The 113701-nt window shown below is 61.6% G+C and carries 104 protein-coding genes, 3 tRNA genes and 3 pseudogenes (1 of these 110 cut by a window edge); 57 read left to right on the plus strand and 53 right to left on the minus strand.

The window, feature by feature from the left end:
- Positions 1-485: 485 nt before the first annotated feature.
- Entirely contained in the window at positions 486-2027 is a 1542-nt protein-coding gene (locus tag M5B96_RS28925) for an HAL/PAL/TAL family ammonia-lyase (RefSeq protein WP_248800343.1), read from the minus strand.
- A gap of 168 nt (positions 2028-2195) precedes the next feature.
- Here M5B96_RS28925 and M5B96_RS28930 point away from each other — a divergent pair, with 168 nt between their 5' ends.
- The 4 genes and pseudogenes from M5B96_RS28930 to M5B96_RS28945 all read left to right on the plus strand — a co-directional run bounded on the left by M5B96_RS28930 (position 2196) and on the right by M5B96_RS28945 (position 6589).
- Entirely contained in the window at positions 2196-3140 is a 945-nt protein-coding gene (locus M5B96_RS28930; RefSeq protein WP_248800344.1) for a LysR substrate-binding domain-containing protein, read from the plus strand.
- A 188-nt stretch (positions 3141-3328) separates the two neighbouring features.
- A pseudogene (locus M5B96_RS28935) lies at positions 3329-4054 on the plus strand (substrate-binding domain-containing protein); the annotation flags it as partial.
- 41 nt (positions 4055-4095) lie between these two features.
- A complete protein-coding gene (locus M5B96_RS28940; RefSeq protein ID WP_263859717.1) occupies positions 4096-5388 on the plus strand; it encodes an MFS transporter in 1293 nt (430 codons plus the stop codon).
- Between the two features lie 40 nt (positions 5389-5428).
- The gene (locus M5B96_RS28945) at positions 5429-6589 is read left to right on the plus strand and encodes an L-talarate/galactarate dehydratase (RefSeq protein ID WP_248800346.1); all 1161 of its coding nucleotides are present in this window, start codon (positions 5429-5431) and stop codon (positions 6587-6589) included.
- A gap of 22 nt (positions 6590-6611) precedes the next feature.
- Here the strand turns inward: M5B96_RS28945 and M5B96_RS28950 are convergent, their stop codons facing one another.
- Both M5B96_RS28950 and M5B96_RS28955 read right to left on the minus strand, forming a co-directional pair.
- A complete protein-coding gene (locus tag M5B96_RS28950) occupies positions 6612-7202 on the minus strand; it encodes a plasmid pRiA4b ORF-3 family protein (RefSeq protein ID WP_248800347.1) in 591 nt (196 codons plus the stop codon).
- Between the two features lie 256 nt (positions 7203-7458).
- A complete protein-coding gene (locus M5B96_RS28955) occupies positions 7459-8118 on the minus strand; it encodes a response regulator (RefSeq protein ID WP_248800348.1) in 660 nt (219 codons plus the stop codon).
- Between the two features lie 244 nt (positions 8119-8362).
- Here M5B96_RS28955 and M5B96_RS28960 point away from each other — a divergent pair, with 244 nt between their 5' ends.
- The 3 genes from M5B96_RS28960 (at position 8363) to M5B96_RS28970 (ending at position 10850) form a co-directional block, all read left to right on the plus strand.
- Positions 8363-8890: a winged helix DNA-binding protein gene (locus M5B96_RS28960; RefSeq protein ID WP_248800349.1), complete on the plus strand. Its 528-nt coding sequence runs from the start codon at positions 8363-8365 to the stop codon at positions 8888-8890.
- 157 nt (positions 8891-9047) lie between these two features.
- Positions 9048-10145: a styrene monooxygenase/indole monooxygenase family protein gene (locus M5B96_RS28965; protein WP_248800350.1), complete on the plus strand. Its 1098-nt coding sequence runs from the start codon at positions 9048-9050 to the stop codon at positions 10143-10145.
- Positions 10146-10322: 177 nt separating this feature from the next.
- A complete protein-coding gene (locus tag M5B96_RS28970; protein WP_248800351.1) occupies positions 10323-10850 on the plus strand; it encodes an iron-containing redox enzyme family protein in 528 nt (175 codons plus the stop codon).
- Positions 10851-10916: 66 nt separating this feature from the next.
- On the opposite strand, the gene M5B96_RS28975 is transcribed toward M5B96_RS28970, so the two are convergent.
- Positions 10917-11132, minus strand: a complete 216-nt coding sequence (locus M5B96_RS28975; RefSeq protein ID WP_248800352.1) for a hypothetical protein — start codon at positions 11130-11132, stop codon at positions 10917-10919.
- Positions 11133-11438: 306 nt separating this feature from the next.
- Here M5B96_RS28975 and M5B96_RS28980 point away from each other — a divergent pair, with 306 nt between their 5' ends.
- Positions 11439-12617 (plus strand): MFS transporter, encoded by a 1179-nt coding sequence (locus M5B96_RS28980; protein ID WP_248800353.1) that lies wholly within the window; start codon positions 11439-11441, stop codon positions 12615-12617.
- 4 nt (positions 12618-12621) lie between these two features.
- On the plus strand, positions 12622-12804 hold the full coding sequence (locus M5B96_RS28985) for a DUF1289 domain-containing protein (protein WP_248800354.1): 183 nt from the start codon (positions 12622-12624) through the stop codon (positions 12802-12804).
- Here the strand turns inward: M5B96_RS28985 and M5B96_RS28990 are convergent.
- Positions 12801-13643 (minus strand): oxidoreductase, encoded by an 843-nt coding sequence (locus M5B96_RS28990; RefSeq protein WP_248800355.1) that lies wholly within the window; start codon positions 13641-13643, stop codon positions 12801-12803. The two genes, M5B96_RS28985 and M5B96_RS28990, sit on opposite strands and share 4 nt — an antisense overlap.
- A 238-nt stretch (positions 13644-13881) precedes the next feature.
- Between M5B96_RS28990 and M5B96_RS28995 the strand changes: the two genes are divergently transcribed.
- The 3 genes and pseudogenes from M5B96_RS28995 to M5B96_RS29005 form a co-directional block, all read left to right on the plus strand.
- Positions 13882-14790 (plus strand): AraC family transcriptional regulator, encoded by a 909-nt coding sequence (locus tag M5B96_RS28995; protein ID WP_248800441.1) that lies wholly within the window; start codon positions 13882-13884, stop codon positions 14788-14790.
- Positions 14791-15291: 501 nt separating this feature from the next.
- Positions 15292-15927 (plus strand): lytic polysaccharide monooxygenase auxiliary activity family 9 protein, encoded by a 636-nt coding sequence (locus M5B96_RS29000; protein WP_248800356.1) that lies wholly within the window; start codon positions 15292-15294, stop codon positions 15925-15927.
- A 49-nt stretch (positions 15928-15976) separates the two neighbouring features.
- Positions 15977-17008 (plus strand): annotated as a pseudogene (locus tag M5B96_RS29005) (chitinase); the annotation flags it as partial.
- Between the two features lie 73 nt (positions 17009-17081).
- Here the strand turns inward: M5B96_RS29005 and M5B96_RS29010 are convergent.
- From M5B96_RS29010 to M5B96_RS29035, 6 genes are all read right to left on the minus strand, one after another.
- A complete protein-coding gene (locus M5B96_RS29010; protein WP_248800357.1) occupies positions 17082-17291 on the minus strand; it encodes a YXWGXW repeat-containing protein in 210 nt (69 codons plus the stop codon).
- Between the two features lie 87 nt (positions 17292-17378).
- Entirely contained in the window at positions 17379-17858 is a 480-nt protein-coding gene (locus tag M5B96_RS29015; RefSeq protein ID WP_248800358.1) for a periplasmic heavy metal sensor, read from the minus strand.
- Positions 17855-18289 carry a hypothetical protein gene (locus M5B96_RS29020; RefSeq protein ID WP_248800359.1) on the minus strand — a complete coding sequence of 145 codons (435 nt, stop codon included), beginning with the start codon at positions 18287-18289 and terminating at the stop codon, positions 17855-17857. Before M5B96_RS29020 ends, M5B96_RS29015 begins: the two co-directional genes overlap by 4 nt.
- Positions 18286-18867, minus strand: a complete 582-nt coding sequence (locus tag M5B96_RS29025; RefSeq protein WP_248800360.1) for an RNA polymerase sigma factor — start codon at positions 18865-18867, stop codon at positions 18286-18288. Before M5B96_RS29025 ends, M5B96_RS29020 begins: the two co-directional genes overlap by 4 nt.
- Positions 18868-18944: 77 nt before the next feature.
- Positions 18945-19268, minus strand: a complete 324-nt coding sequence (locus M5B96_RS29030) for a YXWGXW repeat-containing protein (RefSeq protein ID WP_248800361.1) — start codon at positions 19266-19268, stop codon at positions 18945-18947.
- A gap of 384 nt (positions 19269-19652) precedes the next feature.
- Positions 19653-19940, minus strand: coding sequence for a hypothetical protein (locus M5B96_RS29035; protein ID WP_248800446.1), 288 nt, complete (start codon positions 19938-19940; stop codon positions 19653-19655).
- Positions 19941-20023: 83 nt separating this feature from the next.
- On the opposite strand from M5B96_RS29035, the gene M5B96_RS29040 reads away from it, so the two are divergent.
- Complete coding sequence (locus M5B96_RS29040; RefSeq protein WP_248800362.1) at positions 20024-20896, plus strand: undecaprenyl-diphosphate phosphatase; 873 nt, start codon at positions 20024-20026, stop codon at positions 20894-20896.
- A gap of 27 nt (positions 20897-20923) precedes the next feature.
- Here the strand turns inward: M5B96_RS29040 and M5B96_RS29045 are convergent, their stop codons facing one another.
- The 5 genes from M5B96_RS29045 to M5B96_RS29065 form a co-directional block, all read right to left on the minus strand.
- Entirely contained in the window at positions 20924-22120 is a 1197-nt protein-coding gene (locus M5B96_RS29045; protein WP_248800363.1) for a DUF2252 family protein, read from the minus strand.
- Positions 22121-22454: 334 nt separating this feature from the next.
- Positions 22455-23027, minus strand: a complete 573-nt coding sequence (locus M5B96_RS29050) for a GNAT family N-acetyltransferase (RefSeq protein WP_248800442.1) — start codon at positions 23025-23027, stop codon at positions 22455-22457.
- Between the two features lie 126 nt (positions 23028-23153).
- A complete protein-coding gene (locus M5B96_RS29055) occupies positions 23154-23633 on the minus strand; it encodes a YbaK/prolyl-tRNA synthetase associated domain-containing protein (protein WP_248800364.1) in 480 nt (159 codons plus the stop codon).
- A 24-nt stretch (positions 23634-23657) separates the two neighbouring features.
- Positions 23658-24422, minus strand: a complete 765-nt coding sequence (locus tag M5B96_RS29060) for a sulfite exporter TauE/SafE family protein (protein WP_248800365.1) — start codon at positions 24420-24422, stop codon at positions 23658-23660.
- A gap of 4 nt (positions 24423-24426) precedes the next feature.
- Positions 24427-25512: a TauD/TfdA family dioxygenase gene (locus tag M5B96_RS29065; protein WP_248800366.1), complete on the minus strand. Its 1086-nt coding sequence runs from the start codon at positions 25510-25512 to the stop codon at positions 24427-24429.
- Between the two features lie 111 nt (positions 25513-25623).
- Here M5B96_RS29065 and M5B96_RS29070 point away from each other — a divergent pair, with 111 nt between their 5' ends.
- Positions 25624-26553: a LysR family transcriptional regulator gene (locus M5B96_RS29070; protein WP_248800367.1), complete on the plus strand. Its 930-nt coding sequence runs from the start codon at positions 25624-25626 to the stop codon at positions 26551-26553.
- A 17-nt stretch (positions 26554-26570) separates the two neighbouring features.
- On the opposite strand, the gene M5B96_RS29075 is transcribed toward M5B96_RS29070, so the two are convergent.
- From M5B96_RS29075 to M5B96_RS29090, 4 genes are all read right to left on the minus strand, one after another.
- A complete protein-coding gene (locus M5B96_RS29075; RefSeq protein WP_248800368.1) occupies positions 26571-27902 on the minus strand; it encodes an MFS transporter in 1332 nt (443 codons plus the stop codon).
- Positions 27903-28017: 115 nt separating this feature from the next.
- A complete protein-coding gene (gene lhgO, locus M5B96_RS29080; RefSeq protein ID WP_248800369.1) occupies positions 28018-29211 on the minus strand; it encodes an L-2-hydroxyglutarate oxidase in 1194 nt (397 codons plus the stop codon).
- A 118-nt stretch (positions 29212-29329) separates the two neighbouring features.
- Positions 29330-30040, minus strand: a complete 711-nt coding sequence (locus M5B96_RS29085; protein WP_248800370.1) for a FadR/GntR family transcriptional regulator — start codon at positions 30038-30040, stop codon at positions 29330-29332.
- A 46-nt stretch (positions 30041-30086) separates the two neighbouring features.
- Positions 30087-30992 (minus strand): LysR family transcriptional regulator, encoded by a 906-nt coding sequence (locus tag M5B96_RS29090; protein ID WP_248800371.1) that lies wholly within the window; start codon positions 30990-30992, stop codon positions 30087-30089.
- 114 nt (positions 30993-31106) lie between these two features.
- Here M5B96_RS29090 and M5B96_RS29095 point away from each other — a divergent pair, with 114 nt between their 5' ends.
- Genes M5B96_RS29095 through M5B96_RS29105 form a run of 3 tightly spaced genes read left to right on the plus strand, consistent with a single transcriptional unit; the run spans position 31107 to position 34091 of the window.
- Positions 31107-32399 (plus strand): CitMHS family transporter, encoded by a 1293-nt coding sequence (locus tag M5B96_RS29095; protein ID WP_248800372.1) that lies wholly within the window; start codon positions 31107-31109, stop codon positions 32397-32399.
- 16 nt (positions 32400-32415) lie between these two features.
- A complete protein-coding gene (locus M5B96_RS29100) occupies positions 32416-33768 on the plus strand; it encodes an acyclic terpene utilization AtuA family protein (RefSeq protein ID WP_248800373.1) in 1353 nt (450 codons plus the stop codon).
- Complete coding sequence (locus M5B96_RS29105; RefSeq protein ID WP_248800374.1) at positions 33765-34091, plus strand: hypothetical protein; 327 nt, start codon at positions 33765-33767, stop codon at positions 34089-34091. Before M5B96_RS29100 ends, M5B96_RS29105 begins: the two co-directional genes overlap by 4 nt.
- On the opposite strand, the gene inhA is transcribed toward M5B96_RS29105, so the two are convergent.
- Complete coding sequence (gene inhA / locus M5B96_RS29110; protein WP_248800375.1) at positions 34088-34777, minus strand: isonitrile hydratase; 690 nt, start codon at positions 34775-34777, stop codon at positions 34088-34090. The two genes, M5B96_RS29105 and inhA, sit on opposite strands and share 4 nt — an antisense overlap.
- Positions 34778-34890: 113 nt before the next feature.
- Between inhA and M5B96_RS29115 the strand changes: the two genes are divergently transcribed.
- The 3 genes from M5B96_RS29115 to M5B96_RS29125 all read left to right on the plus strand — a co-directional run bounded on the left by M5B96_RS29115 (position 34891) and on the right by M5B96_RS29125 (position 38012).
- Positions 34891-35865 carry a GlxA family transcriptional regulator gene (locus tag M5B96_RS29115; protein ID WP_248800376.1) on the plus strand — a complete coding sequence of 325 codons (975 nt, stop codon included), beginning with the start codon at positions 34891-34893 and terminating at the stop codon, positions 35863-35865.
- Between the two features lie 191 nt (positions 35866-36056).
- Entirely contained in the window at positions 36057-37055 is a 999-nt protein-coding gene (locus M5B96_RS29120) for a response regulator (RefSeq protein WP_318654862.1), read from the plus strand.
- Positions 37056-37058: 3 nt separating this feature from the next.
- Complete coding sequence (locus tag M5B96_RS29125) at positions 37059-38012, plus strand: diguanylate cyclase (RefSeq protein ID WP_248800378.1); 954 nt, start codon at positions 37059-37061, stop codon at positions 38010-38012.
- 97 nt (positions 38013-38109) lie between these two features.
- Here M5B96_RS29125 and M5B96_RS29130 read toward each other — a convergent pair whose 3' ends face one another.
- The 3 genes from M5B96_RS29130 to M5B96_RS29140 all read right to left on the minus strand — a co-directional run bounded on the left by M5B96_RS29130 (position 38110) and on the right by M5B96_RS29140 (position 40141).
- Positions 38110-38604, minus strand: a complete 495-nt coding sequence (locus M5B96_RS29130) for a hypothetical protein (protein WP_248800379.1) — start codon at positions 38602-38604, stop codon at positions 38110-38112.
- A gap of 102 nt (positions 38605-38706) precedes the next feature.
- The gene (locus M5B96_RS29135) at positions 38707-39327 is read right to left on the minus strand and encodes a LysE family translocator (protein WP_248800380.1); all 621 of its coding nucleotides are present in this window, start codon (positions 39325-39327) and stop codon (positions 38707-38709) included.
- 175 nt (positions 39328-39502) lie between these two features.
- Complete coding sequence (locus M5B96_RS29140; RefSeq protein ID WP_248800381.1) at positions 39503-40141, minus strand: YebB family permuted papain-like enzyme; 639 nt, start codon at positions 40139-40141, stop codon at positions 39503-39505.
- Between the two features lie 78 nt (positions 40142-40219).
- Here M5B96_RS29140 and M5B96_RS29145 point away from each other — a divergent pair, with 78 nt between their 5' ends.
- The gene (locus M5B96_RS29145) at positions 40220-41011 is read left to right on the plus strand and encodes a helix-turn-helix domain-containing protein (protein ID WP_248800382.1); all 792 of its coding nucleotides are present in this window, start codon (positions 40220-40222) and stop codon (positions 41009-41011) included.
- A gap of 150 nt (positions 41012-41161) precedes the next feature.
- Positions 41162-41236: transfer RNA gene (locus tag M5B96_RS29150), tRNA-Gln, on the plus strand.
- 124 nt (positions 41237-41360) lie between these two features.
- On the opposite strand, the gene M5B96_RS29155 is transcribed toward M5B96_RS29150, so the two are convergent.
- A complete protein-coding gene (locus M5B96_RS29155; protein ID WP_248800383.1) occupies positions 41361-41834 on the minus strand; it encodes a winged helix-turn-helix transcriptional regulator in 474 nt (157 codons plus the stop codon).
- Positions 41835-41947: 113 nt separating this feature from the next.
- Between M5B96_RS29155 and fabF the strand changes: the two genes are divergently transcribed.
- Complete coding sequence (gene fabF, locus M5B96_RS29160; RefSeq protein WP_248800384.1) at positions 41948-43216, plus strand: beta-ketoacyl-ACP synthase II; 1269 nt, start codon at positions 41948-41950, stop codon at positions 43214-43216.
- A gap of 132 nt (positions 43217-43348) precedes the next feature.
- On the opposite strand, the gene M5B96_RS29165 is transcribed toward fabF, so the two are convergent.
- Entirely contained in the window at positions 43349-44245 is an 897-nt protein-coding gene (locus M5B96_RS29165) for a DMT family transporter (protein ID WP_248800385.1), read from the minus strand.
- 93 nt (positions 44246-44338) lie between these two features.
- Between M5B96_RS29165 and M5B96_RS29170 the strand changes: the two genes are divergently transcribed.
- Positions 44339-45670: a PLP-dependent aminotransferase family protein gene (locus M5B96_RS29170; protein ID WP_248800386.1), complete on the plus strand. Its 1332-nt coding sequence runs from the start codon at positions 44339-44341 to the stop codon at positions 45668-45670.
- A gap of 279 nt (positions 45671-45949) precedes the next feature.
- Here the strand turns inward: M5B96_RS29170 and yghX are convergent, their stop codons facing one another.
- On the minus strand, positions 45950-46837 hold the full coding sequence (yghX, locus tag M5B96_RS29175; protein ID WP_248800387.1) for a YghX family hydrolase: 888 nt from the start codon (positions 46835-46837) through the stop codon (positions 45950-45952).
- Positions 46838-47041: 204 nt separating this feature from the next.
- On the opposite strand from yghX, the gene metE reads away from it, so the two are divergent.
- The 3 genes from metE (at position 47042) to M5B96_RS29190 (ending at position 61645) form a co-directional block, all read left to right on the plus strand.
- Entirely contained in the window at positions 47042-49330 is a 2289-nt protein-coding gene (metE, locus tag M5B96_RS29180; protein ID WP_248800388.1) for a 5-methyltetrahydropteroyltriglutamate--homocysteine S-methyltransferase, read from the plus strand.
- 318 nt (positions 49331-49648) lie between these two features.
- Positions 49649-51361, plus strand: coding sequence for a ShlB/FhaC/HecB family hemolysin secretion/activation protein (locus M5B96_RS29185; RefSeq protein ID WP_248800389.1), 1713 nt, complete (start codon positions 49649-49651; stop codon positions 51359-51361).
- Positions 51362-51397: 36 nt separating this feature from the next.
- Entirely contained in the window at positions 51398-61645 is a 10248-nt protein-coding gene (locus M5B96_RS29190; RefSeq protein ID WP_248800390.1) for a hemagglutinin repeat-containing protein, read from the plus strand.
- A gap of 166 nt (positions 61646-61811) precedes the next feature.
- Here M5B96_RS29190 and M5B96_RS29195 read toward each other — a convergent pair whose 3' ends face one another.
- The 10 genes and pseudogenes from M5B96_RS29195 to M5B96_RS29240 all read right to left on the minus strand — a co-directional run bounded on the left by M5B96_RS29195 (position 61812) and on the right by M5B96_RS29240 (position 70142).
- Positions 61812-62744, minus strand: coding sequence for a phosphatidate cytidylyltransferase (locus tag M5B96_RS29195; RefSeq protein ID WP_248800391.1), 933 nt, complete (start codon positions 62742-62744; stop codon positions 61812-61814).
- Between the two features lies 1 nt (position 62745).
- A complete protein-coding gene (locus M5B96_RS29200) occupies positions 62746-63366 on the minus strand; it encodes a lysophospholipid acyltransferase family protein (RefSeq protein ID WP_248800392.1) in 621 nt (206 codons plus the stop codon).
- Positions 63367-63375: 9 nt separating this feature from the next.
- On the minus strand, positions 63376-63831 hold the full coding sequence (locus M5B96_RS29205; protein ID WP_248800393.1) for a hypothetical protein: 456 nt from the start codon (positions 63829-63831) through the stop codon (positions 63376-63378).
- Positions 63821-65182 (minus strand): phosphatase PAP2/dual specificity phosphatase family protein, encoded by a 1362-nt coding sequence (locus M5B96_RS29210; RefSeq protein ID WP_248800394.1) that lies wholly within the window; start codon positions 65180-65182, stop codon positions 63821-63823. Before M5B96_RS29210 ends, M5B96_RS29205 begins: the two co-directional genes overlap by 11 nt.
- Positions 65179-66936 (minus strand): bifunctional alpha/beta hydrolase/class I SAM-dependent methyltransferase, encoded by a 1758-nt coding sequence (locus M5B96_RS29215; RefSeq protein ID WP_248800395.1) that lies wholly within the window; start codon positions 66934-66936, stop codon positions 65179-65181. Before M5B96_RS29215 ends, M5B96_RS29210 begins: the two co-directional genes overlap by 4 nt.
- Positions 66937-67012: 76 nt before the next feature.
- Positions 67013-67642 carry a CDP-alcohol phosphatidyltransferase family protein gene (locus M5B96_RS29220; RefSeq protein ID WP_248800396.1) on the minus strand — a complete coding sequence of 210 codons (630 nt, stop codon included), beginning with the start codon at positions 67640-67642 and terminating at the stop codon, positions 67013-67015.
- A gap of 172 nt (positions 67643-67814) precedes the next feature.
- Positions 67815-68192: pseudogene (locus tag M5B96_RS29225) on the minus strand (nucleotidyltransferase family protein); the annotation flags it as partial.
- Positions 68193-68263: 71 nt separating this feature from the next.
- Entirely contained in the window at positions 68264-68737 is a 474-nt protein-coding gene (locus M5B96_RS29230; RefSeq protein WP_248800397.1) for a hypothetical protein, read from the minus strand.
- Between the two features lie 54 nt (positions 68738-68791).
- Complete coding sequence (locus M5B96_RS29235) at positions 68792-69073, minus strand: DUF3761 domain-containing protein (RefSeq protein WP_248800398.1); 282 nt, start codon at positions 69071-69073, stop codon at positions 68792-68794.
- A 133-nt stretch (positions 69074-69206) separates the two neighbouring features.
- Positions 69207-70142 carry a LysR family transcriptional regulator gene (locus M5B96_RS29240; RefSeq protein ID WP_248800399.1) on the minus strand — a complete coding sequence of 312 codons (936 nt, stop codon included), beginning with the start codon at positions 70140-70142 and terminating at the stop codon, positions 69207-69209.
- A 108-nt stretch (positions 70143-70250) separates the two neighbouring features.
- On the opposite strand from M5B96_RS29240, the gene M5B96_RS29245 reads away from it, so the two are divergent.
- Together M5B96_RS29245 and yfcF are read left to right on the plus strand one after the other, a co-directional pair.
- Entirely contained in the window at positions 70251-71459 is a 1209-nt protein-coding gene (locus M5B96_RS29245) for an MFS transporter (protein WP_248800400.1), read from the plus strand.
- 107 nt (positions 71460-71566) lie between these two features.
- Positions 71567-72199, plus strand: a complete 633-nt coding sequence (gene yfcF / locus M5B96_RS29250) for a glutathione transferase (protein WP_248800401.1) — start codon at positions 71567-71569, stop codon at positions 72197-72199.
- A gap of 151 nt (positions 72200-72350) precedes the next feature.
- Here yfcF and M5B96_RS29255 read toward each other — a convergent pair whose 3' ends face one another.
- The gene (locus M5B96_RS29255) at positions 72351-73775 is read right to left on the minus strand and encodes an MFS transporter (protein ID WP_248800402.1); all 1425 of its coding nucleotides are present in this window, start codon (positions 73773-73775) and stop codon (positions 72351-72353) included.
- Between the two features lie 140 nt (positions 73776-73915).
- On the opposite strand from M5B96_RS29255, the gene M5B96_RS29260 reads away from it, so the two are divergent.
- Positions 73916-74812, plus strand: a complete 897-nt coding sequence (locus tag M5B96_RS29260; protein ID WP_248800403.1) for a LysR family transcriptional regulator — start codon at positions 73916-73918, stop codon at positions 74810-74812.
- Position 74813: 1 nt separating this feature from the next.
- On the opposite strand, the gene M5B96_RS29265 is transcribed toward M5B96_RS29260, so the two are convergent.
- Together M5B96_RS29265 and M5B96_RS29270 are read right to left on the minus strand one after the other, a co-directional pair.
- Positions 74814-75296, minus strand: a complete 483-nt coding sequence (locus tag M5B96_RS29265) for a DUF1640 domain-containing protein (RefSeq protein ID WP_248800404.1) — start codon at positions 75294-75296, stop codon at positions 74814-74816.
- Positions 75297-75532: 236 nt separating this feature from the next.
- A complete protein-coding gene (locus M5B96_RS29270; protein ID WP_248800405.1) occupies positions 75533-75742 on the minus strand; it encodes a hypothetical protein in 210 nt (69 codons plus the stop codon).
- A 189-nt stretch (positions 75743-75931) separates the two neighbouring features.
- On the opposite strand from M5B96_RS29270, the gene M5B96_RS29275 reads away from it, so the two are divergent.
- Positions 75932-76519: a LysE family translocator gene (locus M5B96_RS29275; RefSeq protein WP_248800406.1), complete on the plus strand. Its 588-nt coding sequence runs from the start codon at positions 75932-75934 to the stop codon at positions 76517-76519.
- Between the two features lie 6 nt (positions 76520-76525).
- Here M5B96_RS29275 and M5B96_RS29280 read toward each other — a convergent pair whose 3' ends face one another.
- From M5B96_RS29280 to pbpG, 3 genes are all read right to left on the minus strand, one after another.
- Positions 76526-77362, minus strand: a complete 837-nt coding sequence (locus M5B96_RS29280; protein ID WP_248800407.1) for a helix-turn-helix transcriptional regulator — start codon at positions 77360-77362, stop codon at positions 76526-76528.
- The gene (locus tag M5B96_RS29285) at positions 77355-79886 is read right to left on the minus strand and encodes a hypothetical protein (RefSeq protein WP_248800408.1); all 2532 of its coding nucleotides are present in this window, start codon (positions 79884-79886) and stop codon (positions 77355-77357) included. The genes M5B96_RS29280 and M5B96_RS29285 overlap by 8 nt, the downstream gene beginning before the upstream one ends.
- A gap of 243 nt (positions 79887-80129) precedes the next feature.
- A complete protein-coding gene (pbpG, locus tag M5B96_RS29290) occupies positions 80130-81056 on the minus strand; it encodes a D-alanyl-D-alanine endopeptidase (RefSeq protein WP_318654863.1) in 927 nt (308 codons plus the stop codon).
- 274 nt (positions 81057-81330) lie between these two features.
- Here pbpG and M5B96_RS29295 point away from each other — a divergent pair, with 274 nt between their 5' ends.
- Positions 81331-81891 carry a hypothetical protein gene (locus tag M5B96_RS29295; protein ID WP_248800410.1) on the plus strand — a complete coding sequence of 187 codons (561 nt, stop codon included), beginning with the start codon at positions 81331-81333 and terminating at the stop codon, positions 81889-81891.
- A gap of 86 nt (positions 81892-81977) precedes the next feature.
- Here the strand turns inward: M5B96_RS29295 and M5B96_RS29300 are convergent, their stop codons facing one another.
- The 3 genes from M5B96_RS29300 to M5B96_RS29310 all read right to left on the minus strand — a co-directional run bounded on the left by M5B96_RS29300 (position 81978) and on the right by M5B96_RS29310 (position 83035).
- Positions 81978-82160, minus strand: a complete 183-nt coding sequence (locus M5B96_RS29300) for a hypothetical protein (protein WP_248800411.1) — start codon at positions 82158-82160, stop codon at positions 81978-81980.
- Positions 82161-82270: 110 nt separating this feature from the next.
- The gene (locus M5B96_RS29305) at positions 82271-82465 is read right to left on the minus strand and encodes a hypothetical protein (RefSeq protein ID WP_191487845.1); all 195 of its coding nucleotides are present in this window, start codon (positions 82463-82465) and stop codon (positions 82271-82273) included.
- Between the two features lie 234 nt (positions 82466-82699).
- The gene (locus M5B96_RS29310; protein WP_248800412.1) at positions 82700-83035 is read right to left on the minus strand and encodes a hypothetical protein; all 336 of its coding nucleotides are present in this window, start codon (positions 83033-83035) and stop codon (positions 82700-82702) included.
- Between the two features lie 256 nt (positions 83036-83291).
- On the opposite strand from M5B96_RS29310, the gene M5B96_RS29315 reads away from it, so the two are divergent.
- The gene (locus M5B96_RS29315; RefSeq protein ID WP_248800413.1) at positions 83292-84110 is read left to right on the plus strand and encodes a shikimate 5-dehydrogenase; all 819 of its coding nucleotides are present in this window, start codon (positions 83292-83294) and stop codon (positions 84108-84110) included.
- Positions 84111-84129: 19 nt separating this feature from the next.
- Here the strand turns inward: M5B96_RS29315 and M5B96_RS29320 are convergent, their stop codons facing one another.
- Positions 84130-84777 carry a YceH family protein gene (locus M5B96_RS29320; protein ID WP_248800414.1) on the minus strand — a complete coding sequence of 216 codons (648 nt, stop codon included), beginning with the start codon at positions 84775-84777 and terminating at the stop codon, positions 84130-84132.
- Between the two features lie 130 nt (positions 84778-84907).
- Between M5B96_RS29320 and M5B96_RS29325 the strand changes: the two genes are divergently transcribed.
- Both M5B96_RS29325 and M5B96_RS29330 read left to right on the plus strand, forming a co-directional pair.
- Positions 84908-85417 (plus strand): DUF1993 family protein, encoded by a 510-nt coding sequence (locus tag M5B96_RS29325; protein ID WP_248800415.1) that lies wholly within the window; start codon positions 84908-84910, stop codon positions 85415-85417.
- 275 nt (positions 85418-85692) lie between these two features.
- Positions 85693-86847 (plus strand): MFS transporter, encoded by a 1155-nt coding sequence (locus M5B96_RS29330; protein WP_248800416.1) that lies wholly within the window; start codon positions 85693-85695, stop codon positions 86845-86847.
- On the opposite strand, the gene nhaR is transcribed toward M5B96_RS29330, so the two are convergent.
- A complete protein-coding gene (nhaR, locus tag M5B96_RS29335; protein ID WP_248800417.1) occupies positions 86844-87749 on the minus strand; it encodes a transcriptional activator NhaR in 906 nt (301 codons plus the stop codon). The two genes, M5B96_RS29330 and nhaR, sit on opposite strands and share 4 nt — an antisense overlap.
- Before the next feature lie 137 nt (positions 87750-87886).
- Here nhaR and M5B96_RS29340 point away from each other — a divergent pair, with 137 nt between their 5' ends.
- A complete protein-coding gene (locus M5B96_RS29340; protein ID WP_248800418.1) occupies positions 87887-88636 on the plus strand; it encodes a TerC family protein in 750 nt (249 codons plus the stop codon).
- A 61-nt stretch (positions 88637-88697) separates the two neighbouring features.
- On the opposite strand, the gene M5B96_RS29345 is transcribed toward M5B96_RS29340, so the two are convergent.
- A complete protein-coding gene (locus M5B96_RS29345; RefSeq protein WP_248800419.1) occupies positions 88698-88865 on the minus strand; it encodes a hypothetical protein in 168 nt (55 codons plus the stop codon).
- Positions 88866-89117: 252 nt separating this feature from the next.
- Between M5B96_RS29345 and M5B96_RS29350 the strand changes: the two genes are divergently transcribed.
- The gene (locus tag M5B96_RS29350; protein ID WP_248800443.1) at positions 89118-89777 is read left to right on the plus strand and encodes a peptidase C39 family protein; all 660 of its coding nucleotides are present in this window, start codon (positions 89118-89120) and stop codon (positions 89775-89777) included.
- 28 nt (positions 89778-89805) lie between these two features.
- Here M5B96_RS29350 and M5B96_RS29355 read toward each other — a convergent pair whose 3' ends face one another.
- Entirely contained in the window at positions 89806-91089 is a 1284-nt protein-coding gene (locus M5B96_RS29355) for an NAD(P)/FAD-dependent oxidoreductase (RefSeq protein WP_248800420.1), read from the minus strand.
- A gap of 186 nt (positions 91090-91275) precedes the next feature.
- Here M5B96_RS29355 and M5B96_RS29360 point away from each other — a divergent pair.
- A tRNA-Val gene (locus tag M5B96_RS29360) sits at positions 91276-91352 on the plus strand.
- A gap of 161 nt (positions 91353-91513) precedes the next feature.
- Positions 91514-91590: transfer RNA gene (locus M5B96_RS29365), tRNA-Val, on the plus strand.
- A gap of 110 nt (positions 91591-91700) precedes the next feature.
- On the opposite strand, the gene M5B96_RS29370 is transcribed toward M5B96_RS29365, so the two are convergent.
- Positions 91701-92384: a phytanoyl-CoA dioxygenase family protein gene (locus M5B96_RS29370; RefSeq protein ID WP_248800421.1), complete on the minus strand. Its 684-nt coding sequence runs from the start codon at positions 92382-92384 to the stop codon at positions 91701-91703.
- Positions 92385-92705: 321 nt separating this feature from the next.
- Here M5B96_RS29370 and M5B96_RS29375 point away from each other — a divergent pair, with 321 nt between their 5' ends.
- The 3 genes from M5B96_RS29375 (at position 92706) to M5B96_RS29385 (ending at position 93839) form a co-directional block, all read left to right on the plus strand.
- Positions 92706-92909, plus strand: coding sequence for a hypothetical protein (locus M5B96_RS29375; protein WP_248800422.1), 204 nt, complete (start codon positions 92706-92708; stop codon positions 92907-92909).
- Positions 92906-93172, plus strand: a complete 267-nt coding sequence (locus M5B96_RS29380) for a hypothetical protein (protein WP_248800423.1) — start codon at positions 92906-92908, stop codon at positions 93170-93172. The genes M5B96_RS29375 and M5B96_RS29380 overlap by 4 nt, the downstream gene beginning before the upstream one ends.
- Positions 93173-93299: 127 nt before the next feature.
- The gene (locus M5B96_RS29385; protein ID WP_248800444.1) at positions 93300-93839 is read left to right on the plus strand and encodes an NADPH-dependent FMN reductase; all 540 of its coding nucleotides are present in this window, start codon (positions 93300-93302) and stop codon (positions 93837-93839) included.
- A gap of 84 nt (positions 93840-93923) precedes the next feature.
- On the opposite strand, the gene M5B96_RS29390 is transcribed toward M5B96_RS29385, so the two are convergent.
- Positions 93924-94796, minus strand: coding sequence for an SPFH domain-containing protein (locus tag M5B96_RS29390; protein WP_248800424.1), 873 nt, complete (start codon positions 94794-94796; stop codon positions 93924-93926).
- A gap of 320 nt (positions 94797-95116) precedes the next feature.
- Between M5B96_RS29390 and M5B96_RS29395 the strand changes: the two genes are divergently transcribed.
- From M5B96_RS29395 to M5B96_RS29465, 15 genes are read left to right on the plus strand one after another with little or no spacing between them, the layout of a single operon-like run.
- Complete coding sequence (locus tag M5B96_RS29395; protein ID WP_248800425.1) at positions 95117-96817, plus strand: AMP-binding protein; 1701 nt, start codon at positions 95117-95119, stop codon at positions 96815-96817.
- Between the two features lie 41 nt (positions 96818-96858).
- Positions 96859-97125 (plus strand): phosphopantetheine-binding protein, encoded by a 267-nt coding sequence (locus M5B96_RS29400; protein ID WP_248800426.1) that lies wholly within the window; start codon positions 96859-96861, stop codon positions 97123-97125.
- A 12-nt stretch (positions 97126-97137) separates the two neighbouring features.
- Entirely contained in the window at positions 97138-98160 is a 1023-nt protein-coding gene (locus M5B96_RS29405) for a hypothetical protein (RefSeq protein ID WP_248800427.1), read from the plus strand.
- A complete protein-coding gene (locus M5B96_RS29410) occupies positions 98145-99197 on the plus strand; it encodes a fatty acid desaturase family protein (RefSeq protein WP_248800428.1) in 1053 nt (350 codons plus the stop codon). Before M5B96_RS29405 ends, M5B96_RS29410 begins: the two co-directional genes overlap by 16 nt.
- Positions 99194-101803 carry an aminotransferase class III-fold pyridoxal phosphate-dependent enzyme gene (locus M5B96_RS29415; protein WP_248800429.1) on the plus strand — a complete coding sequence of 870 codons (2610 nt, stop codon included), beginning with the start codon at positions 99194-99196 and terminating at the stop codon, positions 101801-101803. Before M5B96_RS29410 ends, M5B96_RS29415 begins: the two co-directional genes overlap by 4 nt.
- 16 nt (positions 101804-101819) lie before the next feature.
- Complete coding sequence (locus tag M5B96_RS29420) at positions 101820-102272, plus strand: SRPBCC family protein (protein WP_248800430.1); 453 nt, start codon at positions 101820-101822, stop codon at positions 102270-102272.
- Positions 102269-103399, plus strand: coding sequence for a hypothetical protein (locus M5B96_RS29425; protein WP_248800431.1), 1131 nt, complete (start codon positions 102269-102271; stop codon positions 103397-103399). Before M5B96_RS29420 ends, M5B96_RS29425 begins: the two co-directional genes overlap by 4 nt.
- A gap of 18 nt (positions 103400-103417) precedes the next feature.
- Positions 103418-104104, plus strand: coding sequence for an ABC transporter ATP-binding protein (locus M5B96_RS29430; protein WP_248800432.1), 687 nt, complete (start codon positions 103418-103420; stop codon positions 104102-104104).
- Positions 104101-106461 (plus strand): ABC transporter permease, encoded by a 2361-nt coding sequence (locus M5B96_RS29435; RefSeq protein WP_248800433.1) that lies wholly within the window; start codon positions 104101-104103, stop codon positions 106459-106461. Before M5B96_RS29430 ends, M5B96_RS29435 begins: the two co-directional genes overlap by 4 nt.
- On the plus strand, positions 106458-107237 hold the full coding sequence (locus M5B96_RS29440; protein ID WP_248800434.1) for an outer membrane lipoprotein-sorting protein: 780 nt from the start codon (positions 106458-106460) through the stop codon (positions 107235-107237). The genes M5B96_RS29435 and M5B96_RS29440 overlap by 4 nt, the downstream gene beginning before the upstream one ends.
- A gap of 14 nt (positions 107238-107251) precedes the next feature.
- On the plus strand, positions 107252-107509 hold the full coding sequence (locus tag M5B96_RS29445; RefSeq protein WP_248800435.1) for an acyl carrier protein: 258 nt from the start codon (positions 107252-107254) through the stop codon (positions 107507-107509).
- Positions 107506-108717: a beta-ketoacyl-[acyl-carrier-protein] synthase family protein gene (locus tag M5B96_RS29450; protein ID WP_248800436.1), complete on the plus strand. Its 1212-nt coding sequence runs from the start codon at positions 107506-107508 to the stop codon at positions 108715-108717. Before M5B96_RS29445 ends, M5B96_RS29450 begins: the two co-directional genes overlap by 4 nt.
- Positions 108714-109706: an SDR family NAD(P)-dependent oxidoreductase gene (locus M5B96_RS29455; RefSeq protein ID WP_248800437.1), complete on the plus strand. Its 993-nt coding sequence runs from the start codon at positions 108714-108716 to the stop codon at positions 109704-109706. Before M5B96_RS29450 ends, M5B96_RS29455 begins: the two co-directional genes overlap by 4 nt.
- On the plus strand, positions 109703-111244 hold the full coding sequence (locus M5B96_RS29460; RefSeq protein WP_248800438.1) for an acyl-CoA dehydrogenase family protein: 1542 nt from the start codon (positions 109703-109705) through the stop codon (positions 111242-111244). Before M5B96_RS29455 ends, M5B96_RS29460 begins: the two co-directional genes overlap by 4 nt.
- Positions 111241-112476: a hypothetical protein gene (locus M5B96_RS29465; protein WP_248800439.1), complete on the plus strand. Its 1236-nt coding sequence runs from the start codon at positions 111241-111243 to the stop codon at positions 112474-112476. Before M5B96_RS29460 ends, M5B96_RS29465 begins: the two co-directional genes overlap by 4 nt.
- On the opposite strand, the gene M5B96_RS29470 is transcribed toward M5B96_RS29465, so the two are convergent.
- A protein-coding gene (locus M5B96_RS29470; RefSeq protein WP_248800440.1) for a DNA topoisomerase III crosses the window boundary here: on the minus strand, positions 112468-113701 show its 3' portion. It continues 734 nt past the right edge of the window; 1234 of the gene's 1968 nt are visible here — the last part of the coding sequence; its start codon lies off the right edge, out of view; the stop codon is at positions 112468-112470. The genes M5B96_RS29465 and M5B96_RS29470 overlap by 9 nt on opposite strands.

A 113701-nucleotide genomic window follows, 5' to 3' on the forward strand; every position in this document is an offset into this window, starting at 1 on the left:
CGCTTGGTAGGCTTCTGGGTATTGTCAGTCACGAAACAACTCCTCTGCGATCAATCCAAACCAGCCCAGGCAGTGGGCGAGCGAGCGTGTGCGGGACACCCCGTCACAAGCGGAAACGGCTTTTGTGGGGCTACTTATACGCACACACATTTACTTGTACATACAAGCATATGCAATCGAGCGGCCAACTTATCGGATCAACGCTCAATAAAACCTTTGAGTTGGCTGCAGAGCCCGTAGGGCAAGGGTTTGGCGGGAAGCGTTTTTTTTCGGGTAGGCTGGGTCACGCTGTGATGACTGTTACCGGCGCTGGGAATTGCGCCGCGGTGGGGCGCTCGGTGACAGTTTGAGAGATCTTGGTGCGCGATGGGGAACGGTTTTGGGCGGCATGCTGGCGGGGCGGGGAGGGTGCTCCCTTGGTTGTCGCGAGGCAGCGAACGCATCGTCTTGACAGCCAAAGGAGCACCCTGGGCAGGGCGACTTGCTTACTGGAGGTTTTTCCGCACCGTGGCCAGTACCTCACCACTGCGGACCTGTTCGGTAACACTCACCATGTCCAGATAGAAGGCGCGGTCATGCTCGGCCACCGGCACGCGGCTACGCACCAGGTCGTAAACCGCCTTGGTGACGCTGGAAGCCTTGTGCACATCATGGAAGTCCAGGGCCTGGCAGCCCACCAGCAGTTCGATTGCCAGCACCGATTCGAGCTTCTCGGAAACCTTGTAGGCCTTGATCGCGGCGTTATACGCCAGGCTGACCAGATCCTCCTGGTTGGCGCAGGTGGAGAAGCTGTCGACAGTGGAGGGGAACGACAGCGCCTTCATTTCCGCATACAGGCCCGCCGCGGTGTATTGAAGGATCATGTAACCGCTGTTGAGGCCCGGGTTGCGCACCAGGAACGCCGGCATTTCACTGAAGTGCGAGTTGACCATGCGGTCGATACGGCGCTCGGAAATCTTCGCCAGGCTGGCCAGTGCCACGCACAGCGAGTCCGCGGACATACCGATATAGCTGCCGTCGAAGTTGGCACCGGAGATGGCAACGCCGTCGCCGTCTTCCAGCGGGTAGATGATCGGGTTGTCGCCCGAGGAGTGGATTTCGTTCTCGATATTTTCCCGGGCGTGCTCGATAAAGCGTTTCGAGGCCCCATGCACCTGGGGAATGGCCCGCAGGCTGTAGGCGTCCTGCAAGCGATAGTCGATGTTTTCGGCGATCAGCTGGCTGTCATGCAGCATCGCCTTTATCTCCCTGGCGGTTTGCGCTTGCTCCTTGTGGGCCTTGATCGAGTGATAGCGTGGGTCGAAGGCGCGAATCGTACCCTTCAGCGCTTCAAGGGAAAGGGCCGCGGCGACATCGGCCAGCGAGGCGGCCTGCATGGAGTTGTAGAGGGCCAGAATGGCGATGGCGGTTACCGACATGGTGCCATTGAGCATGGCCAGGCCTTCCTTGCACTGCAGGTCCGTCGGTTGCAGGCCTGCCTGTTCCAGCGCGGTGGCGCCATCGACCCATTCGCCGCCATTGACCCGGGCCTTGCCTTCGCCCAGCAGGACCAGGGCGAGGTGCCCTTCGACAGCCAGGTAACCCACCGAGCCCTCGCCGGGGGCAAATGGCACGACTTCGTGATTGAGCAGGCCGGCAATCAGCTCCAGCAACTCCAGGCGCACCCCGGAAAACCCTTTGCCCAGGCTGATCAGCAGCATCAGTTGGATGGCCCGGACCTGTTCACGCTTGAGCGGCTCGCCCACCGCGACGGCGTGGGAACGCACGATATTGACCTGAAGCTCCTTGGCATTCTGCGGCGAAATCACATGCCGGACGTTATCGCCGAAGCCGGTGGTCACGCCATAGACCAGGCGATTCTCCTCGAGGAAGCGCTCGACCAGGCCCCGGGACTTTTTCACCCGGTTCTTATAAGTCTCGGAAAACGACACCTTGGCGGAATAACGGGCTACCGCGACGAACTCTTCGATGGAGGGTTCTCTGTCGCCAAGAACGACCTGAGTGATCTGCTGAGGATGAGCTTTCATTGCGAACTCCCGGGAAACGAAATGAGTGAGGGGCCGGACCGGCCAGGTCATCGCTCGATTGAGCGTGGGAGAAGGCTAAAGCGATTTATTGATGAAGAAAATATGGCAATTTCTGTCAGTTTTAATAGAATTTCTAAACTTGAATTTCTCCGGGTTTGTTGCATCGCCATGAGTCGCTTACCGCCCTTGCGCGCCCTCCAGATATTCGAAGCCGTCGGTCACTGCGGTGGTATCTCCCAAGCGGCAAAACGCTTGAACATCTCCGTGGGCGCGGTCAGCCAGCAGATGAAGTTGCTGGATGAGGCGCTTGGCATGAGCCTGACGGTCAAGGAGGGCCAGCGCCTACGGCTGAATGCCATCGGCCTGCGTTTTCATGCACGCTGTTCCGCCGCCTTTGAGGAGTTGCGGGGAGCGGTTGCCGAAGTCGAGCGTTCGAAAAATCCCAACAATCTGTATGTCAGTGGCCTGCCGTCCTTGATGACCAAGTGGTTGGCGCCCCTGACCTACGAATGGCAGCATGAGCACGCTGATCTCGACATCTATCTGGATGGCACGCTGGCGGATACGTCGGAGGAGGAAAACGCGGATTTTCGGATCGACTATGGCGAGCCAGGCCAATATGCCGAGCATAGCGTCGTGCTGTTCCGCGATTGCGTGGTGCCGGCCTGCTCACCTGGGTTGTTGGGTGTTCCGGGCGATCCCGGCCGGGTGGAACAGGCCGCCGACCTGCTGCAATACCCATTGATCCGCATCGATTCGCGGCCGAAATTCGACTCACCGCCTTCATGGGCCGAATGGTTCCAGCGTGAAGGCGTGGCCGTCGAGCAGGCGATTGTCATCCGCCGCAGTTTTTCTTCGTCGAGCATGGCCATTCAAGCCGCCATCGATCACCAGGGCGTGGTGCTGGCGCAGTTTTCGATGATTTCCCGCGACCTTGATGAAGGGCGCCTGGTGATTCCCTGGGGCCGGGCCATGCCACTTCCCTCACCGTATTATCTGAGCTGGCACCCCAATACGCTGCAGAAAGCACAATGTCGGGCCTTTCAACGTTGGTTGATTGGCCGGGGGCGGGCGCAAGAGGAAATTACCGCCGGGTTGATCGTTGCCCTCTGATTGAGAGAAAACCAAGTATCGTGAATGTTGCGCGGGGTTTTGGTAGATTCGCCGCGCTTACCGCCTGCCTTGCACGGCAGCTTCAGAGACTGGGCTTCAGATTCGGAAAGGTTCATGGCCAAGAAACCAGCGGCGTCCTCCACTGACACTTCGATCACCGCGTCCAGGAAGGGCGCCAGCCTGACTCTGACTATCAGACCTTGTTGGGCTTGACCGGCTACTCCGCCGAGCAAGAGGAGAAGCTGCTGGAAGCGGTACTCGGTCGCCGCCCGGACGGTATTGTCCTGACCGGTACGCTGCACACCGAATCCAGTCGTCTGCGACTCGCCCAGGCGGGTATCCCGGTGGTCGAGTCCTGGGACTTGAGTGACGATCCCCTGGACATGCTGGTGGGCTTCTCCCATGAAAAAGTCGGGGAGCAGACCGCACGGCATTTGCTGGAAAAGGGCTACAAGCGCTTCTCGGTGGTGACCATCAGTGACCCCCGGGGCCTGCGCCGTTGCAACAGTCTGATTGCCGAGCTTAAACGCCAGGGTATCGCCGAAGTACCGATGGAGGTCCTGGCGCCGCCGGCCACCCTCGAAGTGGGCAGGGAAGGGTTGCGACGTCTGCTTGAGCAACCGCTGCCGCCCGATATTGTGGTGTGCAGCTCCGACACCGTGGCCCAGGGCGCCCTGGCGGAAGCCGCCAGTCGCGGCATGCGGGTACCGTCGGACCTGGCGGTGATGGGCTTCGGCGATCTGAGCAGCGCGGCGCAGGTTCACCCGGCCTTGTCGACCGTCAGCGTCGATGGCAAGAATATTGGCTTGCAAGTGGCCCAGGCGCTGCTTGAACGTTTCGACTCTCCCGCTGCCAGCCACGCGCCTGTACGAATCGACACCGGCTTCACCCTTATCGACCGCGCCAGTACCTGAGCTGAAGAACCTCGGTGGTCGATAAATGTACCGTTGAATGATTGCGCAATCAGTGTAGTGTCGGCACAAAGGTCATCCGCCCAGGCGGGCAGGACCTTGGTTTCGATGCCATGACCATGGGCATCGCCTTCTCGGTCTTCGGCTGGGCCTACACCTCGATGCAGCTTCCCGGCGGCATCGTCCTTGACCGTTTCGGCTCGCGTCTTGTGCTCGGCATGAGCCTGATCATCTGGTCGGTATTTACCTTCCTGCAAGGCTACGTCGACCTCTTCAGTTCGGCCTTTCTGGCGCTGTTTGTCCTGCGCTTCATGATGGGGGTTGCCGAAGCCCCGGCGTTTCCAGCCAACAACCGCCTGACGGTGATGTGGTTCCCACGCCATGAACGGGGCCTGGCCACGGCGGTGTTCCAGTCCGCGCAGTATTTTGCCCTGGCGGCGTTCACTCCGTTGATGGTCTGGCTGGTCAGCACCTGGGGCTGGCAGCACGTGTTCTGGGGCACCGGTGCGGCGGGCATTCTGATCGGCTTGTTGTGGTTTCGCATGGTTCAGGAGCCGCGCAAGGACAAACGTACCAACCAGGCGGAAATCGATTACATCGAAGCGGGTGGGGGCTTGCCCACCATCGGCGATGTGAAGACCCCCTTCAGCTGGAAAAGAATGCAGGCCATTGGTGGCAACCGCATGATGCTGGGTATCTACCTGGGCCAGTTTTGCTTGACCTCGATCACTTGGTTCTTCCTGACCTGGTTCCCGACCTATCTGATCGAAGCCAAGGGCATGAGCCTGTTGAAGGTCGGGCTGGTGGCGGCGATTCCACCCATCGCCGGTTGCCTGGGCGGCATGATCGGTGGTGTCTGGTCGGACTGGATGCTGCGTAGGAACTTCAGCCTGACCGCCGCCCGCAAGACGCCGATCATCTGTGGGTTGTTGCTGTCGAGCAGCATCATGGTCGCCAACTACACCCAGTCGATCACGCTGGTGATCCTGGTGATGTCCATTGCCTTCTTCGCCAAAGGGGTCGGCAACCTCGGCTGGTGCATCGTGGGTGATGTTTCGCCGGCTCGGGCCATGGGCGTCAGCGGGGCGATGTTCAACTTCTGCGGCAACCTCGCGAGCATCGTTACCCCAATCGCCATCGGCGTGATGATCAACCAGTTGGGTTCTTTCGATGTCGCGCTGATCTACGTCGCCGCCATGGGGCTGCTGGGCGCGTTTTCCTATCTGTTTATCGTCGGGCCGCTCAAGCGCCTGGAACTCGATGACTTTGAGGATCCACCGGCCAAGCCGCTCGAAAAAGCCCCGCTGAACAACGAACTGACGCCACAGCGTAGCTGATCTTTTGCCAAGATTTCATCACCGTTCAAGGAGTGCCTCCATGCTCGCAGCACAACCTGCCATCAAATCCTCCGACGACGACCGTATTGCCTGGGTGCGTGTGTCTTCGGTGATCCTGCCCCTGGCCAATCCGATCAGTGACGCCAAGGTGCTGACCGGGCGGCAAAAGCCGATGACTGAAATCGTCATCCTGTTCGCTGAAATCGAAACGGTCGATGGTCATCGCGGCCTCGGTTTCAGCTACTCGAAGCGGGCCGGCGGTCCGGGGCAATTCACCCATGCCGAGGAAATTGCGCCGGTGCTGATCGGTGAAAACCCGAGTGATATTGCCAAGCTGTGGACCAAGCTGTGCTGGGCCGGCGCCTCGGTGGGGCGCAGCGGCATGTCGACCCAGGCCATCGGTGCGTTCGACGTAGCCTTGTGGGATTTGAAGGCCAAGCGCGCCAACCTCTCGCTGGCGCGCCTGCTCGGTGCCCAGCGTGACTCGGTGCGCTGCTACAACACCTCCGGTGGTTTTCTGCACACACCGCTGGATCAACTGATGAAGAACACCGACTTGTCCCGTGAAAAGGGCATTGGCGGTATCAAGTTGAAAGTCGGCCAGCCGGATTGCGCCATCGACATCCAGCGCGTCAGCACGGTTCGCAAGCACCTGGGTGAGCACTTCCCACTGATGGTGGATGCCAATCAGCAGTGGGATCGCCCGACGGCCCAGCGCATGTGCCGCCAGTTTGAGCAATACAACCTGATCTGGATCGAGGAGCCGCTGGACTGCTACGACGCTGAAGGCCACGCCGCCCTGGCCCGGCAATTCGACACGCCGATTGCGACCGGTGAAATGCTCACCAGCGTTGCCGAGCACGCCGAGTTCATCAAGCTGCGTGGCGCTGACTTCCTGATGCCCGATGCACCTCGGGTGGGGGGGATTACGCCTTACCTGAAGGTGGCGGCCATGGCCGAGCAAGCGGGCCTGATGCTGGCACCGCACTTCGCCATGGAACTGCACGTGCACCTGGCGGCGGCTTACCCGACAGAGCCCTGGGTCGAGCATTTCGAATGGCTCGAACCGCTGTTCAACGAGCGTCTGGAAACCCGTGACGGGCGCATGCTCGTCCCCACCCGTCCGGGTCTGGGGCTGACGCTCAGCGAGCAGGTCAAAGCCTGGACCGCCCGAGTCGCCGAGGTGGGTGTTCGTCCATAACCCCACTTGATGGTTATCAAGATCACTGGAGCCTGATCTGCTTCAACGACCGATTGATACGAACACAATCAAAGGTCGTCGGGTCAAAGTCGTTATCCCCGAACCACTCCAGCACGTTGTCGTGCTTGGGGTGGGCGGAGTCATTCAGGGCTGTCAGAAACTCATCGTAGCCAAGCACGCCGCCGATATCTTCCGGCGGTCGTGCGTTGGCACCGTCGATGCAGTAGGGCAGTTGCGGACAAACGCCGGCGGGGATGACTTTTTCCACCCTGAGCACGTGTTCCCAGCCATCCCTGAAATCATAGACATAGCGGAAGGTCCGTTTCCCACGCAAGACGCTGATCAGTGTCTGGCGTTGCTCCGCGACGACCGGTGGCTTCCAGCCGGAATTGGATGCTGATATGCCGTAGCTGTCACCGGCGATTTCAAATTCGTGCAGGTGCGCGTCAGTCCAGCCCATCGTCGCTTGAATGACCCGGTGCAGGTTGCCCAAGGTGATGTTTTCGGGAACCGCCACCTGACGCCAGATCGTGGGGGTTATCCACTTCAGCTCAATCCGCAGGATCAGTACACGGTCGGGGTCGGGCATCGGCAATTGGGCAATGGGTGACATGAGTCTGGCAACCTCTTGAGGGTCAATGGACAAGGAGCGATATCTGCGATCGCTCTGACGCTTTCTTAAGTCATCCACTTCAAGTGTTCAGTCTCTGGAGGATCCGTTGTAGGAACTTGATTGATGGATGCCATGCTCCGATGGTAGCGACGTTGTTCATCGACGAAAATCAGACTGCAAGGACAAGTTTGGTGTGAATTTGCCTACGACAATGGGTGATTTTTAAACGGAACTGGCTGGGCGGAGCTATTGAACCTTATCGGCTGGTCAGGGTTTCGAGTGTTTTTTGAAGTTTGTTGATGTCCATTGGCTTTTGCATGCACTCGTTGAATATGGAGGCCTGGCACTTTTCGCGTACCTCCGCCAGGGGGGTGGTGGTAATAGCTATAATGGGCGTGGTCCGGGGATCGAAGCCCTGCTGGCGAATTCTCATGGCGGTTTCGATACCGTCCATCCCAGGCATCTGAATATCCATCAGGATGGCGTCGTAGGATTTGCACAACATGCCCAAGGCTTCATAGCCATTACTGGCGATATTGACATTGCAGTTAAGGCTTTTCAGGATCCGGCAATGAAACTCGCGTACTCGCTCATCATCGTCGACAATCAATATGGAAAGCCAGGTGCTCTGCTTCGATTGGCTGTTGATAGAGGGCGTTTCCTTGGCCTGCTCTGCAATACATTGAAAAAATTTAAGCATGTCTGATCCCGAAAGCTCGAGGTCGGTGCAACTTTTTTCGAGATGGGCCATGAACTGTTTCATTTGCTCCAAGGTCATGCTGTCTGCCTTCCTGGCCCCTGATTTGAGCTTCCAGAAGGTATCCATGATCCCCGTCAACGGCTCGAACAGATGCCGGTTGAGGGTTTGCTTGCTGACCGGGAGCCTGACGCTGTTCGGATGGGTGTTTTGGCACATAAGAGCTCCCTCTGTTCCCTGGGACGATTTGCTTTGTGATTCGGTTTAAAATTTATAAAGCGAATAGGCTTGTCATTCAACAGGGGCTTATGTCGTTTGTTGCTGATATTTATGTAGGCTAATTCTTCCTGTGGTATGGGACTCTGGGTTAGTTTGTACGATCAGGTTAATTTCTTGGTGTATCCATTGCCAAGCTAGGCAAAATATGTAGAAATTGATTCAATCAAAGACTGAAGGCCCACCTATGTATATCGACAAGACGTGGCATCTGGCTATCACTGATGACGAAGTGGATTGGACTGAGTGCGAGCTGCAGCTTTGGCGGGCGTTCAACGCCTTCAAGCGTTGGCAGTTGGAGTGCGAAAAAATGGTCAATGATAGTAATTTGTCAGTTGATGAACTTGCGGTGCTTCACGTTATTCGTATGAATGATCGGCCTAAAACCATCGCGGAAGTGGGGCGGTTATTGAATCGACCTGACCATTTCAATATTAATTATAGCGTTACAAAGCTCAGCGAACGGGGCTTGGTGAGGAAATACCAACCCTTCAAGAATAGGCAGGTGCAACTCAGCGTTACCGAGGAGGGTCGGAGAAGTACGGATAAATATACGGAAGCTCGAAAAAACATCTTGTTTGGGGAGTTTTCAGGCGAAATCGGCGCTATCAATATCAAGGAAATTGTCCTCGGGCTTAGGCAGATCAAGGGAGTCTATGAAGAAGCTCATCGAGCCGCTTCAACTTATAAGTCTGTCAATGCTGAGTTGGGTTGAAGTCGGTTTAATTTTATGAGGGTCATTCAGTGAGAAGTATTGCGATTGTGGGTGCCGGACAGGCTGGGCTTTTGCTTGCAATAGCGCTTAAAAAAAAGGCTATGACGTAACGTTGTTCAGCAATCGAACGGCTGAGCAGATTCGCCATGGAAACATCATGTCCAGCCAGGGTATGTTCGACACGGCTTTGCAGGTTGAGAGGCGCTGGGGACTTAATTTTTGGGATGAGGAATGCCCTTGGAATACCTCGGTTACGTTTACATTGGGCGAGCGCGGTATTGCTCGGAAAGACGTTGAGTGGAAAGGGAAAACTCTACAACCCTTTCAGTCGATTGATCAGCGACTGAAATTTTCCCGTTGGCTTGAGGTTTTTCAGTGTCTTGGAGGGCGTTTAATCATCCAGGATGTGACATTGGCAGACCTTGATGAGATTTCCAGATGGCATGAGTTAACGATTGTCGCCAGTGGTAAGGGAGGAGTCGGCCAATGCTTTTTACGTGATCATCAGCGTTCGATATTCGACACGCCTCAACGAACGCTGGCCTGCCTTTATGTAACGGGCATGTTGCCGGTCGAACGTTTTCCTGGCGTTCGTGTGAATATCATTCCTGAGGTTGGAGAATACATCGTAATGCCTGGTTTAACGGTGGGTGGGCGATGTGACATGATCTTGTTTGAAGGTATTCCCGGTCGTGCGTTTGATGCCTTGAGCGATGTGCGGAGTGTGGATGAACAGTTAAATCTCAGTAAGGCGTTACTCGCTCGCTATATGCCATGGGAAGCCGAAAGGTCTGTCAATATTATGTTGGCGGACAAGCAGGCAACTTTTAAAGGATGCTACACGCCTCTGGTGAAATACCCGACTGCCAGGATGGCGAATGGGAAGTTTGTTTTAGGTATGGCGGATGCTGTTGTGTTGAATGATCCGATCGCCGGTCAAGGGGCGAACAATGCGACGAAATGCGCGGGTGTTTATTTTGACTGGATCGTGAGTCGCAATAAAGAGCCCTTTGACGAGGCCTGGATGCAGGGTGCATTTGAGTGTTTCTGGCAGCAGCATGCACAGGCCTCAACGGATTGGTCCAGTATACTGTTGTTACGTTCGTCGAAGCATGTTGTGGAACTTATACGCTCAGCCTCGCATCTGCCAGGTTTGGCTGACACACTGGCGAATGGATTCGATGACGCGAACGCTTTTTTTCCTTGGATTGCTGATCCGATTCAAAGCAAAGGAGTGATTGATAGTTTTAAATAACGCAAAGGAGCTGTTTGTTTTGAAGAAAATCACGCGGTAATAGTCGAGGACACGAATGTGGTCACGTTGCAAATGCCTGTGAGAAAGGCGAGTTTCGAAATGTTATTACGGGAAAACAGGAGGCTTGCGGACTGCTATAGAGGCAGCAGCCTTATGTGTTTGATTCAGAGCAGGCAGATGGACGACAAGGAAAACCGGGAACGTTTGCTGGATGCGGTTCAAGTATTCTCTGATTATTTCCAGAAAACCATTATGTTGAGAAGCGTTTTTTGTGAGAATCGTCATTTCTTATCGGTGGTACAAGCCCATCTGAATGAAGAATTTGGGCATAATTTCAAGTTGATGAAGGACCGAAAATATCGAGTGCCTGTCTGGCACCCTATCCTGGAGGCTACCGCAGCCTGGTTTGCCTGGAAAATGTTCACACTGGACAATGAAGAAAAAACCGTGCTGATTCACTTGGTCCTGGAGGCGAGCGCCAATATATTTTTCAGCGCCGCTCATGAGGTCATGCGCCGTTATGGTGAGACGGACTACTTTGAAGTTCACGCGCAGGTGGATGCCCAGCACGAACAGATGGGGATCGACCTGTTGGACAATCTTTCCGCCAAAAAATATGTGAACTTGATGACCGTACAACAACAAGGCTGGGAGATGCTAAACGCCGCCTGTGATCAAATCGCTTGCTTGAGTACCCGTTCGTGAGGGAAGGTCGGGCCCATTGTACGGATCGACACCGGCCCGACAAACAGCTAGGCATGACAGGGGCCTTTATTGCGCTCGCGCAATCTCATCGCGCAGGGCATTGGCCAACTCTTCACAGCATCGGTAATAGGTCCGCTCGGCGATCTTGACGGCGTTCACCCCTTCTTCCAACGCGTCTTTGCGCGACTTGCTCAAGGCCGCGACCGTCGTGCGCCACGCCACACGGGCGTTGTCTGCTTCGGTCAGGTAGGGTTTCAAGAGCTCCGCGTCAATCATCGTCATGGAGAGCGATTCCTTATAGGGTTTTTCTGCAGCGGCCAGTCGGTGAACGGGCCCCCCGTCGGGCCTGCCGCCTGCATACTGATGAAAGTCGTTGTTGTTCAGGGCGTTATCTCCTGTTGTTCACGTTCAACCGATCGGTTGGTAGCGCCCCTGTTTTTTTCTTTGCTCAGCTTAGGAGGCAGCGGATGAACTGTCGAATGTCATAGCCTGTTATGTTCTGCTCTGCCGACAAGGGAAACCAGCTCGACGGGCTGGAGCTTGTCTACGGAACGATCTTCGCGCTACCGATCGCCAAGGGATGCTGTGATGCCTGAAGTCTTTCGATCCATTCCACGCACTGTCTGGGCGCTGGGCTTTGTCAGCTTGTTCATGGACCTCTCATCGGAGCTGGTGCATGCCCTCTTGCCCGTCTACCTGGTGGGAACGCTGGGCGTCAGCATGCTGGCCGTCGGTATCATTGAAGGGGTCGCGGAGGCCACGGCGTTGATCGTGAAAGTCTTTTCCGGGGCGCTCAGCGATTTTATCGGTCGCAGGAAGGAACTGCTTATTCTCGGCTACGGCCTCGCCGCCCTGACCAAACCGCTGTTCCCGCTGGCGGTGTCGGCGCAGTTGGTGTTTACCGCGCGAATCCTGGACCGGATCGGCAAGGGGATACGCGGTGCGCCGCGCGATGCACTGGTTGCGGATGTGGCTCCTGCCGCCATTCGTGGCGCCTGTTTTGGGCTGCGCCAGTCGATGGACACCATCGGCGCATTCCTCGGGCCGTTGCTGGCGATTGTGCTGATGATCGGCTTTGCCGGCGATATTTCCCGGGTGCTCTGGTTTGCCGTGATTCCCGCCATGGTTGCCGTAGGGCTGTTGCTGTTCGGGGTCAGCGAACCCGAGCATGAGGCGGGGAGAAAACCCCTGCGCTCACCCATACGACTCCAATCGCTGAGTCGTTTTTCCCGGGACTACTGGTGGGTGGTGTGCATCGGGGCGGTGTTTACCTTGGCGCGCTTCAGCGAGGCTTTTCTGGTCCTGCGGGCCCAGCAAGCCGGCTTCAGCGCGACATGGGTGCCGCTGGTCATGGTGGTGATGGCAGGGTTCTACATGCTCTCGGCTTATCCGGTGGGCAAATGGTCGGACAGTGTCAGCCGAACGACGTTACTCGGTGCCGGCCTGGTGTTGTTGATCCTGGCCGATATCGCCCTGGCCGATGTGCAATCCATTTCCGGGTTGCTCCTGGGGGTTGCCTTGTGGGGGCTGCACATGGGCTTCAGCCAGGGTATCCTGGCCACGCTGGTGGCGGACACGACACCCGCAGACCTGAAAGGCACCGCCTTCGGGGTGTTCAATCTGATCAGCGGGGTTGCCTTGCTACTGGCCAGTGTGATCGCCGGTTGGTTGTGGCAGGTCCATGGCGCGGCGACGACGTTCTACGTAGGCGCGGCATTCTCGGCGACGGCCCTGTGCCTGTTGTTCGCCAGGCATCGTCGGGGATAAAGCCATGGCCAAGGATATCGACAACCCGTGCATTTCCGTGTGCCAGCTCAACAGCGAGTTGTGCCTGAGCTGTGGCCGCTCCAAGGAAGAGATCAAGCGCTGGAAACGCATGAAGCGCCCGGAAAAAATGGCTGCGGTGCAACGTGCGGCCCTGCGCCTGAAAAGCTTGCAGAAAAAGCAGCGTTAACCCGCGTCAAAGTCCGTGGAGCGGGTCAGCGCTTCCCAGGCGTCGAGTTCCGCGGCATAGCTGGCGAGCTTTTCCCGAACCAGCGCGAGTGCGTCGCTGCCCAGTAGCAGATGAGCCGGCGGCCGCTCGCTGGCGATCAGGCTGAGCATGGCCCTGGCTGCCTTGACGGGATCGCCCAGCTGTTTTCCGCTCTTGGCTTCGCGAGCGGATCGGATGGGATCGAACAGGGCGTCGTAGTCGGCGATGCTGCGTGGCGAACGAACCATGGAACGGCCCGCCCAATCGGTACGAAACGATCCCGGGGCCACGGCAGTGACCGCGATGTTGAACGGCTTGAGTTCCTTGCCCAATGCTTCGGAAATCCCTTCCAGGGCGAACTTGCTACCACAGTAGTCGGCAACCCCGGGCAAGGTGATGAACCCACCCATGGAGGTGATGTTGATGATATGGCCGCGACGCCGCTGGCGCAGGTAAGGCAGCAATGCCTTGGTCACCGCCACGGCACCAAACACATTGACCTCGAACTGCTGTCGTATTTCTTCCAGCGATGACTCTTCGAAGATCCCTTCGTGGCCGTAACCCGCGTTGTTGACCAGGACATCGATAGGTCCCAGGGTGGACTCCATCTCGGCAACCGCGGCGTCGATACGTCCGAAATCGGTGACATCGAGCAAGCGCCCGAACGCTTGGGCCGGGGCCAGGGCTTCAAAGGCTTGCTTGGCCGATTCGTTGCGCACGGTACCGATCACACGATGGCCGGCGGCGATTGCCTCCTGGGCGAGAGCCCGCCCGAAGCCGCTGCTGACACCGGTGACAAGCAGGGTTTTGACTGACGACATGCTGATTTCTCTCATGGCAAAGGGATGGGGTCGGCAACAGGATGTCCCGCTGTGCGAATACCGCACTTTAGTCCCCATGCGCCCTGAGGTAGAGCTCGCTTCCTCTGAATGTCTAGCCTATTCCTATGAGCAGTCTGTTATTTAAGGCCGGCCTTGAGCACAATCGATGACCGGGCCAGTGAGGATGGGAAATCAGGTGAGCGCCGAGACGTGGGACCCCAGCGCCGTGCGTAGGCGCATGATTGCGCTGATGGATAAGCTGACACCCCTGGAAGGTTACAACCTCACGGTGCTGCCGCAGGTACGTTTCCTGCGTTCCAATCGACCGCTGAGCCTGACCCCGGTGTTTTACCAGCCCGGTATCGTGATTGTCTGCCAGGGTAGCAAGCGCGGTTTCTTCGGCGGCCAGGTCTACCTCTACGATGAACAGCATTACCTGGCCGTTTCAGTGCCGGTGCCGTTCACCATGCAAACCCAGGCCACCGAGCAGGCGCCATTGCTGGCCATCTACCTGTATCTGGATTTCAATGTCGTCGCGGACCTGATCCTGCAAATCGACCAGCAGGGCGGCGTCGCTTCATCCAAACCCCGGGGTATGCTCTCGACCCCCATGGACCGACCGATGAGCGAGTCGGTCCTGCGTTTTGTCGAGGCCATGGGCCGGCCTCTGGAGGCGGAAATCCTCGGCCCTTCACTGGTCCGTGAAATCTACTTTCGGGCGTTGACGGGGGAGCAGGGCGGCGCCATGCGCGCAGCACTCACCCTGCAAGGTCAGTTCGGCAAGATAGCCAAGGCCATTCGCCGAATTCACGAGGCCTTCAGCCTGCCGCTGAGCGTCGAGCAACTGGCCCGTGAAGCGGGCATGAGCGTTCCTTCGTTCCACAGTCATTTCAAGTCGGTCACCCAGACGTCACCGCTGCAATATCTCAAGTCGATCCGGCTGCACCAGGCGCGGCTGCTGATGCTCAGGAACGATGTGAACGCCGCCGGCGCCGCTCTGGAAGTGGGCTACGAAAGCGCTTCGCAATTCGGCCGTGAATTCAAGCGGCTGTTCGGCGGCAGCCCTGTTGAGGAGATAAAGCGCATCAGGGCCAGCTTTGTGATGCCACCGCCGCGAAGCGCCGGCTTCTATCCTTCCTCTCCCTGACAAGATCGGGGCGTCGGCTGGCAGATGCTGAGGATTATCCACTTGGAAAACCGCCCGCCGGGCCAATATCGCCAGATAGATCAGGGCTACTCCGCACAGGCCATGGCCAAGCCGTTGCGTAACAGCTCCTGGACACCTCGGGTGCGCAGTTGCATGGCCCACTGTTGTGGTGCCGTGAACTCAGGATGCCCAGCCTTTTGGGCGCAATCCATGGGCATCTGAAAATATGTTGTTACGATTTTTAAGTGTTTTTTGAGTAAATTTTTTGCTGGTTAGTTTGCAATAGGATGGTTGGGGTTTGTTGTGGGTAGAGTATGTAATCTATTCGCCGTAGCGTATGTAGGTTTTGTCTATTTGTTTTTAACAATTCCAATATATTCAGGTGGTTATAAGGTATCTGTTAAGTTCAATGTTTTGGCGTCAGATGGATATTTTCATTATTTGAGCTAGGTTGAAAGTTCTCCCTGAGTTGGAGAGTTTTCTTTCAAAGGAGTGAGAAGAATGAACAAGCCGTTGTCGAAACCCGAACTTAAACATGGCCGTGTCGTTTCGCCGTCCAGCCGAGGGTCGGTGGCCGTGGAACTGGGGCTGCTCGGTACCTGGCAGGTCAATGAAATGGAGGGCGGGAAGAATTTCCCGGCGCTCACCGCCGGGCCGTTCGCCAAGCCGTTTGAAACCGATGACCAGAGCGTGGTCCCGCCCGCTGACGGTTACATCCTCAGTGGCGGGAAAAACGATGCCCGCGATTGCATCAACTTCACCGACGAGGAATTGAGCAAGAAGCTCGATCGTCCTTATGCCTGGCCACTGTTGAACGTCAATCCGGGGCAGGCCTTTCACGTGCGGTGGGAATACACCGCCGCCCATGTCACCCGGGGCTATCGCTGGTTTATCACCAGGGACGGCTGGGACCCGAAACAACGCATCAGCCGTGCGCAACTCGAGGCCAAACCGTTTTACGAGGACTTCTACACCCAGGTGCCTTATTACCAGCACAGCGATGAGTTGAAGGCCAAGGTGGAGCACGAGGTGAAACTGCCGGCGGGTAAGCAGGGTCGGCACGTCATTGTCCTGTTGTGGATCGTCGCCAATACCGGCAACGCGTTCTACCAGGCGTTCGACGTGGACTTCAAATGACCTTGCCGCTACGCGGTTGATCTCCTGCAAATTTCTAAAGGACTGGAATGTGACCACTCTCGATTTTTCACTGCTTAAATCCAAACTCAGCGATGCGGCGTCGGCGATGCCAAGCCTGGCCGGCAAGAAAATTCTCATGGGCTTCTGGCACAACTGGGCCGCGGGGCCGAGCGATGGTTACCAGGGCGGGAAGTTCGCCAACCTGGCGCTGACCGACGTGCCCACGGAGTACAACGTGGTGGCCGTGGCGTTCATGAAAGGCAACGGTATCCCGACATTCAAGCCGTATAACCTGTCCGATGCGGAGTTCCGCCGCCAGGTGGGCGTGCTCAATGGCCAGGGCCGGGCCGTACTGATTTCGCTGGGCGGTGCCGATGCGCATATCGAGTTGCGCAAGGGCTCCGAGCAGCCGCTGGCCAACGAAATCATCCGCCTGGTGGAAACCTATGGTTTCGATGGCCTGGATATCGATCTGGAACAGAGTGCCATCGACTATGCCGACAACAAGACGGTGTTGCCTGCGGCCCTGAAACTGGTGAAAAACCATTACAAGGCCGAGGGCAAGCATTTCATCATCAGCATGGCCCCCGAGTTCCCTTATCTCACCAGCAACGGCAAGTACGTCGATTACATCACTGCCCTCGAGGGCTACTACGACTTTATTGCGCCGCAGTACTACAACCAGGGTGGTGATGGCGTCTGGGTGCCGGAAGCCAACGGTGGCAGCGGGGCCTGGATCGCCCAGAACAATGATGCGATGAAGGAGGATTTCCTCTACTACCTGACCGATAGCCTGGTCACGGGGACGCGTGGCTTTACCCGGATTGCGCCGGACAAGTTCGTCATTGGCCTGCCGAGCAATAACGATGCGGCGGCAACCGGGTATGTGATCGACCCGGCGGCGGTGGTCAATGCGTTCAAGCGGCTGGACGCCGCCGGCCATTCGATCAAGGGGCTGATGACCTGGTCCATCAACTGGGACCAGGGGTTGAGCAAGCAGCAGGTGCCTTACAACTGGGAGTTCCGTAATCGCTACGCGCCGTTGATTCATGGCGCACAGGAGACGGCGCAAGTACCGGCGGGAAAGCGCCAGGCCTAAGCTGAAAAACGAAACCCGGCCACTGTGCCGGGTTTTGCCTTGTATCCCTTCTTGCCTAGTAGCGCCAATGCCCAGGCACCCAGATCCACTGATTTCCGCCCCAGCGATAATGTCCGGCGACCCAGTGATAACCGGGCGCCGGCATGACCGGTACGACTTCGACAATCGGTGGTGGCCGGCGTGGATGGACTGGCTCGACAATACAGCCAGCCAGGGACGCCGCCATCAGGCTGGCGATAAGCGCGGTCTTGAATAGTCGCAGCATTGCGTAACTCCTTGCAGAGTATTGAGTCGCCGCCTGGTTGGCGGGCTTGCAAGGGTTAAACGTTGCGCCGGGTAGAATCCGTCGCGGTTAAAGATTTTTCTGCAGCACCTTGCCTTTGGCCTGTCCGCGGAAATACAGCGAGTCGACCAGCTTGCGACGCTCCTCCTGGGGCAGCGTACCGGCGAATTCCGCCAGGGTGTTGTCCACCAGCGCCCTGAGCGCAATATCGGCCTCGCGGGCCTTGCCCAGGTCCGTCAGCAGGGCCGGGCGATCCAGAGTCGGCGCCTCGAGCTGCTTGATCACATCCTGACGCGCCTGCCGGCCCGCCATGATCAGCGGTTGGCTGTCGGCCCGGTTGCGGCGCAACAGGTGGCGCAATTCACGCTGGCGCGTCTCCGGCAATTGCACCATCGCCTGGCGCAAGCCGTGCTGGTTGACGGCGGCCATGGCCGGTTGCGCATTGACCAACCAGTGATAAATACCACCGCCGATGCCACAGATCAGAAAGACATTGAGCATCAACGACATCAGGAGGAAGTTCTTGATGGTCTTGGACGGTTGACTCATTGCTCGCTTTCCTCGGCGTTTACAGTGAAGACGATGTCGGCATCGCCTTGGTCGAAGACGCTCGGCAGCGCTTCGGATGCGGTGGGCAGTGGCAGGCTCAGCGAGACCACCAGTATGCCGGCGGCAATACCCGCCAGGCCGACACCGACGAAACCGACCCGGGATAGCCAGTCGGCATAGCGGCTCCAGAACGACAGCGGCCTGGCCGAGATCGCCAAAGCGGCGATACGCCGGGCCAGTGCCGGATCGGGGGGCGCCAGTTGATAGCTGTCGAGCAGGCGGTCGAGTTGCCGGGCCTGTTGCAGCCTCTGGAGTGACGTTGTATCGCCGCGTTCGAGCAACGCCTGGGCGGCTGCACGTTCGGCAGCCGGCCAGCGTTGCAGGTCCGCGCCGTAGGCGTCGGCCAGATAAGCAAATCGTTCGGGCGTCATCGTTTTCCCCTTCCTAGGCTATCTGGGCCGTGCGTTTCGGCGAGGTAGCTGCGCAGGTTGCGCCTGGCCCGCGAGAGCAGGCTTTCCAGTGCATCGACGCTGATGTTCATCAGCGCCGCGGCTTCGATATTCGACAGCTCCTGGTAGTACTGCAACACGATGGCCTCGCGTTGACGATCGGGCAATGCGGCCAATGCCGCGGCCATCTGTTCACTGCGCGCCATGGCTTCCAACTGCTCGTCGGGGCGTGGTGCGTTGTCGACGGGCTCGCTGCCGGGCTCGTGGTCCTCCAGCGGGCGCTCCTTGCGCTTGCGCAGGCGGTCGTGACAGAGGTTCAACACCACCCGGTGCAGCCAGGTGTCGAAACGGGCCTCGCCGCTGCGCCAGCTCGCCGCTTGCCTCCAGATGCGCAGGAAACTTTCCTGTGCCACATCCTTGGCCTCGTCGGCATCGCCCAGTATCCGGCCGGCGAGGGCGAGCAAACGGGGCAGCTTGCGCGACACCATCTCGTTGACGGCGGCCGGCTCCTTGTTGCCGATACGGGCCAGCAGCTCAACGTCCGGATCAGTTTCTTTCAATCGGGCAAGTCTCGGTCCGGTGATGGGGGCGGGTATGGCAAGGCCGGGCGGCGCAGAAACGCCACCCGGCCCGGGGTTCAGCGCACCCAGTGTCCTTCGACCCAGCGCCAGTTAGGCCCGCGGGGTTCCCAGTGGCCCGGTTCCCAGCGCGCATTGCGCATCACCCGTTGCCAGTGACCGGGCACCCAGGCGTAGCCCCGGCCTTCCCAGCGCCAGTGGCCGCGGTCCCAGGCGTAGCCGGGACGCTCCATGGGAATCGCCTCGACGCGCATCGGCGGTGGTGCTTCGCGGATGATCACTTCGGTCTGGGCAAAACTGGGCGTGCTGGTCAGCGCGGCGAACGCCAGCGGGATCAGCAGGAGGGCATGGCGCAATTTGGCCAGGGGTCGTGTAGATCTCATGACAACTCCTTCAGGCTGCGTACGAAAGTGAACGCTGCTGATGAGTTGAACGATAGGTGCCGGGAAAATCCGTCGCGAGAAAAAATCATTTTTTATCGATACATTCCGAGGGGCGTGCGGAGGGCAGTATTGCGCAGGGACGCAGGGCTCTTGATGAAATTGTTCAGGGCAGCGACGGATTGGCCGCCGCTGTCACGTTCAACCGGTAACCGTAGCAATCGACAGGTGCCTTGGCCCTGTGCGTTGAGCGGCCTTGCCTATTGAATCTCCTGAGGAAACCATCATGTCACGTCGTCTTTCGCTGCTGGGTGCGGCTGTGTTGCTGCTGAGTCTGAGCGGCTGTGTGATCTTGCCGGGACATCGGGATCATTGCTGCTGGCGCTATTACGGGGATGCGGCGCCTGCGGCCACTGTGAATTCCGTCGCAAACGGCTGATAGGGACGGGGGCTCGAAAGCGCCACGAAACCTGTGGCGCCGGCTTGTCGGCGATGAACGATAACGCGGTGAGTCTGAAACACCGCGGTGTCCACATCGCTGGCAAGCCGGCGCCAGTAAGGGCGGATTGGCACCTGCCCAGGTGTCAGGATTGCCTTGTCATAAAATGAAGTAATTCCCAGCTTGTGTTTTGCGCTTTGTTGAGACTGGAAAATCATAAAAAACAGGCCCATCATTCCCGTTGCTGTCTAAGCTTCACAGGTCTGCGCCGCGCCTCTTGGGGAGCGGTGGGAAATTAGCCTTCTTCCGGGAAATTATTTTGTCTAACGTCTGCTCCAGCGGCCTCGATATTGGCTTCGCTTCGCTGAACTACCTGCAAATCGGCATTCTGGGTATCATCCAGGGCATCACGGAGTTGCTGCCTATCTCGTCCACGGCGCATATGCGCATCGTGCCGGCGGTACTCGGCTGGCAGGATCCGGGCTCGGCTTTTTCGGCCGCGATGCAATTGGCCGCGCTGGCGGCCGTGGTCAGTTATTTCTGGCGTGATGTGCGCGATGTGGTCGGCGGCAGTATCGGCGCGGTGCGCCAGGGCGACTACAACAGCCCGTGGTTCAAGCTGGCGGTGGCGATCATCCTGGCGACCATTCCCATCGGGATTGCCGGCCTGGCCTTGTCTTCGACGCTCAATGCCTGCGACTCGCCCCTGCGCGGGCTGACGGTGATCGGCATTTCCTGCCTGGTGATGGCGGTGTTGATGGCGGTGTCCGAGTTCAGTGCCCGCCATCAGCGAGTGGTGGGCCAGATGCGTCTGCGCGATGCGCTGATTGTCGGTATTGCCCAGGTCGGTGCGCTGATCCCGGGTGTGTCCCGTTCCGGCTCGACCCTGACGGCGGCACTGTTCCTCAACTTCAAACGTGAAGAAGCCGCCCGGTTCTCCTTCCTGCTGGGCTTGCCGGCGATTGCGCTGGCCGGACTCAAGGAGTTGTGGGTGTTGCACCATGCGCAGATCCCGGCGGAAGCCTGGAGCCATCTGCTGTTCGGCTTGGTGGTTGCGAGCGTTTCGGCATTCTGTGCGATCTGGGGCCTGATGCGCTTCCTTGAGCGCTTCTCGACCTGGCCGTTCGTGATCTACCGTGCGGCACTGGGGATTTTCCTCCTCGTCGCGGTCAGTAGCGGCTTTCTGTCGTAATCGACGAGCCCGGGCGTAGCCTGCGGGCTACGCTTTTTTGCCCGTTCCCAGCGCATAGCGCCGGCAATGTTCCAGATACCCCTGCTCATGGCTGCCCACCAGTTGCACGACGCTGGTCCATAACCAGGACGGTGCGTCGAGGGTTTTCGAGCGATTGAGTTGCAGCTCCGCCAACCAGCTTTTGCGCGTGGCTTCATCCATCTGCCGGGCATGGGCGATACCGGTCACCCGGGCCAGATAACCCGCCGCGTGCATGGCGTCGGTTTCATTGAGGGTGTCCAGTTCCAGCTTGAGGTCCTGTGGCAGCAGCTCTCGAATGAACATCCCATGGTCGAGAAAACGCGTGGCGATCATCCGCTCGCCCAGGCCAGGGGACAGCTGGCGTGCCCCTTCGACCACCCGCCGGGCATTGTCCCGGGGCATATGCACATGGGCGCCGCGAGGGGCGGCCGCGGCGACGGCTTCCTTGACGTCGATCAGGCAATAATCCTGCTCATCATGCCCGCCAACCCCCAGTAGCACGGCGTAGCGCAGCAGCCCGAGCGAACTGCAACCCTTGACCCAATAGGCACTGTCGAGCAGTTCGACACTGGCATCCTTGGGGCGTCCCTTGAGCGAGGTCACCAGGGCCTGGATCTCTGCCCCGGCACACAAGACCTTGATCTCGGCTTTTTCGCTGCGGGACATCGGCCAGAAATGCCGTCCCATCGGCAGGGTTGGTTTGGTGTTCTCCATGCGCTCGCGGGCCAGGTTCTTCCAGGTGCGCTTGACCGCGTCGCGCAGGCCGGCCTTGACCTGCGACGGGCGCTCGGGCGTACGGTCGGTCTCGTCCATCAGGGCCTGTTCGTAGCCCAGCATCATTTCCTCCAGCATGCGCGCGGTGGTCACGCCGGGCAGGTCCGAGCCGCGGGCGGCGGTCGCCAGGGACAGGGCCAGGCGCACCAGGTCATGGGTGGGATTGCCGATCACCGTCTGGTCCAGGTCGCGAATATGGATATCGATCCCGCCGTGACTGTCCCCCGTGGGACCCAGGTTGCCGGCGTGACAGTCGCCGCAGATCCACACGTTGGGGCCATGGGGCAGGCGCCGGCCGCGTTGGCTGTGCAACCACTCATAGAACTGGACCGTGCTGCCACGTACATAGGCGTGGGCCGAGCGGGCCATCTTTTCATTACGCAGGTTGGAGAGGAGGGCGTTGCGGTCGGCGGGGCGAGGTGGTTTCAAGGGCGGGCTCTTCGTTCTGATGAGAAGGCGATACTCATTTCGTATGGAGCCTAGACCGCGGTGTTGAGGCGTTCGATCCCCACCTCGATGATCTTTCGCGTTTTTCACGCAAAAAAAAGCCCGCAAAGCGTGCGGGCCAATAAGAGGTTTCACCAAAGAAGCAGGTAGAAATATAAACAGCCCAGGCTTTGCTCACAGTGAAAGAAGTTTTATTCGATAAAGAATATAATTTAATATTATCAATGGCTTGTACGTTGTTGATGGGTTGTTTTTCCGACCGCCCCTGAAGAATTTTTCATGATTGCCCCGGGCGCCGCGAAAGGCTGCGAAGGCGCTATTGGTGCAGGTTTTTTTCCAGTCCCAGGCGAACGTCGGGCCACTCTTCGTCAATGATGCTGAAACGCACGGAGTTGCGTTTACGCCCGTCCGGCATGATCCGCTCGTTGCGCACGATCCCTTCCTGCCGGGCGCCCAGGCGCAGGATCGCCGCCCGGGACTTCTCATTGATCTCATCGGTGGTGAACTGCACCCGTATGCAATCGAGCACTTCGAAGGCATGGCGCAGCATCAGGTACTTGGCCTCGGTATTGACGAAACTTTTCTGCCAGCGGGTCGCGATCCAGGTGCTGCCGATTTCCAGCTTGCGGTACTGGCGATCGATCTTCCAGAAGCGTGTCGAGCCGATCACTTCGCCGCTGGCCTTGATCACGATGGCAAACGGCATCACCGTTCCGGCCTCCCGGCCCGCAAGGGCCGTACGCAGGTAGGTGTCGACCGTGTCGGGCCCCGGTACTACGGTAAACGGCAGGTTCCACAGTTCGCCGTCGCGGGCGGCCGCCACCAGGGCGTCGGCATCCCCGGGCTGGAGTGGACGCAACAGCAAGCGGTCGCCTTCAAGGGATTGCAGCAGTTGCAGGTCTTTCACGGGGCAGGCGCTCGCGGTACGGGTTTCAGCGAGCATTACAAAGGAGCCGGGATCGGCTTTGCAAGGGCCATTCAAGGCTAAAACGACCAGGCCAATGCCGCCGTGGACTCAGGCCTGGCTCACATCGAGCAACTGCGGCTGGGCAATTGCCAGGTAATCCTGGGTGTCGAGCACCATTGACGCATCCAGGCGGCCGGCATTGAAGGCGATTTCGCCGTAGCGGGTGGTCAGGGTCGGATCGACGATCAATTGAATCCGCTCATCGAAGACGAAAGGCGGGATGGCCCCGATCCGGCAGCCGGTCAGTTCCATGGCGGTTTCGGCCTTCACCAGCTCGGCTTTTTTTCCGCCCAGGGCGGCACCGACCTTCTTCATGTCGAGCTTCTGGTCCCCCGGCAATATCACCAGGGCATAGGGCTCGGCCTGACCCTTGAGCGAGCAGAGCATGGCCTTGGCGCCCTGGCCCGGCTCGGTGCCGCGGATTTCGGCGACCCGCGCCGACTGGCCCTCGGCATCGTGTATCAACACCCGGTAGGAGGCGGCGCGGGCGTCGAGTAGCGCCACCAGGCGATCGAACATCGGATACATGGAGTTTTCCTCGGGTTTGCTGAATCAGGTTTGCAGAATCAGGTCGTAGGACAGTTTGCTGATCAGGATCACCAGCAACACCAGGAACAGCGCCCGGACAAAGGGTACGCCTTTGTGCACCGCCAGCCAGGTGCCGGTCAGCGCGCCGAGGATGTTGAAGACCGCCATGGGGATGGCGATCAGGTAGAGCACGTTGCCCGTTGGGATGAAAAAGATCAGCGCGGCGACGTTGGTCGCGATGTTCACCACCTTGGCCGATGCCGAGGCGTGCAGGAAGTCGAAAGCGAAGCAGCGGATAAACAGGAAGATCAGGAAGCTGCCGGTACCGGGGCCGAACAGCCCGTCGTAGAAACCGATGGCCCCGCCGATAACGATCGCCAGCAGCTTTTCCCGGGTGCCGATGCGCATGGGCTTGTGCAGGGCGCCGAAGTCCTTCTTCCAGAAGGTGTAGATCGCCATCAGCACGATCAGCACCAGCACTGCCGGACGGATCACCGACTGGGGCACGGAGGACACCGTGGCCGCGCCGAAGAAGGCCATGACAAAGGCCGCGCAGGCCGCGGGGACCACCAGGCCCCAGTCGATCACCACCTTGCGTACGAACGAGCGGGCCGCGAACGCGGTGCCACAGGCGGCCGCGACCTTGTTGGTACCCAGCAACGCCGCCGGTGTCGCCGTGGGCAGCACGTTGAACAGCGCGGGTATCTGGATCAGTCCGCCGCCGCCCACCGCCGCGTCGATCAGGCCGGCGGCGAAGGCGAACACGCAAAGGATGACAATATCGACCATGGAATCAGGCTCTGACGATGAAAGGTTGGTGTGGGTCCAGCGGCACCACGCGTGCCGGGTCGTCGACCCCGAAGACGCGCAGCATCCAGCGGTCGCGGCCGTCGTAGCGGGGGGTGAAACCATCCCGGGCATGCAGGGTTTGCTGGTTCTTGAAGATCAGCATGTCCCCCGCTTGCAGCAGAATCTGGTGCACGACATCGGAGTGATTGGCGGCGGCGGCGAACAGTTGCAGGGCAAACTGCGCATTGGCGCAGGTCGCGGCGACACTGCCCTTGTTATAGCGGCAATACAGGCCACCGCTGGCGTTTCTGTACAGCAGGGGGACGTTTTCCAGCACATTACCCTGTTTGCCGAAGGAGGCCGGTCGGCGGATGGCGAAGTGCGGTCGCGACAATTCCTCTTCGACCGAGGCCGGCAGCATGGCCAGTACGTCGGCAATGGCGACGATGCGCGTCGGCACGCCGAGCTCGCAGCGCAGACCGGTCAGGGACAGGTACTCCGGGCAGGCCGACAGCCGCGTGACGGGTTCGCAGGTCAGGGGCAGGTGAGGGTTGTCGACATGCATGCCCAGGTCCATGCGTGAGCCGTAGGAGCTTTTTTCGCTCTCGCGCTGCTGCTTGGGCGATACATGGCGGAATACCGTGTCATCGTTTTCGCCTTCGTAGGCCACCGGGCGGGTTTGCAGGGTTTGCAACACGGACAGGATCGCCCCGGCCATCACCGGCAGGTTCTCGATACCCGGCACCGTGTCGTAGGGCGTGGCGGGCAGTTGCGCATCTACCGGCAGCCCCCTGACGATCATCGCCACCTCGCGGCTCTTGGGGAAGTCGCGCAGTTGCTGGATTTTCTCGGCGCAGAGGGTGCTTTCCAGCAGTTGGCCGAGGGCCGGCATGTGGCCGATGCCCGAGGCGCTGTCGGTCACCGCCAGTGCCGCCAGGCCAGCGTGCAGGTGGCGTTGTTCCTCGAACGACACATGAAGCTGTGCTATCCCTTGTCGGGTCGAGGTTGCGGATTTTTTCCCCAGCCACTCACGAATTTCTTCACCGATAAGCGCCGCAGATTTCCCGACTATTTCATCCAGCTTTGACACGTCCGTTTGCTCCTGTTTGCCTACGTCCCTGTGGGTTGAACGGGAAGGCTAACGGAAGGGGTTTTTTTGTGTTGCAATGCCATATTGTGAAAAGTGCAATGAGGTAAGGAAATGGCCCTGGATATGTTGGGGGAGCTGGAAGCTTTCGCGACGGTGGCGCGCAAGCGTAGCTTCGTCGCCGCGGCCCGCGCCCTGGGACGCTCCCCCAGCTCGCTGACCCGTGCTGTACAGGCGTTGGAGGAAAGTGCCGGGGTCAAGTTGTTCAACCGCTCGTCGAACGCCGTGAGCCTGACCGAGGCCGGTGAACGCCTGTTGCCTCACGCCTACAGAATGCTGGATCTGCAACGTGAGGCGGATGAGGACCTGGTCGGTCTCAGCGGTCTGGCCCACGGCTGGATCCGCTTTTCCGCCCCCGAGTTTCTTGGACACGGCGTCTTGCCCCGGCTGATCGCGCAGTACTGCGAGCGTTATCCGGATGTCAACGTCGAGGTGATTCTCACCGATGAGACCATCGACCCGGCCAAGAGCAAGCTGGATTTCTCGATTCGCGGCGCGTTTCCGCAATCCAGCGACCTGATCGGCTTTCCGCTGTGGAGCTATTCACGCTACCTGTATGCCAGCCCCGGGTATCTGGAGCGGCGTGGGATGCCGGATTCCATCGAGGCGCTGGAGGCGCACTCGCTGATCCTGCATACGGCGCCACGGATCCTCAAGGAATGGAATTTTCGCAATGAGGAACAGGCCATCAGCTTTCGGGTGCATCCGAAGTTTCGTTTCAGCTCCGGTTCCGCGGTGTTCCACGCGGCCCTGGCGGGTGTCGGCATTGCCCGCCTGGCGGACTGGCTGGCGGAGCCCGAGGTGGAGGCGGGACGCCTGGTCCGGGTCTGTCCGGAATACAAGCTGACCTCCAGCAGCGGCGAGAGCCCGCAGATGCATGCCGTGTATCCGGCGGGGAATCTGCCGCTGCGGGTGAAATCGCTGCTGGAGGTGATCCGCGGCTTTGGCGAGAGCCTGGATCGCAAGCATTCACTGACGTTCTAGGCGGTCTCCAGGCGCCGTCAGTTCTTGAACGCCGAGTGCTTTTTGCCCTGGTCGCACAAGGCGAAGACCACCACGCAGACCGCCGCGATCGCCAGGATCAGGGCCACGCCATCGGTGGAGTGGGTCGCCGAGGCCGACACCAGCGACAGGGCACCCAGGGGCGCCAGGCCACCGGCCACCGCGGTGCCGATTTCACGACCGGTGCCAAAGCCCGAGGAGCGGGTCTGGGTCGGGAACTGCCGACTGAGGAAGGAGCCCTGTGGGGCGAACATCATCGGCGCCAGGACCCCGGTGCCGATGCCGATTGCCAGGTAGATCTGCCAGTTTTCACCGCTGCCCAGCAGCATCAGGAAAGGGTAGGCGAACAGCAGCGAAAACACCCCGCCGAGAACCAGGACCGCCTTGCTGCTCCAGCGATCGCACAACCAGCCGAAAAACGGCACGGCGACAATGGCCACCAGGCTGGCGAGGGTCACTGACAAGGAGGTCACGTGCACGTCGACGCCTTTGTATTGGGTCAGGTAGGCCAGGGAAAAAGTCTTGAAGATATAGCTCAGGGCGTTGTAGCCGATGGCGACGAAAAACACCACGGCCAGGCCCTTGAGGTCGTTCTTCAGCAGGGCTTTCAACGGCGAGACCTTGGGCTGCGCGCGTTTCTGCTGGTTCAGTTCCTTGAACTCCGGGGTTTCCGGAATGCTGTTGCGCACCCATAGGCCGACCCCGACCAGGGCGATGCTGCAGACGAAGGGAATGCGCCAGCCGCCGTCGAGCAGGAATGCATTGCCGTTCAGGGTCAGCAGGTAAATGGTCAGTGACGACAGCAGCAGGCCGAGGTTCAGTCCCAGCGCCGGCCAGGCGCCCTGGCTGCCGCGCTTGCCCTGGGCGGCGTGTTCGTAGGAGGTCACGGCAGCGCCCGACAATTCGGCGCCGGCCCCCAGGCCCTGGATGATACGGATCACTACCAGCAGCACTGGCGCCCACAGGCCGATGCTGGCATAGCTGGGGATCAGGCCGATAAGCGTGGTGCAGACACCCATCATGCAGAAAGTCAGGACCAGCACCTGCTTGCGTCCGAACTTGTCGCCCAGGTAGCCGAACAGGATACCGCCGAACGGCCGGGCGATAAAACCGATGGCAAAGGTCGAGAAGGCCAGCAGCGAGGCGGTCTGTGGGTTGCTGGCATCGAAGAAGATCTTCGCGAAGACAATCGCCGCCATGGTTGCGTAGAGATAGAAGTCATACCACTCCAGCATCGAGCCGAAGATGGTCGCGGCGGCGACTTTGCGCAGGCGCTTGCGGGTTTGTTGCGGGGTTTCGATGGGGGATCCGGACGCTTTGTGTACCGACATCAGAGGGTTCCTTGCAGGTCTTTATAGTTATTTTCAAGTGATCGCTGGTGCGCCCCGTTTGCCCCGCTCGGGCAAACGGAGAGGGCGTACTCCTGTACGCGGGAGGTTTTTCGGGTTAACGCGGAGCAAACAGTCGGTCGGCGATCATTTCGCCGATCGGCATGGCGGAGGTCGCGGCGGGCGACGGTGCATTGCAGACGTGGACCATGCGCGGCGTTTCGGCGAACAGGAAGTCATGCACCAGGCTGCCATCGCGCATCACCGCCTGGGCACGGATACCGGCCTCGTAGGGCAGCAGGTCGTCGACGACCAGGGACGGGCAGTACTTGCGGCATTGTTCCAGGTAGCCGCGCTTGAACAATGAGTTCTTCATTTCCTGGCTGCCGGAACCCAGGTTCTGCCACAGGGTTTTCCAGAATCCGGGAAAGGCCGCGTATTGCGCGACGTCCCGCCAGTTGATGGAGAACTTGCGGTAGTTCTCCCGGCCCAGTCCCAGCACGGCATTCGGTCCGACCGTGACGCTGCCGTCGATCATCCGGGTCAGGTGCACGCCGAGGAACGGCAGGTCCGGATCGGGAATCGGGTAGATCAGGTGATTGACGATGTTGTTCTTGGCCGCCGGCAGGCGGAAGTATTCGCCGCGAAAGGGAATGATCTGGTGATCGATGCGAATCCCGGCCAGGGTTGCCAGGCGGTCGGATTGCAGGCCGGCACAGGCCACCAGCTTGCGCGCCTGCCAGACGCGGTCGTGGCTGCTGACGGTGACTTTGTCGCCATCTTCCTGGATGGCCGTGACCCTGGTGTCGAGTTGGATCTCGCCGCCGCCGGCCGTGATGACCCGGGCCATGGCCTGGCAGATTTCGCGGTAGTCGACGATGCCCGTGGCGTCGAGGAACAAACCGCCGAGGCCGATGATGTTCGGTTCGCGCCGCTGCAATTCGGCGGCGTCGAGACGCTCGACGCGCATGCCGTTGAGTTGCGAACGTTCGTACAGGGCCTGCATGCGTTGCACTTCAAGGGCGTTGGAGGCCACCAGCAACTTGCCGCAGACCTCGAAGCGGATCCCGTGTTCGCGGCAGAAGTCTTTCGTGGCCTGGGCCCCGCGTTTGCACAGGTCGGCCTTGAGGCTGCCCGGCGCGTAGTAGATGCCGGCATGGATCACGCCGCTGTTATGACCGGTCTGATGGCGGGCGAGGCTGGTTTCCTTTTCCAGGATCAGCAGCGAGGCGCCGGGCTGGCGCTTGAGCAACTCCATGGCCGTGGCCAGGCCGACGATGCCGCCGCCGATGATGCAGAAGTCATAAATCATGCAGGAAACCTACCTTGTTTTTGTTCATGTCTAGTTATCAGGTTGTCAGACTAATGCTGGCATGCCGAATTGAGTCTGCTTGCCCGGGCGCTGTGGCTGCAGCGCCGGGCGGATCGGTTCAGTTCATGGGTGGCAGTTCCAGCTGCAAGCGTTTGGCCGAGGCCCGCAGATGCGCCTCGGCGCAAGCGGCGGCGGCCTGGCGATTGCCATCGGCTATGGCTTGGTACAAGGCCTGGTGTTCACGCCCGGCATCCGCCGAACCGCCGACGGAACGGCTGGCGGAGTTTTCCCAGGCGGTGCGCCGCGCTTCGGCCAACTGGCCGCGCAGAAAGTCATGGAAGGCGACGAAATACTCGTTCTTGCTGGCCTCGGCGATGGCCCGGTGAAAGGCCACGTCGGCAGCGGCGGCGGCATCGAAGTCAGTGCGTTTGTCGTGCATTTCCTGCAAGGCCGCCTGCATGCGTTGCAGGTCCGCCTCGTCACGCCGTTGCGCGGCAATCGATGCGGCCTGGGTCTCGATCCACAGGCGCATTTCAAACATCTGCGCCAGGTCGGTCTTGCGCCCCTCGCTTTTGGGAAAGCGAAACACCGTGCCGGTCGGGGTCTGGGAAATATACGAGCCGAGCCCACGCCGGGCGATCAGTACGCCGTCGGCCTTGAGCTGGGCGATGGCTTCGCGGACCACCGAGCGGCTGACATTCAACTGTTCCGCCAACTGCTGTTCAGTCGGCAGGCGTGCTTCGGCCGCCAGCCGCCCGGTATCGATTTCCGCGCGAATGGCACTGACCACTCGTTCAACCAGGGAGTCGGGGCGTTGGAGTTCCAGCATGAAGGTCAGGCTCGGTAGTCAGGTTGTCAGACAATGCCCGAGTGGTTCAAGGTTTGTCAACAGACCGGGTCGAGGCCAGGCCTTCCCGAATCAAGCTGACGAATCGCGTCGCGGCTGGCGACAAGGGCTGCCCGCTACGCCTGATCAGACCGATCTCGCGGCTGACACCGGGGTGTTCCACCACGCGCTTGTGCAAAGCGTTCAGGCCGTCATCCGCCGACTCCGGCAGCAACGCCATGCCCAGCCCCTGGCGCACCAGTGCCAGGACCGTGGACATGTAGTTGGCTTCCAGCCCCGGCACCAGTATCAGGCCTTGTTCGTCGAAGAGTTGCTCGACCCGTTCGCGCACGCTGCTGTCGCGTCCGGTGAGGATCATCGGTTGGCCACTCAGGTCCGGCAAACTGACCGTGGTCTTGCGCGCCAGCGGGTGTTCGTCGGGCAGGAACAGGCACAAGCGGTCGACCATGACCACTTCGAAATCCAGGCCGTGATTGAGTCGGGCCCGTACACCCAATCCGAAGTCCACCTCGTTCTCCCGTACCAGGCTGTCGATGCGCTGGGCGACCACGTCCCGCAGACGGATTTCGATACCGGGATAGGCCTGGCGAAACAGCTTCAGTACCGGCGGCAGGGCGCCGGAGCAGATCGACGGCAAGGCGGCCAGGGTCACTACGCCCCGTTGCAGGCTGGCCAGGTCACGGGAACCGCTGACGATATTGTCCAGGTCCAGCAGCAGTTTCTCCATGGGCCCGCGGGCCTGCTGGCCGGCACCGGTCAGGCTGACCTGGCGCGGGCTGCGCTCCAGCAGGGTGACGCCGAGCCACTCTTCCAACTGCTGGACCTGTACCGTCAGCGCCGAGGGCGAAAGGTGCAGCAGGGTGGCGGCGCGGGCGAAGCTGCCGGTCTGGGCGACCGTCAGGAAGGCGCGGATATGCTGGATGGCGTTCTTCATTTTGTTTTTCCGAATGCATGGCAGTGAACATTCCAATTTACAAAGCTTAACCGCGTTCCAATACTCCAGGGAAAACAATAACTGTCCGCCGTTGAGCGGCCCCGGAGTCTTCCCATGCTCGCCACGTTGGGTGTCATCACCATCGTCTGTCTGCTTGCGGCTGTCATGAGCAAGCGTCTCTCGCCGCTGGTCGCGTTGATCGCCTTGCCGATCATTGCCGCGCTGCTTGGCGGTTTCGGTTTGCAAACCAGTGCCTTTATCGTCACCGGCATCAAGAATGTCGCCCCGGTGGTCGGCATGTTCGTGTTCGCCATCCTGTTCTTCGGGGTGATGACGGATGCCGGCATGCTCGATCCGATCATCGACCGCATCCTGCGCACGGTGGGCACGCGACCCACGCGGATTGTCATGGGCACGGCCTTGCTGGCGCTGCTGGTGCACCTTGACGGCTCCGGGGCGGTGACCTTTCTGGTGACTGTCCCGGCGATGTTGCCGCTGTATACGCGGCTGGGTATCGACAGGCGGATCCTTGCCTGTGTCGCGGCGATGGCGGCGGGGGTCAACTTCCTGCCCTGGACCGGCCCGGTGCTGCGTTCGTCGGCGGCCTTGCATGTACCGGTGGCGGATCTGTTCCAGCCGTTGATTCCGGTGCAGATCGTCGGTCTGCTGTTTGTCTTCGCCTGCGCCTGGTGGCTGGGGCGACGTGAAGAGCGGCGCCTGGGCCTGGGGGCCGACCTGGTCGCGGGCAGCGTGCCGAGTCGGGTGATCAGCGAACAGCAAGAAGCCCTGCGCCGTCCGCGCCTGTTCTGGGCCAACCTGCTGCTGACGGTGCTGGTGATGGCGGTGATGATCGCCGGCTGGGTCGACCCGGTGGTGATGTTCATGCTCGGCACCGTGGTTGCGCTGTGCCTCAACTACCCGAATGTCGACGCCCAGCGCGCGCGTGTCGATGCCCACGCCAAGACGGCCTTGACCATGGCCAGTATCCTCCTGGCGGCCGGTGTCTTTACCGGCATCATGCAGGGCACCGGCATGCTCAAGGCCATGGCTGAAGTGGCGGTGGCGCAGATCCCGGCCGGCCACGGCAAGCTGATTCCAGCGGTGGTGGGCTTCCTGTCGATGCCGCTGAGCCTGTTGTTCGATCCGGACTCCTTCTACTTCGGGGTGATGCCGGTGATCGCCGAGGTCGGCAAGGCCTTGGGCGTGGAGCCGTTGCAGGTGGCCCAGGCGTCCTTGCTGGGCGTGCATACCACCGGGTTCCCGGTCAGCCCGCTGACCCCCGCGACCTTTTTGCTGGTGGGCCTGTGCAAGATCGAACTGGCCGATCACCAGCGTTTCACCATTCCTTTCCTGCTCGCCGCCTCGGTGTTGATGACCCTGACGGCGTTGCTCCTGGGCATCTTTTGAAATGAGGGACCTTGCGATGAAAACCTTGCGTATCGGCTCCGGTGCCGGCTATTCGGGCGACCGCATTGAACCGGCGGTGGAACTGGCGGCCAAGGGCGAGCTGGATTACCTGGTGTTCGAGTGCCTGGCCGAACGGACCATCGCCCTGGCGCAACAGGTTCGGCTCAGCGATCCCGAGGCCGGTTATGACCCTTTGCTGCGTGAGCGCATGGAGCGCGTGCTGCCCTTCGTCGGCGGTGCCGGGCGGCGCCTGCGGATCATCACCAATATGGGCGCGGCCAATCCCCTGGCCGCCGCTCGGGAGGTCCGGCGGATCGCCGCCGAGCTGGGCTTGCCCGGCCTCAAGATTGCCGCGGTGACCGGTGACGATGTACTTGAGGTGCTGCGCGCCGAGCCGAGTCGTTTGCTGGACAACGGCTGGCGGGTCGAGCAGTTGGGCGAGCGGCTGGTTTCCGCCAATGCCTACCTGGGCGCGGAAGGCATCGTCCAGGCCCTGGCGGCCGATGCCGATGTGGTGATCACTGGCCGCGTCGCCGACCCGTCGTTGTTTCTCGCGCCGCAATGCTTCGAATTCGGCTGGGCGGCGGACGATTGGCCGCGCCTGGGTCGTGGCACGCTGCTCGGCCATCTGCTGGAGTGCGCGGGACAGATCACCGGCGGTTACTTTGCCGATCCGGGCGTCAAGGAGGTGCCGGACCTGGCGCACCTGGGCTTTCCCCTGGCCGAAGTGGATGCCGAGGGCCGGGCGATCATCACCAAAGTCAGCGGCAGCGGCGGGCGGGTGGATGTGGCCACCTGTAGCGAGCAGTTGCTCTACGAGGTGCATGACCCGGCGGCCTATCTGACGCCGGATGTCACGGCGGACTTTCAGGGCGTGAGTTTTGTCACGGAAGGCGTGGACCGGGTTGGCGTGCGGGGAGCGAGCGGGCGACCGCGTCCGCAAGCCCTGAAGGTTTCGGTCGGCTACCTGGACGGTTGGATCGGCGAGGGGCAGATGTCCTACGGCGGGCCGGGCGCCCTGGCCCGGGCGCGGCTGGCGCGGGAGATTGTCTTGCAGCGCCTGCAAATCATTGGTGTAAAAGCCGAGGAAGTCCGCGCGGAACTGATGGGTGTTGATGCCCTGTATGGCGAAGTGCTGGGTGCGCGAGGGCAGGGCGACCCCTGGGAAGTGCGTTTGCGGGTGGCGGCGCGGTGTGTCGAGCGGGCCGATGCGGTGCGCGTCGGTAATGAAGTGGAGACGCTGTACACCAACGGCCCCGCCGGCGGTGGCGGTGCGAGCAAAAGCGTACGGCAGGTGGTGGCGGTGGCGTCGCTGTTGTTGCCACGGGAAAACCTGACGGCGACGGTTCATCTGGAGGATCGCTCATGAAGGGCCTTGAATTGCGTGCGGTTGCCCATTCGCGCACGGGCGACAAAGGCGACACCTCGAATATCTCGGTAATTGCCTACCGTGCCGAGGACTACCCGAGGTTATGCGCGTGGCTGACGGCGGAGCGGGTGGCGGACTACTTTGCGTCGCTGCTCGATCCATCCGCCGGACCGGTACGGCGCTATGCGGTACCGGGGGTGTTGGCCTTGAATTTTGTCTTGCCGGGCATCCTCCGTGGCGGGGTCACCCGTTCCCTGGCGCTGGATGCCCACGGCAAAAGCTTGGGCTCGGCGTTACTGGATATGCCGTGGGAGTGCGATTAACCCACCTGTTTCAAACGCTGGGCGACCCGCTCGGTGATCAGGCTGCGCTGTTTGTGCGACTCCGCCGCCCGTTGCCGGGCAATCTCCAGCACCTGCGCGGACGCCGTCTCGGGGCTTCCGGAGTTAAATGGCGGCGCCGGTGCGTATTCCAGCTGCAACTGGATCACCTGGGCCTCTTGCGCGCCGACCAGTTCTGCGACCAGGGTCAGGGCAAAGTCGATCCCGGCGGTGATGCCGCCGCCGGTCAGCAGGTTGCCGTCACGGACCACACGGTCTTTCACGGGGATTGCACCGAGAGGCGCCAGCAGGTCGTGATAGGCCCAGTGAGTGGTGGCCTTGCGGCCTTGCAGCAGCCCGGCGGCACCCAGCACCAGGGAGCCGGTGCAGACCGAGGTGATATATCGCGCCTGCGCGGCCTGCCGGACGATGAACGAGAGGGTCTCGGTATCTTCCATCAAGGGCCCGACCCCGGCACCGCCCGGAATGCAGATCACGTCCAGGGGCGGACAGTCTTCGAAGGTCGTCGTCGGCGTAAAGACCAGGCCGGTGCTGGAGGTGATGGGGGCCAGGTCCTTCCAGATCAGATGGATCCGCACATCCGGCAGCGAGAACAGGACGTCGTAGGGGCCGGTGAGGTCGAGCTGTTGGACTTTGGGGAACAACAGAAAGCCGATATGCAGTGTCATGGCGATAGCTCCTTGGGAGTGAATAAGCAGGTCCGGCGAGGCTGGACGAACCTACTGTAGTTTCGTAGGCTTTGGCGTATCCGCCATTAACCCCACGTTTCACGCCAAACCTTATGAACGCACCCAGAACGATCCGGATCCTGGCTTTCCCCAATGTGCAGGTGCTCGATGTCACGGGGCCGCTGCAGGTCTTCGCCTCGGCCAACGACCTGGCGCGGGCCCAGGGCCTGCCGCTGCCGTATGCCGTTAGCGTGGTTGCCGCCCAGGGCGAGCCGGTGATGAGTTCGGCGGGTTTGGCCCTGGTGGCGGAGCCGTTGCCGGCGTCGGGCACGCCCTGCGACACCCTGGTCATCGCCGGCGGCTGGGGCACCTACGCGGCCGCCGAGGACCCGCTGCAGGTGGCCTGGGTGCGCCAGCAGGCCGCTTGTGCGCGGCGGGTCGCCTCGGTCTGCACCGGGGCGTTCCTGCTGGCGGCCAGCGGCTGGCTGGACGGGCGGCGGGTGGCCACCCACTGGACCCGTTGCGAACAATTGGCGGCGCAGTACCCGCGGCTGCGGGTCGAGCCCAATCCGATCTTTATCAACGACGGTCCGGTCTGGACCTCGGCCGGGGTGACGGCAGGCATCGACTTGTCCCTGGCCCTGGTTGAAGCGGACCTGGGGCGCCCCGTGGCGCTGGAGGTCGCGCGGCACTTGGTGGTGTTCCTGAAGCGCCCGGGCGGGCAGTCGCAATTCAGCGCCACCTTGTCCTTGCAGAAGGCCGGCAACCGTTTCGCTGAGTTGCAGGCGTGGATCGCCGAACACCTGGCGCAGGACCTGTCGATTTCGATCCTGGCGCAGCAGGCGGGCATGAGCGAGCGCAGTTTCGTCCGTCACTATCGCGCCGAAACCGGCCAGACGCCGGCCCGGGCCATCGAGCAGATCCGTGTGGAAACCGCCCGGCGCCTGCTGAGCGACACCACGCTGCCGATCAAGCGGATCGCCACCCGCTGCGGTTTCGGCAGCGAGGAAACCCTGCGCCGCAGCTTTCTGCGGGCCATGAGTGTCACGCCACAGGCCTACCGCGAGCGTTTTTCAGTGCGGGCATAGGACCCCGCCGGGTGACGCCGTCGATCCACTTCGTTGATCTAAGCCATCCCCTGAGCGCCGATTGCGCCTAAGCTTTTGGAATATCAGACGTAGTTCGCAATAAAACCTGTACGTTAAGCATGTTTTGTAAAACCTATGGCATCATGCCATTAATGCTTTCCCTGATACCCAAATAAGATGAGCACCGGTCTGTGTCAGTGATTCCCCTAGTTGTGTGTGACGACTCCAACATGGCCCGTAAGCAGGTTTTACGGGCGCTGCCGACGGACTGGCAGGTTTCGATCACCGAGGCCAGCGATGGTCGACAGGGGCTGGATGCCATTCGCCAGGGCTTGGGACAGGTGGTGCTGCTCGACCTGACCATGCCGGAAATGGATGGTTACCAGGTGCTCTCGGCGATTCGTGCCGAAGGTTTGCAGGCACAGGTGATCGTGATCTCCGGTGACGTCCAGGAAGAGGCGGTACGCCGGGTTCACGAGCTGGGCGCGCTGGCGTTCCTGAAAAAACCCTTCGACCAGGACGAACTGCGCGAGACCCTCGACCGACTGGGGCTGCTGAATGTCCCAGGTCCGGCGCAGTCAGCCGCTCGCCCTGAACCGACGGCTGAAATCAGTTTCCGCGATGCCTTTCGCGAAACGGTCAACGTCGCCATCGGTCGTGCGGCGGCGCTGATTGCCAAGGTCCTCGGGGTGTTCGTGCAGTTGCCGGTACCGAACGTGAATATCCTCGAAGTGGGCGAGCTGCACATGGCGCTGATGGATGCCGGGAGCGGCAACCAGCTCACCGCCATTTGCCAGGGCTTTATCGGCAGCGGCATCGCCGGCGAAGCCTTGCTGATGTTCCATGACTCGGAAATCGCCGACATGGCGCAGTTGATGCAGCGCCAGGGCACCGAGTATTCGGACCTGGAAATGCTGCTGGACCTCTCCAGCGTGCTGATCGGCGCGTGCCTGAGCAGTATTGCCGAGCAGATCGACGTGGTGTTTTCCCAGGGCCATCCACAGATTCTCGGGCAGCATGCGGCCATCGACGAACTGATCCGGGTCAACCAGCAACGCTGGAGAAAGACCCTGGCGGTGGAAATCAGCTATAGCCTGGAAGGACACGACATTCATTTCGACTTGCTGCTGTTGTTCACGGAAGACTCCATCGAGCGGTTGACCGACAAACTCGCCTACCTGATGAATTGAGCCATGAACGACACTCTCGATCTGAACGAGTTTCACTGGTTGCTGGCGATTGTCCAGAGCATCGATGTCGGCGTGGTGGTGCTGGACCGCGACTACTGCGTGCAGGTCTGGAACACCTTCATGGAAAACCGTTCCGGGGTGCAGCCCAAGGACGCCAACAACCAGTCTTTCTTCAGCCTGTTTCCCGAAGTCGATCGCGAATGGTTCAGCCGCAAGGTGGAGAGCGTCGCGACCCTGGGCACGCCGGCGTTCACCATCTGGGAGCAGCGACCTTATCTGGTGCGGTTCAAGAACTACCAGCCGATCACCGGCCAGGAAGACTTCATGTACCAGAACACCACGTTGTTGCCGTTGCGCTCCACCAACAGCGCAATCACCCATATCTGCCTGGTGATCTATGACGTCACCGACGTGGCCACCAACCGCCACCAGCTCCAGGCGGCCAATGCCAAGTTGCAGAAGCTCTCCAGCACCGATCGCCTGACCGGGCTGTACAACCGTGGGCACTGGGAGGAAAGCCTGAAGGCCGCCTATGCGCGGAACCAGCGCTATGGCAATGCCACGAGCCTGGTGATGTTCGACATCGACCACTTCAAGCGGGTCAATGACACCTATGGCCATCAAGCGGGAGACAAGGTCATCGAGCATGTGGCCGATATGGTCCGCGAGCATGTGCGTGACAGCGACGTGGCCGGGCGTTATGGCGGCGAAGAATTTGGCGTGGTGCTGTCGGACACCGACAAGGCCGGCGCACGTTTTTTTGCCGAACGCTTGCGCAAGGCGATCGAAGGCCTGGAGGTCGTACATGAAGGCCAGAGCATCCGTTTCACCATCAGCCTGGGGGTGGCGGACTTGAGCCAGCCTTCGATCAGTCACGCCGACCTGATCGCCTGGGCGGACCATGCCTTGTATGCGTCGAAGAAGGCCGGGCGTAATCGGGTGACGGTCTACGAGTGAACCGACCCCGATTCGCCATGCCATCCCCGCCCTTGATTGGACTGCATAGGCCGCAATGCTCGGAGCCTGATGCGTGTGCCAGGACGTTTCTTGAGGATCAGTATTGATGCGGTAGCGCGATTTGCCGGCTGCCGATCAGCTTTCCCCATTTCTCAGTGGGCAGGTAAACCCGGACCATCGTCGCTATCGGGTTGATAAAAGGTGTTTTCCCCAGCTGCGTGTTGGTGCTGGTCGTGACGCCGAGCAAACCATTGACCACGGCACGAATGAGCAGATGTTCGCAGTTGTTCTGCCCGGCGAGAAACATCGACTTGCCGCTGTCGACAGTGGGCAGGCAGTAGGCGCACAAGATGTTTTTGGCGTAAGCCTTTGGAATTCCCATGATATGGAACACCTCGGCGCGGGTTTTCCATCGGTCGAAGGCGTTGTCGGCGTAACCCACGTAGGTCGAATTCTCGCCGGTGTTATGGATGATGTAGATGCAGGCCGTTGTCGCGGGAGCGGGGTTGACCGAAGGCGTGGCATCGTCGCCACAGGCAAGCCCCATATCCCACGATTGATAGGTTTTGAAATGGAATTCCGCGATCGCCATTACCATGCTCCCTGGTTTTGGAGAAAGATCGTATCAGAGGGCAAATCGCCCCACTAGAGTCTGTCGGAACGGCACTCGCCAGCCCGTTGAGCGGGTGTGTGCTCAGGCCCGCCGAGCCATCAACAGCACCGAAGCCGCCCCCGACAGCAGCACCGCGCAACCGCGATTGAACAGGCGCTTGCCCTTGGGTTCGGCGAACCAGCGGCGCATATGCACGCCCATGTAAGCGTAAGCGCTGATGGCGATCAGTTCCAGCATCAGGAACAGGGCGCCGAGCACGGCGAACTGGGCGGGAATGCCTCGGGTCGGGTCGATGAACTGGGGCAGGAAGGCGGTGAAGATGAGAATGGCTTTTGGGTTGCCGGCCGCCACCAGGAACTCCTGGCGGGCGAGGGCGCGCAGGCTGGCGGGGGCGCTTTGGGCGCGGGTGTCGGCATCGGGGTTGGCGCGCCAGAGCTGGAGGGCGAGGTAGATCAGGTAGGCGGCGCCGAGAATCTTGATTCCATAGAACAGCAGCTCCGAGGTTTGCAGCACCACCGCCAGGCCCGCCGAGGCCAGGGCGATCATTCCGGCAAACGCCAGCAAGCGCCCGAAGCCCGCCAGGCAGGAAGTGCGAAAGCCATAGCGCGTCGAGTTGCTGACCGAGAGCAGGTTGTTCGGGCCGGGGGCCATATTCAGGGCGAAGCACGCCGGGATAAACAGGATCAGTGTCGGCAGGTCCATGGCGGGCTCCGGGGGCGAGAGGCGGAAAAGTTCGACAATAACGTCAAATCTTCGCCGGGTGCCAGTGTGCCTGGGGCTTTCCTCATCTGTACCTGGAACTTGTCGCGCAGGTGTACCGTACATCACACTGACAACTCGGTTTCGCGCCAGGTTGTCCTGTTCCCGAGGTGTTCCCTTATGCGTCGAAAATGACGCGCAGATGTGGACTTCGCAGCACGCTCGCCGGAGTGACTGTATGTCGTTGCCAGGGGATCCGGCCGAAGTACCAGACGCGCCAGAACGCGAGCTTCGGATCGGGATTGTCTTGCAGCAACGTGGCGAACGTCTCCACTTCGCCGAGCAAAATGTCCGTCGCTTCCTGGATCACCTCACGCACGAAGCGAGAACAGAACTGGCGTCGCGAATGGATGTTGAAACCGGTGTCGTAGAAGGTTCCCATCCGCCGCTCCGCCGCGCTCACCAGACCGCGGCGATGCCGGTCGTCGAGCGGCGCGGCCAGCCTGGCGACTGTGCAGCGGCCGTGTTCGGAGCGTTCCAGGAACCGGCTCATCGGCGTGGTCCGGGCAAAAGGAAAAGTACTCTCCGCAATCAAGGGGTCATCGCCACGGTCGTCGACGACGACTCCCACGTGATTGGTCCATGAGTTCGTGGCGTTGGCCACTTCCAGGAAGGGGCGCGCGGTGACTCGGATGAAAACCAGGTCGCCGATGTGCAAATCACCCACGGGTGCTCCTGCGGCAGGCAACTCGACGTGGGAACTGCTGTGCACACCCTCTGAACGTATGACGCTGTTCATCCCGCTGCTAATGGACATGCTGGTCTCCTGGTTCTTTTGAAGACCCAGTATGTGAGCAGGGTGCATGTTTCACACCTTTATCCTTGGAATTTCCTTATGCTGATACCTTTAGTATCGGATTCCAATACCTTTATGACTGCAATTACCCAGCTCGTCGCGACGATCAAGCAGCGCCTCAAGTCCGCGGGAATGACCTATCGCGACGTTGCCCAGGCGCTGGACCTCTCGGAGCCCAGCGTGAAGCGCCTGCTCGCCAGCGGGCGGCTGACAGTCGAGCGCCTTGCGCAGTTCTGTGATCTGCTGGGGCTGACGATGGCGGAACTGCTGCAGGAGGCCGAGGCGTCGGTGCCGCGCCTGCAAATGCTGAGGCGTGAACAGGAAGCGCAGCTTGTCTCGAATGAGAAATTGTTGTTGGTGGCCGTGTGTGCGCTGAACCAATGGTCGCTGGGCGACATGGTGTCTGCCTACCATCTGTCGAAAGCCGAGTGCATCAAGCATCTGCTGGTGTTGGAGCGGATGGGGTTGGTGGACTTGAAGCCGGGAAATCGCATCAGGCTGCTCGTGGCACGAGATTTTGATTGGCTGCCGGACGGCCCTATCCGGCAGTTCTTTGTGCAGCAGGGGCTGCCCGATTTCATGGCAAGTCGCTTCGACGTTGCTGATGAGACCCTGGACTTTGCCCATGGCATGTTGACGAAGGCCGCGTATGCCCAGTTGCAGGTTGAAATGCACAGGTTGCGTAGCAGGCTGGCAGCGCTTCACCGCGAATCCTTGAGCGCGCCCTTGTCCGAGAAGCGCGGCACGGCGCTTCTGCTGGCGACGCGTGTCTGGGAGCCGCAGGCGTTCAGAGCGCTCAAACGGCCGGCGCCCGCTCATTCTCAAGAATAAGTAGCTGTTTTAAAACAAATTTGTTTGCCTTGGGGCTTCCCAGGCGATGGGAAAGTTGGTAAATTTCCGCGCACTCTCGCAGCGACCCTTCTCGGGTTCGCAAGCTGCTAGGTCAACAACCGGGTGTCATGCACTCGTCGCAACAGATACAGGGGCGTCGCCAAGCGGTAAGGCAGCAGGTTTTGATCCTGCCATGCGTTGGTTCGAATCCAGCCGCCCCTGCCATTTTCCCTCCCGTGCAATTGCTCCGATCGCATGCGGCAATGCACAGTCAGGCCAGTCCGGATCGATAGATCAGGCCACTCGATTTCTTTCCAACGACTTTACCGGGTATGCGTATTGTACTGGCTCATGCCAGCCGTTGACGCATCTGCTCACTGGCCGCCGGCCCGGCCTGCACCGTGCTGCGGTTCAACGGCACCGCGCGCCCATCGGCGATATCCGCCATCATCAACTGCAATGGTCGCCCGCTCTCGCGTTCGACGATCTGTACGCTTTCGCCTTCCGGTGCGTAATGGCGATTACCCCATTCCACAAACGCCATGAGCACCACGCGAAAATCCTCGCCCTTGGCGGTCGGCACATATTCATAACGCAGTGGGCGCTGGCTGTAGGGCTGACGTTCGAGCAAACCCGCTTCCACCAGCGCATTCAGGCGCCGGGTCAGCATGTTCGGGGCAATCTCCAGGCTGCGGGAGAATTCGTCGAAGCGCTTCAGGCCATGCAAGGCATCGCGCATGATCAAGATACTCCACCACTCACCCACCCGTTCAAGGCTGCGGGCAACCGGGCATTCGGCATGGCTCAGGGTTTTGCGTTGCATGGCGGCTCCTGTCGGGCGCTCGGACATTTGTGAGCGGGCTATGTTACTTTCATGATGATAGTAGCGTCCACAAGCCATTACCTCGCTCAATCACCTGAAGGAGTTGGATCGTCATGAACAAACGCATCGTCGTCACCGGCATGGGCGCGCTGACCCCGCTGGGCTGCGGAGTCGAACAGATCTGGCAACGCCTGCTGGCCGGACAGTCCGGTATCCGCCACTTGCCAGTGGAGTTGATCGGCGACCTGTCGATCAGTATCGGTGGCCAGGTCCCGGACCGCACTCAGGACCCGGAGGCCGGCTTCGATCCGGATCAACTGCTGGCCGCCAAGGAACAACGCAAGATGGACCGCTTCATCCTGTTTGCCCTGGCGGCGGCGGATGAGGCCCTGGCCCAGGCCGGCTGGGCTCCCGACTCCCCGCAGGCGCAGGAACGCACGGCAACCATCATTGCCTCTGGTGTCGGCGGCTTTCCCGCCATTGCCGAAGCGGTGCGCACTACGGACAGTAAAGGGCCGAGGCGTTTGTCGCCGTTCACCATTCCTTCGTTTCTCAGCAACATGGCCGCCGGTCACGTCTCGATCCGCTACGGTCTCAAGGGACCGCTGGGGGCTCCGGTGACCGCCTGTGCCGCTGGCGTCCAGGCCATCGGCGACGCCGCCCGGATGATCCGTGCAGGGGAAATCGATGTGGCGGTCTGCGGTGGCACTGAGGCCTGCATCCACAGGGTCAGCCTGGCTGGCTTCGCGGCGGCCCGGGCGCTGTCGAGTGATTACAATGAGACGCCGCAGCGCGCCTCCCGGCCCTTCGATCAAGCCCGTGATGGCTTCGTCATGGGCGAGGGTGCCGGCCTGTTGGTGATCGAGGAGCTGGAACATGCCCTGGCACGCGGCGCCAAGCCGCTCGCCGAGTTGGTGGGGTATGGCACCAGCTCTGATGCTTACCACATGACTGCCGGCCCGGAGGATGGCGACGGTGCTCGCCGCGCCATGCAGCAGGCATTGCGCCAGGCCGGGATCGAGCCGTCCCAGGTCCGGCACCTGAATGCGCATGCTACCTCGACGCCGGTGGGTGACAAGGGCGAATTGGCGGCGATCAAGGCCGTGTTCGGGACAATCGGTGGGCCGGCCATCAGCTCGACCAAGTCCGCCACCGGACATTTGTTGGGCGCCGCCGGGGGGATCGAGGCGATCTTCACGGTGCTGGCGTTGCGTGACCAGGTGGCGCCGGCGACGCTCAATCTGGATAACCCCGATGAGCTCGCCGAAGGTCTTGATCTGATTCGCGGCCAGGCGCGGCCGTTGCCCATGGAGTACGCGCTCTCCAATGGCTTCGGTTTTGGCGGGGTCAATGCCAGCGTGCTGTTCAAGCGCTGGGTGTAGGGCATCAGATACGGTCTTGACCCTGGGCTCACTACTGCGGCCAGCATAATCAATGTGGGAGCCCGGCTTGCCGGCGATGAGGCCCTTGAGGACGCCATCGCCGGCAAGCCGGGCTCCTGCAAAGGATAGGGTCTACCTGGAGAATTTCCGTGCGCCGGCCACGCAGAGGATCACGGCTACAGTGACCCCCAGCATGCCCAGGCTGACCTGCTCGTGCAGTAAAGTCGCCGCCAGGGCCAAGCCGAAAAACGGCTGCAAAAGCTGCAGTTGTCCCACGGCGGCAATCCCGCCCTGGGCCAGCCCGCGGTACCAGAACACAAACCCGATCAGCATGCTGAACAGCGAGACGTACGCCAGGCTCAACCAGGCGGGCGTGCTGATGCCGGTGAACGAGGCAGGGGCCAGGCACCCGGCCAGCACGAGCATCAGCGGCAGCGACAGGACCAGCGCCCAGGAAATCACCTGCCAGCCGCCCAGCGTCCGGGAGAGCTTCGCTCCTTCGGCGTAACCCAGGCCGCATACCAGCACCGCCATCAGCATCAGCATATCGCCCTTGGGCGAGGCGCTCAGCCCCTGGGACACGGCGAACCCCACCACCAGCAGGCTGCCCAGCACGGAAAAGCCCCAGAACACCGGCCGCGGCCGCTCGCCACCGCGCAGGACAGCGAAGGCGGCGGTTGCCAGCGGCAACAGGCCGAGGAATACAATGGAGTGCGCCGAGGTCACGTACTGCAACGCCAGCGCCGTCAACAGCGGGAACCCCAGCACGACACCGATGGCCACCACCGCCAGGGACAATAGTTGGTTGCGGGCCGGGCGCTTTTCCCTGGACAGCAACAGCAGGCACAGCGCCAGAACCCCGGCGATGCTCGCCCGGGCCAGGGTTAGAAACACCGGGTCGAACTCCAGGACCGCCACCCGTGTCGCGGGCAGCGAGCCGCTGAAGATCAGCACTCCGATAAAACCATTGAGCCAGCCACGGGTGCTTGTGGCGATTGCTGGGGTATTCAGGGGCGAGGTTCGTTGCATTTTCGCTTCACACTCAGGGTCGGGGTTGCTTGAAACGCATGCTATGACTGACTATTGATACAATCAAAAAATTGTCATGGATACATCTGCCCCATGCCTCGTTCCCGGTACAAGTCGCTGGTTGATGTTTTGGCCGCCGATATCCGCGCAGGACGCTTGCCGCCCGGTGCCCGCTTGCCGACTCATCGCCAACTCGCCGCCAGCCATGGCCTGGCGCTGGCCACCGCCAGCCGGGTCTATGCGGAGCTTGAGGCGATGGGCCTGGTCAGCGGGGAAACGGGGCGCGGCACTTTTGTCCGGGAGACGTCCCTACCTTCCGGCCTGGGCATCGACCAGCCCGACGTTGCCCAGGGAATGGTCGATCTCAACTTCAACTATCCCTCGTCGCCGGGACAGGCCGAGCAGCTACGCATGGCCTTGCGTCAGTTGGCCTTGTCCGGCGACCTGGAGTCCTTGCTGCGCTACCACCCGCATGCCGGGCGCCTGCATGAGCGGGCAGCAGTCGCCCGTCACCTGGGGACGCGCGGGCTGAGCGTGGCGGCCGAGCAGGTGCTGATTGTCAGCGGCGCCCAGCATGGCTTGACGGTGGTGCTGATGGCGTTCTTGCAGCCTGGCGACGTGATCGCCGCGGACGCCTTGACCTATCCGGGATTCAAGGTGTTGGCGCAGGCGCTGCACCTTGAGGTGGTGGCGATTCCCGTCACTGACCAGGGGCCGGATCTGGATGCCCTGGAACAGCTTTGCCGCAGTCGTCCGGTGCGTGCCGTCTACAGCATGCCGACCCTGCATAATCCGATGGGCTGGGTGATGGCGGCCGATCAGCGCGAACACCTGGTGTCGATCGCGCGCCAGCATGACCTGTTGATTATCGAGGACGCGGCCTACGCGTACCTGGTGGAGGACGCGCCGCCACCGCTCGCCGAGCTGGCGCCGGAACGGACCCTCTATGTTTCCGGCCTCTCCAAGAGCGTGGCCGCCGGTTTGCGGGTTGGATTCGTCGCTGCGCCGGTTCTGCGGGTGGCCGCGCTGGAGCGAACCATCCGGGCGACCACCTGGAACACGCCGGGGGTGTTGACGGCGATTGCCAGCGCCTGGATCGAAGATGGCACTGTCGCCAGGCTCGAGGTGCAAAAGCGCCAGGATGCCCAGGCCAGGCAAGTCATGGCTGACGAGTTGCTGGCCGGACTGCACAGCGTGCGCCATCGGTCATCCTTCTTTCTCTGGCTGCCCCTGCCGGAAGAGGCACGGGCCGATCAGATTGCCATGGCGCTGATGCGCGAGCAGATCTCGGTCTCCACCGCCGAGCCGTTTGCGACCTCGCTGCATGTGCCGCATGCGATCCGCCTGGCGTTGGGCTCGGTGGACATCGACACCCTTCGCGTTGCGCTGGTGAAAGTAAAGCGGGTGCTCGGGCCGCTGTTCTGATCCGTATTTTTCGGCGCTATCTGCCTCTGTAATGTATTCGGCCCGCGACCGACAATGAACCCACGGATCAGCCTTGCGCAGATGCCCGGGGCTACTGCCTGTGCTGCCGGGCCACGGACTTCTGTTGGCTCTGCTCCGTAAACTCATTGCGCAACCCGCGCTATGCCCTGACCTTATAGTTGAGGAGGCCTTATGGCCAAGATGGCGATGTTCCTGGGTGGATTTCTCATACTGACAATCGCGATTGGCCTGCTGGCCACGATTTCTCCGACATAATCCCTAGGCCAGATAGCGCCGGAACCATCCCAGCGTCCGGTCCCAGGCCAGCTTGGCGGCGGCCTCGTCGTACCTCGGCGTGGAGTCGTTGTGGAAGCCGTGGTTGACCCCGGCGTAGATATGCGCCTCATAAACCTTGCCGGCGGCTTTCAAGGCCTGCTCATAGGCGGGCCAGCCGTCGGTGATGGGCTTGTCCAGTTCGGCGTAGTGCAGCAGCAGGGGCGCCTTGATCCGTACCACTTCCTCGGCCTTTGGCTGACGGCCATAGAAGGGCACGGCGGCACTGAGTTCCGGATAGGCCACGGCGGCGGCATTGGCGACCCCGCCGCCATAGCAGAAGCCGGTAATGCCGACTTTGCCGGTGGTGGTGTCGTGCTGCATCAGCCATTCGATGGCGGCAAAAAAGTCATTCATGAGCTTTTCCGGATCGACCGTCAGTTGCAGTTCGCGGCCCTTGTCGTCATTGCCGGGATAGCCGCCGACCGATGACAGGCCATCCGGGGCCAGGGCGATGTATCCGGCTTTGGCCACCCGCCGGGCAACATCCTCGATGTAGGGATTGAGCCCACGGTTTTCATGCACGACCACTACCGCCGGCACCTTGCCGCTGGCCTTGGCCGGACGCACCCGATAGGCACGCACCTGCCCGTTACCCTTGGGGGAGGGATAGGTGATGTATTCGGCGACGATGTCCGGGTCGGTAAACGGTACCTGCTCGGCCAGCGCATAATTCGGGCTCAGCGCAGCCAGCAGGCTGCTGGCGGCCAGGCCACCGAGGGTGAACTTCGCCGCGCGATCAAGAAACTCCCGGCGGTTGATCTTGCCGTGGACGTAGTAGTCGTACAGCTCCAGCAGTTCAGGGGCAAAGTCTTTCGCGGTGAGACGTTCCATCTGTGCGCTACCTTTGGAGGTGGTCGGGTTCCGGCCTAGTGTAGAAGCTAAACGCCGGATTCCGGACTTGAACGGCTTTTGCCTGGCAAGCATCAGTTCATGATCATGAGTAGAACTTGTGATCATCCGTATTTAAATGAGTTTGTCTCAGCATGTCCTGAGTGTCGACAATGGCTCCCATCGAACACATTGGAGTTTTTTGTCATGGCACTGGCCCATTCCCTTGGATTTCCGCGCATTGGTCGCGACCGTGAACTGAAGAAAGCTCAAGAAGCCTTCTGGAAAGGTGAATTGGACGAGGCGGGCCTGCGTGTCGCGGGCCGCGAGCTGCGCAAGGCGCATTGGGCATTGCAGAAGAAAGCCGGTGTCGAGCTGTTGCCGGTCGGTGACTTTGCCTGGTACGACCAGGTCCTGACCCACTCGCTGATGTTCGGCGTGATCCCGGAGCGCTTCCGTCCGCACGACGGCAAGGTGTCCCTGCAAACCCTGTTCGGCATGGCTCGCGGCGTCAGCGACAGTTGTTGCGGCGGAGCGCATGCCCAGGAAATGACCAAGTGGTTTGATACCAACTACCACTACCTGGTGCCGGAGTTCAGCGCCGACCAGCAGTTCCAGCTCGGTTGGGATCAGCTCTTTGAAGAAGTCGAAGAGGCGCACGCGCTGGGTCACACCGTCAAACCCGTAGTGATCGGGCCGTTGACTTACCTGTGGCTGGGCAAGGCCAAAGGTGGCGATTTCGACAAGCTCGACCTGCTCGAACGCCTGCTGCCGTTGTACGGCCAGATCTTCCAGCGCCTGGCTGCCCAGGGCGTCGAGTGGGTGCAGATCGACGAGCCGATCCTGGTCCTGGATCTGCCGCAGGAATGGAAAAACGCCTTCGAACGCGCTTATAACCTGATCCAGCGCGATCCACTGAAGAAGCTGGTCGCCACCTACTTCGGCGGCCTGGAAGAGAATCTTGGCCTGGCGGCCAATCTACCGGTCGACGGCCTGCACATCGATTTGGTCCGTGCGCCGGAGCAATACCCGACCATCCTCGATCGCCTGCCGGCCTACAAGATCCTCTCGCTGGGCGTGGTCAACGGCCGTAACGTCTGGCGTTGCGACCTGGAAAAAGCCCTGGCGGTGTTGCAACACGCCAATGAGCGCCTGGGCGATCGGCTGTGGGTCGCGCCTTCCTGCTCGCTGTTGCACAGTCCGGTAGACCTGGGTCGTGAAGACCAGCTCGACGCCGAACTCAAGAGCTGGCTGGCCTTTGCCGTGCAGAAGTGCGAGGAAGTCGCGATACTGGCCCGTGCCGTCAATGAGCCCGAAGCCGCCCCGGTACTGGCAGCCCTGGCCCAAAGCCGCACGGTTCAGGCCGGCCGTGCCGCTTCGCCGCGTATCCACAAAGCGGCTGTGCAGGCTCGCGTTGCCGCCATTACTGCCAAGGACAGCCAACGCCACTCGGCATTTGCCAGTCGTATTGAAAAGCAGCGGGTCGGGCTGGATCTGCCACTGTTCCCGACCACTACCATCGGTTCGTTCCCGCAAACGACGGCCATCCGACTGGCGCGTCAGTCGTTCAAGCAGGGCAAGTTGAATGAAGCTGAATACACCGAGGCGATGCAGAGCGAGATTCGCCATGCCGTGCAAGTGCAGGAACGCTTGGGACTGGATGTGCTGGTACACGGTGAAGCCGAGCGTAACGACATGGTCGAGTACTTTGCCGAACAACTCGACGGTTATGCCTTCACCCGTTTTGGCTGGGTCCAGAGCTACGGTTCCCGTTGCGTGAAACCGGCGCTGATCTTCGGCGACCTGAGCCGTCCGAAAGCCATGACCGTGGAGTGGATCCGCTATGCCCAGGGTCTCACCGACAAAGTGATGAAGGGCATGTTGACCGGCCCGGTGACCATGCTGATGTGGTCCTTCCGCCGTGACGACGTGTCCCGCGAAGTGCAGGCCCGGCAACTGGCCCTGGCCATTCGTGACGAGGTGGTGGATCTGGAAGCCGCCGGGATCAAGATCGTGCAGATCGACGAGGCCGCGTTCCGTGAAGGTCTGCCGCTGCGCCGGGCGCAATGGCAGCACTACCTGGATTGGGCCACCGAGGTCTTCCGTCTGTGCGCCTCCGGCGTGCGTGATGAAACCCAGATCCATACCCACATGTGCTACAGCGAGTTCAATGACGTGATCGAGTCCATCGCGGCGATGGATGCCGACGTCATTACCATTGAAACCTCGCGTTCGGACATGGAACTGCTGGAGGCGTTCGAAGCTTTCGCTTACCCGAATGAAATCGGGCCTGGCGTCTACGATATTCACTCGCCGCGGGTGCCGGATGCCTCGGAGATGGCCAACCTGCTGCGCAAGGCCGCCCAGCGGATTCCCGCCGGGCGCCTGTGGGTCAACCCGGACTGTGGCTTGAAAACCCGTGGCTGGGCGGAAACCGAAGCGGCCTTGGTGCACATGGTCAGTGCTGCTCGCCAACTGCGTAAAGAACTGGCCTGACACGCCAGTCGATGTTTCCCGGCCCGGAATTCCGTTGGGCAGAATTCTGCCCCGGGCCATTTTCGGCGGCCTGCTGTTGATGCTGGGCGATCTGTTTCGTCGGCGTGGAGCAGGGCGCCATTGTACTCATGGCGTTTGCCGCTTCCCTGTTCCGTCCATTCCAGAGCCTTGCCAGTCAGTGCGCGAGCGGTTTTTTTGAGTCCGGCACCAATTTGTGTCGAAACTGAAATAAATAGCAACAATTCGTTGACGTCATGGTTTTGTCTGTCTAGCATCGCGCCATTATTTTGCTATCAAGCTTGCTTCGAGGGATCGAACATGTCTCAACTCGTCTTCGGGACGAGGCTGTGTCTTGCGTTGTTGTGCATTTGTGCCCTGAATACCGCTCACGCTGCCCCCCCGACCCCCGGTGACACCGACTTGATTCGTGATCGCCAGGACCGCCTGCTCGAAGAGCAGCGTCGCCGTCTCGAAGAGCTCAAGGACCTGCCCGGTAAAGCCGCGGCCCCAGTGGCGCCGACGGCCCCGGCCGATACCCGTTGTTTCCCGATCAAGAGCATTGACCTGCAAGGGGCCGACTCCCTGTCCGCGGGCGAGCGCGAACGCCTGCTCAAGCCTTACATTGGCCAGTGCCTGGGTGTGCCGCAGCTTAACGAGCTGCTCAAGGTCATCACTGATCGCTATATCGAAAAAGGCCTGGTCACCAGCCGCGCCTACTTGCCGCAACAGGACCTGTCCACGGGCAACCTGAAGGTGCTGGTGGTCGAGGGCAAACTCGAAGGCTTGAAGGGCGCCGACGGCAGCGGCCTGTCCGAGCGTGAACTGGCAATGAGCTTTCCGGGCAAGCAGGGCGAGTTGCTCAACCTGCGCGAGATCGAGCAGATGGTCGACCAACTGAACCGCCTGCCATCGAACCAGGCGCAGATGGAGCTGGCTCCGGGCAAGGAAGTCGGTGGCAGCGAGGTGCTGGTCAAGAACAACCCGCAGACGCCTTGGCGAGCCGGGCTGTCGCGTAGCAACGACGGGCAGAAAAGTACCGGTGAGCAGCAGATGGGGGCGAGCTTCGATTGGGACAGCCCGTTGGGCTTGGCCGATCAGTTTTCCCTGCGCGGTGGCCATGACATCGTCAGTACCCAGGAGAAGAACTCGCGCAACGCCATGCTCTACTACAATCTGCCGTTTGGCTGGTGGAACCTGAGCTACACCTACAGCGAAAGCGACTACCGCACCCAGCAGCAGGCCAGCGGTTTCAACTTCGAGTCGACCGGCGACAGCCAGAGCCACCAGGTGAAACTGGAGCGGGTGATCTACCGCGATGCCCTGAGCAAGACCTCGCTCAATACCGGCGTGACCTACCTGCGCACCAACAACTTTATCGAAAAGAGCAAGCTGGCCGACAGCAGCAACCGCCTGAGCGAAGCGCAGTTTGGCATCAACCATGGGCGGCGGATCGGCAGTGCCTTCGTCAACCTTGACCTGGGGATGCAGGACGGCATCAGTGCCTTCGATGCCCAGGACAATGTGCCGAACTTCAGGCCGGGCCTGGCTGACGCGCGTTATCGCAAATACACCGCCACGCTCAGCTACCTGCAACCGTTCAAGCTATGGGGCGAGTCGTTCAGCTTCAGCAGCCTGATGACCGGCCAGCGCAGCGATGACGTGTTGTTCAGCTCGCAGCGCATGAGCCTGGGCGGGCAATCCTCGATTCGGGGCTACAAGGATCAGACACTGTCCGGCGACAGCGGCGGTTACTGGCGCAATGACCTGCGCTGGAGCCGGCCGGTGACCTGGGACTGGTTGCAACCAGTGCTCTCCGAGTACGGCACCAGTATCGGTTACGACCAGGGGGTGATTCGTCATGGCCGCTACAGTGCCGAACAGCATGGACGCATGACCAGCGACTCGATTGAGCTGTTTGCCCGGGGCAAGCATCTCGCCGCGACCGTGACCTTCGCCAACTCCCTGGAACGACCAGCGCCGATCACCGAGCGTGAAGCACCGATCTATTTCCGTATGGACTTCTTCCTTTAATTCAACTTACCGCACTCGTTGCATTGAGAAATCGACATGGACGTTCGTCAGTTTGCCTTCCTGGCTCGGCAGCCTTCTGCTGCCCTGAAAAACCGTGAGCACTTCCTTGGCCTGCCCAAGCGCGGGCTGGCGCTGATCCTGGCGAACGCGATGTTCTGGCAGCCGTTGCTGGCCCAGGCGGACGGCATTGCGGTCAGCGGCGGTGGTACCACGCTGGGGCAGGCGGGCAATGGCGTGCCGATCGTCAATATTGCCGCGCCGAATGCCCAGGGGTTGTCGCACAACCAGTTCAGCGATTACAACGTCGGGACCAACGGGGTCATCCTCAACAACGCCACCGCGCGGACCCAGTCGACGCAGCTGGGCGGGATCATCCTCGGCAACCAGAACCTCAATGGCACCTCGGCCAATATCATCCTCAACGAGGTGAACGGCGCCAGCGCGAGCCAGTTACGCGGTTATACCGAAGTGGCGGGGCAGTCGGCCCATGTGATCGTGGCCAACCCCTATGGCATCAGTTGCAACGGTTGCGGCTTTATCAATACCCCGCAGGCGACCTTGACCACCGGCAAGGCGGTGATCAGCAACGGTCAGCTCACCGGTTATCAGGTTGATCGGGGCAGCGTGTCCATCGACGGCGCGGGCCTGAACGCCAGCAATATCGACCAGTTCGAAATCATCACCCGCTCGGCCAGGCTCAATGCCGAGATCAATGCGAAGAAGCTGGCAATTATTGCCGGTGCCAATGATGTGGATGCCAAGACGCTCAAGGCCACGGCGCGCGCGGCCAATCCGGCTGATGCGCCGCAACTGGCCATCGACTCCTCGGCGTTGGGCGGCATGTACGCCGGTGCCATCAAGCTGGTGGGTACCGAAGCCGGTGTCGGGGTAAAACTCGACGGCAAGATGGTTGCCAGCGGTGGCGATATCCAGCTCGATGCCAACGGTCATCTGAGCATGGTCGAGAGCGGGGCGAGCGGGGCGATCAATGTCAACGCCGCCAGTCTTGAAGCCAAGGGGCCGATGTACGCAGGTACAACCCTGGATGTTAAAACCCAGGGCGACCTGACCAGCCAGAACAACCTGGTGGCCAAGGACCGCATCACGCTCAGCAGTGGCGGTCAGTTGACCAACAACGGCATCATCGAGGCCGGGGTCAACGCCGATAAAACCCGCAATGCCCTCGCTGACGTCAGCATCAATGCACAGAACATCGTCAACAACGGCCAGAGCGTGATTGCCAGCCGCGACCTGAGCGTCACCGCCACGCAAACCCTGAACAACCAGGGCGGCACCTTGAGCGGTCAACGGCAAACCACCGTCAATACCGGCACCCTCGACAACCAGAACAAGGGCCGGGTTCTCGGCGCCGCCCGCCTGAACCTCACCGCGGATACCGTGCTCAACGCCCAGGGCGGCCTGATCAAAGGCCAGAACGCCGTGATCGCGACCCTCGGTCACTTGAACAACAACGCCGGTGAAGTCTCCAGCCAGGGCAATACCACGCTGATCCTCGGCTCCGTGGACAACCTCACCGGCCTGGTCATGGCCAATAACGTCCTGGATATCAGCGCCACGGGTGCGGTGAACAACCAGGGCGGCCGCCTCGGTTCGAACAATAGCTTCACCTTCAAGGGCCAGTCCCTCGACAACACCCAGAAGGGCCGTATCACTGCCCAGCAAAGCCTTGACCTGACCGCCACTCATCTCGATAACACTGGCGGCGCGGTCATCACCAACGGTCCGCTGAACCTGACCGCCGACACCGTGGACAACGCCACGGGGCGCATTTCCAGCCAGGGCGACCTGACCGCCAACGTCGGCACCTTCAACCAGCAAGATGGCGCGCTGGTCACCGATGGCAACCTGACCCTGACCGGCAGTAGCCTGGATAACCGCAACGCGGCGCTGATCTCGGCGAAAAAGCTGCTGACCTTGAACGTCGGCGCTATCGACAACCGCGCCGGGGAAATCTCCAGCGTGCAGGCGGTCAACCTCAACGGCCAGAGCCTGAACAACAGCGAAGGCGGCAAGGTGCTCTCGGATACCGCGCTGGGGCTGAAGGTCGCGCAGGTGATCAACCAGAGCCTGGGTCAGTTGGTCAGCCAGGGCAGCACCACGCTGACCGGCAGCAGCCTGGATAACAGTGGCGGTAGGTTGGGCGCGCAGTCGGGTCTGGTGATCACCCTCGACGGTGCGCTGACCAACCAGCTCGCCGGGCTGATCAGCAGCGAAGGTACGCTGACCGCTCATGCCGCCAGCCTGGATAACTCGGGTGGCGGTTTCTCCAGTGCCGGGCAATTGAGCCTGACCAGCGATGGCGCCTTGATCAACCAGGGTGGCCGGCTGGTCACCGACGGCGGCATCGACTTGCACAGTGCCAGCCTTGATAACCGTCTGAGCGGCACGATCAGCGGCCAAGGCCCGGTAGTGATCAGGACGGGCGCCTTCGACAACAGCCACAGCGGTTTCCTCAGCAGTGGCGACCGCCTGGACCTGACCGCCGCCCAACTGACCAACCAGAATGGCGGCCGTATCGGTGCCAAGGACCTGAGCGCCAGCGTCAGCGGCCTGGACCAGCAAGGCGGTTCGCTGAAAGGCGATGCATCGCTTACCCTGGATCTCAATCATGGTCAACTGAACAACCAGGGGGGGCTGATCAACGCACCTCTTCTGGTGCTGAACAACCTCAAGGGCGTCAACAACCAGGGCGGCGAAATCTCCAGCGCCCAGGCGTTCACCCTGGCCGCTGAAAGCCTGAACAATGACAACGGCAAGTTGCTGGGCAACCAGGCCCTGACCCTGCGTATCGACCAGGCCCTGAGCAATATCAAGGGCATGATCGCGGCGGCTTCGGTTGATGCGCACGTCGCCAGCCTGGACAACAGTGGCGGTACCCTGACCAGCCGCGCCGACCTGGGCCTGACCGTCGACGGTCAGTTGACCAACCAGAGCCAGGGACTGATCAACGCCACCACTGGCCTGACGATCAACAGTACCGGCATCAACAACCAGAGCGGCAGCCTGCTGGGCAGTGCCATCGCCCTCGACTTCGGTGCGGCAACAGGCGACCTGAACAACGCCGCCGGCCATATCACCACCGCTGGCAACCTGACGATCAACCATCTGCGCGACCTGAACAACCAGGGCGGTACGCTGACCAGTGCGCAAAGCCTCAATCTGACCGGGCGTACGTTGGACAACAGCAACGGCGGCAAGCTGATCAGTAACAATCAGTTGACCCTGAACGCTGCGAACCTGATCAACCAGAACGGCGGTTTGCTGTCCGGGTGGCAGGGCGTGACGATCAACGCCAATTCGCTCGACAACAGTAACAGCGGTACGGTTTCCAGCCGTAGCGGTAATGTCGATGTGACCCTCAGCGGCGCGTTGCTCAACGGCAATGCCGGGGCGCTGGCCAGTCAACAAACCCTGACCATCAAGGCGGGCAGTCTCGATAACAGCGGCGGTACCCTCTCCAGTGCCGGCGCTCAAAGCCTGACGGTCACCGGCCTGTTGAACAACGCCCAAGGTGGCCTGATCGACGCCGGCACGCTGCTGACGCTGAACGCCATGGCCCTGAGCAACAGCGGTACGGTCCAGGCGCAACAGGCGTTGAGCTTCACTGGCACCGACCTCGATAACAGCAACGGCACCCTGAGTAGCGGCGCCGGTGTCACCTTCGACCTGCTCGGCACCCTGACCAACACCCACGGCAAACTCTCCGGTGTCGGTCCGCTGCTGGTGCAACGCAGCACGCAGATCAACAACCAGGGTGGTGAGCTCTACAGCCAGGGCTTGATGAGCCTGTTCAGCGGAGGCCTGGACAGCAGCAATGGCGGTCTCGTCAGTGCCAACGACAAGTTGCTGATCACCTCGACGGGTGCGGTACAGAACGGCAATGGTGGCTTGATCGCCAGCCGTAACGGCGACCTGCAACTGACCGCTGCCAGCCTTGGCAACGGTAAAGGTTCGCTGCAAGGCAAGGGCGCGGTCAACCTCGACGTCAGCGGCGATATCGACAACCAGAGCGGCAAGGTGATCGCCCAGGACGGCACGCTGCTGGTCAAGGCCGCCAACCTCGACAACCGTGGCGGCGTGCTTTCCAGTGTCAGAAACTCGCTGGAAACCCGCATCGTCGGCGTACTGAAAAACGGCTATGACCTGAACAACAATCGTCAGGCCGGCAGCATTCAGGGCCAGGGACTGAACCTCAATGCCCTCGGCGGGTTCGACAACTACGGCGGCCGCATCGCCGCTCGTGCCGGCGATGTGACGCTGACCAGCGGCAATATCGACAACCGTAACGGCGGCCTTTATGCCAGCGGCCAGGTCAAGGTCAACGGCGGCAACTTCGATAACAGTGGCGACCTGGGAGGCCAGATCGCCGGCAGCCAGATCAGCCTGAACCTCGCGGGCGCCCTGAACAACCGTAAAGGCATTATTGAAAGCGATAACAGCCTTTCGATCACCGCTGCGAGCCTGGACAACCAGACCGGCCAGTTGCGTGCCCTTGGGGCCGACGGCAAAACGACGTTTGCTATTGGAGGTCTGCTTGATAATCGTAGCGGCACCTTGGAAACCGGCAATACCGACCTGGATCTCTATGCGGGTAGCTTCCTGAACCAGGGGGGCAGTTTGTTGCATGCAGGTCTTGGCACCTTCGCTATCTCCATGGCCAACCTCAGCAGTGCCGGCGGCACGTTGGTCACTCGTGGTGGATTAACACTCAATGCCGACAGTTGGACAAACAGCGCTGTGATCCAGGCCGGGCGGTTGACGGTCAACGTCAATAACTTGTACCAAACGGATAGCGGGCAATTGCTCGCGTCCAATAGCCTGGTGGGTAACGGCAGCAACTGGAGCAATGATGGCCTGATCGCCAGTGATGGCAGTGCCAGCCTGAACCTGAACGGTGCTTATGGTGGCCGTGGTCGGCTCAGCAGCCTGGGCTCACTGGGCCTGAAGGCGGGTCAGGTCAACTTGGGGAGCTCCTCCAGTATTGCCAGTGGCGGGGATGCTACGGTCAACATCGCCGGCCAGTTAAACAACGCCGGCCGGCTGACTTCCAGTGGCAACCTGAGCCTGACGGCGGCGGGCGTAAGTAATACCGGCACCTTGGGCAGTGGCAAGGAGTTGACGATAGCTACCGGGGGCTTGGTCAACGACCACGGCCTGATCTCCAGTGGCGGTGACATGCGATTGCTTGTTGCCAGCTTCACCAACAGCTATGCGCAGGTCTATAGCTTGGGCAATGTGCTGATTGCACGTGATCCGAGCCAGAACCAGGCGGATTTGCTGGACAACCGTTCCGGGGATATTCAAAGCGAAGGTAATCTGACGATTGCGGCGGCGACCGTAAATAATGTCAGGGATGTTCTGGAATATACCCCTCATGAAAAAAGCTCCACGAGCATTACTCAGCTTGATTGCAACCTGATCCCCGGTCCGGGTTGCGACCGCCGAAATTGGGGGGGGATCAATGGGTTATGGCGAGTCGATGAAGTCGATCGCCTGAGTGTGACCAGGAGTACTGCGGCTTCCAGCTTGACCAGTGGCGGCAACACCTTGATCAACGCCCAGACGCTGAACAACATCAGCAGCACCATCGCAGCCACGGGTAGCCTGACGGCCAATGCCTCCACGATTAACAACCAAGGGCTGCAACCTCAGGAAATCAAGACCAGCCGCTTCTTCTGGAACTACGTCGACCAAATTGGTCAGGCGACGCAAGCCGCGGCGCTCTTCAATGCGAAGAACAATCCAACACCTTCAGCTACGGTCAACGCGGATCTGAGTAATTTCCTCAGTTGGACCGGTGGCGGCCTGATCGGTCAATTTGGCACCACTACAACCACCAATATCGGCGGACAATCCTATGATGCCGTCATGCAGGCCGGCGGTAGTGTCAATCTCAATGCTGCCCAGAATATCAACAACAGTGTGATCCGGCCGTTTTACGAGTACGTTGCAGCCGGTCGTAACCTGGCCGACACAGGATCCGGAAGCCCTTATTCCACGCGGGTGACCATCAATCAGCAATTGCCGCCGAACCTGGCGCAACAGCAGGTCAATCCCGTCGCCTTGCCTGGTTTTACACTGCCAACGGGGCAAAACGGGCTATTCCGCCTGAGTGGGCAGGGCAGCAGTAACCCTGTGAACACGGGACCGCAGAGCTGGACGCTGGGTGGCGCCAGCCTGGGCGCCGCCCAACGACAACCGACACCGGGTGATCTCTCGGCCCCGAGTGCAGTCTCTGTCGGGTTGGCTGATCGTGCTCAGGGCAATCAGGGAGGGACGATTACGCGAGTGCAGGGTTTGCCTGACACCTCCGGAAAATCCAACCCGCAAAAGTATTTGATCGAAACCAATCCGGTGCTCACGGACCTCAAGCAATTCATGAGTTCTGACTACCTGCTGTCCAACCTGGGGTACAACCCGGACACCAGCGCCAAGCGCCTTGGCGACGGGCTCTACGAACAGAAGCTGATTCAACAGGCCGTAGTGGCCCGTACCGGCCAGCGTTTCATCGATGGTCAGACTTCGGATGACGGCATGTTCAAGTACTTGATGAACAACGCGGTTGCCAGCAAGCAGGCGCTCAATCTGCAGTTGGGTGTGTCCTTGACCTCCGAGCAGGTCGCGGCTCTGACCCATGATATTGTCTGGATGGAAAACGCAACGGTGAACGGCGAGCAGGTCCTGGTGCCGGTGCTGTACCTGGCCAATGCCAACAACCGGTTGGCGCCCAACGGTGCATTGATCCAGGGGAGCGATGTGACTCTGATCGCTGGTAAGGACCTGAACAACGCCGGAACCTTGCGGGCCAGCAGTAACTTGTCGGCAACGGCGGGAAATGACTTGGTCAACAGTGGACTGCTGGAAGCAGGCAATCGCCTGGATGCCTTGGCAACCCATAACCTTTCCAACAAGAGCGGCGGCATTATTGCTGGACGTGACGTGAGTGTCATGGCCGTCACGGGGGACGTCATCAACGAGCGTACGGTGACGACCCATGCCAGCAGCGATGGCCGAATGAACGGACGCACCGACTTTATTGACAGCGCGGCGCGTATAGAAGCAGCCAATGATCTTGTTCTCAAGGCGGGTCAGGACATTTCCAACCAGGGCAGTGTCCTGAAGAGTGGGCGTGACACGGTTCTGACGGCAGGGCGCGATGTGAATATCAGTTCGGCGCAGCAGATCAGCAGCAATCAAAACCCCAATCGTGCCGATAAGCAGATCATTCAGAATGGCTCCAGCGTCACCACTGGACGCGACCTGAGCATCAGTGCTGGACGGGATATCAGCAGTGTCGCCAGTCATATCGACGCAAAACGCGATATTTCCATGGGGGCGACAGGGGACCTGACACTGTCGTCAGCCGCCAATGAAAGTGATTCCAGTGGTTGGTACAAGAGGTACCGGGCGGATGAGAAACATAGCAGCCAGGTAGCTTCCACCCTCAATGCGGGAGGCAACGTGTCCCTGAGTGCTGGCAAGGATCTGGCGTTGGTGGCCAGTCAAGTGAGCGCAGCCAACGAAGCTTATCTGTCTGCTGGCGCGAACCTTACACTTCAGACCGCTGAAAATCGGGATTACAGCTTTTACACCAATACCTGGAAGAGCTCCTCGAGTAAAAAGACCCGCCTGGATGAGGTGGCGAGCACGACCAACGTGGCCAGTGCCGTGACCAGCGGCTCCAAGACCACACTGGGGGCGGGCAATGACCTGATGGTCAAGGGCAGTAGCGTGACCTCGACAGGGGCGGTCAAACTGACAGCCGGTAATGATGTACAGATTGTGGCCGTTACCGACACGAGCAGTGCCCGGCATGAGAGCAGCAAGAGTAAAAGCAGTTGGCTAGGGTTGAAGTCGAGCAAATCTGAGGATCGAGTCTCTGAAGCACAAACGAAAGCTGTCGGTAGCCTGATCTCGGGCGATAGCGTGGAAGTGACGGCCAAGCGCGATGTGGCCGTGACGGGGTCGGCCGTAGCCAGCATGCAGGATCTGACGGTGCAAGCCGGCCGTGACCTGACCATCACCGCCGCGCAAAATACCTCCACTCGCGATGAAATGCACAAGGAAAAGAACCGCGACCTGACCGGCATACTGACCGCCAACAAGTTGGGGATCGATGACATCACCGGTAACCAGAAGCTGTTCATCAACAGCGCAAGCCATAATGGCCAGAAGTCCGAAACCACCTTGAGCGGCAGCACCCTGGGGTCGGCCCACGGCAACGTCAACCTGACGGCTGGCCGAGAACTGGCGGTCGTGGCCAGCGATCTGATCAGTACCAAGGACATGACCCTGACCGGCTCCAACGTGACCATCGCCGCAGGTATGGAAAGCTCGAGCGAAACCAGCAAGGACAAAACCGCCAGCCTGGGTGTCGGGCGGGTGATGGGTGGTTCGGTGATTGATACGTTCAACACGCTCTACAACCTCAAGGACACGCTCAAGTCCGTCGAGGCGATCGAGGACCCTCGGCTTCGTGCGGTCAAGGAGGCGCAGTTAGGGTTGAAACTGTCGGATACGGCGAGCGGACTCGGTCGCATGGACCTTGATCTCGCCACCCAGATCATGAACTACGGTGACAAGACGGGCGGGAAGGGGTCATTGATAAAAATCGGTACGGAGTTGGCGAACTCCCATACGAGAAGCAGCAGCGAGACCGAGACCCAGACCGCCCACCAAAGCTCGATCAATACAGGTCAGACCCTGAAGATTGTTTCGACCGGCGCGTCGGCGGGCACGGCTGGAGATATCCATGTGGTGGGCAGTAACTTGAAAGCAGGCTCCACGGTACTGGATGCAAAAAACAACATCATCCTGGAGAGTGCGCAAAACACCAGGCAAAGCACCAGTGACACCAGCAACAGCCGGACGGCTATTGGTGTCAGTTTCAACCTGGGTGAGCAGAACGGTTTCACCCTCGATCTGGGGGCAAAAGTGGGGTTGGGCAAGGGTGACGGCAATTCCGTAACCCAGGTCAACAGCACGCTGCAGACCGGCAACCTGACGCTGAATAGCGGAAAGGACACGACGCTGGCTGGGGCTCAAGTCAAGGCAGACACCATCAACGCGGTGATTGGCGGCGACCTCAACATTGCCTCGCGGCAGGACTCGGAGAAACAAACCACCAAGAAGACCGATGCGGGGTTCGGGGCGAGCATCTGCGTTCCGCCGTTCTGCTACGGTGCTACGGCCGGTCCTAGTGCCAGCGCCTCCCTGGATCTCTCCAACAGCAAGCTGAACTCCGACTACAAGGCAGTGAAGGATCAAAGTGGGCTGTTTGCAGGCAATGGTGGCTACAACATCAATGTCGGTAATAACACCACGCTGCAAGGGGCGGTGATCGCCAGCGATGCTAGTGCCGACAAGAATCTACTGATTACCGATCGCCTGATCACCAGAGACATCAAGAACAAGAGCAACATCGACAGTCAGAGCGCATCAATATCGTTGTCAGGGTCGTATAACGGCGCGAAAGGTTTTGATGGCGGCGTCAAAAGCGGCATGCCCTTGGCGATGGGAGAGTCCGATAGCAGCAAGACTCGTAGCGCGGTGAGCGAGGGTACGGTCATCGTCCGTGATGCCGCGGGTGCTTATGATCTGGTTGGGCTAAACCGCGACACCGCCCACGCCAACGAGGCGTTGGACAAACCGAGCGAGAAAGCCCTGAATGACCGGATCGATCTACTCAACAGCTCCATGGCGCTGACCGGGGATATTGTGAACCGGGTGGCCGATGAGGCGAAAAAAGATGCAGAGAATAAGGTCAACTTTGCCAAAACGCCTGAAGAGAAAGCGGATGCAGAGCGTATTTACAAGGAAGTGGCTGCCAGTTGGGAGGCAGGTGGCGAGAAGCGCGTAGCGACCAATATCGCCACCGGGCTGATTGGAGCGGCACTGGGTGGCGCAAGTGGATTGACTACCCTGGGAATTGTTGCCAATAAAACGGCTGACGACACTAAAAAGCATATCGCCGATTACGCGGACACGCAGTATAAAGCTGCCAAAGAGGCCAAGGATCCCGCTACTGAAGCCGCTTGGGCTGAAGGTGGAACGGCCCGGCTGGTGCTGGAGATGTTGGCCGGTGCTGCCCAAGGCTTGTCGGGAGGAGCGGTGTCTGCCGGAGAGGGGGCTCTGGGCGCCGGTGCGAAAGCTGCGGATTGGCAATCTATCAAGAAAAAGATTGTCGAATCGCCCATGGCCAAAGACGTCAAGGAAGCGGTGTTGTCGGCGATCGAGCCGCTGATGACAATGGCCGAGAGGTGAGCCTTTGTCTGGTCCTGAAACAGGGTGGTACCGTTTCAGGGCCGGGCTTGCCGGGTGACTCCAAGGGCAATAACGGTTCTACGTACACATGAAACGGGCACCTGAACAGGTGCCCGTTTTTATTACGCGCTTTATCGATCTGATGGCCGGCCAGCCATAAAGCTCCTCACGTCCACCAGTAGCGCACCAGATGAAAGAAGATCGGCGCGGCAAAGCACACCGAGTCCAGCCGGTCGAGCATGCCGCCATGACCTTCGATCATATGACCCCAGTCCTTGACCCCACGGTCGCGCTTGATCGCCGACATGACGATGCCACCGGCAAACCCTAGCAGGTTGATCAACAACGCGATCAGCGTCGCTTGCCAGGGATTGAACGGGGTAATCCAGAACAGCGCGCCGCCGATCAACGAGGCCAGGGTAATGCCGCCGACAAAGCCTTCGACGGTTTTCGACGGTGACAGGTTGGGCGCGATCTTGCGTTTGCCGAACAGCTTGCCGCAGACGTACTGGAGCACGTCGGACAACTGCACCACGATCACCAGGTAGGCGATCAGCAGCAGGTTGCGGCCTTCGTAGCCGGCAATGTCCAGGGTCAGCAGCGCCGGTACGAACGACACGCAGAACACCGCGATCATCAGCCCCCACTGGACCTTCGAGGCCCGTTCCAGGAAGTGCGTGCTGTCGCCACCCAGCGAGGCGAGGATCGGCAGCAGCAGGAATACATAGACCGGAATGAAGATCGAGAACAGCCCGTACCAGTCGCTATAGATCAGCAGGTACTGCAACGGCAAGGCCAGGTAGAACGCCGCCACCAGCGCCGGGTAGTCGCTGCGCCGGGTCGGTGTCAGGGTCAGGAATTCGCGCAGGGCGTAGAAGGACACTGCATAGAACAGCAGGATCACCGCGCCGGTCCCCAGCCAGAAGGCGATGCCGATCACCAGCACCATCACCCACCAGGCGTTGATCCGGGCGTTGAGGTTATCGATGACCGCGTTCGGCGTGCCGCGGGTACGCCACTTGAGGATGAAGCCGATCAGCGAAGCCAGGACCAGGATCATGCCGATCCCGGCGAACAACATCAGGGTCTGCCTATCCATTTCAGTGTTGCTCCGGTGCCAGGGCCAGCAGCGCATCGCGGCTGCGTTGCAGGAAGTGTTCTTTGCTTTCGTCGTCTTCGAGTCGCAGCGGGGCGCCGAAGCTGGTGGTGCACAACAGGGGCAGGGGCAGTACACGGCCCTTGGGCATGACCCGGTTGAGGTTGGCGATCCATACCGGAATCAACTGCGCCTGCGGGTAGCTCCGGGCCAGGTGGAAAATCCCGCTCTTGAACGGCAGCAGGCCGTCCTCCTGGTTGCGCGTGCCTTCGGGAAAGATGATCAGTGAGTGGCCTTGTTCCAGCGCATCGAGCATCGGTTGCAGCGGGTTGTCCCCGGGCTCCTTGCGTTCGCGGTCGATCAGCACGCCGTTGAAGACCCGCTTGATGATGTAGCGGCGCAGGGTGCTTTTATTCCAGTAGTCGGCGCCGGCGACCGGCCGCGTGAGTTTGCGCAGCGCCGGTGGCAGCGAGGCCCAGAGCAGCACGAAGTCACCGTGGCTGCTGTGGTTGGCGAAGTAGATGCGCTGCTGCGGATCGGGCCCGCAGCCGATCCACAGGCTGCGGGCCCCGGTGATCAGGCGGGCGCCGGAGGTGATGAGGGTGGCTACCACGGGTTCGAGCATGACGATTCCTTATCCGGCGAAGGGCAGCCAGGGGCTGGCCAGAATGACGAGCAGTGGCAGGGAAATTTGTGCCAGCACCAGCAACGCCTGGCGTTTGAGCAGGCCCAGCGCGCCTCGGCTGCGCTCGGCCCAGGGGCGGTTGGTGGATTGCCGTGGTTGCAGGCCGAGGTCTTGCAGCGCCTGGTCCAGTGCCGCGCCACGGTCGCTCAGGTTGCCTGGGTCTTGTGCCATCAATTGGAACAGATCGGCGTCGAAAGCGACGCGAAAGGCCCAGTATTTTTCCAGCAGGCCCGACAGTACCAGCCAGGCACTGAGCACCAGGCACCACAGGCTGATGGTGTCGAAGAGCAAGGGGGCCAGCCCCAGCAGGACACCCAGTACGGTCAGCCCCATGGACAGCTGATCGAGCGCGCGGCCGCGCCGTAGCAGGCTGGCGACCACGTGCAGTTGCAGGTTAGCGGGCATCGGCGATCCTCGAGCGAGCGGGTGTTTCGCTGGCTGTGAGGTCGATCATGGCTTCCAGCGCCTGGCGATGCTGCGGATGCAGGACCACGCCGGGACGTGCCGCGCGTATCAGCGCCATGGCTTCATCGATCCGCGTCGCGCGACCACTGTGCAACAGCCAGGCGGCAACCGCCGTGGCGCTGCGCGAATAGCCCAGGGCGCAACAGACCAGCAGCGCTCCATGCTGACGCAGTTCATCGATGCTCAGGGCGGCTGCGCGACATTGTTCCGCCGACGGTGCAATCAGGTCCAGCACGGGGATACTGCGATAGGCCCGACCCTCGGCGGCCAGCGGTAGCTCGGCACAGAGGTCGACGATGGCCGCGAACGGGCCTGCCTGAAGTTCGCGTCGGCTTGGCAGTCGCCCGAGCCAAAGGCCGTCTACAACCTGATCGGGTTGTGGATGCGATCTTGTCCAGAGCCGCGAATTGATCCACGCGCCGCTTCGATAGGGGGCAAACAGCCAGCGCGCGGCGGGGCTCAAGCTGCCGTCGGCGCGTTTCTGGAAGCCCTCGGCACCGAACAGTGCATAATTCAGTGCCACCAGCGCCAGGGCCAGTGCCGGCCAGAGCAACCACAGTGCGGCACCGGCAAAGCCGAAGCTGACGATTGCCAGCAGCAGCGCCGCCAGCCCGTAGCGCGCGGCCAGGGCCAGGCGTTTACCGTCGCGTGCCAGGCGCGCCACGGCCAACGGATTGGCGCGATCATCCGGCCACAGCCAGACGCACAACCAGCCGGCCAGGGCGCCGGTGGGAAGGTCGAGAAAGTGGTGTTGATAAGTGGTCAACACCGACACACCGATCAGTGCAAACCAGCCGTGCACCAGCCAGCGTCCGGCGCCGTTGAAATGCCGACGGTACATGAGCCAAAGAATCACCAGCAACGCGATATGCAGCGAAGGCGCCTGGTTGAAAGGTTTGTCGAAGCCCGCCAGCACCGCGAACAGCCAGCCGAACACGCCGTCCAGCGGTGGCCGGGGGAAGGTGAAGGTCAACGGCCAGAGCAGGAAGCAAGAGACGGCGATCGCCTGGGCTGTCAGCAGGCGCAAGGCGTGTCGATCGAGCTCGCGCCTGCTCCTGGGCAGCAGCAGCGACAAACCGTAAAGCAGGTCGATGGACCAGTAGGGCACGATGGTCCAGGCCCAGAACGGCATCTGGCTTTCCCAGCCGAACACGTAGCTGCCGACATCGCTGCGCCGGGCGGTGTACCAGGTGGCGAAGCCGTAGCTGGCGAAGAACAATGGCGCCAGCAGGACCAGCCAGAGCACGGCGCGTTTCAGCAGGCCGGCTTCGCGGGGCGTACAGCTCATCATTGCACGCGTTGCGCCAGGGACACGCTGAAGATCCCCCATTCATCGACCCGTTGAGTGATTTTGCGAAAACCGGCGGCCTCCACCAATTGGTCCATTTCCGCCTGGCTGCGCCGGCGCATGACCCAGGCCTGGCCTTGGCGGTGACTGGTCAGGGCACGGGCGATCAGTTCCAGTTGCGGGTGCCAGGGTTGTCCGGTGTAGACCAGATAAGCACCCGGTTCGCAGGCTTCGGCCAAGCCGGCGAGGGAGTTGCCGACCATGGTGTTGTCGGCGAACAGTTCGTACAGGCCCGACACCACCGCCAGGCTCGGCTTGGGCTCCAGTGCGGCGAGGTCGGCGCGGTCAAAGGCATCGCCCTTGACGAACCGGGCGATATCCCCCAGACCTTTTTCGACGATCAGCGCGCTGCCGTCACGTACGTTGATATCGCTGTAGTCGCGCAGCAGGATCGACTCGGGCAGTGGAGTCACCCCGTGCAGGGCTTCAAGGATATAGCGCCCGTGGCCGGCGGCGATGTCGACGATCCGCACTTCCCGGCCTTGCTCGCGCAATTGGGCCATGGCCTGGCGCAGCAGTTCCTCGACATGCAGCTTGCGTTGGCGGATACCGCGCCAGCCGATGGAGTTCAGGTAGTTCTGGTCGATCATCCGGCCCAGCGCGGTATGCCCGGTGGGGGTGTTGCGGTAGACGTAGTCCAGGGTGCTGCCGGAGTCGAAACCGGTGTCGAAGCCGAGCTTGACCCCGGCCGACAGTTTGCTGCCCAGGCCCATGCTGGCGCGGGTCAGGCGCCAGTAGAGATCGCGCGGCGAGTTGTGCGGCAGGGGGGCTGCCAGCGACTCGGATTCGGCGCAGGTTTCGCCGATGCGATCGGCGTCGAGCAGGGCCGGGCGGTTGACCGGCGAGAGGAAGTTCTGTTCGATAAAACGCCTGGCGCGGCCGACGGCCAGGTGCCGGTCGCGTTCACCGAGGGTGTCGTGGAAGAAACCGGGGAGTATGTGCCGTTCTTTTTTCAGGCTGCCCAGGCGCTGGAAGAATTGTTCCTGGGGCTTGCGATGGACCACGAAGTCCGCGCCGGAAATCAGCAACTGGGTCGGCACCTGGATCGCATTGGCATCGGCGACCACGCGGTCGGCGGCCTCGTAGAGCCCGAGCAGGACATTCACCGAAATGGCCTTGGTGATCAGCGGGTCGCTGTCATAGGAGGCAATGCGTTCCGGGTCGTGGCTGAGAAACCTGGCCTTGACATAGCTGTTGACGAAAAAGTTGCCGCGAAAGCGGCGCATCAGGGCCAGGCCCGGACGGGCGAAAGGTACGTAGAGCTTGACCTTGAAGGCTGGGGAGGCGAGTACCAGGGCGCGGATTTTTGGCGCGTAATCGTGTACCCAGGTGGCGACGATCACCGCACCGACGCTCTGGGCGATTACCGCGATGTTTTCTTCGGTGATAGCGAAGGTAGCGCCGAGGTGATCGCAGAAGGTCTGCACATCCCGCACGCTGGTGGCGAAGCTCGGGCTGTCGCCGCGCGCGCCTGGCGACTGGCCGTGGCCGCGGGCGTCCCAGGCGAAGAAGTCGAACTGCGGCAGGTCGAGTTCGTCCACCAGGTGGGCAATCCGTCCGGAATGCTCATGTCCGCGGTGGAACAACAGGATGGCCTTGCGCGGCTCGCCGGCGGCAGGCGCTGTGGCTGGCCAGTGGCGATAAAACAGCTCGACGCCATCATGGGTGCGGAAGGTCTGGGTTTGCTCGTCGCGCATTGCAATGTCCTTTTGCCGGATCTTGGCGGGTGGGGGCTTGAGGCAAATCTCTGTGGCAGCGGTGTTGCGATTCGGGTTATTTGACCGGCTGTTCCGCAATGGTTCCGGCTTCTTTCAAACCTTGTCGTACCCGGTTGACCAGGGTGACCAGCAGCAGTGCCACCATCAGCAGCAGCAACCCGTTTATCCATTGGCCATTGAGCAGGCCAAAGGCCACGCCGGTGGCGATCACGCCGAGGACGAAGGCGCGATCGCTCTTGCCCATGGGGCCGTCGTAGCGTCGTGAGGCGCCGACCATCGGTCCCAATACGCCAGCGTATTCGCTGAACAGGGCCAGCAGAGCCACCAGCAGCACCGCCAGCAGGCTGACCTCGGGCAACAAGGCAAACGGCAGGATCAGCGCGCTGTCGGCGACGATGTCGCAGAGTTCGTTCAAGTAGGCGCCGAGCTTCGATTGCTGGCCGAATTCCCGGGCGAGCATGCCGTCGATGGCGTTCAAGGCCATGCGCAGGATCATCCACAGCGGGATGAGCACGAACACCCAGGTGTGTCCGGCGAAGGTGGCGACTACGGCGCCCACCAGCAGGGAAATCACGGCGGCGCTCAGGGTGACCTGATTGGCGCTGGTGCCATTGTCGAAGAGGCGCTGGACCACGGGTCGCAGCAGGTTCTGAAAGCGTGGTTTGAGTTGGTAGATCGAAGGCATGGCGACGACGGTCCTTGTCCGGGGGCGGTGAGCGGGGCTAGGGGACTCCTGCGAGCAGGAGAGACCGCTTATTGGCAAAACAGCTGGATTATTGCCAGAAATGACCGGGACTGACATTAGGTTCCGGATAAAAATGTGTGCAGTCAGACATATTCAGGAAACAAACCGGTTTTTATGCTTGGCTGGTTGCCACGATTTTCAGCCAAGGCCAGCGCGCCTGATAACTTTCTGCCTTGCGCTCGAACAAGTCGGGTTGGCGATGTACGGGATTGATCCGAAGCAGGCCTTGCTCGATATCGCTCAGGCCGTAGGGTGCGTAGACCTCGCCCGTGACCACATCCAGCCCGATGCAGGTGCCGGCAATAAGGTAGCGATCAATGCCGTCTTTGGCCGATTCCAATCGAGAATAGGCCCGCCCGAATCGCTGTTCGTACCAAAGATGGACGCGGGCCTGGTTCTTGATATCGATGTTGACGCCGAGGTCCTGGAAAAGCCGTCGAGTGGCCTGGATAACCTCGTTTTCAGCTTCCCAGGAGGGGTCATTGTCGAATGGTGCTGCTCCGTTCCAGGCCGCCGAGGATAGCTCAAGGGATTATGAAGTTTTGTGACGGGGAACGTTGTTTACAGGCCATTTTTGGCAAGGCATGCCTCGAGTGCCTCAGTGACCAGGGAAATCAAAATGGGGCCTGAACTGGACTGCATTTCTTTTCCGATTTCGGACTGTCGCTGTATCACTTTACCCGCGTATTTTGAGTCTCGACCTTTAGACGCGAGTGATGACAACTCTTCTGAGGAGAAAGACTTCTCATAGGCGGCTGCCAGGTTCTGGTCCCATTTCGTTTGGTACTGCGGGAGCAGCGTATTGATTTCGCTCGACAAGGCCGTATTGGCCCCGGCATCCCCCAGCTTTGCAACGAGCATTCCATAGGTTTGCGTGCGCTTGGCGGCCGACAGTGCAATGGCGGCGAGATCATCGCCGGCGTGGGATTGGGTGATGAAGCTGCGGGCTGCTTCATTAGCCGTTTCAGCGAAGGCTGCGTTTGATAGCGCGAGGAGCAATGTGAAGGCGAGGGTGACGCATAAGGGTTTCGTCATTGTCTGGCTCCTGGAGGATTGCGAATAAGCGCTTCATTATTTCCTGGACGCTCTCTACAACCAAGCCATCACACCACCATGCCGTGAGCAGGTCCCCCGCCGATGTTGGCTGAAACTGTAAGTCTTGTCGCGGCACTGGGCCGTGGCGCCCTCGGGGGCCCGACCTGATTTGCTGTGGGCCGGGCTGTGCACGGTGTTTCCGTCTGTATTCGTATACGAGCCATGCTCGATCAATTGCGCTTCGTCGGGGGTAACTACCTGATGATCAGTATCGGACCTGGCGAAGGCAGGCTGGAAAATCAAACAGGCGGCAAATGCCAGGAGTGCGAGTTTCATTAGCTGACCGATCCTTGGTGTAAAAGGGAGGCTTCATACAGGTGTGATTACCGTACGTTCCTTTTCAACAGGATGGTAGCAATTTGAAATTACTCTGTCTTTTCTCTCCCGGGGCTTTGTTTACGGGGAGGCGTCAGTCCTTGATTTCGACTGACGTATATTGCTCCTGGCCCCGTCGAAGTCGAAGCTCGTCGATCACTCCCATGAACGCCTCCACCAGCAGGCCGCGTTCTTGCGCGTGGGTGAGCACCAGTAGTGGTGCGCAGGCGTCGAGATCGGCCAGGGGCCGGTAGGTCACGCCTTTTTTTGCCAGGGTCCGGGTGCAGTGAGGCACCAGTGCGAAGCCCTGGCCGGCGGCCACGAGGGCGATGATCGAGGTGATCTGCCGCCCGGCCGGCCCGGGCTGCAAGTGCAGGCCGTGACGTTGGTAGAGGTGCTCGATAATCGTGTTGAGCCCTGAGCCGTAATCCATTGGATAGCGTATCAACGGCTGCGTACTGAGCTGCGCCAGAGTCACCTCGGATTGCTCGGCCAGTGGGTCGTCGCTGGAGAGGGCGGCCACCAGTTGCTCTTCACCCAGGGAGAGGGATTGGACCTCGGTTTGCCCGTCGGACGGCGACAGGCGGCTCATGCCGATATCGATGCGACCGTCGACGATCTGCGCCACCAGGGCGCCTGAAGCGCTTTCCAGCAAAGTCAGCTGAACCTCCGGAAAACGCTGGGCGAAGGCCCGGATGGCCTGGCTGAAAATATCCGACAGGGCAATCGAGCTGGCATAGCCCAGGACCAACTGGCCGGCGGTGCCTGCCGCCAACTTGCTGGCGATGACTGCGGCGAGGTCGACTTGCTCCAGCACCGAGCGGGCGTAAGGCAGGAAGGCGCGGCCCTGCGGCGTGAGCGATACGCTGCGGCTGGTGCGGTCGAAAAGGCGAAATCCCAGTTCGACCTCCAGGGTCGAAATCTGCCGGGTCAGGGGTGGTTGGGCGAGGTGCAGGCGCAGTGCTGCGCGGCCAAAATGCAGCTCCTCGGCAACAGTCAAGAAGTAACGCAACCTGCGTAGATCGAGCATCCTGGTCCTTGGGTATTGATCGGTTCGAATTCGGTATTGGTCTTCGCCAGCCTGCGTATTCTATAAAGCCTTTTCGTCATAAAACGAGAGACTCGGTGAGTTAACACGATGAATGATCTGAAAAGCCAACTCACATTGAGCGAATCGCAACCCACCGGGACCTGCTTGCGTCGTCGGTCCCTGCTGGCCGCCTGTAGCGCCCATGCCGTACACGACGGCTTGACCGATGTGATCTATGTATTGCTGCCGATCTGGCAGGCACAGTTCGGCATGAGCTACGCACAGGTCGGGATGTTACGCGGGGCCTATTCCGGGATGATGGCCGGTTTCCAGTTATTGGCGAGCCGGGCCGCCAGGTGCTGGGGACGCGAGCGTTTGCTGGTGGGCGGCACGGCACTGGCCGGCTTGGCTTACCTGCTTGCCGGTCAGGCCAGTGGGCTGACGGTATTGTTGTTGGCGCTGCTGCTGGGTGGGTTGGGCGCCAGCACCCAGCATCCGCTGGCTTCCTCGTTGATTACCGATACCCATGAGGCCGGCGGTGGCGTCAAGGAGGCGCTGTCGCAGTACAACTTTTCCGGCGATATTGGCAAGACGTTGATCCCGGGCCTGACAGGCCTGCTGCTGACGGTCATCAGTTGGCGTGCCAGTGTCACGCTGATGGGTGTGCTCGGCCTGGCGGCGGCCGCGCTACTGTGGTGGCTGGTCCCGACACGGGCGGTCAACCTGCCCGGGCCAGGCAAAGCCACCGCGGCACTGGCGGGGAAAGGCTCCGCCGGCGGGCTACGTGCGTTACTGCTGACGGGGACGCTGGACAGTGCGGTGCGCATGGGCTTTCTCACCTTCCTGCCGTTCCTGTTGAGCAGCAAGGGAGCCGGGACGGCGGGTATCGGCCTGGCGTTGATGCTGTTGTTCGTCGGCGGCGCGTTCGGCAAGTTGTCCTGCGGCTACCTGGGCGCGCGTATCGGCATGATGAAGACCGTGTGGCTGACGGAGTCCGCTACTTCATTGTTGATCGTGCTGGCGGTGTATCTGCCGCTGTCCGGCATGATGGTGATGCTGCCGTTGCTGGGGCTGGTGCTGAACGGGACATCGTCGGTGCTCTATGGCGTGGTGCCGGAGTTGTCGCAGGCGGGCAAGCGCGAGCAGGCGTTCGCGCTGTTCTATACCGGCACCATCGGCGGTGGGGCGCTGGCGCCGGTGGTGTTCGGGGGACTGGGTGACATGACCGGCATCCCGGTCGCGGTGATGACCCTGGCGGCCACGGTGCTGTTGACGTTGCCACTGTCCTGGTGCGTACAGAGAGCCTTGGATCGCTGAAACCACGGTATTCCCGTCGGGAATGCGCGCATGAAAATCGTGCATTTTATTTATGGCGTCGAATCTCGTAGCGTGTCCTCTCCCGCCTATGGATATGGAGATGTACTGTGAGTGATTCCCGCCTGCGCCTGTACGTTGATGCTCAATTCACCAGCCCTTATGCCATGTCGGATTTCGTCGTGCTGCGGGAAAAGGGCATCGACTTTGACATCATTCCGCTGGACCTCGATGCCTTGGAAAACCAGGCTGCGGATTACGCCAGCCTGTCGCTGACCCAGCGGGTACCCACTCTTGTGCATGGCAACTTTGCCCTGTCCGAGTCGTCGGCGATTGCCGAGTATCTGGAAGAAACCTTCCCGCAGGTGCCGGTTTATCCGCAAGACCGTCAACAGCGTGCGCAGGCCCGGCAGATCCAGGCCTGGCTGCGCAGTGACCTGATGCCGATCCGGCAGGAGCGTTCCACCCTGGTGGTGTTCTATGGCCGCAAGTCCGGACCGTTGTCGCCAGTGGCCGAGGCGGCAACGCGCAAGCTGTTCGCGGCAGCCCTGGAGCTACTGGCGGACGGCCGCGAGAACTTGTTCGGTCACTGGTCGATTGCCGATACCGACCTGGCGCTGATGCTCAACCGGTTGGTCCTCAACGGTGACGACGTACCTCCTGTCTTGGTGGAATATGCGCGGCGCCAATGGCTGCGGCCTGCCGTGCAGGAGTGGGTCGGGTTCCAGCGTCCGGCGTTGTAGTTGCCGGACGCTGTGCGGTGTCTGGATGAAATGGGATTTTGAGTACACCGAAAATCCTGTGGGAGCTGGCTTGTCGGCGATGAGGCCAGTACGCCTTGCATCGCCTGTTCGGTCGCCATCGCCGGCAAGCCAGCTCCGACTAAATCGGTGCTTATCTTTTCTTCACAGCCAGCGCAATGGCCAATGCGACGACAACCAGCGCCAGGGCCGTGGCGAAGGTCGTCCGCAGGCCGCTGGCGACGGCTTCGGGGGCCGCGCTGGTGATGTCGGCTGCCTTTGAAGCGAACACAAACACCGCACCCAACACCGATGCCCCCGTGATCAACCCGAGATTGCGCGCCAGGTTGAGCAGGCCGGAGACTACGCCGCGTTGCTGCGTGCTGACCTCGCTCATGACGGCGCTGTTATTGGACGCCTGGAACAAGGCATAGCCGAAAGTGACAAGCACCAGCGGGCTGATGTAGCCACCCAGGCCAAGAGTCTGCGGCAGCAGCGACAATACGAGGCAGCCGAGCGACATGGCCAGCAACCCGACAACGCTCATGTGCTGTGCACCAAAGCGATCCGCCAGTCGACCCACCGGCACCCCGCTCAGCGCCGAGACACAGGGCCCGGCCGAGAGGGCGAGTCCGACCGAGGCGGCATCCAAGCCGAGTCCTTGCGCCAGGTAGAAAGGCCCGACCACCAGTGTCGCCATCATCACCGTCGAGACCAGCGCACTCATGCACAGGCTCCCGCTCAGCTGGAGGTCGCGGAACATCGCCAGGCGAATCAGCGGTGAGCTGACCTTCGACTCGGTGAGCACGAACAGGCCAAGGCCAAAGGTCGCCGCTGTCAGCAGGCTGATATTGAGCAGGCCGAAGTGACCGCGTCCCAGTGTCATGGCCAAGGCATAAGCCGCCAGTGTCAGCGCCAGCAGCAGTGTGCCCAGCGGGTCGAAACCACTGCGCTCACGCTGGGGGCGCTGGAGATCCTCGGGAAGATGGCGGTGGCTGAGAACAAGCGTCAGCAGACCCAGCGGCACACAGACGAGGAAGAGCGCGTGCCAGCCTGGCCCGGCGATCAGGAAGCCGCCCAGCGATGGACCCAGGGCCGTGCCGATGGCGGACATGCTGCCCAGTAAACCCATGGCTCTGCCGGTCCGGGCCTTCGTCACTGTCTCGCCGACAAACGCCAGGGTCAGGGCCATCATGATCGCCGCGCCGATCCCTTGCAGCGCCCGGGCGCCGATCAGCAGGCCGAGCGTGGGGGCGCAACCGCACAGGGCCGAGGCCAGGGTGAATAGGGCAATACCGACCAGGAGCAGGCGCCGTCGGCCGGTGAGATCACCAAGCCGCCCAACACTGACGATCAGGGTGGTGATCGTCAGGAGATAGGCGAGGACGACCCATTGCACGCTCTGGAAGGAGGCGTTGAACACCTGTGCCAGGGTAGGCAGGCCGACATTGGCAATGCTGGTGCCCAGGGACGATAGCAGCATCGACAGCGACAAGCCGGCCAGTGCCCAACGCACCGAAGGTGTGTGAGGTTCAGCATCTGTCGCTAGCTTGCCTGGTTCTGCAATGATCGGTTTCATCCGGCTTCTCTTTTTGGCTACTCCCAACGCGGAGCTGTCAGAAATCTACGCCGGCGTCTAACATGGCGGAAGGTGCATCATTTGCACTTTACTCGTGTGTTTGACGCTCTATCCGATCCAGGCATGCCAAGGGGCGCTCCATGTCCACACCCGATCTCAATCTATTGGTCACCCTGGATGTGCTGCTGGCCGAAGGCAGTGTGGCGCGCGCGGCCCGGCGCTTGCACCTCAGCCCCTCGGCGATGAGCCGGGCGTTGGCGCGTTTGCGGGAAAGCACCGGCGATCCGCTGCTGGTCCGGGCCGGGCGCGGCCTGGTGCCCACGCCGCGGGCGCTGGAGTTGCGTGAGCGAGTCGCGCAGTTGGTGCAGGACGCCGAAGCCGTATTGCGACCTGTCGGGCAGCTGGACCTCAAGCAACTGGTGCGCACTTTCACATTGCGTACTCGTGACGGGTTTGTGGAGAACTTCGGTCCCGCGCTGCTGGCCCGGATCGCTGAAGAGGCGCCCGGAGTACGCCTTCGATTCCTGCAGAAACCGGACAAGGACAGCGCGCCGCTGCGTGATGGCAGTGTCGATCTGGAAACCGGTGTGGTGGGTAGCAGCCAAGGTCCGGAGTTGTTGACCCAGGCGCTGTTTCGCGATCGTTTTATTGGCGTGGTACGCCGGGAGCATCCGCTGAGTCAGGGGGATATGACCGCGGCACGCTATGCGGCGGGCCAGCATATCGTTGTTTCGCGGCGGGAACTCGACAGGGGAGCGGTCGATGAGGCGCTGGAGCGGCTTGAGCTTTGTCGTGAGGTGGCTACGTTTGTCGCCGGATTTTCGACCGCGCTGTCACTGGCCCGGTCCACAGACTTGATCGCCACCGTGCCTGAACGTCACACCGGCAACCTGCGTACCCGTATGCACAGCTTTGAACTTCCGTTCTCGCTGTCGACGTTCACGGTGGCGATGCTCTGGCATCCGCGGCTGGATGCCGATCCCGCGCATCGCTGGTTGCGCGGGTGCCTTCGGCAAGTCTGCGCGCAGCCGGGGTGACTCAGTTCAAGGTGAACTTGACCAGCATGTCGTAAGCCAGCTTGAGCATGGGAATGCTGATGCAGATGAGCAGGATGCTGAGCTGCCAGCGCAGGATCTTGTTCTGTGAGTCCATTTCAGCAACGGATACCTGGAATTTTGCACCCTGTTCTGTGATGGCGGATCGCAGTTCTTGGCCTTGCTTCGTCATGGCGGCTTGTAGTTCCGCACCTTGTTCCTTGATGGAGGCCCGTAGTTCTGTCCCTTGTTCTCGGAGCATCGAGCCCAAGGAGCGTATCTCCACACTCTGGTCTTTGATCATGCCGCGCAGCTCCGCGCCGAGTTCCGTAATCGACGTTTGCAAGTGTGTCTCGGTGCGGAGCAGATCAGACTTTGTCGCGAATTTTTCCATATCCGACTCCCAGGCATTCACAACCGCCTTGGCCTTGTTCGGAGGGACACTGATGTTCGTCAGCGCGTCGTATAAGTTCATCGATAGCTTCATCGTATCTCCTGCAGGGGACAAGTGACCAGGAGGCACCGCCTGACGGCAGGCCTCCGTCAAAAGCGAAGGCTGGGCAGGCGCTACCAGGGCAGCGGTCCAGATTCAGATAATCGATGTAAAGCCAGGGAGTGGGAAGTCGGACATTTCTTATGAGGAGGCAGGACAAGGCCTGGGTTTTTGCGCGCAAATCAACGTGGCTGCTGGAGGGGGCGCGGGCCAATTATCCGCGATCGGGATTAGTCGCGCAGCATGCTGGTGCCGTACTCACGGAAACTGCTGCCCAGGTTCGAACCGCCAAAACTCTGGGTGACGGGTTTGTTGTCGTAGTGTTGATTACAGCTTTCGCTATAGCAGGCGCTGTTGCTGGTTATCGTGCTCGTGCCGGAGCAGGCGCTCAACAGCAGGGCGCTCAGCGCCAGCGCGGTTTTGACGAGGTTCGGCTTCATGGTTCGGTTTCCCCTGGCTGGATGCAATGCACGAATAATACCTTGTCCATCTTACGCCGCTTGAATGCTTCGCTGGATGAAACATTTCGCCTATGGAGCAAAAGGTTGTACAGGGGCGTTTTCTTCAATACCACGAGCCGTGCGCATGGCTACCTTCAGCCCGACATCCATCCATGCGGAAAGTAGACGATGAGCATCCTTGTTTCCATGGCGGCCTTTGCGCTGGCCTCTTCCATTACCCCTGGCCCGGTCAATATCGTCGCCTTGAGTGCCGGTGCGCAGTTCGGCTGGCGCGCCAGCCTGCGACACGTGACCGGCGCGACCCTGGGTTTCACCCTGTTGCTGGTCCTGATCGGCCTTGGGTTGAATGAGCTGCTGCTGTTCGTGCCGAGCCTGACCCGGGTGATCCAGTTGGCCGGGGTGGCCTTCCTGTTGTACATGGCCTGGAAGCTGGCGCTCGACGATGGCGGCCTGAATACCAGTCAGCCCGGCAAACAACCGACGATGACGCTCGGCGCGCTGATGCAGTGGCTCAATCCCAAGGCCTGGCTGGCCTGCGTGGCTGGGATGGGGGCGTTCGTGGCCAATGGCGAGGGGCATCTGGTATGGCAGTTCGCGGCGGTGTACTTCGTGATCTGCTACGGCTCGATTGCCTGTTGGGCGTTTGCCGGGACCTTTCTACGGCACTATCTGGACAACCCCAAGGGCATGCGCCTGTTCAACCGGTTGATGGCTTTGTTGCTGGCACTCAGTGCGATTTACCTGTTGCTGCCGTGAGGCGGATCAACCGCGATATTGCCCTGGTGTCGCGGCCAGGTGTTGCTTGAAGACCCGCTGGAAATGCGCCTGGTCGGCGAAGCCGGCTTCCAGTGCGACGTCGGCGATCAGGCCGCCACGCCGCAGCCGGTTACGCGCGTACTGGATGCGTCGGTTGACCAGGAAGGCGTGGGGCGTCATGCCGTAATGCTGCTTGAAGGCGCGGGTCAGGTAGGACGCCGACAACTGCGCGGCCTGGCAGATGTCCTCCAGCTTCAGGGCCTCGGTGCAGTGTTTGTGAATGTAGGCCGCGGCCAGTTCGAGCTTCTGGTTGATCTCCCGGGCCGGCCGGGGCGCCGGGTTCAAACGGTGTTGCAGCAGGGTGAAGAACTCGACCAGGGCACACTGTTTTTCCAAGAGCGCGAGGTCGTCGTCCACCAGGGTTTCGTAGAGGCTGTTGAAACCTTCGTAGAGTGCCGGATCGCTGGTATGAGGCGTGGAAAAGGCACGGAAATCCAGATCCGGGCTGAACCCCAGTTCATGTTGCAGCGATGTCAGCCAGGCCATCTCGACATAGAGCATGCGATAGGCCCAGGGCTGGTCTTCGATGGGGTTGCAGGCATGCACCTCGCCCGGATTCATCAGCACCACGGTACCGGCCGCGACCCGCCACTGATTCTGCTCGTTGATATAGGTGCTCTGGCCGTGGGTGATCGCCCCGATCGAGAAGTGTTCGTGGGAATGCCGGGAATAGCAGACCTTGCGGCCGTCCTGGATCGAGCGGGCCTCGATGCAGGGCAGGCGTTCGTCCCGCCAGAAGCGGGGGGCCTTGTCATCGGGGGCGGTCGGGGACGATTTACTCATGAGCGGGTCCGCTGCGGGAGGATTCGGGGTGGCGGCTGGTCTGGAGTGTAGCGTGCTCCCGCAGCAGCCGAAGCGGTTCCGGTATTTCCAGGTTGTGCCAAGCCTGGGCCTGAGCCGCCTCTGTGGTAGTCAGCCAGAGACCTGCTTGTGGCTGCAAGGGATCGGACGGCCACTCCAGTATCTCTTTCAAGGCGATCTTCACACGAGTGCCCGGGTCGGAGCCATCGTGCAGGTCCCAGTCCGCTTCGAACTGGCGCAAGTGCAGGGCGTCGGCGCCAAAGTCGATGAACTGCGGTCGGTTCCCCAGCCAGCCGGGGGCGGTGCGCAAGGTGTGGGCCTCGACGTCCAGCAGCAGGAGTTTCCAGGCGCGGCGGCTGTAGCTGTCGGCGAAGTCACGGTGCTCGAGATACAGCCGGGTCAGCGCCAGGTAGCGTCCTTTCGACGACCAGGCCATGGAGGGCGCCAGGTCCGCCAGCGCGCAACCGGAAGCGGTCAGCAGGTGTCCGCCCAGGCGGGCGATATGTCCACGGCCCAGGTCGTCGCCGTACTCGGTGCCGCTGCCGAACAGCCAGGCAGCGTCCAGTCCGGTCGGGGAGGGCTGGATAAATTCGCCTTCGGCGGTGGCGATCTGTGGTTGCTGGACCCAGCGCCATGAGGGTAAGCCTTGCAGGTCGTCGGTACTCAATTGCAACCTGCGCAGCTCGTAGTAGAGGCGTGAGTCTTCGCGGTATCGACAGAACCCGGCTGCTTGCGACGCGTCCGGGGCGGCCTCGGTAAAACGTTGCAGCGGGGTGCCGGCAATGTCCCTCGGCAGGCGCCCGACAATCACCGCTACGCTCAGCGTCGCGGTCCTGAAATCCACCAGTGCGGCGACCCGCATCGGCGGACCGTCGAGCAGTCGACGTTGCCGGGGATCGGCCACCACCACGCGGTCGGGTACTGCCGGATGCAGGGCAAACGGCACCAATGCCAGATAATGGGCGCAGTCGCTCACTCGATGATCCAGGCGCCAGAGACCGGGCAGGGTCCAGGCGCCGATCTGGCACTGGTAGCCCACTGATTCATCCTGGTCGACCTGGCGCTGGCTGAAACGGGCGCGGGTGCCATCCGCCAATGGCTCTGACTCGATACTTACGCTTGCCGCGTTCCCGTCGCTATCCAGCGGCAGGACCAGGCGGATGCGCGGCCTGTTCCACTCGGCAGTCCGTTCGCGGCCCAGAGCGTCATGGCCGACCAGGATTTGCGAGTCGCTGTGGATACTGTGCAACTGGTAGCCGTAATCTCCATTGTCGGGTTGCGACAGCGGCAGCTCGCTTTCCAGCCAGACCTGCTGCTCGTCCAGCGCCAGTGGGTCGCTCCAGTATCCGCTGGGGCTGCGGTTGTCGCTGCTCCAGGGGCTGCGCAACGACCGCCAGCCCTGCTCCTGCTGCCAGAGCCATAGTGCCCGCTGCGGCCCTGAAGAGTCTGGCGTGCGGGCGCGACAGACCAGGCCGCGACTGTCCGTGCTCCAGACGATGGACGTCTGGGCTGTGACCAACAAGGACGAGGGCACGCCGTCGAGGCTGAGGCGATAATCGGGATGGTTGACCGGCCCGGTCGGTTGGTCCAGTTCTCGCAGGCTGACGGGCAGGGTCAGTTGGCCTTCCAGGAGATGTTGGCCATCGGGGGAGCGATACTCGATCTGCCGCTGTACCAGGGCTTGTTGCCAGTTGCCCGGTTCCAGCCAGAGATCGCTGACCGGGAGCAGGTCGATGGCCTGGGCGTCTTTCAATAAGTCCTCGAGGGATTGCTGGTGGGCGCCGTTGTCCACCAGCGGACTATAACGTCCGCCGAGGCCTTGCTCGTTGAAGGTGTCCAGTTCCCAGAACTGCTCGGCCGGGCAGCGATAGAGGCGACGCAGGGGACGGTCGAGGATCACCAGGCCCCAACTGCCGCGCGACGGAATGGGCGCGGCGAAGTAGCGGGCGTCGCTGGAAAAACGCGCCGAGGCCCCCAGTCCTTCGAGCAGGATACCGTCGGGAAACAGGTAGTCGCAGATCACCGGGCCGCCCATGGCGATTTCGCCGTGGTTGAACACCCGGATCGGTTCGCCTTCGGGCGTCATTGTTGGCTCCTGGCCGCCCCAGGCACTGGCACCGTTGCCGGCGGCCGGGTTTTGCGTGGTGGGCTCGACCAGGCCCAGCCGCCTTTCCCAGATGCTCACGCAAGCCAGACCGGGGAAAATCGCCAGGCAGGCGGCCGCGATGTCCCAGTAATCGGGCAGTGCCCGCCCGAGGCTGAAACCCAGGCCGAAGACCGCCGAGATCATCAGCCGGGCAAAGCCCCGCCCGCCCTTGGGCCAGCCAAATTTCGCGCAGGTCCACATCACGCCGGCGCACACCAGGACCACGGCCAGGGCGAGGAGCGGCGGGAGAATCGTCACGAAGAAAATCGGCACCAGCAGCACCAGGAGCAGCCACAGCAGTTCGAGCAGCAGGCGACCGATGTTTTTGTTTTCTTGGGGTGGGTTGCGGGCGGCGCTCACGGATGACGTCCTGTTCGACGGAGGCGGGGCGCGATTATGCCGGTTTAGGTGTGCGGCGGCACTTGCGGGCTTATGGCAGTGTGATGGGGTCGGCTTTCGGCGGGTCGAGCAAGGCTGTCGAAGTCACATCACTGCCCGCGAGGCAGACTGGCGGGCCCAGTTCGGCCAGGTGATAGGCGCGCAGGAACAGGCATCCAAGCACGACAGTACGTGGCCCGAAGAATCGGGCCACGGTATCAGGGCTTACTTTGATGCTTGAGCGCGGCTCTTGAGGTTCTTGTCAGCCTTGTAGCGCAGGGCCACATCCGGCACGGCACCGCTCTTGCCAGTTTCGATCCAGTTGCGGATCCGGCTGGCATCGGCGAAATGGGTGTACTTGCCGAACGCATCGAGAATCACCAGGGCCACCGGGCGACCGCCCATGTTGGTGACGAGCACCAGGCAGTGACCGGCCTGATTGGTGAAGCCGGTCTTGGTGATCTTGATGTCCCAGTTGGCTTTATTGACCAGATGGTCGGTGTTGTGAAAACCCAGGGTGTAGTTGGGCTTGCGGAACGCCACGGTCTTTTCCTTGGTGGTGCTCAGCTCGCTGAGCATCGGATAGTGACGAGCGGCCATCAACAACTTGCTCAGGTCACGGGCGGTGGAGACGTTGTGGATCGACAGGCCGGTGGGTTCCACATAGTGGGTGTTGATCATGCCCAGGGACCTGGCCTTGGCGTTCATCGCCGCAATAAAGGCCGCATAACCGCCCGGGTAGTGGTGGGCGAGACTGGCCGCCGCACGGTTTTCCGAAGACATCAGGGCGATCAGCATCATTTCCTTGCGCGGCAGCTCGCTGTTGAGCTTGACCCGGGAGAACACCCCTTTCATTTCCGGGGTATCGGCGATGTTCACCGAGATGTACTGGTCCATCGGCAGCTTGGCGTCCAGCACCACCATGGCGGTCATCAGCTTGGTCACCGAGGCGATCGGTACGATCGCGTCCGGGTTGCTGGAGTACAGGGGCTTGTTGGTTTGCAGATCGACGACCAGGGCGCTGCCGGAAGCGATGTGCAGATGACTGGTATCACGAGGGGCGGAGACGGTTTCGCGGGCTTCTGCGCTGGGGGGGATAACGGCGCCTGCCAAGACAAAAACCAGGCCGAAAATTGATTGACGAATGTTCACGCGGATGGACTCGCTAAAATAATGGGTAAACCGTTGGCAACGGGTCGTTCTAAAAAAAGCGTTACATTTTATGAATATAGTTCAGGAACTGTCGATTGTTCTTCGAGTGGCGGTAAAAAACCCTTAAAAAGTAAGAAGAATTTAAGGTTTTCCCTGAGTGATGGCTATTTAATTGTGTATCCGCCCCGATACGTGGTGGTGTGGGCCTCGCGCACCGATTAGCATCGGCGCTTGCGGCGTGAGCGGCGCGATCCAATGACTCAGGAGTCTGGCAATGCCGAAGGGGTTGATCAGCAGGGATTACCTGCCCATGGTGGTCTGGGCGGGGATGGTGGCGGTGCTGTTGCTGGGCTTTGCTTTCTTTCCGAAATCGGCGGACTGGTATGGCTGGATCCAGGCCGTGGGCCTGGTTGTCGGTCTGATGGTGGCGATCAGTGTGCCGGCGATCCAGCGCAAGCAGGAGTCCCAGGAGCAGCGCAAGCAACGCCGTGAACGCGATGTGGGTTATGCGCGGCGGCTGCACTATTTTGGTATCGAGTTGCTGGACCTGCTGGGGCGTATCAGCGCCAACCTGGCCCACTTGCGGGCCACGGACCGGCATCGTTGCCAGCGTACCCTCGAGGATTTCCTGCACCGCCTGTTCGAGTCCCACAAGCACGATCTGAACGACGACCGGATCGTTATCAGTCATGAGCTGCGCCAGATCACCCAGGCGCTGATCGACGAGTTGGAAAGCGGGCGTAGCGACCGCGTGGTGATGATCGAGTTGGAGAAGCGCCTGCAGAAGCTCACCCACCGGGCCCAGGTCAATGCCGCCTTGGCCGAGCGCGGCTGATCAGCACACGCCCATAAAAAAGCCCGCAACAGGTGCGGGCAAAGGGGTGTGCGGAGCAACGCACGTTTTCGGGAATCTTCGGCCGCTCAGGCGTTCAGTGCATGCAGGTTCATGCTTTGCGACGAGGCCTTGGCCGCGGGTAGCGAGGTGAACGGTCCGCTGATCGGTACACCGTCTCGAACCAGATACCAGCAGGCGAGCAGGCCCAGCTCTCTGAGCGAGGCGGGAACGGCGCTGCCGATAACGGACATGATTTGTACCTTGGCCATGAGGACCTCCATCAATCTGTGGAGCTACCTTAAGGCTCGGCTCAATCCGAGGAAAATCATCGCGCTCGATAGTGGACATCGACGAGATCGACAGGCTGCAATAGGGTGCGTCAGTCGACGACCTGATCGAGCATCTTCAAGACTTCCTGCTCATTCAACAGCCCCTTGTGGACCAGGTTTTCGGCCAGCAACGAGAGAAATTTGGCCGTGCGGTGGCCTTCGAGCTGCTTGAGCTCGGTAAGGGCGCTGTAGACCTTGCTGGAAGTGCAGAGGCCGGCGGCGCGGTGCGGGTTTTGTGTAGGCATGACTCGTCCTTGTTCTTATCAGTCAGCCTGATCTTGCTGATCGGGCATGGCATAAATATGACAGTCGTGTTAACGCTCATCCTGGGCGACGATAGGTCACATCATGCCGTTTATCGAGGGCGGGCGGTTGTCTTGCCTGCGACCTTTGATAGCGCAAATCAGACATCAGGGGCTCGGCTCGGGCAAAAAAAAGCCCCGCTCTTGCGAGCAGGGCCTGGCTGTTCTGCCTGTCGATTACCAGCGTGGGCCGCCGTAGTAATGATGCGGGTGGCCGTAGTACACCGGACGGCCATAGTAGCCACCCTGGACATAGACAGGGGCCGGCTGGACATAGACCGGTTGTTGGACATAGACCGGAGGCGGCTGCTGGACATAGACCGGAGCCGGCTGTACATACACCGGTTGCTCAACGTAAGCCGGGCGGCTCACCATCGATCCGACGATGGCTCCGCCGATCACGCCACCCAACAAGGCAGGACCAACCCAGTTACCGCCGCCGTGGGCAGAGGCCTGACCTGCGACAGCGAGTGCACCAACGAGCAAGGCTATCTTGGGGATTGTACGAATCATGATTATTCCTCGGGTTCCAACCCCAGCGCTTGTTGTCTGCAATAGACTCAAGGACTGTCGCGGGGATACTTCTATGACAACGACTTTCTGAAAAATTGCCAAGCCGTTGCGTAAATTTTGTGTAAGGTTCCTGGCGCGGCCTCTTTGACAGCTATCCGAGGCAGGTGCCAGAGCCTTGCGGCTGGTCGCTATGATCGACGAAAGTTGGGTAAATGCCTATCCCATTTATCCGAAAACACTCTTCAGGAGATGAAGCATGCAGATGAACCCCAACAAAGACACCCAATTGTGCATGTCGTTGTCGGGGCGCCCCGGGAATTTCGGTTTGCGTTTCCACAATCATCTTTATGAGCAACTAGGCCTGAACTTTTATTACAAGGCCTTCAGTAGCCAGGACCTGCCCGGCGCGGTGGCCGGGATTCGAGCCCTGGGCATCCGTGGTTGCGGGGTGTCGATGCCGTTCAAGGAGGCGTGCATCGCCCTGGTGGATGAGCTGGATGCGTCCGCCGCGGCGATCCAGTCGATCAACACCATCGTCAATACCGCCGGCCATCTGAAGGCCTATAACACCGACTACATCGCCATTGCGCAGTTGCTCGAGAGCCATGCGGTGCCCAAGGACTTCAGCTTTGCCCTGCGCGGCAGTGGCGGCATGGCCAAGGCCGTGGCATCGGCCCTGCGTGACGGCGGTTATCGCCATGGCGTGATCGTGGCCCGCAACGAAGTGGCGGGCAGGGCGCTGGCGCAGAGCTGCGGTTATGAATGGCGGGCGCAGTTGGGGGCGTTGCGTCCGCAGATGCTGGTCAACGTCACGCCGATCGGTATGAACGGCGGTCCGGAGGCGGATCAACTGGCCTTCGAGGCCGCCGCGGTGGAGGCGGCCGACACCCTGTTCGATGTGGTCGCGGTGCCCTCGGAAACCCCACTGATTCTGCGCGGCAGGGCCCAGGGCAAGCGGGTGATCACCGGGCTTGAGGTGATCGCCATCCAGGCACTGGAACAGTTCGTGCTGTACACCGGTGTGCGACCGAGCGACGAGCAGTTCCACAAGGCGGTAGCCTTTGCGCGCAGTTGAATGACGAATCGGGCGCGGGTTATTCCAATCGCGCCAGACGTTCTTCAAGCGCCGCGATCCGGGCTTCCAGTTCTTCGATGCGCTCCAGCGACACCGCGCCAGCCGCGCTGCGTTCAGGACCTTGCTGGCGGGCCGCGAGGATGGCTTCGATATCCGCCGGGTCGCCGAGGGCATGGGTGTAGCGGTCTTCGCGCTGCCCGGCCTGGCGTGGAATCAGCAGGGCCAGGCCGCGGGCAATCAGGCGCTCCAACTGGTGCACGACCTGCTCGCTGTCTTCGAAATCATGCATGCGGCCGCTGCGGGTCAGCAGTTCGTTGACCGTCTGCGGTCCGCGCAGGAACAGCAGGCCGATCAATACCACCTGGGCGGGGACCAGCTCCAGGGCCTTTTCGACCCGATGCTCCCAGCGATCGGCACGGCTGCCCATTACCAGGCGAGTGAAGCCGCGGCCTTCCAGGGCACGCAGGCTCTGGCCGACCTGGCCCTGGTTGAGGTTCGTCACCGGTTCGCGGCTGGTTTTCTGGTTGCAGGCCAGGACCAGGGCATTGAGGGTCAGGGGATAGGTTTCCGGGCTGGTGGCCTGTTTTTCGATCAAGGAGCCCAGGATGCGGATTTCCGTGCTGTTCAATTGTGGCTGATCGACGGAAGTCTCTTGTTCGCTGCCCATTGTGCTGTTCCCTGTGCGTTGAAAGGTCGTAAGCGTAGGGCCTTCAGCCGTAAAAAGACAAGCCGCGATGACCTTGACCCTGGCTATAATCGCCCAGCGTCACTCCTGCCATTTTCACTGCGAGATCCTCATGACCATTTCCCTGTACGCTGCTTCCATTCCGGTTTTCAAACAAATGCTCAATGCCTTGAGCGACGTTCTGAACAAGGCCGAAGCCCATGCGGTGGCGAAGAACATCGAACCGAGCGTTTTCGTACAAGCCCGTCTGGCCCCTGACATGTTCCCGTTGAACCGTCAGGTGCAGATCGCGGTCGATTTCGCCAAGGGCGTTTCTTCGCGTCTGGCCGAGATCGAAGTGCCGTCCTACCCGGACAGCGAAACCACCTTTGCCGAATTGCAGGCGTTGATCAGCAAGGTGCTGGCGCACCTCGACAGCATCACCCCGGCCCAGATCGACGGCAAGGAAGGCATCGAGATCGTGACCCGTCCGGGCACGCCGAAAGAGAAGCGCTTCACTGGCCAGGCCTACCTGCTGAGCTATGGCCTGCCACAGTTTTTCTTCCACGTGACCACTGCCTACGCGATTCTGCGCCATAACGGCGTGGAAATCGGCAAGCGTGACTACATGGGCGCGTTCTGATTTCGTACGGATTGATAGCGATTCAAAACTGCCGAGATAGCGATTCCGGCAAGTTCTCGTCGGTCTTGTAGGAGCAGGGCTTGCCCGCGAAGCTTTTGGCGTCCTCAGGGGCCCCTTCGCTGGCAAGCCAGGCTCCCACAAGAGCTTTCTGGCAACCTGGCACCTGCACACGTAGCCACAAACCTTCTGTTATAGTGGTCACTTCCCCTTTCTATTCATCTCTTATTCAGCGGGCCCTCGGGCTATCGCTGGCGTTGTCGTTTCTGGAGTGATTCATGTTGTTGCCCATTCTGCTGTTGTCAGCCGCCGGATTTACCGTGCTGACGACGGAATTCGTCATTGTCGGCCTGTTGCCGTCGATTTCCCGCGACCTTGACATCAGCATTCCCCAGGCGGGCCTGCTGGTGACGTTGTTCGCCTTTACCGTCGCCGCATTCGGGCCCTTCCTGACCGCGTACTTTTCGCGTTTCGAGCGTCGGCGCCTGTTCATCAGCATCCTGGTGATGTTTGGCCTGGCCAACAGCCTGGCGGCGCTGGCGCCGAATATCGGCGTGATGGCCGTCGCCCGCTTGCTGCCGGCCCTGGGGCTGCCGGTATTCTGGGCCCTGGCCAGTGAAACGGCGGTGGACATCGTCGGCCCTGACTACGCCGGGCGTGCGATCGAAAAAATCGGTTTCGGGATTGTCTGTGCGACAGTGTTCGGCATTCCCGTGGGCACCTTGATCTCCGACGCCTGGGGCTGGCGCAGTGCCTTTGCGATCCTGGCGCTGGTGGCCCTGGTCAAGGCCTTGCTGCTCTGGCGTTACCTGCCGGCCACGCGCCTGCACCTGGAACAGGTGTCCTTGCGCTCACAGTTCGGCGTCCTGCGTCGTCCGCTGATGATCGGCCATGTGCTGCTGTCGATCCTGGTGTTCTGCGGTATGTTCACCGCCTACACCTATCTGGCGGATATCCTCGAGCGCCTGGCCGGTTTCAACGGTACGGTGGTCGGCTGGTGCCTGATGGGCTTCGGTGCGGTGGGGCTGATCGGCAACTCCCTGGGCGGACGCATGGTCGATCGCCATCCGCTGATCGCTTCGATGGTGTTTTGCGCCTTCATGATCGGCGGCATGGTGGCCCTGGTGCCGAGCATTCACTCGACCCTTGGCCTGGCGGTCGCCATGGGCGTCTGGGGCGTGACCCAGGCGGCGCTGTTCCTGGTCAGCCATGTCCGTCTGATGAAGGTCGCACCCCATGCGCCGGCCTTCGCGGCGTCGCTGAATATCGCCGGGGCCAACCTGGGGATTGGCCTGGGCGCGCTGGTGGGCGGGCGGGTGATCGACAACCTGGGCCTGGGCAGCCTCGGTTTCGCTGCCGCCGGTTTTATCCTGCTGTCGATCCTGCTGGCGCTGGTGTTGATGAGCGCCAAAGCCCGTACGGTCAGTGCTTAACCTTCCTGCGTGGTAAACAGCTCGCGGCGAGCGCCCTCGGTGATGGCGACAATACCGGGGTGCTTGACCTTGCGTTCCACCGAGATCGCATAGAACGACTCGCTCACCGCCTCTGTCTGGCCGATCAGTTCGACCCCGTACTGCCGGCACACCTCCTCGGCGATCACGCTCGGCGCGATGAAAATCCCGCTGCCGGATTGACCGAATGCCTGCATCAGGGCGCTGTCATCGAACTCGCCGACAATCCTCGGGTGCAACTGCTGTTCGGCGAACCAGCGCAGGAGCCGGCTGCGGACCATGCTTTCCTGTCCGGGGATCAGCAGCGGGGCACCATGCAGGCAACGCGGAAAATCATCGGCATGGCGCGCCGCCAGTGCGGTCGTGGCGAAAAAACTGATTCCGCATTCCCCCAGTTTCTGGCTATAACCCTTGATGTCCAGATGGCTGGGCATGGGGCTGTCGGAAATCACCAGGTCCAGGCGTTGGATCGCCAGGTCGGCGAGCAGGCGTTCGAGCTTGTCTTCGCGGCAGGTGATGCGGATCGGCTCATCCAGCTCCATGGTCGGTGCGATCAGGCGGTAGACGATGGATTTGGGCAGCACATCCGCGACCCCGACCCGCAGCAGCCGCTGCTGTTCGTTCGGCTGGGTGCGCAACATGGCTTCCAGTTCGTTGCCCAATTGGAACATCTGCTCGGCATAGGGGAGGGTCTGGCGACCGGCCTCGGTCAGTTCCAACTGCCGCCCGACCTTGCGAAACAGCTCCACGCCGAAGGTTTGTTCCAACAGGCTGATCTGCCCGCTGATGGTTTGCGGCGTCAGGTTCAACTGCTCGCAGGCCCTGACGATACTACCGGTCCTGGCCACGACCCAGAAATAGTGCAACTGGCGATAATTGAGCATCGGACGCTATTCAGTTCGTAAAAGCCGAAGTATAGCGCTTAAAAATACGAATTTTCCTGAAGTATCTGCTTCCCTAGAATGCTGCGCTATCGGTGAGCCAGGACGTGGCCACCTTACCCCTGAATCAGGATTGAACCATGGAATACCTGTTGCAACTCGCCGTCAGCCCCACCGCCTGGATTGCCCTGGCGACGCTGATCGTCATGGAAATCGTGCTGGGCATCGACAACCTGATCTTCATCTCGATCCTGACCAACAAGCTGCCGGCGCAGTTTCGCACCAAGGCCCGGCGCATCGGCATCGGCATGGCCCTGATCCTGCGCCTGGGCTTGTTGGGCACCATCGCCTATATCGTCAAGCTCACCGCGCCGGTGATCGAGGTGTTCGGCCAGGCGTTCTCCTGGAAGGACATGATCCTGATCGCCGGTGGCCTGTTCCTGGTGTGGAAGGCCACCACCGAGATTCATCACAGCATGGACCCCGAGGCCAAGGCGGCCGAAGACAGTACGGCCGGTATATCCCTGGGTTTCGCGGCGGCGATCGGTCAGATCCTGATGCTCGATATGGTTTTTTCCATCGACAGCATCATCACCGCCGTGGGCATGACCGAGCACCTGCCGATCATGGTGGTCGCGGTGGTGGTGGCGGTACTGGTGATGCTGCTGGCATCCGAGCCGCTGGCGAAGTTCATCAACGATAATCCGACGGTGGTGATGCTGGCCCTGGGTTTCCTGATCATGATCGGCATGACCTTGATTGCCGAAGGCTTCGGCGCCCATGTGCCCAAGGGCTATGTCTACGCGGCCATGACCTTCTCCGCGGTGATCGAAGGTTTGAACATGCTGGCCCGGCGTGCTCGGCACAGGCGTCAGGCTGCGCAAGGCTGATAGCAGTCGTAACTATAAAAAGGCCGCCTGGATCCAGGCGGCCGTTCTCGTTAAACGCTCATCAGTGGACAGTGGCGGCGCGGGCCTGGGGTTGTTCGCTGGCTGTGGGTTGCGCGGGCAGGGCAGGGTGGTGATGCCGCCGGGAGATTCTCAGCACTCCCCATAACATGGCTGCCGCGACGGTCAGCCAGCCGAGCACCAGCAGTGCAACGATCGCTACAAGGCTCATCAGTGCCTCCTTCGCCCGTTCGGGCTCACTCACTTCGTCTTTCCAGGTTCAGTCTAGACGTTGCTGTGTTTCAGTCCATTGACCAAAGGTCGCGTGGGGTCAGTCATTTCGCTCTATCGCGTCAGGCAATCTGCAACGAAAGGCTATACCCCCGTTCACCCGCGACCTATGATCAGGGACCCTGCCAGGTGTTGAACGGCCTGGCGATTGACCAAGAGAGTGAAGATGTTCAAGGGATCAACAGGTTTGCAAATGGTAGCGGGGCGGCGCTTGTGGCTGGTGGGCGCCTTGTTGCTCGGATTGGGCGGTTGTGCCAGCGGTGTTGCGCCAGATGTCCAGCGCCTGCCGGAGCGGGTTGAGCTCAATGCGGTGCCGTTCTTCCGTGGCGAGGCCTATCAAGGCGGCACCATGGCCCTGGCCACCATGCTGTCGCAGCAAAGTGTCAGCGTGACCCCGGGATTGCTGGAGAAACCGCTGAAGTTGCCGGGGGCCGAGGAGGGTCTTGAGCGCAACATGCAGGTCCTGGCCCGTGAGTACGGCATGGTGGTGTATCCGCTGGACCCTGAGTTGTCGGCGTTGCTGGCCCAGGTGGCGGCCGGCTATCCGGTCATGGTGCGGTTCAGCGAGGGCCGGGTCTGGTCGACCCCACGCTATGCGGTGCTGGTCGGTTACAACCGAACCAAACAGACCGTACTGTTGCGCTCGGGCATGAGTCCGCGGACGCCGATGAAGTTCAGCGCCTTTGCTTCGGCCTGGAAGGATGCCGGTAGTTGGGCGGTGCTGATCCAGGCGCCGACGCAATTGCCGGCCCAGGTCGACCGGCAGCGCTGGCTGAAAGCCGCCAGCGACCTGGCCCAGGCCGGCCAGGAGCAAGCGGCGGCCCAGGCGACGAAGACCTTGGCCGGGCACTGATGGCCGTAGTTGCCACAAGCGGCGGCGTTTAGATCCCCAGCTTGTCCCGCAAGGTGTAATACCAGGCTCCGAGGGCGGTGAACGGCGTGCGCAGCAACTGGCCGCCGGGGAACGGGTAGTGCGGCAGGTCGGCAAAGGCGTCGAAGCGCTCGGCCTGGCCGCGCAGGGCCTCGGCCAGCACCTTGCCGGCCAGGTGGGTGTAGGTCACGCCATGACCGCTGCAGCCCTGGGAGTAGTAGATATTGTCCCCCAGGCGCCCGACCTGCGGCAGGCGCGACAACGTCAGCAGGAAGTTGCCGGTCCAGGCGTAGTCGATCTTCACGTCCTTGAGCTGCGGAAAGGCCTTGAGCATTTTCGGCCGGATGATCGCTTCGATATTGGCCGGGTCCCGCGCGCCATACACCACACCGCCGCCGAAGATCAGGCGCTTGTCGCCGGAAAGACGGTAGTAGTCCAGCAGGTAGTTGCAGTCCTCGACGCAGTAGTCCTGGGGCAGCAGCGACTTCGCCAGTGCGTCGCTCAGCGGCTCGGTGGTGATCACCTGGGTGCCGCAGGGCATCGACTTGGCCGACAGCTCCGGCACCAGGTTGCCCAGGTAGGCGTTGCCGGCAACGATGATGAACTTGGCCCTGACCTTGCCCTGCGGGGTATGCACCACGGGGTTGGCGCCACGTTCGATACGTACCGCTGGTGACTGTTCGTAGATCGTCCCGCCCAGCGACTCGACCGCGGCCGCTTCGCCCAGCGCCAGGTTCAGCGGATGAATATGGCCGCCGCTCATGTCGAGCATGCCGCCCAGGTATTGGTCGCAGCCGACCACTTCACCAATGCGTCGCTCGTCCAGCAGTTCGAGCTGGGTATGGCCGTAGCGCTCCCAGAGCTTTTTCTGCGATTCGAGATGGCCCATCTGCTTCTTGGTAATAGCCGCGAATACGCCGCCGTCCTTGAGGTCGCATTGGATATTGTACTTGGCTACTCGCTCGCGAATGATCCGGCCGCCTTCGAAGGCCATCTGCCCGAGCAACTGTGCCTGTTTAGGGCCGACGCTGCGTTCGATGACATCGATGTCGCGGCTGTAGCTGTTGACGATCTGCCCGCCGTTGCGGCCCGACGCGCCGAAACCGACCTTGGCGGCCTCCAGTACCGTGACCCGGAAACCGTTCTCCAGCAGGAACAGTGCGCTGGACAGCCCGGTATAGCCGGCGCCGATCACGCACACATCGGTCTCGACGTCATCCTGCAAGGCGGGGCGTTGAGGAACCGGATTCGCCGAAGCGGCGTAATAGGACTGGGGGTAGGGAGTGTTCGCCATCCTGCAACCTCTGTTTTATATTTTTTACGAGTGGCCTGATCCTACCTCAGATGAAATACCCCCGCCAGCCACCCGGGGAAAAAGCCGGTTTGTCGGGGATTCAGTAAAAAATACGCGTATTCAAAGGGTTAGAGAAATAAAGAGGTTGACAGCTTTGAGAAAATCCGCAAAATGGCGCCCCACAGCAGGCACGTAGCTCAGTTGGTTAGAGCACCACCTTGACATGGTGGGGGTCGTTGGTTCGAGTCCAATCGCGCCTACCAAACAAAATCCGCTCTGCTGGGCGGTCAGAAAGGGTCAACCGAGAGGTTGGCCCTTTTTTCGTTTTCCGGGTGTTCACTAAAAAATACGCATATTCATAGGCTTAGCGGAAAGAAAAGGGGTTGACAGCCTTTCGGAAATCCGTAGAATGCCGCCTCACAGCAGGCACGTAGCTCAGTTGGTTAGAGCACCACCTTGACATGGTGGGGGTCGTTGGTTCGAGTCCAATCGCGCCTACCAAACAAAATCCGCTCTGCTGGGCGGTCTAGAGGGGTCTACAGAGATGTAGACCCCTTTTTGCTTTCCGCGATGTGCAAGATTGTTGCACAGCCACCACCTCAAAACGCCAGTCAGGTGCCTACTTCCAAGGCGAAATCCGCGGGATCGAACCGATCTCTCGTGTCCATCCGAATATTGCGCAGGTTCACTGTTTCCAGGTGCGACGCGTATAGAAGCTGCGAAAAGTAGCTGATCAGGATGGAGCGACGGCGGGTGCCGATTGCGTTCAGGCTGCCCGCATGCACCAGGTCGACATCAAACACCAGGATGTCCCCCGCGGAGCCTGAAAGCTGCACGGACCGGGACTCGTCATTGAAGTCGAACGGCGGCTCTCCCTGCCCGGGGCGATGGCTGCCGGGGACGATACGCGTCGCGCCGTTCTCGGGGCCATAATCGTCGAAATAAGCCAGGGCACCCACGATGTCGCCGGGCCGTTGGGCCGACAAGTCGCGGTGCAACTGCTGATGACCGCCACCTGCAAGGGGCTCGCGACCTTCCACTTGCGAAAGGAAGAACCGTTCTCCGATCAACTCACCCACCACCGCCAGCAGCTCGGGCAGGCGACACACAGCCTGAACCTTGGGATCCAGGTCCAGCAGCGAATGACGGCAGTCCATGCCTCGCGGTACTGGCCATTGCTCCGACGACTTCACGCCCGCGTCGAACGCGCTGCGAAGGTCACCCAGCCACGCGGCCGGGATTGCTCGGCGAAGCAGCACATAGCCATCTCGATGGAGTTGCTCGCGGTCAGTCATGGTTTCCTCAACTCCCTTGGCCTCCACGCGTCTTGCCGAGCGCTCCGGAGCCGGGCAAAAAACCTCGGCAATGTCGGCCCTTGTTGCGTTCGGATGGGCTCCACGATAGCAGAGCAGGGCGTTTGCGAGGAGCGAGGAGTCCGACCTTGGGCGATCCGCGGCGCTTTTGAAATACCATCAAACATTCGCTCGGTTGACCGCTTTCCATATTTTCAGAAAAGTCGACCCCAAGGCATGGGTCTTTTATTCACCCATCAATGGACTTCAGGTGGTGGACATCGGGGTAGACGCGGTCTGCTACGTTTTGCGCAAGGATGCGGCATGGACAATAAAACAATTCGCTGGGTGGCTGACTCGATGGTTGGCTTGGGGGCTGGAGCGGCGATCACCGGTTTTTCGACTTTGTACCTTTTGACCGGGGGCGCAACTCCCGAAATGCTGCTGTTGAGTGCCACGTTGTTCGTCACCAGCCTTTTTTGTTTTGTCTTCTCTTACGTGTGTGCGGTACAGGAGGTGGAGCAATGAAAGTCACAGTCATTCTGCTTTGGGTAGCCGGTATCGTGCTGTTGATGGCCGTTGCCTTTTGTCGCGGCCGCAAGCGTGGGGTTTCCAATAAGCAGTCCCTGCCATCCGATCGCGAGCTGCTTGATCGGGCCACGAGCGAGTTACAGGCACTCAGGGCGGAAGTCCACCAGCTTGGCAGGCAAATTGAAGAGCTGCCGGAAATGACTTCCATGAGCTCCGCAAGTGCAGGTTTGAAGCCGCATACCTTGGGTTCAAAGCTCTGATTCCTGCTCCTGCTCTGGTCGATATTCATAGACTCGCGGACAATGCGCTCATGGGTGCTGAACGCCCAGGTGCTCACTATTGAGCGAGCTTTTCTTTCCGGGGTGTTTCGCTTGCATCGGGGTATCAATGGTACGGTTACTGGCAGTCTCCGGGAGCCTTCGGGCTGCGTCTTCAAACGCCTCGCTACTTCGCGCTGCGGAGCGGCTCAGCCTCGAAGGGATGTCGATCCAGCAATATCTGGAGGTGGGGCAGTTGCCGCATTTCGATCCGGACCTGGCGGACAACCCTCCGGCGATCGTTGTGGCGCTACGTGAACTGATTGGTCGGACAGATGGCATCCTGATTTCCTGCCCCGAATATGCACGCGGTATCCCGGGTTCGTTCAAGAATGCGCTGGATTGGCTCGTCGCCAGCCACGAATTTCCCGGCAAGCCGGTGGCGCTGTTCAATGCATCGCCGCGGGCGAGTCATGCGCAGGCGGCGCTCAGGTTGGTGCTGGAAACGATGTCAGCCAATATCGTCGAACCAGCTTCGATTACCGTGAATCTGCTGGCCAAAGAGCTGGATGAAATCAGCATCGCGGCAGACCCACAGGTTCGCCAACAAATCGTTTCCGCCCTGGAGGCATTCAAGGGCTGGATCGATGAACAAGCCCGGCTCCGATAGGCGTCGTTTGATGAGCCGGTGAGCTGGCGCCGCCGCGATGCCCGTCATTCTTGACGTCCATCGCGAACAGGCTTGCTCCTGCAATCAGTCGGTCTTGCGGTCCTGTCGGACATCGATGAAGGGCAGGGAACCACTTGGCAATACGGTCGTCGGCAGCACACCGTTCCAACGCTCGGCCTTGGTCAATTCCACCAGGTTCTGGTTGCTCGCCAGTGCCTGGGCGCGGGCCTTGATCGCTTCGGCTTCGGCTCGACCGCGCAGTTCGGTGGCCTGGGCATCAGCCTTGGCCTGCGCCAATTGGGCGTCGGCCTCGGCTTGTGCCTGGGTCACGCGGATCTGTGCCTGGACCTGTTCCGTAGCCAGTTGTTGTTCGCGGGTCTTGACCTGCACTTCGGCGGCCATGCGCGCCTCGATGGCTTTCTCGTAGGCGTCGCTGAAGTCGATATTCTCCACCTGCACGCTGTCGATGATCACCGGCCCGGTGATCGATGCCTTGATCGCGGCGGAAATATCATTGACCAGTTGGACGCGATTCTGCACGGCGGCCACGGCGTTGAACTGGCCGAAGACATTCTCGACCTGGGTCGGGACCTGGCGGCTGATCAGGCGGTCGCGGATACCCTCGATATCCTTGAACTGGGTGTACACCTTGGCGACATCGGAAGGGGCGACGTGCCAGGATACCGAGACCTTGAGTTGTGCCGATTGCTGGTCCTTGCTGTAGGCCTGGAGGTTTTCGTAGGCCGAGACCTGGCTCTGGGTGCTGATCAGCTTGACCGTCTCGATGAACGGGGTCTTGAACGATAGCCCGGGGTCCACCACGCCGACGAGCGCGCCGTTTCTCAAGAGTACCCCGCGTTCCGTTTCATCCACGGTGTACCAACTGCCAAAAAACACGATGAGCAGGATCAATGCGGCCGCACCGCCCGCCACGCCGCCGATCATATTACGGGTCATATTTCGTTCCTTTGATGAGCGGAAAAGCACTCCCTGAATACGCTGCCTGGGTGTTCAGCAAGCGCGTCCCGCTAACATGGCCAATTGAGTGTCGGAGGCTACCTCGCCGACCGTAACGGTCCCGGGCAGCTGTCCGGCCGCCTGTATCGACGGCCCGACATGATAGCCACCTGGCTTGTTCGATGCTGAGACGCCACTCGCAGACCTGAGTGCCAGCCGCGACCGGCCAGTCATTTTTTTTTGGATGATACTGAAAAGCCATATTGACCCATTGTCGGACAATCTGTAGATTGCGCCGCCTGTGTCAAGGAGCGACAAAAATGGCTAATGGAATAGTCCAGCCTACCGGCTTGTGCTTATTCGAAAAATTCCTGACCAGTTCTCATTCTCGTCAAACAACTGTTCTGACACAGGATGCGGCTGTCTCGATCAATCACCGCGAACTGCTTGAGCGCGTGGCCCAGGTGCGCGGTGTGCTGAGTCACCGGGCACTCCAGCGTGGTCAGGTTGTGGCCATTGCCCTGGCGTCCGGCTTCGACGTGTTGTCGATGACGCTGGCGGCCTGGGCTGAAGGCCTGGCCATTTCCCTGCTGCCCCATGACCTGGGCGGGGCTTCCGGCAAGCTTGATGACGGTCGTTTGAGTGCCATGCTCGAGTTGATCGAACCGGCCCTGATTCTCGGTAGTGAGGCTGTTCAGCAACAGTTGGCCGATGAGTGGGCGAGCCGGGTGCTGACCGATGTCGCCCTGGGCGAAGCGCTGGGCGCCGTGCAAGCCCTGCATGAGCCGGCGCGTTGTGCCCCCGCCGACCTGGCTATCCTGCAGTTCACTTCCGGTAGCACCGGCATGCCCAAGGCGGTGTGCATCAGCCAGGCCATGCTCAGTGCCAATTGCCAGGCGATTGCCGAACGCGTCGTGGTCGGCCCGCAGGACCGGATGGTCAGTTGGCTGCCGTTGCATCACGACATGGGCCTGTCGGCGATCACCCTGGCCTGGTGGTGCGGCATCGATCTGGTCCTGATGCCGACACGTGAGTTTTCCCGGCAACCGCTCGCCTGGCTGCAGGCGCTGTCGCGCTACAAAGGCACCTTGTCGCCCGCGCCGACTTCGGCCTTTGCCTTGCTCAATCGTCTGGCCGGACGGGTGCGCGACGGTGAACTGGATCTGTCCGCCTGGCGTTACGCCTGGGTCGGCGCCGAGCCGGTGTTCCATGACCACCTGCGGCAGTTCGAAACCGCGTTCGCTCGCCATGGCCTGCAGCCCGCTGTATTGCAACCGGCCTATGGCATGGCCGAAGCCGTGGTGGCGGTCTCCCTCAATCCTCCGGGCCAGCCGCTGCGCGTGCGCTGGCTGGATACCCGTGCCCTGCATGGTCTCGGACAAGTCATCGAACTGCACGAAGGGGCTGCCGGTTCCGCTGCCTACCTGGGCAACGGCAAGGTGGTCGATGGGGTCGAGTTACGCATCGCCGACGAGCACGGGCTCGCACTGGGTGAGGGCTGCCTGGGCCATATAGAGATTCGCGGGACCTCGGTGATCAGCCAGTACTTGAAGGTTGCACCGGTACGCCGCGAGGGCGGCGACTGGTACAGCACCGGCGACCTCGGCTTCCTGCTCGACAGCGAAATCTATATCACCGGACGGACCAAGGACCTGATCACCCGCGCTGGTGTCAACGTCAGTCCGCAGATCATCGAATGGGCCCTGGAAAGCTCACTCGGACTGGCCGCGGGATCGGTCGCCGCCTTTTCCTGCATCGACAGCCGCCTGGCCAGGGAAAGCGTGGTGGTGGTCATGGCGAGCAACGCCCTGGCCGGGCGCGAGCTGGACGATCTGCGCCGCGAGGTGGCCCGCACGGCGGTCCGGCATGCGGGTGTCCAGGTCGACGACCTGGTACTGATCCGGCGTGCGGATTTTCCCAGGACCACCAGTGGCAAGATCCAGCGCCAATCCCTGTGCCGGCGCTATCTCGGCGGTGAATTGAGCAGCGTTGCCGCGACCCCGAACCCTCTTTCCGTTTAACCCACTTAGCCGCATGGATTGCCTGCGTGCAAGGAGCACCTGTGTTCGATGTTATTTGTCAGACGATTCGTAGTCTTTCGCTGCAAGGCATTCTGCCGGCCCATCTGAACAGCATGCCGCTGCAACCCGATGACGCTTTGCTCGACCTGGGCCTGGACTCCCTCAGCCAACTGACCTTGCTCTCCGAGCTGCGCGGGCGGCTGGAGGTGAGCATTCCGTCCGAGCCGATCGACGGCATGACCACCTTGCGCGAGCTGGCGCAATTGCTCGAAGGGGCGAATGTGTTCGACCTGTCTCCAGCCATCTGAGGGCGCGTGAATATGTCCGGTATTCCTAATAAAGCGGCTAGCTGGTTCGTCAGCGCCCGGGCTGATACCTGGGCCATCCTGATTGGTGGCCCGCTGATTTCGGTGGCCTTGCTACTGGCGATCCTGCACGGCCCGGCCTTTCTGATCGGCGCCTTGCTGTTCGCCTTGTTCCTGGATATCCCCCACGTGCTGCACACTCATGTGCGGCTGCTCGCCGAGCCGCTGGAATACCGGCGGCACAAGCTGCGTTTCTGGACCAGCCTGGGGCTGATCAGTGCCCTGTGTCTCGGGCTGTACGCTTTCGGTGCCTTTGCCTGGCTGGTGGCGATCTGGGTGTACTGGCAGCCGTATCACGTGTGCAAGCAGCACTTCGGCGTGGCCGCGCTGTATGCGCGCAAGTCCGGCTATAAGCACTCGACCACGCCGATCCGCACGATGGTACTGGCTGGGTTCGCCGCGCCGCTGTTGTACCGGATCAGCCATGGTGGCTTTCATTTCGGTGATTACCAGCTCTTCGGCCAGGCGTTGCCGTTTGCCAATATCAGCATCCCCACGCCGCCGCTTGATCCGCTCTGGTCCGCCCTGGCCTACGCCGTGTTCGCCTGCGTGACCCTGCGCTTCATTGCGCGGCAATGGCGCCAGGGCCAGCGTGGCGAGGCCTTGCCCAGGTTCGTGCTGGTGATGCTGGCGGTCTCGTTGGGACTGTACAACGCGGCCTACCTGCTGGTGGGCGACCTGTACGCGCTGATCCTGATCGGTACCAGCATCCACGCCTTGCAATACCACCTGGTCTGCACCTCGACCGTGCAGGCCGGCTTGCGCAGAACCCGCGAGCAGCCGGTGCCGGCAGGTCTCCTTGGCGCCGGGCATCGTTGGGTCAGGCAGATGGGCGAGCGGCCCTGGATCTGGTTCGCCAGCCTCGGTATGGCCAGCCTGTTGGTCCTGAGCCTGGAAATGCCCTCGGTCGGCTTGCTGCCCTTGATCGTGGTGCTCCATCACTTCTATCTGGACGGTGTGATTTGGAAACGTCCTTGAACCCTGCTCCGGCAGCGGCCGGGCAGGGCGAGCGCGGCTTTATCGAGTCGCTGCGGCCGCTGGTCGACGACCTGCGCCGGCACCAGCCCTGGCGTTACTGGCTGGACTTCGGCGTCAACATCGCGGCGTTCTGGGCGGCGTTGTCCTTGCTGGAAGTGGCCGGCCCCTGGCTGCAGGCCGGCTGCTACCTGGTCGCGCTCTTCAGCCTGTATCGCTGCGCGATGTTTATCCATGAGCTCAGCCATATGCCCCGGCGCGCGGTGCGCGGATTCAATCTGGCATGGAACCTGACCTGCGGCATCCCCTTGATGTTGCCGTCGTTCCTCTACCTCAGTCATATGGATCATCACACGCTGGCACGTTATGGCACCCGCCAGGACCCGGAGTACCTGCCGTTCGAACGACGGTTTGCCAGCAGCATGGCGACGTTGGCCCTGGGCACGCTGCTGACCCCGCTGTTGCTGTGGGTGCGCTTCGCCCTGGCCGGTCCGCTGTCCTGGTGCCTGCCGGCGTTGCGTCGGGTGGTGGTCGAGCGCTACAGCGCGGTGACCTTGCATGCCGCCTACCGCAACAACCCGGCGCGGCTGTCCGCCAGCCAGGCTTACAACCGCCTGCTCGAAGGCTTGACCTGCCTGTATGCCTGGGCATTGGTTGCCGGCGCGGGCACGGCGTGGCTGCCCTGGAGCCGGATCGGCTGGTTCCTCGCGGTGATCTACGGGGTGCTGTTCATCAATATGTTCCGCACCTGGCTGGCGCACCGCTATGCCTCGCCCGGTCATCCCGTCTCGTTGCAATGGCAACTGAGCGACTCCGCCACCCATGCCCGCCAGGGCGGTTGGATCGAGTTGTTCGAACCCCTGAGCCAGCGTTACCACGCGATGCACCACTTGTTCCCGGCATTGCCCTATCACGCCCTCAAGAGCGCCCATGAGCGGGTCATGGCGGCAGACGGCATGGCCGCCGAGCTGTACCGGCAGACCGCTTCGGCGCACCCGGGCCCGACTTCCACTCCTTACCCGACAGAGAATCCTTCATGAGCCGCTGGCAAGAAATCAGTCCCTTCGAACAGCATGTCAACCCGGCCATCGGCGAGTTGATCCGCCGGGTCGGGCTCGACAAGACCTTTGTCCGCGGTGAGGGCTGCTATCTCTATGACGCGGCGGGGCAGGCCTACCTGGATTTCCTCGGCGCCTATGGGGCGTTGCCCTTCGGCCATAGTCCGGATGCGTTGTTGGCTGAGCTGGCGAGCTTCCAGCTCAGCCGCGAGCCGATCTTCGTCCAGCCGTCGTGCCTGGCGGCCAGTGGCCGGTTGGCCGAGCGCCTGCTGGAACTGGCGCCGGGCAAGTACCGCAGCGTGACCTTCCAGAACAGTGGGGCGGAAACCGTCGAGGCGGCCTTGAAAGCCTGCCTGATCAAGACCGGACGCAAGCGCATCCTGTCGACCCATCAGAGTTTCCACGGCAAGACCCTGGGGGCCTTGTCCGCCACCGGTTCGGATAAATACCAGGAGGGCTTCCAGGCGCCGCTGCCAGGTTTCGACTTTGTCGACTACGGCGACATCCGGGCCCTCGAGGCGCAATTGCAGCGTTATCCGGAAGCGTATGCGGCGATCATCGTCGAGCCGATCCAGGGCGAGGGCGGGATCAACCTGCCGCCGGCCGATTACCTCCAGGCCGTTCGCGCGGCGTGTGATCGCCACGGCACGCTGTTGATCATCGACGAGGTACAGACCGGGCTCGGGCGTACCGGCAAGCTTTTCGCCAGCGAAGGTGTGCAGGCCGACTGCCTGCTGCTGGCCAAGGCCCTGGGCGGCGGGGTGATGCCGATCGGCGCCTGCCTGCTGGCCGAGAGTGCCTATAGCGAAGACTTCCAGAACAAGCATTCCTCGACCTTTGGCGGCAACACCCTGGCCTGCCGTATCGGCCTGAAAGTGCTGGACCTGCTGCGCGACCAGCCGGAGTTGCTCGACAACGTTCGCGACAACGGCACCTATCTGCTGGAGCAATTGCAGGCGCTGGCGCAGCGCTACCCGACGTTTATCCGCGAGGTGCGGGGCGCCGGTTACCTGATTGGCATCGAGTTCACCCTCGACCGCAGTCATTACCCACAGTTTCACGGCGGGTTCACCGGCATCATGGGCGAACAGGAAAGCCTGGTCCCGGTGCTGGCCAGCTACCTGTTGAATGTCGAAGGCGTGCGCGTCGCTCCGACGCTCAATGGCGCCAGCGTCATGCGCGTGGAGCCGCCGCTGATTGCCGGGCGCGCCGAGTGCGAGCACTTCCTGCAAGCGCTGGCGCGGACCCTGCAACTGGTGGCCGAAGGACGCACCGGTACCTTGCTGGCGCATCTGCTGGAGGCCGAGGCCGGTTTCCCCGGAGCCCGGGGCCTGCCCTTGAACACCGCACGCTTCGACGAGCCGGTTGCCGATAATCACTTCGCCTTCATTCTCCATCCGCTGGAACTGGAGAACTACGCCGAGTTCGATGAAAGCCTCAGTCATTATTCGCGCCATTCCCTGCAAATGCTCGAGGAGCGCCTCAACCCGCTGCTCGATCCATTTTTCGTCTCCACGGTCGAACTGACTTCGCCGGCCACCGGGCGCAAGGTCAGCGGCGACCTGATCATGGTGCCGCGTTCGGCGGCGCAGATGGCGGCGATGCCGGTGGAAGAGTCCTGTGCCCTGATCGGCCAGGCCATCGACATGGCCAAGGGGCGCGGTGCCAAGTTGGTGGGCCTGGGCGGGCATACCTCGATCGTCACCGGCGGCGGCCTGCGCCTGCTGGACAAAGGCATCCCCCTGACCACCGGTAACACCTATACCTTGCTCACCGCGGTCGAGGCCGCCTGTCGCGCGGTGCACCTGACCGGGCGGCGCATGCAGGACATGCGCGTCGCGGTCATCGGTGCCACGGGCAGTATCGGTTCCGCCATCGCCCGGCTGATCGCTGGTCAGGCCGGCCAAGTGACCCTGGTCGGCAACCCCAAGAGCGCGCGTTTCAATACGCCGCGCTTCGCTTCGGTGATCACTCAATTGGTGGCCTACGGCGCGCAGAGCGTCGCGGCCGACGGCAGTGTCCTGGCGCTGATCGGTCAACGCCTGCAAGGCCGGGATGCCGCCGGGCTGGGGCGCGCGTTGCTGGACGAAAACGGCAGCCGCACGCCGCTCAAGTGGAGCAACGATGTCCAGCAGTCGCTGGCGGATGCCGACCTGGTCCTGATCGCGACCAACAGCGCGGAACGCTTCATCAGCGCCGACGATATCGCCGTCGGCACCATTCTTTGCGACATCTCGCGGCCGGCCAATGTCAGCCAGGATATTGCCGCCCGCCGCCCCGATGTGCTGGTGCTCGACGGTGGCATTGTCGAGATGCCGGGTGCCGCGCGATTGGGTTCGCGCTACGGGATCCCCGACGACCTGGCCTACGCCTGCATGGCCGAGACCATGATGCTCGCCCTCGAAGGCGAGTGGCGGCATGCGAGCCTGGGGCTGGACCTGAGCAATGACGACCTGGAACTGATCGAAGGCCTGGCCGGGCGCCACGGTTTCAAGCTGGCCGGCTTGCGCAGTTTCGACAAGGCCCTGGATCCGCAGGCCTGGCAGCGTTACGCCGAACGTTTCGCCACGGTCGCCGAACCCATCTGAAGAGAGCACACCTCACATGCCCGTATTGGAAAAGACCACGTTGATCAAGGGGCGCAGCTGCGCCGAAGTGTTCGACTTTTGCCTGGAAGGTGCCAACTTCCCGAAGATCTTCCCGGAGCGGGTCACGCCGCTGGGCAAGATCGATATCGCCGACCTGCGCATCGAGCAGGGGCGCGAGTTCCGTTTCCGCCACTGGATGTTCGGTTTCATCCCGGCCAACTGGACCGTGCGCATTCGCGAGGTCAAGGACAACCAGCACTTCATCGACGAGATGATCAAGGGGCCGCTCAGCGCGTTTCGCCATGAGCATCGGGTCGAGGCCGCCGAGGGCGGGACGCTCTATACCGACCGGGTCACCTACCGGGCCATCGGCGGCGCGGCGCTGGAATGGCTGTTCGTCAATGCCTACATGAACCGTATCTTCGATGCGCGCCATCGCAATATGCAACAGCTGTTGGACATCGCATGATTACCGTTCAAGTGGTCGACAGCGCCAAGCGCCTGAAGCAGTTCATCGAGTTGCCGTTCCGGCTGTATGCCGACGATCCGCTGTGGATTGCGCCGTTGCGCAGTGACATGAAGCGGATGCTTTCGCCGCGGCACAACCCGTTTTTCCGTGAGGCCGAGATCGAGCATTTCCTCGCGGTGGATGCCCGGGGGCAGGTACAGGGCCGGATCAGCGTGAGTATCCACGCCGCCTATAACGAGCGGTTTGGCGCCGAGCACGTGTTCTTCGGTTTCTTCGAGGTCGCACCGGACCCGGCAGTGGCCAGGGCTTTGTTCGAAGCCGTCGGCAACTGGGCCAAGGCCCGTGGCAAATCGCGCCTGCTGGGTCCCTACAGCTACACCTCGACCCAGGACGCGGCGCTGCTGCTGGAGAATATCGACGGGCGCGCGCCGACGCTGCTACAGACCTACAACCCGCTCTGGTATGCCGACACCCTCAAGCAACTGGGTTTCGAACTGGCCTTTACCTTCAGCACCTACGGCGTGACGGCCGAGCAGTACAAGGTGCGGCGCAAGGCCAACCGCAGCGAGCGGGTGATGCCGGGCAGCCAGTTCAGTGTGCGCAGCGCCAGCCGCGCCGATCTGCGGGGCAATCTCGACGAAATCCGCTGCCTGTTCAACAGTGCCTTTGCCGCGAACTACGAGGTCGCGCCGATTTCCGCGGCGAGCTTCAAGTTCCAGATCGACAGCGTCAAGACCTTCATTGACCTGGAGGGCATCAAGCTGATCGAGCTGGACGGGCGCGCCGTGGCGTTTTTCCTGATCCTGCCGGACCTCAACCAGATCCTCGACAAGCTCAAGGGCCGCCTGGGGCTGTTCGACCTGTTCAAACTGGGGCAGTACAAACGCAGCGTCGAGGGCGCGGTGATCGCGCTGATCGGCGCCGATCCCACCGTGCAGGGCAGTGGCCTGGGCCGGTTGATCGGCGAGGAGATCGTGCGTTATGCCGAGCCGCGCTTTAGTCGCGTCGACACCATGTGGATCGATGACCGCAACCCTTCCAGCTATGTGCTGGCACGCAACCTGGGTATGCGCCGGACCAAGCGCTATGGCGTTTTCGGCCTCGATCTCGTTGAACCATCGCTCTGAAACGGAGTTGTAAACCGTATGGACACCCCCCTGATTTCCCTCGCGGGATTGAAGAAGTATTACCCCAGTGGCGATGGCCGCAGCCTGGTGCTCAACCATATCGACCTGGAGATCGCGCGGGCCAGCATGACCGTGATCCGCGGCATCTCGGGTTCGGGCAAGACCACCTTGCTCAATATCCTCGGCGGCCTCGACCGGGTCGACGAAGGCCAGGTGCGGGTCGGCGATGCGCGGCTCGAGACGATGGACTTTGCCGCCCTGACGCGCTTTCGCGCCGAGCGGGTCGGCTTCATTTTCCAGTTCCACAACCTGATCCCGACGCTGACGGTCAAGGAAAACGTACTAACCGGCCTGGAGCCGATCCGCACGGTTACCGTCCAGGACCATCGGCGGGCCGAGGAGTACCTGCACAAGGTCGGGCTGCAAGAGCACGCCGAGAAGTTTCCCGCCAAGCTCTCCGGCGGGCAGCAGCAGCGCGTGGCGATTGCCCGCGCGCTGATCAAGGAACCGCAGCTGATCCTCGCCGACGAGCCGACCGGCAGCCTGGATGAGGAAACCGGCATGCGGGTGTTCGAGTTGCTGCGCCAGATGCAGGAGGAGAAACAGGTGACTGTGGTGATCGTCACCCATAACCCGGCATTGGGACAGCATGCCGACCAGGTCTACGAAATGCGCTCCGGTCACCTGTACAGGGCCGCCCAATGAATATGCTGGTCCGGCATGTGCTGCGTTCGATCCTGGTCATTCGTTACCGGTTGCTGACCATCGCGCTGATCTGCGCCTCGACCTTCGGCGTGCTGGTGGGGGCCTACTCGGCCATCGACAGCCTGTTCAATACCGTCGAGGACATCCAGTCATCGGCCGCGATGGCCGGGCTGGAAGTGATCTTCGCCCCTGACGAGCAGATCAATCTGCCGGTGTTCGATGAGATCCCCGGAGTGAGCGCGACCTATCCGCGGCTGTTGATGCCCGGGCTGGTGCCCCTGGGCGGCGAGCAGCCGGTGGCGGCACTGATGATCAGCTCGCCGGCTGAGGATTTCACCACGGTCAACCGGCTCAAGGTGCTCGACGGTCGGCTGCCCGACGCACAAGATCCCGCCGGGGTGGTGCTGGAGCGCAACTGCGCCGAGTTCCATGGCAAGCGGGTAGGGGACAGGTTCAGCTTCGTGTCCGGCCATGCCGATTACCCGGTCGAGGTGGTCGGCATCGTCGAAAGCCCGGAATACCTGGTGGCGCCGTTGAACCCCAGTGTCTATGTGCCGAGCAACGGTTCGTTGTGCGTGGTGTTCGCCGACCAGGCGCTGATGCGCCAGCAACTGGGGTTCGCGGCGGTGAACAGTCTGCTCTTCAGCCTGTCGGCGGATGCCGACCTGGGCCGGATCAAACATGCCGTGACCGAGCGCGCGCAGACTCGCCTGGCGGTCGATTATGTGCTGCCGCGCCAGGAGCAGTTCAGCCAGAAATTCCTTGAGCTGGACCTCAACACCTTCAAGGTGTTCCTGCCCACGGTGGTGCTGATCTTCGCCCTGTCGTCGACCCTGGTGGTGTTCTTCCTGATGTACCAGTGGGCCAAGGAAGAGCGGCCGCTGATCGCCATGTTCCTCACCCTCGGCTATACCCGTCGCCAGGTCGCCTGCGCTTACAGCCTGCCGGCGCTGATGCTGGTCGCGACGGCGTTGTTGCTCGGTTGTGGCTTTGCCCTGTTCGACATGTATGCGTTCGGCCTGAACTACGCCCGGGCCATCGGCATGCCGGAACCACACCTGGTGTTCCAGCTGCCCTATCTGTGGCGCGCCGGACTGGTGCTGTGCGGCACCGTGGCCCTGGGCATGTACCTGCCCATGCGGGCGATCCTCGGTATCACGCCGATGGATGCCCTGCGTGATGTCGGCGCCGGCCAGGAGCAGCCACTGGCCCAGCGCATGGTCGCTTGCCTGAGCCATATCGGTGGGCCGTTCTGGTTTCGTTACTCCTTGCGCAACCTGCTGCGCAACTGGCGCATCAGCCTGGTGACCGTGCTCGCCATGGCGGCGAGCATCGCCATCACCATCGCCTTCTACATTTCCCTGACCTCCATGGAACGCACCGCCATCAGCAACGTCGAGCGCGACAACTGGAGTCGTGTGGTCGACCTGGATGTGCCTTGGTGGGATGAGGATGTCGCGCGTCTGGAGGCGCTGGCGCCGGGCAGTCGCTGGTCGACTTTCGTCAAGGGCGGTGCCCAGGTCAGTGGCCGTGGGCAATTGGACAATGCCAGCCTGTTGGGGATCGAGCCGGCCGACGGCGTGCGCCATGTCAACCTGATGCAGGGGCGCATGCTCCTCGATGGCGATCGCGATGGCGTGGTGATCGAGCGGCGTATCGCGATTGCCCAGGGTGTCGGGCCCGGTGATCGGCTGACCCTCAAGGTTCGTGGCAACGATTACCCGACGACGGTCGTCGGAGTGTTCTCCGGGGCCCTGCCGGGCGAGGTGATCACCAGCAAGGATTACGCCCGGCGGATGCTGGCGCTGGATGAACAGTTTACCGGTGCCTATCTGGTCGATGCCGGTTCATCCGGCCTGGAAGACGCGCGGATCTACGCGGTGCCGGGTGTGGTGCGGGTGACCTCGAAACAGGACATTGTCGCGGCCATCCTCGAAATCAGCTCGCATATCTGGGTGATCATCCATATCTCGGCACTGATGAGCATTGCGATCGCCTTGCTGTTCGCCGTGACCAGCATGAACTTCAGCATTGTCGGACGGCGCGCTGAATACGGGGTGCTGCGCATCCTCGGCTTCAGCGACCGCAACGTGTCGCTGATCATGCTCTGTGAAACCTTCAGCATCGCCGTGCTCGCTGGCCTGGTTGCCATGCCCCTGGGCTACGGGCTGGGCGCGGTGCTCAACCATCGCCTGACCGATGTCTGGTTCAAGATCAACACCGATCCGGCGTCCAGCGATTTCCTCCGGGTGATCCTGCCCGCGCTGCTGATCATTCCCTTCGCGGCGATGCCTGCCATTCGCCATGTGTTACGCATCCCCGCGGTCGACACCCTCAAACTCAGGAATTTCGGATGACTCGCCGATTGCTTGCCGTTTTACCCGTGTTGCTCGCCTGCTCCGGGCCGGTGCTGGCCGACGATGCCCTGTCGATCATGCAGGACTCCGACCGCCGCATGAAAGCCCAGGATGAACAGATCGACTACCGCATGGAGTTGTTCGAGGCCGACCACCTGACCTTCACCCGCCAGCTCACACGGCTGGACAAGCGCATGAGCGAACGCACCGGCACGCTGGTGCGCTTCACGGCGCCAGCGGCGGTGAAGAACGTCGCGTTGTTGATCGAGGACAGCGGTGCGGCGACCAACGATATCTGGTCCTACACCCCCTCGACCAAGAACCTGCGGCGCCTGGCCGGTTCGCAGAAGCAGAACTGGTTCATGGGTACCGACTTCACCTATGAGGATTTCGAGGACTACAAGCTCGCCAGCTATCAGTTCACCAGCCTGGGCCAGCCTGAAGCCTGCCTGAGCTGGCCGGCCTGTCGGCGGATCGAGGCCCGGGCGCAGACCGAAGAGGCGCGCATCTCCGGTTATTCGCGCAAGGTCTACTACCTCGAAGAGAGCAGCCGCTACCCGGTGCAGATCGACTACTTCGACGCCCAGGGCACGCTGGTCAAGCAGCTCAAGACCGACGGCCTGCAGGTGGTGGGCGGCTTCAGCCGACCGACCGCGCAGACCATGTTCAACCTGGCCGCGAACAAGAGCACCCGGATGATCGTCGAGAAGGTCAGCATCAACCCCGGCATTGCCGAAGCCAATTTCACCCAGCGCGCCCTGCGCACCGAACATTGATCCGAGTACCCATCATGTCGACTCAACCCCTGGAAACCGTGGTCCTGGAACTGTTGGCCACGACCCTTGAACTGGACATCAGCGAGCTGGATATCCAGCTCAGTATCGACGAGCTGGGGCTCGACTCGCTGGACGTGCTGAAGCTGACGTACGCCATCGAGAAGCGCTTCCAGGTCAATCTGTCCAGCTACAGCCACACCGACATCAGTTCGGTGGCGCGCCTGATCGAGATCCTCGCCGAGCAACTGGCGGGCCTGCGAGTCGCTTCATGAATGAGGTCGTGATCACGGGCGTCGGTTGTGTGTCGCCCTTCGGTATCGGTCGGCAAGCCTTGTGGGACGGCCTGGCCCAGGCGCGCTGCGCGATTGCCCGGGTGCCATGGCTGCCGGGGAACTGCAATGCCGGTGCGCTGCCCGAGCAGACGCTGGAAGGCCGCTTCAGCGCCAACGAGTTGTTGATGTTCGACCGCTCGACCCAGTTCGCGCTGCTGGCCGGGCGCGAGGCGCTGGATATGGCGGCGCTGGACATGAGCGCGGTCGATGCCCATCGCTGTGCGGTGTATATGGGCACGGCGGTGGGCGGCAGCGACTCCCTGCACAGCGCCTACCTGGATCTTTACCAGGCCGGCAGCCAGACCCTGGCGCCCTGGACGGTGCCTCGGGTGATGGCGAATGCCGCGGCCAGTCACCTGAGCCTGCGCCATGGTTTCAAGGGTCCGGCAATGACCTTGAGTACCGCCTGCGCCTCTTCGACCCAGGCCGTCGGCGAGGCCTATCGGCTCCTGCGTCATGGCGACGCCGACCTGGTATTGGCCGGCGGTACCGATGCCTGTCTCAACCCGCTGGTGTGGAAAGCCTGGGAAGCGTTGCGGGCCATGGCGCCGGACACCTGCCGACCGTTTTCCGCCGGCCGGCGCGGCATGGTCCTGGGGGAGGGCGGGGGTGTGCTGGTCATGGAAACCCTGGCCCACGCCCGGGCGCGGGGTGCCCGGGTGTTGGCGCGCGTGCTGGGCTATGGCGTCAACAGCGATGCCGGCGACCTGCTCAAGCCGTCGGTAGACGGCCCCGCATTGGCGATGCGCCAGGCGATGGCCAGCAGTGGGCTGGCGCCGGAACGCTTCAGCTATATCAATGCCCATGGCACCGGCACCTTGCTCAACGACCGCTGTGAAACGGCGGCAATCCGCCAGGTATTTGCCGCCCATGCGGACCGCTTGCAGGTGTCTTCGGTCAAGTCGGCCATCGGTCATCTGATGGGCGCGGCGGGAGTGGTGGAGTTGATCGGCGGGCTGCTGGCGACCTTGCACGAGCGGATTCCGCCGACCCTGAATTACCAGGCGGCGGATGCCGAATGCGACCTCGATTACGTCACCGAAGGCGCCCGTCCGGCCCGGGTCGAGGCCTGGCTGAAAAACTCCTTTGCCTTCGGCGGACTGAATGTTTCGCTGGCCCTGGGGCGAGCCGTGGAGGCTGGGCAATGATTCTGGTGACGGGGGCCAGCGGTTGCCTGGGCAGTCATATCGTACGGGCTTTGTTGGCTCGTGGTGAGGCGGTTGCCGTGCTGGTCCTGGCGAACGACCCGGCACCGGCCCTGGCGCAGGTGAGTGAGCGGGTAGCGTGGCGAGTGGCCGACCTGCTCGATCCGGCCGGTCTCGACCGCGCGCTTGACGGTGTCGAGCAGATCTATCACGCCGCCGGCCTGGCGCTGCCTTATGAAAGCGCCCGGGCGCGGATGTTCGCGGTCAATGTGCAAGGCACGGTCAACCTGCTGCACGCGGCGCGCCGTGCCGGTGTGCGCCGGGTGCTGCATGTGTCGTCGATTGCCGCGGTGGGCTATCCGGCCGGCGAGGCGGATGAACATATGGCCTACAACGGCGCCGCCTTCAAGCTGGCGTACATGCACAGCAAACGCGCGGCCGAGGAGCGGGTCCGGCAGTTCTGCCGGGAAGGCATGGACATCGTCATCGCTTGCCCTTCGGCTGTCATTGCCCCGCACTGCGATGTAGTGCATGGCTGGGGCAAGGTCATGCTCGACCTGCGCCAGCGGCGCCTGCCCTTTATCCCGCCCGGCGGGATCGCCGTGATCGGCGCCGAGGACCTGGTACAGGGGGTGCTGGCTGTCATGGACAAGGGCCGGTGTGGCGAGCGTTACATCCTCAGCAGCCTGAACGTCAGCTATCGCGAATTGTTCACCGGCATGGGCCGCGCGCTGGGTGTGCCCGAGCCGCGCTGGCAGCCTGCGGGTTCGACCCTCAAGTGGATCGTGGCGCTGCTGCGACCGCTGGATCTGTTGACTTCGATCATCCCCTTGCGACTCTCGGCGGATGTGCTCCGCCTGTTGGGGATGAATGTCTACTACCGGACCCACAAGGCGCGCCAGCAGGTGGGGTTCGCGCCCCGCCAGAGCCTGGAACAACTGGTTGGCGAAACGGCCCGTTGGTTGTTGGCTCGACAGGAGATTGAGCAATGAATGCATGGACCGCATTGGCCCTGGCGGCGCGTCCCGACACCCCGGCCGTTGTCGAGCTGAACCTGTGGTTGCAGGACTGGGTCGGACGCCTGGATTTCCGCCTGATGGATGTGCGCCGCTGTCTGCCGCCACACCTGGTGCTGGCCCTGGGTAATCGCGGGGTACTCGGCATGCAGGTCGCCGAGGAGCAGGGGGGCCTGCTCGGTTTTTCGACGTTCGAACTGTTGCGGGTGCAGCGTCAGTTGGGCGCCATCGACCTGACCCTGGCATTTTTCGTCGGGCTCAACAACGGCCTGGGCATTCGCCCGATCCAGCGTTTCGGCTCGGCCACGGCGAAGGCGCGTTACCTGCCCCAACTGGCCACCGGGCGGATGCTCGCGGCCTTTGCCCTGACCGAGCAGGGCGCCGGTTCCAATCCGTTGAACATGGCGGCCACGGCACGCCGCGAGGGCGAGCATTGGCGCCTGGATGGGCGCAAGTCCTGGTGCGGCTCCGCCGCCTGGGCCGGGGTGATTTCGGTGTTTGCCCGGCACCTGGACGAGCAGGGCCGCGACTGCGGCTTTATCGGTTTCTGCCTGGATGCCGAGCAGCCGGGCCTGCGCCAGGGCAGCGAGGCGCTGACCCTCGGCCTCAAGGGCATGGTCCAGAACCAGGTGCATTTCGAGGCCGTCGAGGCCCGTGCGGAGCAGGTATTGGGTAGCCCGTTCGCCGGGATGGCGGTCGCCAGCGACACCATGGTCTTCGGTCGCCTGGGTATTGCCGCAACCTGTGTCGGTGCCTTGTGGCGCTGCGTGCAATTGATGACTCGCTACAGCACGCGTCGTTCCCTGGGCACCCAGCGGCTCTGGGACCACGAGCATACCCAGGCGCTGATCGGGGCGGCTGTCTGCGCCGCCACCGCCCTGGGCGGTTGGGTCGACGACCTGGCCACCGGCCTGGACCAGGGGCAGCCCGCGCCGCCGGCCGAGGTCCTCGCGGCGGTCAAGTGGTTGGCCAGTGAACTCCTGGGTGAAGTCAGCGACAGCGCCCTGCAGATGCTCGGTGCGCGTGGCTACTGCGATAACAATCCCATCGGCCAGCTCTGGCGCGATGCGCGCATCACCCGTCTGTTCGAGGGGCCGTCGCAGACCCTGGCGGCCTTTATCGGTCAGCGGGTGTTGGAACAGCCGGCCGTCATCAGGGCGTATCTGGCGTTCATGCCCTACGGTCAACAGGCCCTCCAGCGCCTGGAAACCTGGATTGCCAGCGAACGGCTGCCGCCGCGAGGCCACGAGCGCCTGTCCGAACAGGTGCTCCAGTTGGGGCAGTGCATCGCCTGGCTGATGCTCTCGGCCCAGGCCCTGGAAGAGCATTGCCGGCCCTGGGTGATGTCCCGCCTGGCGGCGGCGGAGCGCGACTGGGAGCATCTGGCTTCGCCGCGTTTCAGCCTGGCCGGGCTGGGTGGCTGGGTCGATGCCCGGATCGGTGTTTTCGACCGGGTGCGTGCCGACGAGGAGGTCGCGCTCGATGAGCTGCTCGTGTGTGGGGAGGAGGTATGATCAACAGAACCTTGAGCCTGGGCGCGCTGATGTTGCTGGTTGGTGTCGACAGCCAGGCCGGTGTCCTTGACGCGGCGGATTTCAACGCTCGGTTGGAGACCCGCCAGGCCGTGACCCGTGAGGGCGAGTGGGGACTGGACGAGTATTCCGCTCTGCTGGGCAGTGCCTGGCAAGGCGATTCGGGCTGGCGGCTGAAGGCGCAGGTCAGGGCGTTGCAGGAGAACAAGCTCGACGGCGATTACCACGAGATCGAACCGCGCGAGCTGTTCGCCGAATACCAGGGTGAACGCTGTACCTCGACCGTCGGTGTGCAGCAGGTGGTATGGGGCAGCGCCGATCGTTTGCGGGTGTTGGACGTCATTCATCCGTTCGACCGGCGCGAAGGTTACTTCGGTGACTATGTCCAGCAGCGCCGCCCGCTGGCGATGCTCAACAGCGAGTGCTCGGTATTCGAGGACCAGTCGCTGCAGCTGTTGTTGATTCCGCAGACCCGCAAGGACCTGCTGCCGGCCAGTGACGGGCGCTTCGCCGAACCTCGGGTCGGCGATCTGCTGAGCGGCGTGCCCCGCAGCGACGCCGCCGATCCGGACTGGCGCAAGCCGGCGGACTGGACCCCGGCACTGCGCTGGAGCGGCAATGCCGCGGGCGTCGACTACTCCCTCAATGCCTGGCATGGCTGGCAAACCGAAGACACCCTGACTCCGGAGCTCACGCGTAGCGGCTTGAGCTATCGCCAGCAATTGCAGCGCCGCACCCTGTTCGGCGGCTCCTTTGCCATGCCCGTCGGGCCGGTGGTGGTCAAGGGCGAGGCGGCACTCACCCCGGATGCCTATCGCTACTACCGGGATCCGGCGGGAATCGTTGATGTGCAGAAGAACCGCCAGCAGCAATTGTTGCTGGGCGTCGACTATCTGACTGGGGACTGGTTCTTCGGCGTGCAGTATTACAACCTGTGGAAAGACGATGTCGGGCAGGCCCTTGACCAGGATCGCTCGGAAATCGTCAGCCTGGCGATACGCCGGGAGATGCTCCAGGGGCGGCTCTACCTGACCGCGTATGTCGCCCAGGACTTGCGGCAGTCCGCGCAGTATGCCGCCCTGGAAATGCGTTACGACCTCGATGCCCACTGGCAACTGCGCAGCGGGCTCGATGTATTTGACGGCAGCCGGGGCAGCTTTGGTTACTACGAAGACCAGACCCGCTGGGTCAATGCCGTGCGTTATTCATTCTGAGACCCTGGGTGCAATCGATCCGGCCGCCGACTTTGGCGTACGCCGGGTCCTTGCTGTCTTGGCTCCCGCCGCCTTGCGTTTCTTCTTCCAGGGCGCCGCGACTTGTCCGGCCATCCCGGCCGGCATCGTGATCTGCAACTTCAACTCGACACAGCGCCCCACCTGCTTGCTCATCCAGGCCGCCTGCTTGGCGACGAACTCTTCCAGGCTCATCTCGCCGCTTTGCACCATGTCCAGTGCCTGTTCCCAGATCGCCGTGGTGCCCGGGTCGGCAATCGCCCGTGGCACCGCATCGATCAGGCTGAAGGCCGCCGGGGTCGCAGCGAGGCTTTTGCCGTGCTTGACCAGGTAACTGCGATCGAGCAAGCCCTGGATGATGCCGGCGCGGGTGGCTTCAGTGCCGATGCCGGTGGTGTCCTTGAGTTTCTGCTTGAGGCGCGGGTCCTCCACATACTTGGCGACGTTTTTCATCGCCTTGATCAGGTCGCCTTCGGTGAAGGGTTTTGGCGGCTGGGTCCAGAGGTCCTTGAGGTCGATCCGGCTCAGCGCGCACTCGGTGCCTTCGCGTAACGCCGGCAAGGCCTGCGGCTCGGGGGCTTCGCGGCCCTTGGCCGGTGCCAGCGCTTCAGGCAGGGCACGTTTCCAGCCCGGTTCGACGATCTGTTTGCCCACGGCCCGCAATGCCTGCGCGGCACAGTCGAAATCGGCCTGGGTCCGGTCATATTCGTGATTGGGCAGGAACTGTGCCAGGTAGCGGGCGCGAATCAGGCTGTAGACGGCGCGCGGCTTGCCCTGCAAGCGCTCGAGGCTGGCGCCGCTGCCCGTCGGGATGATGCCGTGGTGGGCGGTGACCTTGGCGTCGTTCCAGGCTCGCGAGCGGCGCGTCGGATCGAGATACGGCACCAGTTTGTCCAGGCTCGGATCAGCCCGTCCGAGCGCCGCCAGGACCCGGCTCGCGTCGCCGTGCTGGCTCAGGGGCAGAAAGCCGCAATCGCTGCGCGGGTAGGTGATGACCTTGTGGGTTTCATACAACGCCTGGGCAATGTCCAGTGTCTCCTGGGCACCCAGCCCCAGTCTTTTCGAGCACACTTCCTGCAAGGTGCCGAGATCGAAGGGCAGCGGGGCGGCCTCGCGAATCCGCTCGGTCTTGAGCTTCACCACCCTCGCGCCGGGCGCCGCGCCCATGGCGCTTGCGGCCTGCCGGGCAAGGGCCTGGTCGAGGCAA

It is taken from the genome of Pseudomonas sp. MWU13-2105 (assembly GCF_023242315.1).
Lineage (GTDB): Bacteria > Pseudomonadota > Gammaproteobacteria > Pseudomonadales > Pseudomonadaceae > Aquipseudomonas.

Coding starts and splice junctions, on each gene's coding strand:
- M5B96_RS29440 (WP_248800434.1), top strand. CDS start 106,458: ATGACTCGCCGATTGCTTGCCGTTTTACCCGTGTTGCTCGCCTGCTCC.
- M5B96_RS28930 (WP_248800344.1), top strand. CDS start 2,196: ATGAGTCGCTTACCGCCCTTGCGCGCCCTCCAGATATTCGAAGCCGTC.
- M5B96_RS28990 (WP_248800355.1), bottom strand. CDS start 13,643: ATGTCGTCAGTCAAAACCCTGCTTGTCACCGGTGTCAGCAGCGGCTTC.
- M5B96_RS29130 (WP_248800379.1), bottom strand. CDS start 38,604: ATGGCGATCGCGGAATTCCATTTCAAAACCTATCAATCGTGGGATATG.
- M5B96_RS29305 (WP_191487845.1), bottom strand. CDS start 82,465: ATGCCTACACAAAACCCGCACCGCGCCGCCGGCCTCTGCACTTCCAGC.
- M5B96_RS29340 (WP_248800418.1), top strand. CDS start 87,887: ATGGAATACCTGTTGCAACTCGCCGTCAGCCCCACCGCCTGGATTGCC.
- M5B96_RS29295 (WP_248800410.1), top strand. CDS start 81,331: ATGCCGAAGGGGTTGATCAGCAGGGATTACCTGCCCATGGTGGTCTGG.
- M5B96_RS29310 (WP_248800412.1), bottom strand. CDS start 83,035: ATGATTCGTACAATCCCCAAGATAGCCTTGCTCGTTGGTGCACTCGCT.
- M5B96_RS29170 (WP_248800386.1), top strand. CDS start 44,339: ATGCCTCGTTCCCGGTACAAGTCGCTGGTTGATGTTTTGGCCGCCGAT.
- M5B96_RS28925 (WP_248800343.1), bottom strand. CDS start 2,027: ATGAAAGCTCATCCTCAGCAGATCACTCAGGTCGTTCTTGGCGACAGA.
- M5B96_RS29125 (WP_248800378.1), top strand. CDS start 37,059: ATGAACGACACTCTCGATCTGAACGAGTTTCACTGGTTGCTGGCGATT.
- M5B96_RS29270 (WP_248800405.1), bottom strand. CDS start 75,742: ATGAAGCCGAACCTCGTCAAAACCGCGCTGGCGCTGAGCGCCCTGCTG.
- M5B96_RS29395 (WP_248800425.1), top strand. CDS start 95,117: ATGGCTAATGGAATAGTCCAGCCTACCGGCTTGTGCTTATTCGAAAAA.
- M5B96_RS29375 (WP_248800422.1), top strand. CDS start 92,706: ATGGACAATAAAACAATTCGCTGGGTGGCTGACTCGATGGTTGGCTTG.
- M5B96_RS29300 (WP_248800411.1), bottom strand. CDS start 82,160: ATGGCCAAGGTACAAATCATGTCCGTTATCGGCAGCGCCGTTCCCGCC.
- M5B96_RS28955 (WP_248800348.1), bottom strand. CDS start 8,118: ATGTGCCAAAACACCCATCCGAACAGCGTCAGGCTCCCGGTCAGCAAG.
- M5B96_RS29090 (WP_248800371.1), bottom strand. CDS start 30,992: ATGAAGAACGCCATCCAGCATATCCGCGCCTTCCTGACGGTCGCCCAG.
- M5B96_RS29010 (WP_248800357.1), bottom strand. CDS start 17,291: ATGCTGCGACTATTCAAGACCGCGCTTATCGCCAGCCTGATGGCGGCG.
- M5B96_RS29415 (WP_248800429.1), top strand. CDS start 99,194: ATGAGCCGCTGGCAAGAAATCAGTCCCTTCGAACAGCATGTCAACCCG.
- M5B96_RS28950 (WP_248800347.1), bottom strand. CDS start 7,202: ATGTCACCCATTGCCCAATTGCCGATGCCCGACCCCGACCGTGTACTG.
- M5B96_RS29035 (WP_248800446.1), bottom strand. CDS start 19,940: ATGATGGGCCTGTTTTTTATGATTTTCCAGTCTCAACAAAGCGCAAAA.
- M5B96_RS29155 (WP_248800383.1), bottom strand. CDS start 41,834: ATGCAACGCAAAACCCTGAGCCATGCCGAATGCCCGGTTGCCCGCAGC.
- M5B96_RS29095 (WP_248800372.1), top strand. CDS start 31,107: ATGCTCGCCACGTTGGGTGTCATCACCATCGTCTGTCTGCTTGCGGCT.
- M5B96_RS29455 (WP_248800437.1), top strand. CDS start 108,714: ATGATTCTGGTGACGGGGGCCAGCGGTTGCCTGGGCAGTCATATCGTA.
- M5B96_RS29385 (WP_248800444.1), top strand. CDS start 93,300: ATGGTACGGTTACTGGCAGTCTCCGGGAGCCTTCGGGCTGCGTCTTCA.
- M5B96_RS29115 (WP_248800376.1), top strand. CDS start 34,891: ATGAACGCACCCAGAACGATCCGGATCCTGGCTTTCCCCAATGTGCAG.
- M5B96_RS28995 (WP_248800441.1), top strand. CDS start 13,882: ATGATTGCGCTGATGGATAAGCTGACACCCCTGGAAGGTTACAACCTC.
- M5B96_RS29135 (WP_248800380.1), bottom strand. CDS start 39,327: ATGGACCTGCCGACACTGATCCTGTTTATCCCGGCGTGCTTCGCCCTG.
- M5B96_RS29240 (WP_248800399.1), bottom strand. CDS start 70,142: ATGCTCGATCTACGCAGGTTGCGTTACTTCTTGACTGTTGCCGAGGAG.
- M5B96_RS29380 (WP_248800423.1), top strand. CDS start 92,906: ATGAAAGTCACAGTCATTCTGCTTTGGGTAGCCGGTATCGTGCTGTTG.
- M5B96_RS29320 (WP_248800414.1), bottom strand. CDS start 84,777: ATGGGCAGCGAACAAGAGACTTCCGTCGATCAGCCACAATTGAACAGC.
- M5B96_RS29330 (WP_248800416.1), top strand. CDS start 85,693: ATGTTGTTGCCCATTCTGCTGTTGTCAGCCGCCGGATTTACCGTGCTG.
- M5B96_RS29055 (WP_248800364.1), bottom strand. CDS start 23,633: ATGTATCCGATGTTCGATCGCCTGGTGGCGCTACTCGACGCCCGCGCC.
- M5B96_RS29075 (WP_248800368.1), bottom strand. CDS start 27,902: ATGTCGGTACACAAAGCGTCCGGATCCCCCATCGAAACCCCGCAACAA.
- M5B96_RS29255 (WP_248800402.1), bottom strand. CDS start 73,775: ATGAAACCGATCATTGCAGAACCAGGCAAGCTAGCGACAGATGCTGAA.
- yghX (WP_248800387.1), bottom strand. CDS start 46,837: ATGGAACGTCTCACCGCGAAAGACTTTGCCCCTGAACTGCTGGAGCTG.
- M5B96_RS29350 (WP_248800443.1), top strand. CDS start 89,118: ATGGTAGCGGGGCGGCGCTTGTGGCTGGTGGGCGCCTTGTTGCTCGGA.
- M5B96_RS29355 (WP_248800420.1), bottom strand. CDS start 91,089: ATGGCGAACACTCCCTACCCCCAGTCCTATTACGCCGCTTCGGCGAAT.
- M5B96_RS28965 (WP_248800350.1), top strand. CDS start 9,048: ATGTCCAGCCAGGGTATGTTCGACACGGCTTTGCAGGTTGAGAGGCGC.
- M5B96_RS29345 (WP_248800419.1), bottom strand. CDS start 88,865: ATGAGCCTTGTAGCGATCGTTGCACTGCTGGTGCTCGGCTGGCTGACC.
- M5B96_RS29165 (WP_248800385.1), bottom strand. CDS start 44,245: ATGCAACGAACCTCGCCCCTGAATACCCCAGCAATCGCCACAAGCACC.
- M5B96_RS29015 (WP_248800358.1), bottom strand. CDS start 17,858: ATGAGTCAACCGTCCAAGACCATCAAGAACTTCCTCCTGATGTCGTTG.
- inhA (WP_248800375.1), bottom strand. CDS start 34,777: ATGACACTGCATATCGGCTTTCTGTTGTTCCCCAAAGTCCAACAGCTC.
- M5B96_RS29245 (WP_248800400.1), top strand. CDS start 70,251: ATGAATGATCTGAAAAGCCAACTCACATTGAGCGAATCGCAACCCACC.
- fabF (WP_248800384.1), top strand. CDS start 41,948: ATGAACAAACGCATCGTCGTCACCGGCATGGGCGCGCTGACCCCGCTG.
- M5B96_RS29100 (WP_248800373.1), top strand. CDS start 32,416: ATGAAAACCTTGCGTATCGGCTCCGGTGCCGGCTATTCGGGCGACCGC.
- nhaR (WP_248800417.1), bottom strand. CDS start 87,749: ATGCTCAATTATCGCCAGTTGCACTATTTCTGGGTCGTGGCCAGGACC.
- M5B96_RS28980 (WP_248800353.1), top strand. CDS start 11,439: ATGCCTGAAGTCTTTCGATCCATTCCACGCACTGTCTGGGCGCTGGGC.
- M5B96_RS29435 (WP_248800433.1), top strand. CDS start 104,101: ATGAATATGCTGGTCCGGCATGTGCTGCGTTCGATCCTGGTCATTCGT.
- M5B96_RS29445 (WP_248800435.1), top strand. CDS start 107,252: ATGTCGACTCAACCCCTGGAAACCGTGGTCCTGGAACTGTTGGCCACG.
- M5B96_RS29390 (WP_248800424.1), bottom strand. CDS start 94,796: ATGACCCGTAATATGATCGGCGGCGTGGCGGGCGGTGCGGCCGCATTG.
- M5B96_RS29220 (WP_248800396.1), bottom strand. CDS start 67,642: ATGCCTTCGATCTACCAACTCAAACCACGCTTTCAGAACCTGCTGCGA.
- M5B96_RS29465 (WP_248800439.1), top strand. CDS start 111,241: ATGATCAACAGAACCTTGAGCCTGGGCGCGCTGATGTTGCTGGTTGGT.
- M5B96_RS29030 (WP_248800361.1), bottom strand. CDS start 19,268: ATGAGATCTACACGACCCCTGGCCAAATTGCGCCATGCCCTCCTGCTG.
- M5B96_RS29140 (WP_248800381.1), bottom strand. CDS start 40,141: ATGTCCATTAGCAGCGGGATGAACAGCGTCATACGTTCAGAGGGTGTG.
- M5B96_RS29405 (WP_248800427.1), top strand. CDS start 97,138: ATGTCCGGTATTCCTAATAAAGCGGCTAGCTGGTTCGTCAGCGCCCGG.
- M5B96_RS29235 (WP_248800398.1), bottom strand. CDS start 69,073: ATGAAACTCGCACTCCTGGCATTTGCCGCCTGTTTGATTTTCCAGCCT.
- metE (WP_248800388.1), top strand. CDS start 47,042: ATGGCACTGGCCCATTCCCTTGGATTTCCGCGCATTGGTCGCGACCGT.
- M5B96_RS29145 (WP_248800382.1), top strand. CDS start 40,220: ATGCTGATACCTTTAGTATCGGATTCCAATACCTTTATGACTGCAATT.
- M5B96_RS28945 (WP_248800346.1), top strand. CDS start 5,429: ATGCTCGCAGCACAACCTGCCATCAAATCCTCCGACGACGACCGTATT.
- M5B96_RS29260 (WP_248800403.1), top strand. CDS start 73,916: ATGTCCACACCCGATCTCAATCTATTGGTCACCCTGGATGTGCTGCTG.
- M5B96_RS29200 (WP_248800392.1), bottom strand. CDS start 63,366: ATGCTCGAACCCGTGGTAGCCACCCTCATCACCTCCGGCGCCCGCCTG.
- M5B96_RS29060 (WP_248800365.1), bottom strand. CDS start 24,422: ATGGTCGATATTGTCATCCTTTGCGTGTTCGCCTTCGCCGCCGGCCTG.
- lhgO (WP_248800369.1), bottom strand. CDS start 29,211: ATGATTTATGACTTCTGCATCATCGGCGGCGGCATCGTCGGCCTGGCC.
- M5B96_RS29460 (WP_248800438.1), top strand. CDS start 109,703: ATGAATGCATGGACCGCATTGGCCCTGGCGGCGCGTCCCGACACCCCG.
- M5B96_RS29195 (WP_248800391.1), bottom strand. CDS start 62,744: ATGGATAGGCAGACCCTGATGTTGTTCGCCGGGATCGGCATGATCCTG.
- M5B96_RS29430 (WP_248800432.1), top strand. CDS start 103,418: ATGGACACCCCCCTGATTTCCCTCGCGGGATTGAAGAAGTATTACCCC.
- M5B96_RS29450 (WP_248800436.1), top strand. CDS start 107,506: ATGAATGAGGTCGTGATCACGGGCGTCGGTTGTGTGTCGCCCTTCGGT.
- M5B96_RS29325 (WP_248800415.1), top strand. CDS start 84,908: ATGACCATTTCCCTGTACGCTGCTTCCATTCCGGTTTTCAAACAAATG.
- M5B96_RS29215 (WP_248800395.1), bottom strand. CDS start 66,936: ATGCGCGACGAGCAAACCCAGACCTTCCGCACCCATGATGGCGTCGAG.
- M5B96_RS29275 (WP_248800406.1), top strand. CDS start 75,932: ATGAGCATCCTTGTTTCCATGGCGGCCTTTGCGCTGGCCTCTTCCATT.
- M5B96_RS29315 (WP_248800413.1), top strand. CDS start 83,292: ATGCAGATGAACCCCAACAAAGACACCCAATTGTGCATGTCGTTGTCG.
- M5B96_RS29185 (WP_248800389.1), top strand. CDS start 49,649: ATGTCTCAACTCGTCTTCGGGACGAGGCTGTGTCTTGCGTTGTTGTGC.
- M5B96_RS29280 (WP_248800407.1), bottom strand. CDS start 77,362: ATGAGTAAATCGTCCCCGACCGCCCCCGATGACAAGGCCCCCCGCTTC.
- M5B96_RS28970 (WP_248800351.1), top strand. CDS start 10,323: ATGGACGACAAGGAAAACCGGGAACGTTTGCTGGATGCGGTTCAAGTA.
- M5B96_RS29000 (WP_248800356.1), top strand. CDS start 15,292: ATGAACAAGCCGTTGTCGAAACCCGAACTTAAACATGGCCGTGTCGTT.
- M5B96_RS29230 (WP_248800397.1), bottom strand. CDS start 68,737: ATGACGAAACCCTTATGCGTCACCCTCGCCTTCACATTGCTCCTCGCG.
- M5B96_RS29070 (WP_248800367.1), top strand. CDS start 25,624: ATGGCCCTGGATATGTTGGGGGAGCTGGAAGCTTTCGCGACGGTGGCG.
- M5B96_RS29370 (WP_248800421.1), bottom strand. CDS start 92,384: ATGACTGACCGCGAGCAACTCCATCGAGATGGCTATGTGCTGCTTCGC.
- M5B96_RS29210 (WP_248800394.1), bottom strand. CDS start 65,182: ATGATGAGCTGTACGCCCCGCGAAGCCGGCCTGCTGAAACGCGCCGTG.
- M5B96_RS29425 (WP_248800431.1), top strand. CDS start 102,269: ATGATTACCGTTCAAGTGGTCGACAGCGCCAAGCGCCTGAAGCAGTTC.
- M5B96_RS29085 (WP_248800370.1), bottom strand. CDS start 30,040: ATGCTGGAACTCCAACGCCCCGACTCCCTGGTTGAACGAGTGGTCAGT.
- M5B96_RS29105 (WP_248800374.1), top strand. CDS start 33,765: ATGAAGGGCCTTGAATTGCGTGCGGTTGCCCATTCGCGCACGGGCGAC.
- M5B96_RS28960 (WP_248800349.1), top strand. CDS start 8,363: ATGTATATCGACAAGACGTGGCATCTGGCTATCACTGATGACGAAGTG.
- M5B96_RS29205 (WP_248800393.1), bottom strand. CDS start 63,831: ATGCCCGCTAACCTGCAACTGCACGTGGTCGCCAGCCTGCTACGGCGC.
- M5B96_RS29420 (WP_248800430.1), top strand. CDS start 101,820: ATGCCCGTATTGGAAAAGACCACGTTGATCAAGGGGCGCAGCTGCGCC.
- M5B96_RS28985 (WP_248800354.1), top strand. CDS start 12,622: ATGGCCAAGGATATCGACAACCCGTGCATTTCCGTGTGCCAGCTCAAC.
- M5B96_RS29190 (WP_248800390.1), top strand. CDS start 51,398: ATGGACGTTCGTCAGTTTGCCTTCCTGGCTCGGCAGCCTTCTGCTGCC.
- M5B96_RS29020 (WP_248800359.1), bottom strand. CDS start 18,289: ATGACGCCCGAACGATTTGCTTATCTGGCCGACGCCTACGGCGCGGAC.
- M5B96_RS29265 (WP_248800404.1), bottom strand. CDS start 75,296: ATGAAGCTATCGATGAACTTATACGACGCGCTGACGAACATCAGTGTC.
- M5B96_RS28975 (WP_248800352.1), bottom strand. CDS start 11,132: ATGACGATGATTGACGCGGAGCTCTTGAAACCCTACCTGACCGAAGCA.